This is a genomic window from Curtobacterium sp. AC273 (genome assembly GCF_979253735.1).
Genome location: NZ_CEEDDU010000001.1, coordinates 1 through 110,212, shown reverse-complemented (window position 1 = coordinate 110,212; position 110,212 = coordinate 1). Strand labels below are relative to the sequence as shown.

Genomic DNA, 110,212 nt, shown 5'->3' with positions numbered 1-110,212 from the left:
CGATCCTCGTGCTGCTCGGGCTCGCCGGTGTGGTCCAGCGCCGACGACTCGTGCCGGGGCTGCTCCGCGCCCCGCTCGACCGGAAGCTGTTCGTCCGAGTTCGCCCTCGCCGAGGTCGTGTTCATGGCGATCGCGATCGGGGTCTCCGTCGCCGTGAGCCGATCGCAGCCGCCGATCCCGCAGACGCCCGAGACCGGCGAGGACACCCGCTCCGGCCTGATCGGGTTCCCGTACCCGCCGGCGCAGACGGTGCACACGTACCTGACGCAGTGGCACATCGACTGGGTGTGGCTCGCGCTCGCCGTCGTCGGTGCCGGCTGGTACCTGCTCGCCGTCCGGAAGCTCCGGAAGCGCGGGGACAAGTGGCCGGTCGGCCGCACCATCGCCTGGCTGCTGGGCTGCGCGCTGTTCATCTGGACGACCTCGGCGGGGCCGGCGGTCTACGGCATGATCCACTTCTCGTCGCACATGCTCCAGCACATGCTGCTCATGATGTTCGTGCCGCTGCCGCTCGTCCTCGGTGGTCCGGTGCTGCTCGCACTGCGGACCCTGCCGGTCCGGAACGACGGCTCACGCGGCGCCCGCGAGTGGCTCATGCTCTTCACGCACTCGCGGTACATGCAGTTCCTCGCGAAGCCGGCCGTCGCCGGGGTCATCTTCGCCGGGTCCCTCGTGGTGTTCTACTTCACGCCGGCGTACCAGTACGCGATGCAGTCGCACGAGTGGCACGTCGCGATGGTCGTGCACTTCGTGTTCAGCGGCTACCTGTTCTTCTGGGTGTTCATCGGCGTCGACCCGGGGCCCCAGCGCCCGGCCTACCCGATCCTCATCATCGCGCTGCTCGCGACCCTGGCCTTCCACGCGTTCTTCGGCGTCGCGGTGATGACCTCGCAGTCGGTCTTCGCGCTCGACTGGTTCCACGCGCTGGGGCAGACGAACGACGCCGCGCTCCTCGACGACCAGCACACCGGCGGCGGGATCGCCTGGGGTGCCTCAGAGCTGCCCATGGTGTTCGTCGCCCTGCTCGTGGTGCGCAACTGGATGCGGTCGGACACGCGCGACGCGAAACGACTCGACCGGAAGGCCGAGCGCGACGGCGACGCGGACCTCAAGGCGTACAACGAGCGTCTCGCGGCGATGAACGACCGCGACTGACGAGCTCGACCGGGCCGATGCGGCCGCGGGACGCGCGGACGGGGCCGCGGTCCGTGCGCCGCGCGTCGTGCGCCGCGCGCGGTGCGCCGTGCGCCGTGCGCCGTGCGCCGTGCGCCGTGCGCCGTGAGATCGCACTTCGTGCTGCTTCGCGCTCGGCGGTCGGGTCCGGAGTGCGATCTCGACGGACGGGGCCCGACGGACGGGTCCCGACGGCCGGGTCGCGACGGACGGGTTCCGGCTCGGCGGACGGGTCGCGGCGCGGCGCGGCGCGGCGACGAGTCTCGACGGGGCCGATAAGTCGCGTGGCGACGCACAACCGCGCACCGTGCGAGGTCGCACGGTGCGCGGTTCGAGGACGTCAACGTCCGGGGATGATCACTCCGCCGAGGCGCGAGCGGTCCGGCGCCGTCGGACCACCAGCAGGACCAGCCCGGCGAGGAGCAGGACGCCCGCGATCCCGAGACCGGTCCCCATCGCCACCGGCGAACCGGTGAACGCGAGCTCCCCGGAAGCGGCCGGAGGCGTGGTCGCAGTCGCGGCCGGGTCGATCGAGGGCACCCCGGGATCGGCTCGGTCGAGGGGGCGGTCGGACGGAGTGGGGGCCGGCGTCGTCGGGTCGTCGCCCGGCTCGGCCACCGCAGCTGCCTCGACGACGACCTCGAGCGTGGTGGAGGACGCCGCGAACGACGCGTCTCCGCTGTAGGCCACCGTCACCGTGTTCGTCCCGACCGGCAGTGCATCGGTCTCGCAGCTGGTCTCCGGCAGCGTCACCGTGCAGAGCACCGTTCCGTCCGCCGACGTGAAGGTGATGGTGCCCGTGGCGCCCGCCGGCAGACCGGAAGCGCTCAGGCGGACCTTCGCACCGACGACCGAGTGGGTCGTGTCGGTGCTGCCGACGAGGGCGGTCGGCTGCGCGGTGACGACGAGGTCGAGGGGCGCGCCCTCGGCCGGCTCGTAGTTGGCGTCGCCGTTGTATCGGGCGTGGACGCGGTACTTCCCTCCGGCGAGGTCCGAGGGGACCGCGCACGAGGTCTCGGGGAGCGTCGCGGTGCACAGGACGGTGCCGTCCTCGGTGACGTAGTCGATCGTGCCGGTGGCGTCCTCGGGGACGTTCGGGGTGTCGAGCGTGGTGGTCTCACCGTGCGTGACGGTCACCGTGGTGTCCGTGCCGCCGTCCGAGGGATCGGACGGGTCCGACGGGTTGGTCGGATCGGACGGGTTGGTCGGATCGGACGGGGTGCCGGGGTCGCCCGGGGTGCCCGGCGTCGTCGGCCCGGGGGTCGGCGTGAGCGTCGTCGTCGCCTTGCGCACCGTCAGGTCGACGTCCACCGAGGTCGCCGCAGCGTGCAGTGCGTCGCCCGAGTAGACCGCCGTGACGGTGTGCGTGCCGGCGGTCAGGCCCGACACTGCGCAGCTGCTCTCGGGGAGCGTCGCCGTGCAGAGGACCTTGTCGCCCTCGCGGAACTCGACGGTGCCGGTCGGTGCGGGAACGGGACCGTCCTGCGCCTCGAGCCCGTCCACCCCAGGGTCACCGAGGGTGCCGTAGGCGGCGGACGCCGGCGTCGAGGTCAGCGTGATCGCGGTCGGTACCTTCGTCGCGACGAGCGCGCCGGTACCGACTCCGGCAGCGTGGTCGGTGTTGCCCTGGTAGGCCGCTTGCACCGGGGTGGTCCCGACCGCCGAGGTCGGCACATCGCAGCTGGCGACTCCGTCGTCGATCTTCGCCGAGCAGAGCTCAGCACCGGTTTCGGGGTGGGTGAACCGGACCAGACCCGTGGGCGGGGTCGCGCCGGTCGTCTCGGCGGAGGAGATCGTTGCGCGGAGTGTGGCGGTGTCGCCCACCGTGACCGTGACGTCGGCCACGGAGACGGTGGTCGCCTGCGCGGCCACCTCGACGTCGCGGGTGATCGTGACCGCCTCGGCGTCGGTCGAGGCCACCACGGTCGAGACGGTCGCGGTGCGGGCGATGCCGGAAACCGTGTACGGGATGGTCAGCTTCGGCAGTGCGGTGCCGGGAGCACGATCCTCGGCGGCCTGGTCGCACGTGACCACCTGGCCGACGACCGAGCACGTCCAGCCACTGCCGGTCACGTCGTCGACCGACGGGGTGACATCGGAGGGGAACGTGGTCGTGGTCCGGACGAGCTGCGACTCCGAGCCGCCGTCGGCCGACACGGTCGGGGTGACCGTGTACGTCCCGGAGCCGGCGTGCGCGACGGAGTCCGACCCTCCGGCGACCGCGTTCAGCACGGGGACCGGACCGGCGGCCGTCGTGGTTCGGAGGTAGTTGACCTCGTGGATGTCGTTCTGTCCGCCGGTACCGGCGACCCAGCCGTAGGTGAGCTTGTAGGGGTAGCCGGTGGTCGGGTCGATCCACGAGCGGTCGATGTTCGCTGCGTTCGACGTCGTGTCGAGCTTCGGCAGCGCCCCCGTGACGACCTGCTGCGTCCCACCGATCGACGTGAACACGACCGCGTACTGGCCGGACGGGACAGTGACGGAGGTGTTCTGCTGTGCGGTGAGCGCGGAGGCGGTCGGGTTGATCACGATCTCGACCGGCACCCGAGCCTCGGCACGGTCGGCGACACCGGTCTTGTTGAGCGAGCCGTTGACCTTGGTCCTGGACTGGACGCAGTAGCCAGTCGAGCCGTCACCGGGACCACGCACCGTCACCGCGTTGGCGAACAACGAGCCGTCCGTGCCCTGGTCAGTCGTGCAACCCGTGCCGCCGAACTGCCGGTTCGCGAAGTTGCCGTAGCGGTCGAGCCCGATGCCGAGGTACGCGTGCGAGAGTCCCTGCGCATTGTTCGCCGTGCTGGCGCTGTAGCCCATCGAGCCGCCGAGGTACCCGATCTTCGCGGGGACCGTCGGGTTGTACGGGTCGGTCGCCGCGAAGGTAGAAGACGATGCCGTCGGCGGACGTGCCGTTGTACTGGTAGCTGTTGAAGGTCGCGTCGATGCCCTTGGTGATCGGCACCGACTGCTTCGACCCGACGCCTCCGGACTGGTCACCGACGGCCGACGTGAGCCTCAGCGCGCCGCTGTCGACCGCGTCCGCCGTGCCCCGGCAGGTCGGGATCGTGCCGGAGTTCGTCGAGCCGGACGCCGGACGCGCGGTGAGGCACGCGACGTTTTCGGACGACGCCGTGGTCGACGGCAGGATGTACCCGTCGCCGGCGTCCGCGCCGGTGAACCCCTCGTTCACGAACGTGGTCTGTGCCGGCGGTGCGGCGACGGCCGCGGTGGTCCCGGCGCCGACGAGCGCGAGCCCGGCGAGACCGGCGACGGCGAAGCCGGCGAGGATGCTGCGAGCGCGCGCGACGGCACGCTTCTGGGATTGTGTACGCACTGGAGCCCTGTTCAGTGAGAAGAGCGGTGCCGACGAGGAGCGTGCGCGCCCGGCTCGTCGGCTCGGGTCCTCACACCGTAGGGGCGGCCTGGGTACTCACGGGTCTCGAACCGGGTGATCGCACCACAACTGGGGACACGCTCGACGCAATCGCCCGGCAAGGGCGCATCGGCAGGCCGGTGACGAGCCCCAGAACGGGGGAAGCGTCAGTCCCCGTGCACGATGCACACCGCGTCGAGGTCCATCGCGGCCTCGAGCGCGGCGGTGATCCCGGACTCGCCGTCGGCGCCCGCCGGGGTCACGGTGTCCACCCACCACAGCGGCGTCGTGAGGGTCGGGGCGTCGGGCAGGATGCGTTCGACCTCGTCGAGGGAGTCCACCCGGCGCACCCCGAGCACGGTGATGACCGGGTGCGTGGCGTCTCGGCAGACCTGCACCATCGGACCGTCGTCGAGCGCGCGGACGCCCCATGACTCGTCGTGCAGCAGCAGCGCCTCCGCGACGTCGCGCGTCTCGACCGGCTCGCGGCAGAGCAGGGTCACGTCACGGGGCACCCTGGCCGCCCATCACGGGTGAGTCCGAGCCGGCGCGGCCGACGTGCCCGTCGAGTGCGCCGTCGTCGTGCGCGGGGTCGAGCGGGGCACCGCCGACCAGCTGCAGGAAGCGGTCCTCGTCGATCCGGTCGAGGAACGACTCGAGCGCTTCCCACCCGTCGTCGAACCGCACGACGAGCCCGCCGCCGCCGAACGTCGAGGTGGTCGTGCGCGGAGGCGGCCAGACGCCGTCGCGGTCGAGGAACTCCGCAGCCTCGGGTCCGACCACGACGGCGAGCGGCGACGGCTCGCCGTGCGAGACGGCGCGGACGAGGTGGTCGGCGTCGCCGCGGCGCTGCATCACCACGCCGAACACGGGCTCGACGTCCTCGGCGACGCGGTGCACGGCGTCGAGGAGCTTCGACGCGAGGGCGGGGTCGGCGCCGTCCTCGGGGATGGTGAGCACCGCGGACATCGTCTCGACGACGACCCCGTCCAGCAGGTGCGCGGTCATCGTGGCGGAGAAGCCCTCGCCGACGGCGTAGGAGGTCGACACGGCCGGGGCCTCGTGCTTCGCGTACTGCGTGACGACCCAGCGGTCCCACGGCACGGTGAGCGGCTCGGCGGTCCCCCACCGGGTGGGGCACGTGCCGACGGTCTCGCACAGCGCTTCGATCGCCGACCCGATGTCGATCGCGCGTTCGGAGTGGTGCCGCAGGGTGAGGTCGATGCTGATCTGGCGGACGGAGTCGACGGCCACGGCGTGCTCCGGCGACGGCGTGCCGAGCAGTTCAGGGCCCCGCTGGACGAAGTCCTCGATCCCCGAGGCAGCCACCCCGGTCCGTCCATCGCGCAGGGTGCCGTCGAAATCGGTGACGGCCCAGAGCCGCACCGTGGGCGCCGAGCGCGTGCCGGAGCGCGGGGGTGACCGCCGCTTCACGGCCGGTGCGCAGCACGACCATGCGCCCGGACTCGGAGGCCCGTCGGAGCAGGGAGGCGAACGCGTCGGTCAACCAGACCACCGGCGAAGCGGAATCGACCACGATTGCGGGGCCGACCACGTCGTCGATGAGGGGATGCCTGACCATCCGGGTCCTCCTCGGTTCGGGGTCGCTCGATCCCCCTGGACGGTACACACGGGGACGACACCTGTCCGTCAGGCGGGCGGGCTCACAGCGGGTACTCGGCTCCGGCAGAGTGGTCGGCTCGGCCACGGCCTGGAGGCGCGGATCGCCTCTCTCGGACGGCCTGCGTCGGGCGCCGGTCGGCGCTCGGTTCCGGCGCTGCTCACGACCCTGGCAGAGAATCCGCTGGGCTACGCGTCGTCCCGCTGAGCGGGCGCGCGAGTGTAGTTCAATGGTAGAACTCCAGCTTCCCAAGCTGGTAGCGCGGGTTCGATTCCCGTCACTCGCTCCGATGCACGAAGGGCCGCCCGACCGGGCGGCCCTTCGTCGTTCGAGGTCGTCCTGCCTCAGCTCCGGGGTGCGACCGGCTGTCGTGCGCCGAGCAGTCGCTCCCGTCCAGTCGGCCAGCGCTGCCGTCGCGCGCTTGGAGATGACCGCGTGCGGCTGCATGCTGGTGAAGCCGTGGAACGCCCCGGGCCAGACGTGCAGTTCCGCGTCGACCCCCGCTGCCCAGAGTCCGCTGGCGAACGCGACGGTCTCGTCGCGGAAGACCTCGGCGCTGCCGCAGTCGATGTAGGTGCGCGGGAGGTGCGACAGGTCCGTGGCGCGCGCCGGAGCGGCGTACTCCGAGACGTCCTCGGTGCCGCGGCGTGCTCCGAGGAGGGCGTCCCAGCCGAACCGCGTCATCTGCCGATCGGCGACGCCGACCCCGTCGATCTGCTTCGTGGACACGGTCGCGTCGCGGTCGTCGAGCATCGGCGACACCAGCACCTGCGCCGCGATCGCCGGCCCACTCCGGTCACGGGCGAGGAGGGGGCGGTGCCCGCTGCGAGCCCTCCGCCCGGCGCTTCTGCCCGGCCGGCGAGCACGATGCGCTCGGGGTCGATGCCGAGCTCTGCGGCGTGCGCGGCGACCCAGACGAGGCCGGCGTAGCAGTCCTCCACGGGGTAGGGTCCGGGTACTCGGGAGCGAGGCGGTAGTCGACGCTGACGAGGACGACGTCGTGGTCGAGGAGCCAGTCGTCGTAGGAGTCGAGGTTGCCGAGGTGGTGACCGAACACCATGCCGCCGCCGTGGATCGTGTAGACGCCAGGTCGTCGGGCCGGTGCGTCCGGTCCGTTGGATGACCGCGAGGTCGATGGGTTCTCCGAGGTACCCGGGCACGCGGACGCTCCGCCGTTCCCAGCCGCGCGACCGGAGTCGCTCGTCGAGTTCGTCCTCGGTCACGTCGAGGCGACGCATGCGGGCGACGGACTCCCGGCGTGAGTGTGAAGGGCCCCGTGCTCCGAGCGCGGAGAGGAAGACGGCGAGTTCAGGGTCGAAGGGCGGGCGGACGATCATGTCAGGCATCGGTGGGCTCCAGGTCGGTGGTGGTGGGGGTGGTTGCCGCGGTCGCCGGGATCGACGGGTCGGGTGCCGCGCGGCGAGCGGTGACGAGGCCGATGCCGACGAGGGCGGCTGCGACTCCGGTGATGACAGCCCCGGCGATCGACGTGGCACCGTCGAACGCGTCGATCCAGGCCGGCGTCCACGGGGTGGTGGACGTGATGCTGCCGGCGACGAGGGCCGCGAGGATCGTGCCGGTGGCCGCGATGCCGACCGCCGTCGCGATCTCGCTGGCGGTGTCGACCAGGGCCGCGCCGATCGACGTGCGGTCCTCGGGCAGGCCCGTGAGGACGTTGTTGCCGGCGACGACTCCGACGACGCGCATCCCGGCGGCGACGAGGACCAGGGCGACGAGGACGAACGGGTACCCGAGGCGGGCGGTGGCGGCGAACACGGCGAGGCCGGCGACGACCGCCGCAGCGCTGGTCCACGCGGCACGGTCGAGGCCGACACGACGGACGAACGGGCCGACGAAGCGCCCGCTGGCGAGGAGCACGACCACCTGCGGGAGGTGCCGACCGCGGCGAGCGCCGGCGGCCATCCCCAGGCGAACTGCAACTGCAGGGTGACGAGGTACGAGAGCCCGGCCATGGCGAGTCCCGCGGCTGCCTTGTACGCGAGCCCACTGGCGACCAGCGGCTGTGCGACGAGGCGCAGGTCGAGCAACGGGTGGCGAGCGGTGCGCTCCGCACGACGAAGAGGATCCCCACGACGACGGTGACGATCGCGGCTCCCCAGCCGAGGGAGCGCGCACCACCGTCGACGAGCAGCGTCGGCGTGACCAGGACGCCGACGACGGTCACCGTTCCGAGGACGGCCCCGACGACGTCCACCGGGTCACGGTGCAGGTCGTCCGACCGGTCGACCGCGATCCCGGCCCGGATGCCGATGAACGCGACCGCGGCGATGGAGTGCGTTCGCAATGAGGAGCACCTGCCACGGGGCCACCGCCAGGACGAACCCGCCGATGGTCGGTCCCGCGGCGAGGCCGACGAGCCCGGCGGTGGAGATGACCGTGAGCGCTCGGACCCGCAGCTCGTCGCTCGAGAACAGGCGGAACGCCAGGGCCATCGAACCGGGTGTCGTCATCGCGGCGGCGACGCCCATGAGCGCGCGGATCACGATGAGCTCGTCCACGGAGGTGACGAACGCCGTCAGGACGCTCACGACCGCGAGGAGCGTCAGGCCCACGAGCATCACGCGGCGGCGACCCATCCGGTCGGCGACGGCTCCGAAGAGGAGCATCAGGCCGCCGAACGCCACCGAGTAGGCGCCGGAGACCCACTGCAGCGCGGTGGTGGACGCGGCGAGGTCACGGCCGACGGTGGGGAGCGCGACGTTCAGGACCGAGTTGTCGAGCATCTCGAAGAGGAACACCGCGGACAGGCCGGCGAGTGCCACCCACGAGTCGCGCAGACGAACGGGCTGCGATGGGACGGGCTTGGACGGTACGGGCACGGACGCACTCCTTCGATGAAGAAGTGACGACTCCTGTGAGACGCGTACGCGGTACCGGCTGCCGGAGCAGCGCGGTGTTTTTCCCCTCTGCCCCCGACCTTAGCGCACGGTCGCTCCAATACGATCGTGCCGTGGAGTCCAAGCCGGCATCGGTCCTCAAGGCCATCAGAGCCGAGATCATCGCCGGCACGCTCGCACGCGGTTCCGCTTGAAGGAAGACGCCCTGGCCGAGCGGTTCGGCGTCTCCCGCGTCCCCGTTCGCGAAGCCCTCCGGCAGCTGGAGACCGAGGGGTTCGTCGTCTCCGAGAAGTTCAAGGGTGTCCGCGTCGCCGACTCCTCGACCGAGGTCGTCATCGAGCTCATGCAGATCCGTCGTGGGCTCGAGGTCCTGGCCGCCGAACTCGCGGCCCGTCGCGCTGGCGGCGACTGCGTGGAGCTCCTGCGGGCCGTCGGGCACGAGGAACGATCCGACCAAGAGGTCGAGGCGGCGGAGTCCCCGCGGTTCGCCCTTCCACGGTCTCGTCGCCCGGGCGTCCGGGAACGCGCGCCTCGAGACGATGATCGAGCACCTCATCCACCAGACGGCGTGGGCGTTCGAGCGGGTCACGCGGGAAGAGGTGGCGTCGTCCAGCGACGATCACGCGGCCGTCGCCAACGCGATCCTCCGTGGCGCCTCGGTGCAGGCGGGCCTGCTGATGGACGAGCACCTGCGGCGTGACGAGGCGATCTACCGCGCCTTCGAACGCGTAGAACGTATACGAAGCAAGAACGTCGCACGTCGGAAACCAGCCCGAAACAGCTTTTCGTATACAAAAAAGAGTGACCGCACGGTGCACCCTCCTCACTCTTCCCTGCTGGAGTTACGAATGTCTGCTGTAACCCGCTCCACCGCACCAACCCGAACCGCTTCCTCCGAGACCTCCGGTGGGGGTGTCGGCTCCGCCCTCGACTCGATCGGCTTCACCCGAGCGCAGTTCTGGGTCCTCATGCTCATCCTCGCCGGGGAGTTCTTCGACACGCTCGAACAGAACTCCGTCGGCGCCATGGCCACGAACATCAAGGCCTCCCTCGCCATCGGCGACGTGCAGCTCTCGACGATCAACACCGCCACCGTCATCGGTGGGCTGGTCGAGCGCCTCCTCGCCGGGTGGCTCGCGGACAAGTACGGGCGGAGGTTCTCGCTCGGCCTCAGCCTGCTCGTCTACACACTCGGCGGGCTGCTCAGCGCGGTGTCGTTCAACTTCGACATGCTGCTGGTCAGCCGCTTCATCGTCGGTATCGGCGTCGGCGGCGAGTTCATGATCGGCATCGCGATGCTCTCCGAGATGGTGGCCACGAAGTACCGCGGCGGCCTGATCGCGACGATCAACGTCGGTGCTGGCGGCATCGGCAACTTCATCTCCTACGGACTCTTCCTGCTGCTGCTCGGCCCGCTCGCCGTGCCGCTCGGTGGCGACGACCACGTCTGGCGCTGGAGCTTCGTGGTCCTCGCCCTCCCGGCGCTGTTCGTCGTGCTGTACCGCCGGAAGCTGCCGGAGACCCCGCGGTGGCTGCTCTCGAAGGGCCGCGTCGACGAGGCGAACCGCTCGCTGGCCGTCCTCGCCTCGAACACGCTGACGCCTCCGGCCGACGCGGCGTCCCCGGTGCGACTCACCCCGGCCGACCTGCCCCCGGTCGCCCTGCACGCGTCACCCGCCGCGGTGTTCCACAAGCTCGTGCTCCGCCGGATGATCGCGATCGGGGTCTCCTCGTGGATGGCGTTCGGCGTGCAGGTCACCCTGAACTTCCTCATGCCCACGCTGCTCGTGGAGCGCGGCTACACCGTCTCGCAGAGCCTGCTCTACACGATGATCATGAACATCGGCTCGCTCCTCGGGTGCACCGCTGCGGCGCTGCTGGCCAACCGGGTCGGACGCCGGCCACTGGTCACGACCGCCGGTGTCCTCGGGTGCCTCACCGCCCTGGCCTTCGCGGTCTTCGGCAACGACACCGCCGCCATCCTGGTGCTCGGCGCCCTCTTCCAGTTCTTCACGATGCTGACCAACACGACGCTCGCGGCGTGGACGGCCGAGGTCTACCCGACCGCGATCCGCGCCTCGGGTGCCTCGATCGTGAACGGCATCGGCAACATCGCCGGTGCGGTGATGCCGTTCGCGGCGATCGCGCTGTACGGCTCGTGGGCGTTCGCCGGCGTCTTCGGCCTCGCGGCCGTGATGTACGCGATCCTCGTGGTCGCTTCCCGCTTCGCCCCGGAGACCCGTGGGCGTTCCTCGAGGACGTCAACGAGAACGTCCTCACGACCCGCAACGCCTGACCCGCCACCGGCGGGCCGGCGCGACCTCGCAACCGCCCGGCCCGCCACCCCACGAAACGGAGAACACCATGGACACCCTGAACATCCCGGCGACCGCGAACGGCCTCAACTACCTGCCCGAGTACGTCGCCGCACAGGGCGGCCTCTTCGCCGAGCGCGGTCTGGTCGTCACCGCGACGGCGTGCGACCCGTGGACCGGCGTCCTCGACGACATCGACTCCGGGGCGGCCGACCTCGCGCTCGGCGGCCTCTGGGTCCCCGCGATGTACGCCGGGACGGCACGGCAGCTCACCGTCGTCGGGCAGCTCAACCACGCGTTCCCGATGACGATCGTCGCCCGCGACGAGTCCAGCCCGATCACGCTCGACTGGTTGGCGGGCGAGGTCGTGCTCGCACCGGGTGCCGGCGGCAGTGCGCCGTACGAGTTCACCGCGGGGCTCATCCGCGAGGCAGGCGGCGACCCGTCGGCCACCCGGTTCGTCCGCGATCTGTCGACCGCGATGCTCGTCGAGCTGTACCGGGGCGGCCTCGGTGACGCGATCATCCTGGACCTCGTCTCGGCCGAGGAGCTCGTCGCGGCCGGCGACGGCACGATCGTCTTCCGCCACCTCGACGTCGGCGGTGTGATGCCGAACAGCGTCTACTACACGCGGACCGACCGGATCGACGAGCTCGGCGACCGCGTCGACCGGTTCACGGACGGCATCGCATCGGCCATGGCGAAGATCACCGCCGGCGACGCTGACGCCGAGATCGCCGCCGTCCTCGCCGACCGGTGGCCGGACAAGGACGCCGCCCTGCTGCGTCGCGCGGCGGACGAGATGGCCGCCGGGGTGTCTGGGACTCCGCCGTGGTCGACCGCGACGCGTCCGACCGCTGGATGCGGATCCTGTTCGACGGCGGCCTCACCACGCACAAGCCTTCGTTCGACGAGCTCCTCGGTGCCCCGAGCGCCGTCGCCACCTCGTGACGCTCGTCCTCGGCGCCGATGACATCGCGGAGGTCATCGGCGTCGTCGACGTCGTCGGAGCGGTGGAGGCGATCCACGCCGACCTCGGGACCGGGGCCGTGCAGCAGCCGCCCCCGTCGCCCTGACCGGCACCGACGACGCGCTCTTCCTGCCGATGGCCGTCCGGTCGGACCGGCTCGGGCTCGTCGCCGTGAAGCTGATGGCCGACATCCCCGACAACGGCGCGCGAGGGCTCCCGTCCCAACGCTCCACGATCCTGGTGTCGTCATCGGTGACGGGCGAGTGCGTGGCCGTCCTCGACGGCATGGCGGTCACCCGGGCGCGAACCGCGGCCACGTCCGTCGTCGCGACGAAGCACCTGGCCCGCCGCGACGGCGAGGTCCTCGGGCTGCTCGGCGCCGGGAACCTCGCCGTCGAGCACGTCCGCGCGTTCGAGGCCGCGCGCCCGTTCGACCGGATCGTCGTCTGGTCGCGCTCGCCGGAGACGGTCACGCGGTTCCTCGAAGGGATCGGTCCGGAGCTCGCAGCACGCTGTCGTCGCACCGGACCCCCGCCGTGTCGTCGAGGAGTCCGACGTCCTCTGCACGCTCTACCCCGTCGATCGAGCCGGTCGTCCGCGGCGCCTGGCTGCACGACGGCCAGCACGTCAACGCGGTCGGCGCCCGGCCCTCGCCCGACGCACCGTGAACCTCGACGGTGCCGCGATGGCCCGGGGGACGGTGTTCGTCGACAGCCGGGCGAGCGGCGTGGACGAAGTCCGGCGACCTGCTCGAGGCGGTCGTCGAGGGCGCACCTACCAGGACGTCGAGCTCACCGAGCTCGGCGAGGTCGTCGCCGGACGGGCACCGGGGCGTACGAGCGACGACGACGTCACGGTGTTCGACTCGGTCGGCTCGGAGCACAGGACCTGGCGGTCGCAGCACGGGTGATCGAACTGGCGCGGGAGCGCGGGATCGATACCCCGGTGACGATGGGGCGTTCGAGCGCGCGACGATGACGCTGCCGTTCGACGAGGTCCAGGGATGACCCGCAAGGTGCTCCTCATGCACCGTGCGGTCCCCTCGTCATCGCTGCCGCCACCGCGGTCTTCGTCATCGCCGGCTGCTCGACCGGCCCGACCACCCGTGGTTCGGCGTCATCCAGCACCACGGCCGCACCGACGGCGTCCTCGACACCGACACTCGACACGTCGGGGTCGACCGAGCCCTCGCCGCGCTCGAGACGGAGTACGACGCCACCGTCGGGGTCGTCGCGACCGACACGGTCACCGGCGAGTCCGTGACCCACGACGGCGACCGCCGGTTCGGGTACGCGTCGACCATCAAGGCGTTCGCGGCCGCACAGTTCCTGCGGTCGGTGCAGGGCTCCGACCGTGACGGGGTCGTGCACTGGACCGCGGCGGACGTCGCGGCGGCGGGCCACTCCCCCGTCACCGAGCAGCACGTCGCCGACGGCCTGTCCTACGCTGCACTGGCCGAGGCCGCGGTCCGGCAGAGCGACAACACCGCACTGAACCTCGTCCTCACCCGGATCGGCGGCCCGAGCGGCCTCGACGCGGCGCTGCACGACCTCGGCGACGACGTGACGCAGGTCGTCCACGACGAGCCGGACCTCAACACGATCGAGCCGGGCAGCACCGAGGACACCACCACCCCGGCGGCCTTCGCGGCGGACCTGGCGGCGGTGCTCGACGGGACCACCCTGGACACCGCCGACCGCGCACAGCTGCTCGACTGGATGGGCGGCAACGCCACGGGCGACACCCTGGATCCGCGCCGGCGCTCCGGAGGGCTGGACGGTCGCCGACAAGTCCGGCGGCGCGGGCGGCATCCGGAACGACGTCGCGCTCGTCACCCGGCCGGGCGGCGACCCGATCGTGATCGCCGTCCTGACGACGAAGAACGACCCGGACGCCGCGTACGACGACGCCCTCGTGGCGAAGACCGCCTCGGTGGTGCTCGGCGCCTTCGCACGCTGAACTACGATCTGGGCATGCCCGCCAGCAGCACGGACACCACCCGGCACATCGTCGTCGGGGGCGGGGTCGTGGTGCCGCCGCCGCGTACGCCCTCACCCGCCGCGGCGAGCGCGTCCTGCTCGTCGAACAGCACGGGCGCGGCCACGACCGGGGCTCCTCGCACGGTGCGACCCGGATCTTCCGGCAGGGCTACGCCGACGCCGAGTACGTCGCGCTGACGACGCGCGCCCTCGAGCTGCGGGAGGCGCTCGAGGCCGCAGGCGACCGGCAGCTCATCGACCGGACCGGTGCCGTCGACCACGGGCGCGCCGAGGTCGTCGACGCCATCGCCGCGACGCTCGCCGCGGCGGACATCTCGCACGAGACGCTCACCGTTGACGAAGCCGCCGCCCGCTGGCCGCGGATCGCGTTCGAGGGGCACGTCCTCACCCACGCCACCGCCGGGCGGATCCGGTCGGCCGAGGCGATCGAGGTCCTCCTCACCCTGGCCGAGGGGACCGGGCTCGCCGAGCTCCGGTTCGACACCCGGGTGACCGGGATCGAGGACCACGGCGACGAGGTCACCGTGACGCTCGCCGCCCGGAGCGACGCCACCGAGGACGAGCACACCGCCGGCGAGCGCGTCCGGACCCGCTCCCTGGTGGCCGCGGTCGGCTCGTGGGCCCCCACCCTGATGGGCGACCTGCTCGCGGAACGCGGGGCGCGCCTCCCGGCCATCCGCGTCACCCAGGAGCAGCCCGCCCACTTCCCCAGCCACCTGCCGGACGAGGCCTGGCCGAGCTTCGTGCACTGGGCCGACGGCGACGACGTGTACGGCCTGCTCACCCCCGGCGAGGGCGTGAAGGTCGGGTTCCACGGGACGGGGCCGGTCGTCGACCCGGACCACCGCGACCGCACGCCCGTGCCGGCGGAGGCCGCGCGACTGCAGGCGTACGTCGCGCGTTTCGTGCCGGGGGTGGACGCGTCGGCGCCGACGTTCATCAGCTGCCTGTACGACAACTCCCCGAGCGAGGACTTCGTCATGGACCGCCGCGGGCCGATCACGGTCGCGACGGGGTTCTCGGGGCACGGGTTCAAGTTCGCGCCGCTGCTCGGCGAGCTGCTGGCGGACCTCGCGACGGGTGGGGCGCCGCACCCGCGCTTCGCGCTGCCGTCCGACACCGCCCACCAGGAGGTCCCACCGTGCGCGTCGTGATCGCTCCCGATTCCTTCAAGGGGACGGCGACCGCGGCTGCCGTCGCCGCTGCGATCGCGGACGGCTGGCTGCTGGAGCGCCCCGACGACGAGGTGGTGCTCGCGCCGATGGCCGACGGCGGCGAGGGGACGCTCGACGCGTTCGCGACCGCGTTCCCGGACGCCGTCCGCGTCCCCGTCACGGTCACCGGTCCAGCCGGCACGCCCGTCGCCACGTGGTGGCTGCGACTGCCCGACGGCCGTGCCGTGGTGGAGCTCGCGGCGACGAGCGGCCTCCGCTCCTGCCCGCGCTCATGCCCGACACGGCGACGTCGCGCGGGTTCGGCGAGGCGATCGTGGCCGCGCTCGACCCCGGTGCGACCAGGCTCGTGCTCGGCATCGGCGGCAGCGCCTCGACGGACGGCGGCGCCTCGGTCCTCGACGTCATCGGATCCCGACCGCTCCCGCCCGGCGGAGTGGTCGTGCTCACCGACGTCACCTCGCCGTTGCTCGGACCGACCGGGGCCGCGGCGGTGTTCGGCCCCCAGAAGGGCATCACGCCCGATCGGGTGGCGTCGTTCGACGAACGTCTGGCCGCGTTCGCGGGCGGTTCCCCGACGTCGATCCGACGACCCCGGGCGCCGGTGCGGCCGGTGGTGTCGGTTTCGGCATGCTGGTCTGGGGTGCGACGCTCGCGCGGGGGGCCTCGGCGGTCGCGGACGTCCTCGGGCTGCCGACGCTGCTGGACGGCGCCGACGTGGTGGTCACCGGTGAGGGGCGGTACGACGGGCAGAGCGCCGCGGCAAGGTGCCGTCGGTGGTGCAGGCCCTGACCGCGGTGCACGCCCCGGGTGCCCGACCGATGCTCGTCGCGGGGGCGATCGACGCGCCGCTCGACGACTACGCCGCAGCTCGCGTCGCTCACCGTGCTCGCGACGCAGACCACCGGCGAGCCGGACGACGCGCTCGCCGACCCGCTGCAGCTTCAGCGACGATCGCGGGGCAGCGGTTGGCGCGCATGGCGGGCTGAACCCGACCACCGCCGGCAGGGCGCGGGGGCGCCGCTTCCTGGAGAAGGACCCGAGGAGCAGCCGCGTAGGCAGGGTCCATGCGGTACCGACGACGGGTCCTCCTGGACGACGACGGCGATCGCCTGCCTGGCACTGGCCGGGTGCAGCGCGGGCGGTTCGGCACGCGCGGGGGCCGAGGAGACCGCCGCGCACTTCGCCCGCGCGATCGCCGACGGCGACGGCGCACGTGCCTGCGCCCTGCTCGTGCGGGACGCCCGCGAGGCCGTCGAAACGACCACCCGGGCTCGGTGCGAGATCGGCGTCCTGCGGCTCGGACTGGACGACCGCCAGCGCAGCACTGGCGGCAGCACGAGCAGCACGAGCGGCACGAGCGGCACGATCTCGGCACGCGTCTACGGCCGCGCCGCCGTCGTCGAACAGGCCCGCGACACGGTGTTCCTCGCGCGGTCCGGCGACACCTGGCTCGTCCGCGCGGCGGGGTGCACGCCGGTCGAGGACGCTCCGTACGACTGCACACTGGACGGGAGCTGAGCCATGCGCAAGGTGTTCATCGGGTACGTCGCGGTCATCGCCGTCGGGCTCGCGTACTTCCTCACGCTCGGCCTGCTGGGGCGGTGAGCGGGATGCGCCGCTTCCTCCACCAGAACTCGCTCAGCCTGTTCTTCGGCGCGATCTTCCTGGCCGCGCTCGTCGGGCAGTCGTTCGCCGGCTGGGCCGCGTTCAACGACACACAGGTGTCCGAGGGCCTGGCGACGATCGGGTACGGCGAGCACGTGACGAGCTCGAGCTTCGCCGCCGACGTCGCCGAGAACTGGCAGTCGGAGTACCTGCAGTTCCTGCTCTACATCTGGGCCACGGTCTGGTTCGTGCAGCGCGGTTCCCCGGAGTCGAAGGAGATCACGCAGGCGGGCTCGGAGTCGGATCGCGATCAGGAGGTCGGCCGGTCTGCACACGCCCGCTCTCCGCGGTGGGCCGGTGTGGGCGGCGCGCGACAGGGCGTCTTCTCGCACTCGCTCCTCATCGTGATGGGTGCGATCTTCCTGCTGTCGTGGCTCGCGCAGTCCGTCGCCGGGGTCGTGGCCTTCGACGAGGAACAGCTCGCGTCCCTCGAGGCACCGCTGACGTGGGGGCAGTACCTGCTCGCGTCGGACTTCTGAACCGGACGCTGCAGAACTGGCAGTCGGAGTTCCTCGCCGTGGGCAGCATGGCCGTGCTGTCCGTGTACCTGCGGGAGCGCGGGTCGCCCGAGTCGAAGCCGGTCGGTGCACGCCACGACGACACCGGTGCGGAGGGCTGAGCAAGCTGAGGGGCGGTCGCCGGGCACGCGGTTCACTGGTGCCGGAAGGGATTTCGACATGAAGCACATCCAGTACGACGGCTCGACGATCCTGACGAGCGACGACGTCGCCGACGCCGTCATCGAGTACGCCGCCGCCCTGGCCGGCGGTGACCGCGCGGACACCGTCGCCGTGCCCGGCGGTCGCCGACGACGGCACGATGACCACGACGAAGATCCTGATCGGCCCGTCGAGTGAGATCGTCGTCGAGGACACCGAAGAGGACGACCTCGAGGTCGAGCAGGAGGAGTTCGTGGCGCGGCTCCGCGCAGCGGCCAAGACCTTCGGGCACGCCGAACCGATCCACGCCGACACCCGCTCCGACCTGACCGGGGTGCAGGAACAGGGCCTGACCTCGCGGGAGCGGGTCCGACCGGAGCGGCGACGACACGCGCACGTGCGATCGCAGGGGTGTCCCAACGGAACCTCCCACCCGATGGCGCGCTCCACGACACTTGACGAGGGCCGGATCCGGCCCCACGTCAACCCCACGAGGAGACCATTGCGCACCGTCAACGCGTACGCGGCACCGTCCGCCACCGAGCCGCTCGTCAAGACCACCATCACCCGTCGTGACGTCGGACCGAACGACGTCGAGATCGACATCGCCTACGCCGGCATCTGCCACTCGGACATCCACACCGTCCGCGGCGAGTGGGGCGAGATCCAGTACCCGCAGGTCGTCGGCCACGAGATCGTCGGCCACGTCTCCGCTGTCGGCGAGAACGTCACGAAGCACCAGGTCGGCGACCGCGTCGGCGTGGGCTGCATGGTGAACTCCTGCGGCGAGTGCGAGAACTGCGTCGCGGGCGAGGAGCAGTACTGCCTGAAGGGCAACATCCAGACGTACGCGGGCATCGACCCCGCCGACGGCAGCATCACCCAGGGCGGCTACTCGCAGGCCGTCGTCGTGAACGAGGACTTCGTCCTCCGGGTGCCCGAGTCGCTCGACATCGAGAAGGTCGCGCCGCTGCTCTGCGCCGGCATCACCACCTACTCGCCGCTGCACCACCTGGAAGGCCGGCCCCGGCACGAAGGTCGCCGTCATCGGCATGGGCGGGCTCGGCCACATGGCGGTCAAGATCGCCGTCGCGCTCGGCGCCGACGTCACCGTCCTGTCGCAGACCACGTCGAAGGAAGCCGACTCGCTCCCGCTACGGCGCGACGGCCCACTACGCGACGAAGGACCCGGAGACGTTCGAGAAGCTCGCGAGCTCGTTGGAGCTCATCATCAACACCGTGTCGGCGAAGATCCCGATGGGTGCCTACCTCGGCCTCCTCAAGGTCGACGGCACGCTCGTCAACGTCGGTGCCCCGTCGGAGCCGCTCGAGGTCCCGGCGTTCGCCCTGATCCTCGCCGACTCAGCTGGGCCGGTTCGGCCATCGGCGGCATCCGCGAGACCCAGGAGATGCTCGACTTCTGCGCGGAGCACGGCATCCTGCCGGAGACCGAGCTCATCAGCGCGGACCAGATCAACGAGGCGTACGAGCGCGTCCTGGCGTCCGGACGTCCGGTACCGCTTCGTGATCGACGCGGCCACCCTGGCCTGAGCGGCCCGCGTCCTCGACGCGGGACGGGAGGCGCGGTGCCAGCTGGCACCGCGCCTCCCGTCCTTCCACAGTCGAGAACAGGGCTGCCGGCCGCTGTCCGCAGAACGCGGCACCGTCATCCGTCGCACGCAGCGATAGGACAGTTCCCGACCCAGTTTGGGAGTCTTGACGGGTGAGTGACACGGCGAGCGAGGCACCTCGGCCTCTCGTGTCGGTGGCCGGCACCGACACGGATGCCGCCATCGGCGACCTCGCTGGCATGTACGCGGGTCGCGCCTGGCACTCCGGCCGCACCGACGGGGACTACTGGTACCGCTACGTGGCCCTCGGCGACGAGCGGATGAGCATCCGTCGGTCGCAGATGCACGGCGCCCTGCGGGGTGACGTCGCCGTCGAGGGCGAGGTGGTCGTGCAGTGGATCGACTCCGGCAGCGCGGCGCCGACGTCGGCCGCGACGAGGTCCGCATGCAGCCCGGTGTGCCGACGCTCTTCCCCATCGAGCAGCGCTTCGACATGGAGTACCGCGACTGGGACCAGCGGCTCGTGCACCTGCAGCGCGACCTCGTGCTCGACGTCGCGTCCGAGCGGCTACCTGGTGGACGGGACCGTCCAGTTCGACCGTTCCACACCGCCGACGCCCGAGGCGATCGCGCGCTGGCGGCAGGCGGTCGCGTCCTCCGTCCGCGCGCTCCGGACCGACGTGGGCGAGTCGCTCGCCTGGGGCGAAGCGCAGCGGGACGTCGCACGGGCGCTCCTCGACCTCTACCGCTTTCGTGCGGAAGCCGCCCCCACCGGGTGGGGCGAGCACCGGCACGCCCGGATCCGTGCCGCCGTCGAGTACATCCACGCGCACGCGCACGAACCGCTGACGGTGTCGGACATCGCGCGGGCTGCCGACCTCAGCGTGCGCGGCCTGCAGGAGGCGTTCCAGCGCGCCCTCGACCGCACGCCGATGCAGTACCTCCGCGAGGCCCGGCTGCGCCGCTCCCACGAGGACCTGCAGCGCGCGTAGTCCGGCCAGACGCCGGTCGCCGAGGTCGCGGCGCGCTGGGGCTTCACGCACATGGGCCGGTTCCTCCGGGAGTACCCAGCGGTTCGGCGAGTACCCGAAGCAGACGCTCCGGCGCTAGCCGATCTCGTCGCCGGACGGCAGGGCACCGCACCAGTCGACCGACCCGGCGTCGATCTCGCCTCCGAGCGCCCCGGAGGACGCGTCGACGATGCTCACGAGCTCGTCGGTCGCAGACTTCGTCGCGACCGCCACGAACTGGCCGTTCGGGGACGGGCAGACCGCCGTGACGCTCGCGTCGTCCGAGATCGTCACGGGTAGCCGGGAGGCGCGGTTCTCGTCCACCCGCACGATCCGTGCCGAGATGGTCCCGTCCGACCGCACGTCGCCGACGACGCGCAGGTAGCTGTCGTCCGTCAGCCGCGCGATCCGCCCGAGGTAGGTGGCGTCGGTGCTGCCGGCGGGCGCGCTGCAGTGCGGTGCGCGCGCCGTCCGTCAGGTCGAGGCGGACGATGCCCGTCCCCGTCTCGACGACGGCCGTCGTGCCCGATGCCGACGAACCCGTGCAGGTACGTCGCGCTGCCGAGACGGACGGCATCGGTCCGGCCGCTCATGTCGACGAGCACGAGGTCGTCGCTGCCGGTCCGGACGAGGGCGCTCTCGGTGCGCGGTACGTACGCCCACTGGCCGACGGTCATCGGGACCGCCCCGGTCACGGGGCTTCCCCTCGGCGTCGATCGCGGTCGGCAGGTGTGTGCCGGTCATGTCGACGACGTAGAGGCCGACGTTCCGGGACTGCCCGGTGGAGGTGTCGGCGTACTCGAAGCCGAACGACGCGCCGTCGTCCGCCGCGTGCAGGGCCGTCACGCGTCCTTCCCGGGTGGGCAGCGTGAGGTGCTCCACGGGGGTGTCCTCGTCCTGCACGCCGCCCGCGAGCGGGACGATGTCGACGGCGGACCCGGCGTCCGTGCCGCTCACGACGACGAGCGAGCGACCGAGGCGGGCGTACTCGGAGATCCCGGCTGCCTCGTAGACGGTCCGCGAGCCGCCCGCGTCGAGCGACCGCCGGACGATGCGGTCCTTCCCGCCGTCGGCAGCGGGGACCAGGGCGAGCACGTCGGTGCTGCCGGTGCGGATCGTGGTGGTGAGGTCGGACGTCGCCCACTGCCCCGGGGCTCGGACGTCGGCCACCGGTGACCGTGTAGTCGCGGTCGTACGCCAGGGGGCCGGCGAACTCGACGGCGATCATGTTCCCGCTCGAGGTCACCGTGTGGGCGGCGGCCGGGGAGACCCGGACGTCGCCGGCGGTCACCCGCTGCAGCGCCTGGTTCGCGGTGAGGATCACCCGCTGGGCCGGACGCGACACCAGGCCCGAGGCGTCGTACGACACGTCACGCAGGCGGGGTCCCTGACGGTGAGCCGACGACCGCGGCGAGCGACCCGATGACGACGAGCACCGTGATCGTCGCGACGAGCCGGCGTCGGAAGCGGTTCCGGGGGCGGGCCCGGAGCGACTCGGGATCCCTGCCGGGCTCAGTACTCATACGGGTCGTCCGGCTGGGCGATCTTCAGCACCACCGTCGCGGCCCGGATGACGATCCGGGCGTCGGCGGACTGGTCCGGGTTCGCGGCGAGCTTGCCGGTCACGGTCACCCACTGGTCCTCGTCGGGGACGGCGCCGTCGGTGACCACGCCGAGTCCGACGGGCTGGGCGTCGACCGCGCAGCAGCTGATCACGAAGCGGGTCAGGGTGAACGAGCCGTCCGCCCCGGGGACCACGAACCCGGAGAGCGCCACGTCCTTGCCGACGAGCGACGTCGTGTCGGTGGTCTGGCGGATGAGGGCGGCCCAGTCCTTCACGCCGTACTGCGACGTGTCGACCGAACCCGAGCCCAGCAGCGACACCGCCGCCTCGGAGCCGGTGGCGTTCGACAGCGTCGCCGAGTCCACGCTCCGCTGCTGCGCGGTGCGTGCGGAGAGGCGTCGTCGGGGGCAGGACGAGCATCGCGGTGGTGACCCCGATCGTGACGAGTGCGGCCACGCCGCTCAGCACGATCCGTGTGCGGCGAGCCGCGCCTCCCGTCCGGCGACCGTGGTCGTGGTCGTGACCGGCGTCGTCCGCGTCCCCGTCGACGTCGTCGTGGGCGTGCCCGTGGCCGCGGGCGACGACCACCAGGCCGGCGACCGACGCGGGGACCGCGACGACCGCCAGGACGATCGTGAAGACCGAGTACCGCGGGTTGATGTACAGGTCGAGGTGCCCGGCGAGGGCGAGCCACAGCGTGCAGAGCGCCACCGCGAGCACCGACCCGAGCCCGAGGTACGACGGACCCTTCTCAGACCAGGACATTCATCACCAACCCGACGGTTCCGGCGAACAGGACGCAGACGACGGCGAGCAGCACCAGGAAGCGTGCGCGGAAGGTCGTCCGGAGCAACGCGATCATCTTCACGTCGATGATCGGCCCGATGATCAGGAACGCGGTGATCGACCCCGGCAGGAAGGTGGACGCGAAGGACAGCGCGAAGAAGGCGTCCACGTTCGAGCAGAGCGACACGGGGTCATCGCGAGGAGCATCATCGCGGCGACGGACAGCACCGGGTTCGCGCCGATGGACACCAGCGTCGAGCGGGGCACGGCGACCTGGATCGCGGCGGCCAGTCCGGCGCCGACGAACAGCGCCGGCATCATCGTCGCGGTCTCGCCGCCGAACTGCGCGGCGCTGTCCCGCCAGCGGTTCCGGCTGCGCGGGGCCCCGACGGCCGCGCGGCACCGTGCCCTCGAAGGCCGGCAGCAGGAGCTCGGCGGGGCGGCGGTGCGCGGCGACGATCCAGCCGACGAGGTTCGCCACGACGAAGCCGCCGACGATGCGCACCGGCAGGATCCAGCCGGACCAGCCGAAGGCCTGCGCGGTGCTGATGATCACGAGCGGGTTGAGGATCGGGGCGGCGACGAGGAAGGTGACGGCCTCGGCCGGGGTGAAGCCGCGCATCATGAGGCCCCGGGCGAGCGGCACGTTGCCGCACTCGCACACCGGGAAGAGCATGCCGATCAGGGAGATCACGGCGCGGCGGCCGACGGCGTTCTGCGGCAGGACCTTCTCGAGCGCGCCCACGGGCACCCAGACCTCGACGACGATCGACAGCACGATGCCGAGCACCACGAAGGGCAGCGATTCGACGACGGCCTGATCGCCAGCGTGAGGAAGTCCTGCACCACGTTCGGCAGCCCGGCGGTGCCGACGGCCGGCGAGAGCAGGCGGATCCCGAGCAGCACGACGACCGCTGCCAACACCAGGCCGGGGCCTGTGCGGGAGCGCGAGCGCTGCGTTCGCGGCGGCGGCGTGGTCGTCGTCACCGGGCAAGGATAGGCGACGGACGTCGGACGCCCGGGCAGCGCGCCCGGTCGGTCAGGACGCGGCGAGCCCGTCCAGGTGCCGGTCGAGCACGTCGATCGCCCACTCGCCGGACTCCCCCGGCGCGAGCCGCGCGAGGTGCATCGCGAGCCCGTCGACGAGCGCGTGCAGCCGGCGGGTCTCGTACTCGCGGTCGGCCTCGGGGGGACCGTGCTCGCCCACGAGCCCGAGGACCTCCTCGCACCACACCCGCATCTCGCGCACGGCCTCGTCGAGCGCGGGCCGGAGTTCCGCGTCGGTGAGCGCGGCGTTGCCGAGAGCCAGGTACACCTCGAGCTCGAGCACCCGTTCCTCGTCGAGGGGCAGCAGCTCGAGCACGATCCGGTGCGCGCGATCGCGGGGCGGCACGTCGGTGGGGACGGCCTCGATGCGTTCCCGCGTCCGGTCGAACACGAGGGTGATGGCGTGCTCGCGGAGGCTCGCCTGGGTGGGGAAGACGTAGCGGACCGTGCTCGGCGGCAGACCGGCCTCGGCCGCCACGTTGCGGACGCTGAGCGCCCCGAGTCCGTCGCGGGCGAGGACCCGCCACGCGGCTTCGGAGACGGTGCGACGTCGGTCCGCGAGGTCGATGCTCCTGGCCATGGCGCCATACTCGCACAGCCGTACGACTCGTGCTACCGTGGGGACCGTTGTCGCACAGTCGTGCGACTCACGTACTGCTCGATCGAAGGGACATCGTCATGGCGTGGGGCATCCTCGTCCTGTCCGGCGTGCTCGAGGCCGATCTGGGCCACCGCACTGAGCGCGTCGAACGGCTTCAAGAAGGTCGTGCCGACGATCGTGTTCGTCGCCGGCATGGCGCTCAGCATGGTCGGGCTCGCGTTCGCCATGAAGGAGATCCCGGTCGGCACGGCCTACGCGGTGTGGGTCGGCATCGGCGCCTCGCTGACGGTGGTGGTCGCGGTCGTCCGGAAGCAGGAGGCAGCGTCCGTCGCCCGCCTCGCCCTGGTGTTCGGCCTGGTCGCGTGCGTCGTCGGCCTCGGTGGTGAGCTGACGTGGCGTGGATCGTGCTGTTCGTCAGCGCCGCGCTCGAGACCGTGTGGGCGACCGCCCTCGGTCAGAGCGACGGGTTCACCGAGCTGCGGCCGACCATCGTGTTCGCGATCACGATCGTCGTGAGCCTCGGTGCCTTCGGGTACGTCCTCAAGCACATCCCGATCAGCACGGCGTACGCGGTGTGGACCGCTACCGGGGCGGCACTGACGGTGCTGTGGGGGGATGGCCACCGGCGCCGAGCCCGTGACGATCCTGCGCCTGCTGTTCATCGCCGGCATCGTCGGCTGCGTGGTCGGCCTGAAGCTCGTGCCAGCCCGCCCGGTGCCGGCCGCCCCAGCCGAGCTCTCGCGCTTCGAGCGACAGCTCACGCGCCACTGGCCCCGTGATCTGTCGCTGACCCCGAAAGCCGACTCGCGCCGGGCACGCGCGCCGCGCGCAGGGTGAGCAGGGTGAGCAGGGAATGGCCGGGTCGCCTCGCGGGACCCGACCACTCCTGCTCACGAACCGAGCGCTGGGAGCGTCAGACCGACGCGCCCGTCCACTCGTCCTCGGCCGCGACGTGGTCGCTGCCGACCGTGCCGGCGGCCATCGCCGCAGCCACGCGCGAGGCGTGCGACGGCGGGTCGGACGGCACGTCGGCCGGACGGCTCTCGTCGTTGATCTTCCGGAGCTCCGGCACGATGTCCGTCGCCAGGATGTCGATCTGCTCGAGCACCGTCTTCAGCGGCAGCCCCGCGTGGTCGACGAGGAACAGCTGGCGCTGGTAGTGCCCGACGTGGTCCTTCATCGCGGCGTACCGGTCGATGACCTGCTGCGGCGAACCCACGGTGAGCGGGGTCTGCTCGGTGAAGTCCTCCATCGACGGGCCGTGCCCGTAGACCGGGGCGTTGTCGAAGTACGGGCGGAACTCGTTGATCGCGTCCTGCGAGTTCTTCCGGGCGAAGAACTGCCCGCCGAGTCCGACGATCGCCTGGTTCGCGGCGCCGTGCCCGTAGTGCTCGAAGCGCTGACGGTAGAGGCCCACCATCTGCTCGGTGCTGGATCGGCCAGAAGATGTTGTTGTGGAAGAAGCCGTCGCCGTAGTACGCGGCCTGCTCGGCGATCTCCGGCGTGCGGATCGAACCGTGCCAGACGAAGGTGCGACACCGTCGAGCGGGCGCGGGGTCGAGGTGAAGCCCTGCAGCGGCGTGCGGAACTTGCCCTGCCAGTTCACGACGTCGTTCTCCCAGAGCTGGCGGAGGAGCGCGTAGTTCTCGATCGCCAGGTTGACGCCCTGGCGGATGTCCTGGCCGAACCAGGGGTAGACGGGGCCGGTGTTGCCGCGACCCATCATGAGGTCCATCCGGCCGTCGGAGATGACCTGGAGCATCGCGTACTCCCCGGCGATGCGCACCGGGTCGTTCGTGGTGATGAGGGTCGTCGACGTCGAGAGCGTGATGTGCTCCGTCTTGGCGGCGAGGTACGCGGACATCGTCGTCGGCGAGGACGCGACGAAGGGCGGGTTGTGGTGCTCACCCGTGGCGAAGACGTCGAGGCCGGCCTGGTCGGCGTGCTCGGCGATCGTCAGGATGTCCCGGACGCGCTGGGTGTCGTCCGGCGTGGTGCCGGTCGTGAGGTCCGTCGTGACGTCGCTGACGGTGAAGATACCGAACTGCATGGTGCCCGCCTCCTGGCTTGCTGGTTGTTCGAGCATTTCGATGCGTTTGCACTCGACTTGCTGGGACAACAACGCACGCAGCCGTAGGCATTCCCGCCAGTGCGGCAGGTGCCGCAGGTGCCGCAGGTGCCGCAGGTGCTACACCGCGTCGTCCTCGAGCGTCCGCCCGCGCAGCACCTTCGATTCCCGCCCAGCAGGTACGCCCCGGTCCACACGAACATGATCGCCACGAGCGCCAGGCACGGGAACAGGAACACGAAGTCGAGCGTCGTGCCGATCGGCGGGGCTCCCGGCATCGCCGACCGCAGCGCCGGGAACGACAGCAGCGTCGCGCTCAGCCAGATGACGTTCGCGAACTCGAGCTTGCGTCGGAGGATCGCGCTACCGATGGTCACCACGGCCATCAGGGTGGTGGCGAACAGGATCGCGAGGATGTAGAACGACACGATCACGACGCTCAGCGTGTCCCGGTGCCCGTCGATCTGCATCGGCACGAGGGTGCCGGGCGTCCTGCTGCTCGGCCGCGCTCCGCTCCGCCTGCATCACCCACGGCCGCGCCGAGTTCGACATGTCCACCTCGAACGGCACCGCGTCGCCGGAGGTCGTCGTTCTGCACGCTCAGGCTGGAAGTTCCAGAACTGGGCTGGCTGAACGGGTACGACGTGTCCCCGCGGTCGAGGGTCAGCGTCAGCGAGGTCGCGTCCACCACCGAGCTGCCCCGGGAACGTGACGACGCTCGTGGTCACGCCACCGCTCGACACCTCGATCCGGAGGCGGCTTCGGAGATCTCGCCCGCCTTCTCGCCCTCGAACGTGCACGTGCGGAAGTCGGCACGTTCGCCTGCATCACACGGTTCGACCGGTCGACGTCCTGCACCCTCATCCGGAGGGTCATGTAGTTGCCGGACTGGCTGTTCGACCCGCTGGCGGGCACCACGGTCGTGAGTCTTCAGGGCTCCGGAGAGCCCGATCACGACGTAGTACACCGCCAGCAGCACCACCGCCACGAGCAGGATGATCGGTGCCGGGTTCGGCGGGTGCGCTGCTCGGCGGGTGCCTCGGTCGTCTGCGTCAATCGGTTGCTCCCGGAGGGTGGTTCGGGTGGTCGGGTCGTTCAGGTCGGTACGGCGGTCGCCGCCGGTCGGACTGGAGGCGCGGCCTCCCCCGGCGGACCGGCACCGGTCGGCGAGGGTGGTCGCCGGACCGGCGGACGTCCATCCGCCGCGGCGGCCGACGAGTCGCGGCGAGCGCGAAGAGCAGCATCGCGAGGAGCGGCACCATCACACCGGGGAACTCCGTCACGTTGAAGGTCGTGGATCTGGTCGGCGAGCTGGGAGGCCTCGGTCTCACCCTTCGCGACCGCGGTCGTCACCGTCATCGCGTTGCTCTGGGACGCCGTGGTCGAGGCGAGCGAGATCTGCTGCACCGCCGTGTCCGGGGCGTTCACCGGGTCGGCGTACACGCGGACGTCGACGTCGGCCTGCTGCCCGGGGTCGAGGGGGATCAGGCACGAGAACGAGGTCGTCGCGACGGTGCAGTCGAGGGGCTGGTCGTCCACCTCGACGGCGACGGCCCGGTAGACCATCCCCGTCGACATCCGCGCCTGGAAGGTGATCGCGACGGTCGCGCCGGAGGCGTTCGGCCCGAGCGTGCCGCGCATGTCCGCTGCCGTCCCGGGCATGATGCGCTGGGTCCCGAAGCGGAAGTCCATGGTGAGGGGGCCGTTGTTCAGTCGCCCCGTCACCGGCCGCCGCACCCCCACCGACACCACTGCCGTCGCCGGTGCCGTCGCCGCCGCTGCCGTCGCCGCTGCCGTCGCCCGACCCGGCGTCGCTCGGAGCGGTGGGGTCCGACGTCGGTGGCGTCGGCTCCGCGGACCCAGGGGTGCTCGGGCGTGGTGTGCTCGGTCGCGGCGTGCCCGGCGACGACCCGCCAGCCGGCCGATCCGCCGGAACCGTCACCGGGGTCGGGACCGGCCCCGCCGGAACCGCCACCGGTCCCCGGGGCGGAGTCGGGCCTCCAGGCTGCCCCGTCGCGGCGGGACCGGCGGGAGCGGGCCGCTGCACGGTGAACGTCAGGGACCCCGCGCCGGAGGTCAGGCCGCCGAACTCCTCGAGGTCGCGGTGAGCGTGACCGCCCCGTACGGCAGCGGTGCGGTCGCCGTGCACGACCAGTTGCCGCTGGGCAGCCCGGTGGCCGTGCAGACCACCGTCGACCCTCGACGGACCATGACCTGCCCACCGGGCACGGCACCGCCTCCGAAGATCCCGGGGCGGCGCTCGGTCGTCGACGAGCCCGGTGTGGGCGCGGTAAAGGACGGTGTCGTCGGTCCCGTCACGGTCAGGGTCGCGGAGGCGCTCTGCGGGCCGGGCCGGCTGGACCGGCGACGACACCGTCGCGGTCACCGGGTAGGTCGTTCTCGCTGCAGTGCCGGACGGCACCGCACCGCCCGTCACCCACCGTCCGGGTGGGCACCGGCCGGCATCGCCCCCAACGACACGGGGTCGCCGCCCAGGAGGTCCGCGCACGTGGGCTGCGTCTCGAAGAGGCCCTGATCCACAGTCCGTCGCGGGAAGCCGTTCGGGTCGTCGATGCTGATCGTCGAGCGCCTCAGTGTCCGGGCCGACGCTCGTCACGGTGAACCGGCGCTCCACCGGCTTCGTCCGGCAGGGTCTCCGTCGTTGCAGCTCGCGTCGACCGTCAGGGGACCGGACCGCCGGGAACGTGATGGTGGAGCGTGTCCGATGCCCTTCACCCGCGAGTACGTGTCGTTCGCGGAACTCGCCAGGAGTCGACGTCGCCGTGAGGGTGCGCGGGTCGGCGTCGAGCGGCAGCGTGACCGTCGCGGTCGCCGTCCTGGGTGCACGACGGCCTGCGGCGCGAGTGCGGGCGGTCGACCCGAGCAGGTGGTTCGACGTCAGGACGTCGGCGGGCACGGCGCAGGCGGGATCGCTCGACGACGCCTGGGCGATGCCGTCCAGGGTGCCGCCGAGCTCGGCCACCCTGGCACGGAGGTCGCTGCGCACCGTGGGGAGCAGGCGCATGTCGTCGGCCGTCGACGTGTTGGTGACGGTCGTGCCGAGCGGCACGGTGTACACGTCACGCTCGTGTCGCCGGCGTCGTCCGTCGTCACGTCGGTCACCATGCCGGTGGCGCTCGTCAGCGGTGACGCCGCCACTCTGGCAGCCGATGGGTGGCGTGATGAGGAACCCGCCGTCCGTCGGGGTGGTCGAGGCGCTGCCCGGAGACCAGGACGTCAGGGTCTGCACCGGCTGGTCGGAACGCCAGACGTCGGCGGCGCGCTGCGGGACCGGTGTCGTCGCCGACGGCCTGGCTCGACCCCGTGATGCGCAGCGGTGTCCCCGACCGCCTGGACACGGGCGGCGTCCGGAGCGGTGCTCTTCGCGGCACTCTGCGCCGGGACCGCCGTACCCGCGGCGGAGGTGCCGCTGACGTCGATGTTCGGCAACGGCAGGTTGATGCCGCCGACCGTGAACTGCATGCGTCGGCGCAGGGCAGGGTCACGGTGAGCGTGCCCCTGCAATCCCATCGTCGATCGAGCTGAACCCGATGCCGTTCGCCCCGGAGTAGTACGTCGTCGCGCCGAACCCGTCCTGGCCGGAGGAACCGTACCCGAACGAGCCCGACGGGTTGGCGACGCCGCTGAAGACGCCCGGCTGCACCGGGTAGTGGCGGACACCGCCGAAGTCAAAGCGCATCCGTGGTTGCCGACGGCGACCCGGACCCGATCCCCCGACCTTGCTGAAGACCGGCGTCGAGGTCGCCAGCGTGTACCCGGTCTCGGGCGTGCACCCGAGGCGATCGACGAACGGTACCCGGATGGTGTCCGCGGCAGCCGGAGCCGCGGTGGTCACGAGCCCGGCACTGACCACCAGCAGGGCGCTGAGGGCACGACCGCGACGGCCCGTCGTGCCCGGCGACCCGTCGCCGAGGTGTGCTGCACTGCACGCGTGCGCTCCCCGTCTGCAGCAGGTCCCTCGTCCGCCGATGTCGGCGACGGTAGTCGTCCAGTGTAGCTCCGCTGTCCGGACGCGTTACGGGGCTGTGACCATCGCGGGTGCAATGCTCATCGGGCGGGAGATCGCCTCGGTGTCGGTCCGTGGGGCGTGGTGCATGTCGTCCGCCAACCAGACCGATCGTCACGACCGCCAGCACGCTCGCACTCGAGGCCATCCGCCCCGGCCAACGGTGATCGCTGCGTGGTCGTGCGCACCGCCGGCGACCCCGTACACGAGCGCGGCGACCCCCACCAGGAACGTCACGCCGGTGGCGACGAGCAGGACCCCGCTCACCAGCCGCCTCGGCCATCGGCGTCCGTCGCGGTCTCCGCGCTCCCTACCGGTCCACCAGTGGCCCGAACGCGCGGACCACGCCGAGCCAGAACAGGGCGATGGCACAGGCTCCGACGATGTCACTCACCCGGTGCCACCCGTACACGACGGTCTGGCTCGCCACGAACACGGCGTAGACCGCACCGAGGAGCGTCACCACCGGGCGGAACCGACCCGGGGTGTGACCATCAGGACCGCGAACAGCGCCGCGAGCGCGATCGTCGCGTGCCCGGACGGGAACGAGGTTCGGCGTCGTCGACTGAGCGATCTCCGGGCGCTCGGCGATACGCTTGACCAGCGTCGACGTGGCCGCCGACCGCGAGACCACAACACCCGCTCCGAGCCCCACCGCGAGCCGGCGCCGGGCGAGACGCGACGGCGGCGATCAGGACGATGTAGCAACAGGATCACCGGCACCGAGATGACGTTGAGTGCAGTGTCCGGACCCGAACAGGTCGGATTCCCGGACCCCGCCGACGCCGCGGCGTCCCTCGACCCGCTGTCCCATCGGCGTCAGCACCGCCGCCGCGTAGACGAGAGGCACGATGACCGAACCCCAGAGCAGCCAACAGCCCCCACCGCAACCGGCGCGAGACACTCAGTCCACGCGACTCCGGTGCGTTGCGTTCGGGCGTTCGGGTCACCGGACTGGTCCTCCTCGGGGTGCTGGTCGTCGGCCTCGTCCCCGCACGCCTGGCCACCCGCGTGCGATTCACGGATCGGGGTCGGACACGATACCGTTGGACCGCCGGTCGGAGGCTGGGAACGCGGGTCAGCGACCTCCGCGTCCAGTGAGTCGTCGAGCGGCCTCGCGCGGGTGAACGCACCGGCGCACATCGCCGGACCGACGTACACCGCGTCGGCCGCGTACGAGAGGAGGAAACCGAAGTGGCAGTTCGGGCGATGACCGAAGCATCACCGCGTCCCCGAACCGTGGTCTCGCGCTGACCGTGGGCGCGGTCCTCTTCGTCGAGGGCATCCTCGGGTTCTTCTACGCCGCCGACGGCGACCCGGGCTACTTGCAGTCGACAGGGCGGCATGCTCTGGAACGCGTTCGGTGTGAACCCGCCGCTCGCCCTCATCTGGGTGATGCTGCTGTCGGCCGTGCTGCTCATCATGGGCCTCGGCACCACGGTCGGCTCCCGGAACGGCAACGTCCTGGTCGGCGCCGTCCTCGTCGTGCTCGCCGTCTACGGCTTCGTGCTCGGCGGCACCTCGGCGAACATCTTCGCGCTGAACACCACCGACAACGTGTTCCACGCGATCGTCGGCGTGATCCTGCTCCTCACCGCGGCCGGTGCCGACAAGCAGAACATCCGCACGCTCCGCGCCGAGGCACGCCGGGTCCTAACCCGCGCGGCCTCCGACGCCCCGTCCGCCCTCGTGGCAGGCGGGGCGTCGTCGTGTCCGGGGCGGTTGCCGCGCGGGCGGGCGTCGCTTGGCCCGGGTCTCCTGGGCGGCAGTGTCTCCTGGGCGGCGGTGTCTCTGCAGGCCGCGAGATCCGCAGTTCCGCGGGCCTGGCCGAGCTGCGGAAGCGCGAAAGTGCGATCTCGACGCCGAGCGCGCCGGGAACGGAAGTCGGACCGGACCGGACCGGACGCCGGACCGGACCGGACCGCGAGATCGCGGTTACCGCCCGGCTTCCACTTCGGCGGCCGCGGCGCGCTTCAGATGCGATCTCGGCGCCCAGGACGTCGGGCGCCAGGGCGTCGGGCAGCGGGCGCGTCAGGGCCGTCGGGCGTCCAGGCGTCGGGCGTCCGGCTCGGACTCCGGCGTTGGCCTGCGCCTCGAGCTTCCGGCGTCGCCGACGCCGAGGCGGCGCCTCGGACATGAGCAGTCGAGCGTCGAGGTCCACGATGATGTCCTGCGGCCGGCGCGGGCGCGTCAGGTACTGGCCCCTCGGGCGAGGTCAGCCGCGACAGCGCGACGTACGTCTGCCCGGCGCTGAACACCCGGTTGCTGAGGTCAACCACGGCGCGGTCGTACGTGCTGCCCTGCGACTTGTGGATCGTCACCGCCCAGGCCGAGGCCGGAGCAAGGAACTGCTGGAACTCCCCTACGGTCAGTCCTTCTTGAGTTCCTTCTTGTCGGCGTCGTAGGAGTACTTGAACTGCTTTCCCACACCGACGGCTGCACCTCGAAGGACTCCCCGTCGACGTCCACCCAGACGGTGTCACGGATCGTCTGCACGATGCCGAGCGTGCCGTTCACCCAGCGCTGGTCCGAGGTCGTTTCGCGGGAACATCACGTGCGCGCCGGGCTTCAGCTCGAGGGCCTCGTCGGCGGGGAAGTTCCGCCCGCCGAAGTCGCCGTTCACGTCAGCTCGTGCGGTCTTGACCTTGCCGGGCAACCGGTCGAGCGCGGCCTTGTTGATGCGTGCCACCGTGTCGTTGCGGGTCGCCAGGGTGATCGCGTCGTCCAGTGCCAGGCGCGCCCCCCGCGGCGTTGAGCTGCCCGGCGAGCCGTCGGCGAAGTCACCCGTCCGTGGCGCACCGCCGTGAGCATCGCGGCGAACGCGTCGTCCCGCTGCCGGTGCACGGTCGCCAGCTCGATGATGTTGAGCTCGGCCTCGAGCCAGACCTTCGCGTCGAAGAGCCACATCGAGGCGGTAGTGGTCGGTGAAGTAGGCGCGTTCGTCCCCGTCGCCCGGCACCGGCGCGCGGCCCTGGTACGGGTCGCCGAACATGACGACCTGCACGCCGCCGAAGGCCTCGAACTGCCGACCGCAGGCCTTCCGGAGCGAGGCGGTCCATCGCGTCGAGGAGGTCGGCGTTCACCATCGAGACCTCGTCGATCACGAAGGTGTCGATCGTGTTGAGGAGCTTGCGGGTGTCGGCCCCTGTCGGAGTTCGGCGTCGGCGATGAGCCCGATCGGCAGCCGGAAAAGAGCGAGTGGATGGTCTGGCCGCCGACGTTGAGGCGCAGCGACCCCCGTAGGCGCGCAGATCACGACCTGCTTCTCGGTGTTCCACGACAGGTGGTTGAGGAGCGTCGACTTGCCAGTCCCCGCTGGCCGGTGATGAACACGTGGTCGCGGGTGTGCTCGATGTACTCGAAGGCCGCACGCTGCTCGGCGCTGAGTTCGATGCTCATCATGCGTCCGTCCCTGCTGCCGTGCACGGCGTCGTCGCTGCCGCCGTCGAGGTCGGTCTCGTCGTCGCGCTCGGCGGCCCCGTTCCGGATCGCGCCCAGGTGTGGACGATGCGCCCCAGTGTGCGGGGGTGCGACGTCCGTGCGGGTGCGACTCCTCACAGGGCGAATCCGGCGGCGGGAGCACCGGCACCGTCATCGACACCGACACCGACACCGGCACCGGCACCGGCACGGTCACGGTCACGGCGGAGCCACACCAGCACCACCGCGATGGCCGACGACGAGCACGACGGCCCCGGCGACGATCAGCAGCAGACCGGCGCGCGCCTGGTCGACGACCAGGTCCGGGCCCCACGTGTGACCCATCGCACCGAACCACGACGCCTGCAGCAGCCCGAGCGGCCCGCGCAACGCGATGCCGAGCGGAGACGAGTCCGGCGGCGACGACGACCGCACCCGCGATCCGCACCGCCACGCCACCGCGACGTCGCACGGCGAAGCGCCCGCGGCGATCGGCGTGAGCAGCGCGGGCACCGCCAGCAGACCGACGAGCAGGAAGGCCACGTCGATCACGGTCCGACCGGTCGAGTCGCTCACGAACCAGCGCAGGGCGTCCGTCACGAAGAACGCCCCACCGGACATACCGGCGAGGAGCACGAACGCCGGGAACGGCTGCGCGAGGTAGCGGACGGCCGCGTTGTCGAGCAGGACGCCCGTCCACTCGCGGACGCCGGTGCTGTCGTCGTCGCGGGGGTGCACCGCCGGCCGGATGAGCTGCACCGGCGCCGCGGCCTAGATGAGCGCGGGCACGACGAGCCCGAGGAGCAGGTGCGCCCCACGTTCGCCGAGACGGGGAAGCGGTCGAAGGTGTGCAAGGACCCCGAGGTCGCGACGACGAGCGAGACGATCGCGATGCCGGCGGCGACCCCGGTCCGCCGCACGGGCCAGTGCACGCCCTGCCGACGCAGCCGGACGATCCCCGCGGCGTACGTCGCGGCGAGCAGCACGGCCGCCATCAGCCAGAACAGGTCGACGTTCCACGCGGTGAGCCATCCCCACGCGCCCGGAGCGTGCGGCAGGATGTCCGTCGGTCAGGAGCTCGGCCGGGGACGGGTCAGTCGTCTTGCTCAACGCGATCTGGTCGACCGGCGTGGCCGTGCGCCTTGAGCGCCGCCGCGAAGCCGCTCGCTGACGCCCATCACGGCGAGCTCCGCCACGATCAGGAGCCAGAACGGACGCCGACGCTCGGGAGCGACGGTGAGCGCTCGGATGGCCCGCCGTCGCTGCACGGCACCGAGGACCCCGATCGCCGGGATCACGCCGATCTTCACCAGCACGAGCACGCCGTACGGGGTGAACAGGTTGCCGAGCACACCGACGCGGACCTGCGCAGTGCGACCTACGACACCGCGACGAGCACGAAGCAGCCGAGCGCGATGCTCGAGTACCGGCCGACGACGACGGCGAGCCGGCCGCGGTCGAGCACCGGCCGGAGCAGCACGAGCATCACGGAGTCAGCCGATCCAGAGCGCCGCACCGACCAAGGGTACGGAGGCCGAGCGCGGTGACCGCGGCGTCGTGGCTGGCCGTCCCCGCCGCGTGGCCCTGCTGGGCGAGCGGGATGAAACCCGATCATCGCGACGCCGGCCGTCGAGGGCGACCATGCCACGACCGCGCACGGCGAAGCAGAGCACGGTGACGACCGCGGCGACCAGCACCGTGACGAGCCACGCGAAGGCCGAGGTCCGTGCCGGTGAGGAACACCCCCATCGACCTGCCCGAGCTTCAAGTCCGTCCAGGGTGATCTTCGACCCAGCTGACGCTCAGGAGCGTCGAAGAACGTGGCGACGGCCGACGCGACGGTCGAGACGCCGGCGGCTCCCGCGGCGAATGTCGATGGCGCGGTTCCACTCGGGCGCGGACCGTGACAATCCGACGGTCGGCGAGGGCGAGTCCGCCGATCGTCGCGGCGGCGGAGAGGTCGACGGCCAGGCGGGCGATCGGCAGCCCGAAGCGGACGAGCGTCCGCAGGGGGTCGGCGATGAAGCGCGGCGTCCGCACCACCCCCGATGACGAGTGCCGACGAGGAGGGGCGAACCCGACGAGCAGCGGCACGGCGGGGCCGGCGATGCGCGCGATCCGATTCACCCGTCAAGCCTAGGCGCTGCCCGTCCCGGCAGCGGGAATCGGCCGGGGCGGCCTGTGGGGCGCGATCCGCGCCTCCAGGCTGTGGAGGAGCACCACGGGAACGACGCGAGCCGACGCGACCGCTCCCAGGAACGACGACGAAGGGACGACCGAAGCCGTCCTCTCGTTCGCGGAAACAGTCTTACTTGGCGGCGGCCTTGAGCTTCAAGCCGGCGCTGACCTTGACCAGGTCGCTCGCGGCGATCTCGATGGCCTCACCCGTCTGCGGGTTGCGGCCGGTGCGAGCGGCGCGGTGGGTCTTCTCGAAGGCGATCCAACCGGGGATCGTGACCTTTGTGCCGGCTCGGCGACCGAGGCCGGAGACGACGGAGGAAGAGTGCGTCGACGACGCCGTTGACGGTGGCCTGGCTCTGGCCGGACTCAGCGGCGACGGCAGCGACAGAGCTCGGTGCGGTTCAGGGACTTGTCAGGCCTTGGATGTACTCCTCGGACTTCTTGCAGTATCGGTCGGACGACGGATCGTCCGGCGCCCGGAGCAGATGCCCCGTGCTTCAGTGCCGATGGGCGCGAGCCCTGGCGGAACCGGAGTCGAGACGTACCAGCCACCTGGGACGAAACCCTCCGAGCTCGCCCGGATTTCCGGGGGTTGTCGGGGTACCAGCGGGGCCAGAGTGACCGATGTGACGAAGATGTCCCCCGAAACCACGAACGCCCCGTCACCACTGGGGTGACGGGGCGTTCAGTGGGGATGGTGCTTACCAGGGGCTCTTCGTGATGCCCGGCAGCTCGCCACGGTGGGCCATGTCGCGGAAGCGGACACGGCTGATGCCGAACTCACCGAGGTGGCCACGGAGGCGGCCGTCGATGGCGTCGCGGTTGCGGTAGCGGACCGGCGACGCGTCGCGCGGGGCTTCTGCAGCCGACGGGCGGCCTCGCGCGACTCGTCGGTGCCGTTCGGGTCCACGAGGGCCTTCTTCAGCTCGAGACGACGCTCGGCGTAGCGCGCGATGATGACGGCACGCTGGTTGTTCTTCGCGATCTTGCTCTTCTTCGCCATGCTTTAGCGCCTCCTCACGGAAGTCGACGTGCTTGCGGATCACCGGGTCGTACTTCTTGAGCACGAGAACCCGGTCCAGGTTGTTGCGACGGTTCTTCTTGGTCACGTAGGTGAACCCGGTGCCCGCCGTCGAGCGGAGCTTGATGATCGGACGAACGTCCTGACCCTTCTTGGCCATCCAGATCTTCTCCCCACGGGCGAGGAGATCCTTGACGACGGACTCGATGCCACGTGCGTCGATCACCTTGATGCCCTTCGCGCTGAGCGTGAGCGTGACGTTACGACGAAGCGAGGGCACGTAGTACGTCTTCTTCTGCACGTTCGGGTCAAAGGCGACGCTTCGTCCGGCGGTGCGAGTGCGAGATGTTGTGACCGAAGCCGGGAACGGCGCCGGTCACCTGGCTTACTGCTGCCATGGTTTCCTCACTGAAGGGTACCGTGCGACCGATCGGCCGCACCCAAGTTCACTGCCTGGCACGCACGCGCATGGTCACCAGGTGACGATGCGAGGGGGTTATTACGCGCCGCCCAGGCCCGCCCGGACCCTGTCGAAGGAGGCCGTGAGCACCGCGCGACCGCGGCGTTCGCGACGGTCGGAGGGCTTGGAACAACGGAGTCTGCCACGCGAGCACGGCGGACCAGGGGTCAACACTACGCGACGACCGGGCGTGTCGCAAGCCGCGCCGCCCTTCCGGGAGGCCCGACCCGCGCCACGCCCCGCCAGCCACCGTGGCCTCGTGAACCGCGCCCACCGCCCCGTCGAGGGGGCGAAGAAAACGTCGCGTTCAGCCCGCCGCGACCCGGCGGATTCCTGCTCCCTCGACGGCCTGAGGCGGGCGGGGCGGGCGGGCGGGCGGGGCGCGCGGGGCGGGCGGGGCGGGGCACCGACAACCGGTCTGGCGCTACGGCCCGTCCGGACCAGCTTCGGTGCCAGCGCTACCTGCACGCATGAGCGCACCGAGCTGCTCCGGCGCGGTGAACATCGGCCAGTGCCCGGTCTCGAGGCCGACGATGGACAGGTCCTCGGTCGCGACGAGGCTCGGCCGCCCAGGTCTAGGTGGTCGGCCACCATCGTGGCGAGCGTCCGTCGCCGGGATCTCGCACGTGATGACGGTCGCGGGGATGGTGTGCCGAGCAGCGTCAGAGTAGTGGAAGCGGTCGGACGGCAGCACCGCCGCGGGCTCGGGATCGCCCGGTGCTCGAACGCCTCGCGCAGTTCCGGGGTCATGCCCCGGACGGTCGCCGGTTCCCAGACGTCCCACGGCGGCAGCGGCACGAGCGCCGCCGTCGACCACGGGCAGCTCGTCGTTGACGCACCCGCCCTCGGGTCCGAGGAACGATGTCGACGTAGAGCAGGTGCGCGACGAGCGACGGGCGTTGGTCCGCCGCCATGTACGCGACCGGGCCCGCGCCGGAGTGCCCGGCGAGGACCACGGGCTCGTCCGGCGAGGCGACGTCGTCGAGCTTCGCGCAGGACTCGCCGCGACCTGCTCATCGAGGGTGTCGCCGTCGCGGGTCACCGCCTCGACCGAGTAGTCCGGCCCGCTCGAACGGCAGGGCGACGTCGTCCCACGCGCTCGCGTCGAGCCAGAATCCGGGCGCCAGGATGACGTGCATGCTGCGGGAGACTACTCGTCGTCACCGACACCGGTCGGGTCGCGGCCACTCCCGCCAGGCGTCCGGGCACCGTGTCTCCAGCCACTCGGCGAGCTCGGCGTACCCGCGGTACACGGTGAAGACCGAGAAGAGCTTGCGCCGCCGGGCGTTCGCGCGGTCAGCCTCGTGAACGTCGGCCCCGCCGCCGGCGGACTGCTGGAGCGAAGCGGAGGCTGACGACGTCCGCAGCGTCCACGCGACGGGTCCGCCCGAGCCCGACCCGGACGTCGAGGTGGTCGTCGTTACCCGCGCACCGCGAGCGCTGGCGAGCAGCAGGCCGCACAGCACGAGCAGGCCACCGGCCCCGCAGATGAAGAACACCGAGAAGCCAGCGAAGAGCAAGCGCGGTGGGCTTGCCGGAGCTGCACGTCGCCGAGTGCGGTCACGACGCCGACGAGGACCACCGCCCAGCCGGTCACCTCGAAGCCGAGGCCGTGCCGACGCGGTCGCCGCACGACGAACAGCGGCGGCGCGTCCGTGCCGCCGACGCCGTGCCACCCCACGTGGTGATGCTGTCGTTCATCCGTCCCCCTCGGACCGACCGTACCGGTCGACGTCGGCGCGGATGGCCCCTACGCCCCGGTGCGGGCCGCCGGTGCAGTCGGCGCACTCGCCGAAGATGTCGACGACGTGGCTGGCGTTGGTGAACCCGTTCGCGGCCGCGACGTCCTGTGCCCACCGCTCGACCGGGTCCGCCCACTCGATCTCGACCGTCCGGCCGCGGATTCCGGCAGGTAGAGGTGGTGGTGGTGCTTGTCGGTCGTGCACGCCCGGTACAGCGATTCGCCGTCCTGCTGCAGCGAGTCCACGTCGCCCTCGGTCGCCAGGTCGGAGAGCGCCCGGTACACGGTGGCGAGCCCGATCGTGGAGCCGTCGTCCACGCAGGTGCTGGTGGAGCGCCTGCGCGCTGACGAACCCCTCGGTGCTCGACAGCGCGGTGCGCACGGCTTCGCGCTGCTGCGGGTGTTCCGCTTCGGCTTCTGCACGGCGTTCATGCGGTCACTCCTTCCTTGCGGCCCGCGTCCGAGGACGGGTCCGGAGATGCGGACTGGAGGCGCGGGGTGCGCCCCGTCGATGCTGGTCGCGGTCCGCGATCCGGTCCCTGTCCACGGCGGTCCTTCCGTCCGCCGACGATGCGGCAGACGACCCAGATCACGAAGCGAGATCGTGGTGACGTAGGGAGCTGATCGGCAGCCCGCCACCGAGTGCCGGCAGAGATGCCGCCGACGACCGACACGACGGCGAAGACCGTGGACAGGATCGGCACGACGACCGGGTGGGAGCTGAGCCGGAGCGCCGCCGCCGCCGGGGTGACCGGCAGCGAGAGCACCAGCAGGGCACCGACGATCTGCACGGAGACGGCGGTCGCCAGGCCGAGGGCGAGCATGAAGACGAGCGCCAGGGTCACGCACGGGGACTGTACCGGCGGCCGCGGCCACGTCGGGGTCGACCGACGAGAACATCAGCAGGCGCCAGATCACCAGGAGCGTCACCACGACGATGGCGGCGATGACGAAGGGAAAGGTCAGCTGCGGGTTGTCGACCGACACGATCTGCCCGGTCAGCAGCCCGGGCTATTCGCCGCGCGACCGCTTGTAGAGCGCGAGGCAGAGGATACCGAGCCCGAAGCCCGAACGGCATGAGCACGGCTTGATGATCGAGTTCCGGTCGCGGGCCTTCGAGCCGAGCAGGCCGATGAGCAGCGCCGCGACGACGAGACCCGACGAGCAACCCGTGAAGCCGACGTTCACGCCGAGCAGCAGCGACGCGGACGCCCCCGCGAAGGAAGAGCTCCGAGATGCCGTGCACCGCGAACGGCATGTTCCAGGCGACGCCGAACTGAGCCGATCAGCCCGCCGTCGACGCCGAGCACCGCTCCTGCCCAGATCGAGTTTGCACGAGCACGAGAATGCTCGCCGGCGAACTCACTGGAAGGAGAAGACCGTCGACCAGACGTCCATCAGATCCGCCCCTTCGTCGGGTTCCGGTGCGTGCGGGTCCGGGTCACAGTAGTAGTCGTACCGCGGCCTCGTTCGCACCGACGATGACGATCCAGCCCATCGTCCGCACGACGTCGACGGGCGTGCCGTACAGGTCGCTCAGCACGTCGGCGCGCAGGACCTGGGCATCGGGCGACTTGATCCGGAACCGGCCGCCGGCGATGTAGAGGACGCGGTCGACGACGTCGAGGATCGGGTTCACGTCGTGGGTCACTGAACAGCACGGCGGCGTCCTGCTGCCCGACGCTGCCGGTCGATGAGCTCGGTGACACCTTGCTGGTGCCGCAGGTCGAGCGAGATTCGAGCGGCTCGTCACCAGAGGGAGGAGCGCGGGGTCGGCGGCGATGGCCTGCCCGACGCGGGTGCGCTGCTGCTCGCCGCCGGACAGCTCGGCGACCGGGGCGTCCATGAACTCGGTCGCGCCGACCTCGTCGAGGATCCGGTCGATCCGGGCGCGCTCCGCGCGACGCTGGCGGGCAGGGATCCCCCAGCGCGAGCCGGTGACGCCCTGCGCGATCATGTCCCGCGCACGGAGCGGGGTGCCGGCGTCCATGAGCCGCTGCTGCCGGGATGTAGCCGATCTTCCGGTGCCCACGGCGGAGCCGGCTGGCCGAGGAACGACATCGTGCCGCTCGTCGGCCGCTGCTGGCCGAGGACCCAGTTGCGGAGGAGCGAGGTCTTGCCGGCACCGTTCGGGCCGAGCACGGCGACGAACTCGCCGGGCGCCAGGTCGAGGTCGAGGTGCGACCAGAGCCGGCGCTCCCCGCATTGCGAGCCCGGCGTCGCGGAGTGCCGAGCACGACGGAACCGCCACTGCCGCGCTGGGCAGTGGCGGTCAGCTCGGAGGTCCGAAGGGGAGACGGTGGTCACTTCTGGAGCGCCGCCACCGCCGCGTCGATGTTCGCCTGCTGCCACGAGACGTAATCCTGCCCCTTGGGGAGCGTCTCCGTGACACCGACCACCGGGACGCCCGCGTCGTCGGCGGCCTTCTTGACCTGCTCGGTCTCGGGCTCGAGGGTCCTGGTCGTTGCTAGGCGGAGAAGCTGCACGGTGCTTCTTGGCTGAGCAGCTTGAGGGTGTCGTTGAGGGCGGCCGGCGGGACGTCGTCGCCTTCCTCGATGGCCTCGGAGAAGGCCTCGGGGGTGACGTTGTCGAGGCCGATCGCGTCGAAGAGGTAGCCCGGCACCGGCTCCGTGTAGGCGACCTTCTCGCCGTCGTGGGTCTTCTTGAGGTCGGCGGTGTCGGACTCGAGCCCCTCGAGCTTCGTCGTCAGGGCGGTACCGCGTTCTCCTGGAACGTCTTCGCGTCGCCCTCGTCGAGCGCACTGAGCCGCTTCGAGACGTCGGCGACGAACTTCACCATCGTCGGGTAGCTGTAGAAGACGTGCTCGTTGAACTCGGCGTCCCCGCCCTTGTCGAGCCCGAAGGCGAGCTTCACGACGTTGATCGTGTCCGCCTTCGTCGTCGAAGGCGTCGGCGAGCGTCGTCATGAAGTCGTCGTACCCGCCGCCGTTCTCGATCGAGCAGGTCGGCCTTCGACACGGCGAGCTGCGTCTTCGCGCTCGACTCGAACGAGGTGCGGGTCCTGCGACGGGTCGTTCAGGATGCTCGTGACGGAGACGTGGTCACCACCGATCGACTCGACGATCGAGCCGTAGACGTTGGTGGAGGCGACGACCCGGATCGTGCCGTCGCTCGAGGCGTCACCGGACGAGGGCGAGGATCGCGCAGCCCGTCCAGGACGAGCGCGGCGGCGCCGGCGACGAGCGGCAGGGCGAGGAGGCGGTTGTGCATGTGCTCGAGCGTAGGGCTTCTTGATAACGGTTGTCAAAACCAGTATCAGCCGCCAGACGGACAGGAGGCGCGGTGCCAGCTGGCACCGCGCCTCCCGTGATGAAGAACCCGCGACTACGGCTTGGTGGCCGCGTCGATCGTGTTCTCGGCGATCGTGTCCTCCTCGCGCCCAGGGGTGCGGAGGTTCCACTTCTTGATCACGAAGCTGAGCAGGAAGTAGTAGACGACCGCGTACCCGAGGCCGATCGGGATGAGCCAGAATCGCCTCGTCCGCCTTGCCGAAGTTCAGCACGTAGTCGATCGCACCGGCCGAGAACGCCGAGAACCCGTCGTGGATGCCGAGGGCGTTGACCAGGGCGAGCGACGTGCCCGTCAGGACCGCGTGGATGATGTAGAGCGGGAACGCCACGAACATGAACGAGTACTCGAGCGGCTCCGTGATGCCGGTCACGAAGGACGTGAGGGCGGCGGAGCATGATGCCGCCGACGAGCTTGCGGTTCTGCGGCTTGGCGTTGCGCCAGATGGCGAGCGCACCGGCCGGCAGGGCGAACATCATGATCGGGAAGAAGCCGGCCTGGAAGATGCCAGCGGTCGGGTCACCGGCGAGGAAGCGCGCGATGTCACCGTGGTACGTGACCCCGTCCGAGGTGAAGCTGCCGAGCTGGAACCACGGGAAGAAGTTGAGCAGCTGGTGGAGCCCGATCAGGATGAGCATGCGGTTGACGAACCCGAAGATGCCGCCGCCGATGACGGCGTTGTCCGCCACGGCCTGACCGGCAGCGGTCAGCGCGATGTCGAAGTAGCGGTACACGAACGACATCAGCACGGCGATGACCAGGCCGGCGACCGCCGTCAGGATCGGAACGAGACGACGGCCCGAGAAGAAGCCGAGGAGGGGGGGGGGGGAGTCGGGCATCTTCGTGCGGTGGAACTTCTCCCACTGACCGCCGAGACGAGACCCATCACGATGCCGCCCAGGACACCGAAGTTGATCGTGGCCTGGTCGCCGTTCGCGTCCTTCACCCCGGCGAGGACGATCGGCGACATCGCCGCGAACACCTGGTACATGACCATGTACCCGACGACGGCCGCGAGCGCGGTCGTGCCGTCCGACTTCTTCGCCCACCCGATGGCGATGCCGACCGCGAAGGCAGCGGCAGCCAGGTGAACACCTGTTGCCCGCAGCGGCGATGATCGTCGCGCCCTGTTCGAAGCCGGGGATCGCGCCGAGCATGTCGGACTGACCGAGGCGCAGCAGGATGCCGGCGGCCGGCGTGACCGCGATCGGCAGGAGCAGGCTCCGCCCGAGGCGCTGCGCTTGCGCGAACAGCCTGGACTGCTTCTTCGGCTTCTTCTTCACCGGCACGTCCGTGGCGGTGGTGGCGCTCATCGGAGGTCCTCTCGTCATTGGGTGGAGCTGTCGGGGTGAGTGAGTTGAGTCGTGCAGCCAGCGCAGGTAACCTCGGCGGTGTTCGCCAGGTCGGTCCTGTCCGGTCGCTGACCAGTTCCGTAGTCTGAACCGAGACCGGTCCGGTGTCAACCTGGTACGAGAACCCTTAACGAGGAGGAAACGATGGCCGACATCAAGGCAGCCGACATCATCGCCGCGCTGGGTGGCGCCGACAACATCGAAGAGGTCGAGGGCTGCATCACGCGCCTCCGCGTCGAGGTGGAGGACGGCGACCTCGTCGACAAAAGCCGCGCTCCAGGCCGCGGGCGCCGAGCCCATCGTCGGTGGCGGCACCCGGCTGGCAGGTCATCGTCGGCACCATCGCCGACAACCTCGCGCAGGACATCCAGGACGAGCTGTGACGAGCGTCCGGACCCCGTTCGCGGGCCCGGTCGTCTCGCTGGCCGACGTCCCTGACCCGGTCTTCGCCGGGCAGCTCGTCGGCGCGGGCGTCGCGGTGGACCCGACCGGCGTCGAGGGCGCGGTCACCGCGGTGGCTCCCGTCGACGGCCTCGATCGTGAAGCTGCACCCGCACGCGTTCGCGCTGCAGGGCGCCGCGGGGACGGACGTCCTCGTGCACGTCGGCATCGACACCGTGAAGCTCGCGGGCGAGGGCTTCGAGCTCCTCGCGGCCGAGGGCGACACCGTCAGCGCCGGGGACCCCGTGGTCGGTTCACCCCGTCGGTGATCTCGGCCGCCGGCTACTCCCGATCTGCCCCGTCGTGGTGCTCGGCTCCACGCCGGACTCGATCCCGCAGGACACGGTCGGCACGACCGTCCGTGACGGCGACACCCTCTTCGAGGCGTAGGCGCAGCAGTACCGACCCGGCCCCGCTCGTCGTGACCCGACGGGCGGGGCCGAGCCGTGCCTCCAGGTCGGCGACGACGGGTCAGGCGACCGCCTGCGAGGCGGTGACCTCCATCTGCACCCGGTACCGATCTGAGCGGTACCAGCTGCGGGAGTGTGCTCCACGGGGCGCTCCCCGCGTACGACCGCGGTCGAACTCCAGCACCGGCGCCCCCGTCTTCGTGCCGAGCAGCGTCGCGACGTCGTCCGCCGCCGGGTTCGCCGCCACCGTCTGCTGGGCGCGGTCGATCGGCGTGCCGTACTCCGTCGCGATGATCGAGTAGACCGAGCCGGACAGGTCGTGGTCGAGCAGCCCCGGGAGCGCGTCGGCGACGAGCCACGCGTCGTCGATCGACACCGGTGCCCCGTCCGCCATCCGCAGCCGCTTCACGTGGAAGGCCGTGACGTCGGCGTCGAGCCGCAGCGCGGCGGCGGTGTCCATCGGCGGGACCTTCTCCTCGCGCACGAGCACCACCGTCGTCGGCACGTGCCCCATCGCGCGCATCTCCTCGGTGAAGGACGCGAGGTGGAGCGTGGACTGCACGGGACGGTGCGCGACGAACGTGCCCTTGCCGCGGACGCGCTCGAGGTAGCCCTCGTTGACGAGCTGGCCCAGCGCCTCGCGCACCGTGATGCAGGAGACCCCGTACTCGGCGATGAGCTGACGCTCGGACGGGATCGCGGCACCGGTGCGAGCCGCGACGTCGCGAGCTCGAGGAGGATGCGCCGCAACTGCTGGTGCTTCGGTTCGGCACCCTCGGTGATGCGGCTCGTCATGCGTCCCTCGTGCTCCGTCGCTGGTCCTGGGTGGTGGTCATGCGCGGACATGACCAGTTCCCTTCACAGTAGCGAGTCCCCCTCGGAACGCCAATGCACATGACAAGATGACGGCCGTGACAACCGTGGTGATCGTCGACGACGAGACGCTCGTCCGCTACGGCTTCGAGCTCATCCTCGGCGCTGCGCCGGACATCGAGGTCGTGGCCACCACCGGGGACGTCGACGCCGTGCAGGTCATCCGTGTGCACGCGCCGGACGTCGTGCTGCTGGACGTGCGGATGCCGCGGGTCAACGGGCTCGAGGTCCTGCGCGAGCTGCAGACCCTCGACGCCCCACCGGCGGTCGCGATGCTCACGACGTTCGACACCGACGAGTACGTCGGCCAGGCGATGGAGCTCGGCGCCGCCGGGTTCCTGCTCAAGGACACCGACCCCGAGGGCCTCGCCGAGTACGTGCGCGTCCTCGCCCGCGGCGGGGTCGTGCTGGCACCGGGCGTCGACCGCACGCGGCTCTTCGCTGCACGCACATCGGCGGCCACGCCACCACCCGGCGCTCTCCGAGCGCGAGCACGCCGTCCTGCGCCTGGTGGCCGACGGCGCGAGCAACCCGGACATCGGACAGCGACTCGGGGTGAGCACCGGCACCGTCAAGGAGGACGTCCGCGCCCTGCTCGCCGCGTTCGCCGTGCCCACCGAGGTCCAGCTCGCGCTGCGCGCGGCCGAGGCGGGACTGCTGGATGGCTGAGCCGACGACGGCCTCCGCCTCCGTCGTGTGCTCACCGCGACCGACGGGAGGCTCGACCGCCTCGTCGACGCCGGCCTGCGCTGGGCGCGCACCCACCACGCACCCTGGTGGCTGGTCGACGCGCTGTTCGTCGCCGCCGCCGTCGCCGACGCCGTGCTCGACATCTCGGGCGCGACCACCGTCGAGACGTGGCTGTCACTGCTCGCGGCCGCAGCCCTGCTCCTCCGCCGCCGCTTCCCGGTGCTCCGCGTTCGCCCTGACGATGCCCGGGCTGTTCGTCGGGTCCGCGGTGGTCGCCGGCAGCGTCGCCCTGTTCACCCTCGGCGAGCGCACCAGCCGCCGGTGGCTGATGCTGCTCGCGGCGCTCGTGCAGTTCGTCGGGTTCAGCGGGTTCGTGGGGCCGCCGCAGACCCTCGACGAGATCGTGGTGTCGGTCGTCTACGCCCTGATCTTCGCGCTCGGCCCGCTCGCCGTCGGGCTGCTCGTGCAGACCCAGGCGCGGCTGACCGACCAGCTCGCGGAGTCCCGCCGGGCCCGGGAGGACGAACGCCGACAGGCCGCGGCGGTGGCGCTGTCGCGTGAGCGGGCACTCCTCGCACGGGAGATGCACGACGTGGTCTCGCACCAGGTCACCCTCATCGCCGTGCAGGCCGGGGCGATGCAGATGGCCGGGCGGGACGAGGCCGAGCGTGGATTCGCGCGGACGATCCGGCAGCTGTGCGTCGTCACCCTGCAGGAGCTCCGCGAGATGGTCCAGGTGCTCCGCGCGCCTCCGGCGGCACCGACCGCGAGATCGCCCCACAGCCGGTGCTCGCCGACCTGCCGCGGCTCGTCGCCGAGAGCAGCCTCGAGACCAGCTGCACCGTCGACCTGCCAGACACCCTGGCGCAGCCGCTCCAGCGCGCCGTCTACCGGTTCGTGCAGGAGGGCCTGACCAACGTCCGCAAGCACGCCCCCGACGCCACCGTCCGGGTCAGCGGACGGATCCACGGCGAGCACGTGCTGGTCGACGTCGTGAACGGCCCAGCACGCTCGGACCGCCTCGAGCTGCCCGGGTCGGGTCTCGGGCTGATCGGCCTCGGCGAGCGGGCGTCGCTCCTCGGCGGGAACATGGAGTCCGGTCCGCAACCGGACGACGGGTTCGCCCTGCACCTGCGGCTGCCCGTCGAGCACGTCCCGGCTGCGCGACCCGTCTGACGTCGCCCCGCCCTGCCGGGTCATCCTGCGGGCCAGCGCCGGTGGCCGATCGGCCACCACGGTTCACGCCGCGGAGCGATGACGCGGTGCCCGCGATCGGCTGGGATGAGATCGTGGCACCTCCAAGCTCTGCTCGGACGACTCCGTCGCTTCCCGGTCTCCGTCGCCGTGACCGTGGCGGCGGCCGTGCTCGTCGTGACCGCGCGGATGGCCCACGCCGAACCGGACTTCCCGCACCACCCGCCCGTCGCCTGCCTGGCGCTGGTCGCCGTGGCCCTGACGACCGTCCTCGCCGAACGCTCCCTCGGGTCGCTCCGCACCCTCGTGATCGGTGTCCTCGCGCCGACGCTCGGCGTGCTCGGCGCCCTGCTGACCGTGACCATCGGCTCCGCACTCGGCGAGGCCCACGCCGAGTTCGCGGTCGGCCAGCCGCTCCTCGCCCCGTCGGTCGTCGCCGCGGCACTGCTCGGTGCGGCCTCGGCGGCGATGCCGACCCAGCACCGGTGGCGGACGCGCGCGGCCCTGTGGACCGTCGTGCTCACGCTGGTGCTCTTCGCCGGCCACGGGTCGGACCTGGCCCGAGCCCTGGCGACCCTGCTCGGGACCGCAGCCGGCGCCGCCGTCGTGCGCCGCGCCTCCCGTCCGGACCCACGCACCACCCGCGACACCGTCGGCGCGCGCACGTGGGTCGTGGCGACGCTCATCGCGCTCGGTGCCGGCACCCTGGTGACCCTCGTCGTACCGGACCCGGACGGCGTGCTCTCGATCTTCTCCGACGCCATGAGCGACCGCGCCGTGGTCGCGGTCGGGCTCCTGCTGCTCGCGGCGGCGTGGCTCGTGCAGCGCGGGCGTCGGGCCGGGATCGTCCTGGCCGCCGGCGTGCTCGTGACGCTCACCGCCGTGCTGGCCGACGTGTTCCTCATCGAGCCGATGACCGACGACGCCGTGCGGTGGCAGGGCCTCGGCCTCGACGCCGTCGAGTGGCAGGTCACGCTGCTCGGCGCGTGGCTCGTGCCCGCCGTCGTGCTGCTCGTCGTGATCGCCCTGCGCGGCACGCTCGTCCGCGGCCGGTTCCGCGCGGCCGGCAGCTGCCGCGACGACCTGGTCGGGATGCTCCGCGACGGCGACGCGGGCACGCTCGGGCACATGGGCACCTGGCGGGGGAACGCCACCTGGACGCACCCGGACGGTCTCGGAGCCGTCGCCTACCGCGTCCGCGGCGAGGTGGCGCTCACCGTCTCGGACCCGGCGTGCGCCGCCGCCGACCGGGCCGAGGTCGTGGCCGCGTTCACCGCCTTCTGCGATCGCAACGGCTGGGTGCCGGCGTTCACGAGCGTGCACGAACCGGTGCGCGCGATCCTCGCGGCCGATGGCTGGACGGCGCTGCCCGTGGGCGTCGAGTCGGTGCTCGACGTCCGTGCGTTCGACCTGCGCGGCAAGAAGCGGCAGGACCTCCGGACGGCCTCGAACCGCGCCGACCGCGAGGGCGTCCGCGACGAGTGGACCACCTTCGGAGCCCTCGGCGACGACCACCGTGCCGAGGTCGAGGCGATCTGCACCCGGTGGGCGGCCGACCGACGGCTGCCCGAGATGGGCTTCACGCTCGGCGGCTTCCGCGAGCTCGACGACCCCGACGTCCGGCTCCTGCTCGCCGTCGCGGCGGACGGGCACGTGACCGCGGTCACCAGCTGGCTGCCGGTGTACGAGCACCGCGCGCTCACCGGGTACACGCTCGACGTGATGCGACGCGGCGAGGACGGGATGCCCGGCGTGATCGAGTTCCTCATCGCCCGGAGCCGCCCTGCGCGCCCGCGACGCCGGACTGACCACGATCAGCCTGTCCGGGACGCCGCTCGCCGCGCACGCCGGCGCCGGTGCCCTCGTCGCGCGCGGTTCGCTCCTCGTCGCCCGGGTGCTCGAGCCCGTGTACGGGTTCCGGTCGCTGCAGCGCTTCAAGGAGAAGTTCGGGGCCCGACACGAACCGCTCTGGATCGTGGTGCCGACGCCGTTGCACGTGCCGCGCGTCGCCCGGGCGCTGGCGAGTGCGTACGTGCCGGGCCTCCGGCCGAAGCACCTGTGGGCGCTGCGACAGGCACACCGGGCTGCGGTGCGCTCGTGAGCCCCACGGCGTGGTTGCTCGCGACGCAGTTGCAGGCGCCGTCGAAGCTCGTGCCGGCCGACGTCGCGTTCGCGGTGCTCGGCCTCGTGGTGCTCCTGCCGGCGCTGCGACGGGTGCGCGACCGGGGCGCGTGGCGGTCGGTCGGTCTCCGTGCCGCCGTCGCCGCCGGGTCCGCCGTCGCGGTGCTCGTCGTCTGCTGGGTCTGCAACCGACGTGCTCAACCTGTTCGGCGTCGCGCTGAGCCCCGTCACACGCATGTGGGTCGCCGTCGCCGCCGCGGCCCTGGGGCTGGCGGTCACCGGCATCGTGCAGGGTGGCCGCGGGCGTCGGGTCCTCGCCGCGGTGCTCGTCCCCGCCGCGCTGCTCGTGCCCGCGCTCGGGGTGAACGTCGAGTTCGCCAAGTACCCGACCCTCGGCACCGTCGTGCAGAGCAACCCTACCCAGCGCTCGACCTCGCAGCCGCCCCCGCCGCCACGCTGCCCGCCGTCGGCGAGGTCCGAACCGTCGACGTGCCGGGCACACGCTCGGGTTTCCCGGCCCGTCCGGCCGTCGTCTACCTGCCACCCGCCGCCCTCGTGCGGGACCCCGCTCCGCTGCCCGTCGTGCTCGCCTTCTCCGGCCAGCCCGGGGCCCCGAGCGACATGTTCACCGCCGGGCAGATGGGCACCGTGCTCGACGCCTACGCCGCCGCGCACCACGGTCGGGCGCCCATCGTCGTCTCGGTCGACCAGCTCTCCGCGCCCGGACTGAACACGATGTGCGTCGACTCACGGCTCGGGAAGGCCGCGACCTACGTCACCGAGGACGTCCCCCGCTGGCTCACCGCACACCTGCCCGTCACGACCGACCGCCGCGCCTGGGGCCTCGTCGGGTTCTCGCAGGGGGCGACCTGCGCGATGCAGTTCGTCACCGGTGCTCCCGACCGGTTCGGGGCAGCCCTCGCGATCTCGAGCGAACTGCAACCCATCGACCAGAACCCCCGGCACAGCGCGGACCAGGCGTTCGGCGGATCCGTCGCGGCGTGGAAGCGGGCAGCGCCGATCGCGCAGATGCGGGCGAACGGGCTCGACGGGGACACGCTCTGGCTCACCGCGGGGTCGGCGGACAAGGAGTTCAGCGCGAACGCCCGCACCCTCGGGGCCGCGGCACGGAAGGCCGGTGGGACGACCACGATCGCGTTCGCACCGGGGAGCGGCCACGACTGGAACACCGTGCAGTGGTCGTTGCGTGCGGAGCTGCCGCACGAGGCGGACACCCTGTTCGGGGGCGCTGCGGTGACGCACCTCGTGCTGGCCGTCGTCGCGTTCGTCGCGGTCCTGGTGCTGAGCCTCGGGCCGGTCGTGCTCGTGCCCCTCGCCGCGGTGCTCCTGGTGCTCTGCGCCGTCACCGCCGGAGTGATGCCGCGGGAGCCGGGGGCACCCCGAACCCCGTCGTCAGGCGTTGGCGACGAGCCAGGCCCGCTGCGTCCGTGACAGTGCTCGATCGGCCCAGACCTGGCGCTCCACGCCGTCCGGCAGCGTCGACGAGGTCGATCCCTGCCACACGAGCGAGAGCCCTGCGCGTTCGAGCACCGCGGCCGAGGCCGGGTTGTTCGTCAGCACGCGACCGGTGATCAGGACCTCGGGCACGATGTCGTCGGCAGCACCGACAGCGGCGCGGGCGATCTCCGTCGCGTAGCCGTGCCCCCATGCCCAGGGCGCCAGCCGGTACCCGAGGTTCCACACCCCGGCGGCGGTCATGTCGACGCCGCCGACCCCGAGGAACGCGTGATCGGCAGCCGATCGAACCGCCCACGAGCCCAGACCGTGCCGGGCACGCCCGCCGATCTTGCGCTGCACCAGGTCGACGCTGGAGGCCCGCACCGTGTGCCGCCCCGCGGGCAGGTGCGTCCACGTGCGCGCGTCGGAGAAGACCGCGTGCACGTCGTCGATGTCCGACGGGGTGAGCGGGGTGAGCAGGAGGCGATCCGTTCGGATCTCCTGCGAGGGCATCAGGAGCTGGTGGACCATGGGGAGATCATCCCGCCGCCCACCGACATCCGGGTGAACGGCGCGCGACGAGTGCGGTTCCGGTGCGGACGTCCGCATCGTGGGAGCACGAATCGTCGGGTCCGCCACGACCACCCGACGATTCCTGCTCCCTCGACTGGGTTTGAGGGCGCGGGGCGGCGGCGCGGCGACTAGTCGAGCAGGAGCGCGGGCTCCTCGAGCACCGAGGCCACGTCGTGCACGAACCGCGACGCTACGTCACCGTCGACGACCCGGTGGTCGAACGACGCACCGATGGTCGTCACCATGCGCGACCGCACCTCGCCGTCGACGACCCACGGCTTCGGCTTGATCGTGCCCATGGCGACGATCGCGACCTCGCCCGGGTTGAGGATCGGGGTGCCGGTGTCCATGCCGAACACGCCGATGTTCGTGATCGACACCGTGCCGTTCGCCATCTGCTTCGGCGTCGTCTTGCCGTCGCGGGCGGTCAGGGTCAGCTCCTCGAGGGCCTGCGCCAGCTCGAACAGCGACATGTCCTGCGCGTCCTTGATGTTCGGCACGATGAGGCCGCGCGGGGTCGCCGCCGCGATGCCGAGGTTCACGAAGTGGTGCACGATGATCTCGCGGTCGGTCCAGGTCGAGTTCACCGAACGGTTCCGGCGGACGGCCCAGATCACGGCCTTCGCGACGATGAGGAGCGGCGAGACCTTGACGCCCGCGAACGTCGGCGAGGACTTCAGTCGCTTGACGAACTCCATCGTTCGGGTCGCGTCGACGTCGACGAACAGCGACACGTGCGGAGCGGTGAAGGCCGAGGTGGTCATCGCGGTCGCGATGGCCTTGCGCACGCCCTTGACGGGGATCGTCTCACTGCGGACGTCGCCCCACTCCGGGCGTCTCGATGTTGCGGAAGACGCTGGCCTGCTTGGCGTGACGGATGACGTCGTCCCGCGTGACCTCGCCCGCGAAGCCGGTCGCGACGATCTCGGTCAGCTCGACGCCGAGGTCCTTCGCGAGCTTGCGGATCGGCGGCTTCGCCAGGACGTTCGTCGCGACGCTCTGCTTGCGCGCAGGTGCGGAGCCCTGCGCGGTGATCGCCTCGGCGGTGCTGTCCTCGCCCGGGTCGACGGCGGCTTCGGCTGCCGCCGCGGCGTCCCACACTGGAGGCGCGGCTCGCCTCGGCCGCGAGCGCTGCCGCCCGGCGCGCGCCCGGCTTGCGACGGGACGGCGACGAGGTCGCCGAGCCGTAGCCGACGAGGACGGCGCCGGAGGACTCGTCGGTCCCGACGACGGAGGCGTCGACGGCGACCGGCTGTGCGGGGGCCGGTGCCGCCGGAGCGGGGGCGGCCGCGGCCGGAGCCGGCACGGGCGCGGCGACCGGGGCGGGCGCCGACGGGGTCTGCGCGACCGGGGCCGCGGGAGCGGCCGGGGCGGGCGGGGGTGGCCGCGACCACCGGCGAGGTCGGGACGCTGTCGGCGACCGGAGCCGCGCCTCCCGGCTGCCCGACGGCTGCACCGGATGCGACCGACGCGTCGGAGTCGACCCGGATGATCGGCTTGCCGACCTCGACCGTGTCGCCCTCGGACACGAGCAGCCCCGTGACCGTGCCCGCGAACGGCGAGGGCAGCTCGACGAGGGACTTCGCCGTCTCGATCTCCACGAGCACCTGGTCGACGGTGATCTCGTCCCCGATCGCGACGCGCCACTGCACGATCTCGGCCTCGGTCAGGCCTTCGCCCACGTCGGGCAGGGGGAATTCGGCGGCGGCCACTACGGCTCCTTCGGCGATCTGGACGAGGTCGGACGGGTGTCGGACGGACAGGGTGTCAGTAGGCGAGGGCGCGGTCGACGGCCTCGAGGACGCGGTCGGCGTCCGGCAGGTGCAGGTGTTCCAGCTTCGACACCGGGAAGGGCACGTCGAACCCGGAGACCCGCAACGGCGGTGCCTGCATCGTGTAGAACGCCTTCTCGGCGACCGTGGCGGCGATCTCGCTGCCGACGCTCACGAATCCGGACGCTTCTTGCGCGATGACGAGCCGACCGGTCTTCCGGACCGAGGCGAGCAGCGGCTCCCAGTCGATCGGCGAGATCGATCGGAGGTCGATGACCTCGCAGCTGGTGCCCTCGGACTCGGCGAGCTCGGCGGCCTGCATGAGCGTCGCGACCATCGCGCCGTGGCCGACGAGGGTGACCTCGGTGCCGGTGCGGGCGACGCGGGTGGTGTGCATCGGCACGTGGCCGTCGACGAGGTCGACCTGCCCCTTCGGCCAGTAGCGCGACTTCGGCTCGAGGAAGACGACCGGGTCCTTCGAGGCGATTGCCTCTTGGATCATCCAGTAGGCGTCGTTCGGCGTGCTCGGGCTGACCACGCGCAGACCGGGGGTGTGCGCGAAGTACGCCTCGGGCGACTCCTGGTGGTGCTCCACGGCGCCGATGTGGCCGCCGTAGGGGATGCGGATGACGACGGGCAGCGACATGTGCGCCGGCAGCCGGTTCGCCATCTTCGCGAGCTGCGAGGTGATCTGGTCGAAACCGGGCCACACGAAGCCGTCGAACTGGATCTCGACGACCGGGCGGTAGCCGCGCAGGGCGAGGCCGATCGCGGTGCCGATGATGCCGGCCTCGGCGAGCGGGGTGTCCCGCACGCGCTCCGGGCCGAACTTGTCCTGCAGGCCCTCGGTGATGCGGAAGACGCCGCCGAGCTGGCCGATGTCCTCGCCCATCAGCAGGACCTTGTCGTCCGCCTGCATCGCGGCGGCGAGCCCGGCGTTCAGCGCCTTGGCCATCGTCAGGGTCGGGGTGGGGTCACTCGGGACCTCGCCGGCGCCCGGGTGGGAGCGCAGCGTGTAGTCGAAGAGCTGCTCGGTGGTGCTCATGCGTGGGCGCCCCTTCGTAGCCGGCCTCGTAGCGTTCCAGCCAGGCCTTCTGTTCGGCGATCAGCGGGTGCGGCTCGCGGTAGACGTTGTCGAACATCACGTCGATGGACGGCGGCGTGAGCGCGTTCGTGCGGCGGCGGACGTCGGCGGCGATGTCCTCGCCCTCTTCGTCGAACGCGGCGAACTGCGCGTCCGTCGCGCCCTTCGAGCGCAGGTACGCCTCGGAGCGGACGATCGGGTCGCGGCGGACCCAGTCCTCGAGCTCGCCGTCGGCGCGGTACCGGCTCGGGTCGTCCGAACTCGTGTGCGCACCGATGCGGTAGGTGTCGGCCTCGATGAAGGCCGGACCGTTGCCGCCGCGGGCGTGGTCGGTGGCGACGACCGAGGCCGTGTACGACGCGAGGATGTCGTTGCCGTCGATGAGCACGCTCGGGATCCCGAAGCCGCGCGGGCGGTCGACGAGCGGCGTCGGCGACTGCACCGAAACCGGGACCGAGATCGCCCAGTGGTTGTTCTGCAGGAAGAAGACGACCGGCGCCTTGGTCGACGCCGAGAACACGTACGCCTCGTTGACGTCGCCCTGGCTCGTCGCGCCGTCGCCGAAGTAGACGATGGAGCAGGCGTCGCGGTCGGGGTCGCCCGTGCCGACGTCGCCGTCGAGCTTCTGGCCGAGCGCGTAGCCCGTGGCGTGCAGGGTCTGCGAGCCGATCACGAGCGTCGAGATGTGGGTGTTGCCCCGCTGGTCCGGGTCCCAGCCGCCGTGCGTCTGGCCGCGGTACATCGCGATGATCTCCATCGGCTCGACGCCGCGGTGCATCGTGACGGCGTGCTCGCGGTACGAGGGGAACACGTGGTCCTGCGCGCGGAGGGCGAAGGCCGAACCCGTCTGGGCGGCTTCCTGCCCGTGGCTCGGGACCCAGAGGCCGAGCTGTCCGGTTCGCTGGAGGTTGTGACCGGCGTGGTCGAACCGACGGGTGAGGACCATGCGGCGGTGCATCGCCAGCAGGGTCTCGTCCGGGATCGCCCGCGCGGCGGCGGCGAACTCGGCGTTCTCGTCGGTCTCCACGAACCGGCCCTCGGTGTCGAGGAGCCGGATGGTGGTCGTCGCGGGGGCCGCGGCGCGGAATGACATGCGGGCCAGCGTAGCGGCAGCGACTACCCCGCTGCCTGGAGGTCCCCCACAAGTGCACGGGCCGTTTCGAGGAGCGTTTCCACAGCCTCGTGCTCGCCGATCGAGATGCGGATGCCCTCGGGTGCGAACGCCCGGACGATGATGCCGGCGCGCTCGAACGCCTCGGCCGCGACCGCGGTGCCCTCGCCGGTCGGCAGCCACACGAAGTTGCCCTGCGCCTCTGGTACGGGCCAGCCCTGCTCCCGCAGCGACGCGACGATCCGGTCGCGGAGGGCTGCGAGTTCGGCGACCCGCTCGAGCAGCTCGGTCTCGCGCTCGAGGCTGGCGAGCGCCGCCGCCTGCCCCTGCGCCGTCACCGACAGCGGGATCGCGCAGGCACGTACGGCGTCGAGCACGTACGCCGGCCCGAAGGCGTAGCCGACGCGGAGTCCGGCGAGCCCGTAGGCCTTCGAGAAGGTGCGGAGGACGACGAGGTTCGGGTAGCGCACGAGCAGCGCGGCACCCCGGACGGCCGTCGGGTCGGTCACGAACTCGGCGTACGCCTCGTCGAGGACGACCAGCACCGAGGACGGCACCGACTCCATGAACGCCTCGAACTCGGGGCCGGTCACGATCGGCCCGGTCGGGTTGTTCGGCGTGCAGACGATCACCATGCGGGTGCGGTCGGTCACGGCGGCGGCCATGGCGTCGAGGTCGTGCCCGCCGTCGGGGCGGTTCGGCACCTGCACGCTCGTGGCGCCGGCGACCGTGACGACGCCCGGGTAGGCCTCGAAGGACCGCCAGGCGTAGACGATCTCGTCGCCGGGTCCGGACGTGGCCTTCGCGAGCTCGTGCAGGATCGCGACGCTGCCCGAGGCGACGTGGACCTCGTCGACGGTGAGGCCGAAGCGGTTCGCGAGCACGGCGCGGACGGCGAGGGCGGTCGCGTCGGGGTACCGGTTGAACGCGGTCTGGGCCTGCACGGCCTCGACGACGCCGGGGAGCGGCGGGAACGGGTTCTCGTTGCTGGACAGCTTGAAGGCGTCGGCGGCCGCCTGGCGTCCCTGCTTGTAGGCAGGCAGTACCGCGATCTCGGGCCGGATGTGCACGCGCGCGTCAGTCACCCCGTCAGGGTATCTGCACCCGCACGGCACCCGGAGGGCATCATGGGGGCATGCGATTCCTCGTCCGCCTCGTCGTCAACGCCGTTGCGCTCTGGCTCACCACGCTCATCGTGAGCGGCGTCTCCGTCACCCCGTTCGGCGACGGCGGCACCCTCGCCACCGTGCTGACCTACCTGCTCGTGGCGTTCGTGTTCGGTCTCGTGAACGCGGTCATCGGCACGCTCATCCGGATCGTGGCGTTCCCGCTCTACATCCTGACGCTCGGGCTCATCTCGTTCGTCGTGAACGCGATCCTGCTGCTCATCGTCGCGGGCATCTCCTCCGCCTTCGGGTTCGGGCTCGAGGTGGAGTCCTTCGGCTGGGGCATCGTCGGCGCCTTCGTGCTCGCCGTCCTCGCCTGGCTGATCGGGCTCTTCACCCGCCCGGTGCTCAACCGTCAGCGCGCGTGACGCGAGCCGACGACGCGACCGGCGCCGCGCCTCCAGTCAGGACGACGGACGCGACGGACGCGACGGACGGGACGACCGTCGCGGACGCCCCCGCGCTGCGCCATGATGTCCCCATGACCACGGACGCCGGCGCCCCCCCCGTTCCGTGTCTCGTTCGTCTGCAGCGGCAACATCTGCCGCTCCCCCATGGCCGGCATCGTGTTCGCGCAGCTCGCCGCCGACGCCGGCATGGCCGAGCGCTTCCAGGTCGAGTCCGCCGGCACCGGCGACTGGCACGTCGGTGAACCCGCCGACGAGCGCACGATCGCAGCACTCGCGGCGCGCGGATACGATGGCAGCAGGCATCGCGCCCGTCAGTTCGACCCGGACCGGTTCCCGGACCTCGACCTGGTGGTCGCACTCGACCGCTCCCACGAACGCATCCTGCGCTCGTGGGCCCCGACCATGGACGACGCCGCGAAGGTGACGCTCCTGTTGCGGTACGACGACGCCTGGCCCCAGCAGACCGACGTACCGGACCCGTACTACGCGGACCGGCACGAGTTCGACCGAGTGCTCTCGACCGTCGAACGGGCCTGCCGGGCGCTCTTCCGCCAACTCGAGCCGGCCGTCCGTCAGGGAGCCCCATGACCCCCTTCCCCCGCAGCCGATCAGCCCGCTCGACGGGCGCTACTACCCGATCGTGCACACGGTGGGCGAGCACCTCTCCGAGGCCGGCCTCAACCGCGCGCGCATCGTGGTCGAGGTCGAGTGGCTCATCTTCCTGACCGACCACGCCATGTTCACCACGTCGCCGCTCAGCGTCGACGACAAGGCCGCGCTCCGCCGGGTCGTCGAGACCTTCGGGCAGGACCAGATCGCCGAACTCGCCGAGATCGAGGCCACGACCCGCCACGACGTCAAGGCGGTCGAGTACTTCGTCCGTCGCCGGCTGTCGGAGCTCGGGCTCGACGCGCGATCGCCGAGCTCACCCACTTCGCCGCGACGAGCGAGGACGTCAACAACCTCTCCTACGCGCTGACCGTGCGCGACACCGTCGAGCAGGTCTGGCTCCCGGCGTACAAGGCCGTGCTCGCCGTGCTCCGCGCGATGGCCGACGAGCTGAAGAGCGTCCCGATGCTCTCCCACACGCACGGCCAGCCCGCCACCCCGACCACGCTCGGCAAGGAGCTCGCGGTCGTCGTCTACCGGCTCGAGCGCGTCCTGTCGCAGATCGAGGGCGGCGAGTACCTCGGCAAGTTCTCCGGGGCGACCGGCACGTTCTCCGCGCACCTCGCCGCCGACCCCGAGGCCGACTGGCCCGCGCTCTCCCGCGAGTTCGTCGAGGGCCTCGGCCTGACCTGGAACCCGCTGACCACGCCAGATCGAGTCGCACGACTGGCAGGCCGAGCTGTACGACCGGGTGCGGCACGCGAACCGCATCCTGCACAACCTGGCGACCGACGTGTGGACCTACATCTCGATGGGGTACTTCACGCAGATCCCGATCGCGGGTGCCACCGGGTCGTCGACGATGCCGCACAAGATCAACCCCATCCGGTTCGAGAACGCCGAGGCGAACCTCGAGATCTCGTCGGCGCTGTTCTCCACGCTGTCCGAGACCCTCGTGACGTCGCGGCTCCAGCGGGACCTCACCGACTCGACCACGCAGCGGAACATCGGCGTCGCGTTCGGGCACTCGCTGCTCGCGCTCGACAACCTCCGCCGCGGTCTGGGCGAAGTCTCGGTGAACGAGGCCCGGCTCGCCGAGGACCTCGACCACAACTGGGAGGTGCTCGCCGAGGCCATCCAGACGGTCATCCGCGCCGAGGTCACCCCCCCCCACCCCCCCCCCCCCCCCCCCCCCCCCCCCCCCCCCCCCCCCACCCCCCCCCCCCCCCCCCCCCCCCCCGCACACACACACACACACACACACACACACACACACACACACCCCCCCCTCCCCCCCCCCCACCCCCCCCCCCCCCCCCCCCCCCCCCCCCCCCCCCCCCCCCCCCCCCCCCCCCCCCCCCCCCCCCCCCCCCCCCCCCCCCCCCCCCCCCCCCCCCCCCCCCCCCCCCCCCCCCCCCCCCCCCCCCCCCCCCCCCCCCCCCGCCGGGCAGTCGAACATCGAGGACCCGTACGCGATGCTCAAGGAGCTCACGCGCGGCAAGCGGATCGGGCAGGCGGACCTCGTCTCGTTCGTGAACGGCCTGGACATCTCGTCCGGGGCGAAGGCACGGCTGACGAACCTGACGCCGGCGACGTACACGGGTCTGGCGGACGAGCTGGTCGACCACCTCGACGTCTGAGCGCGCACGCCCTCCCCGCTCGCAAAACGCAACTTGGGCGGATGCTCGCAGCGGCATAGCTCTGCGAGCATCCGCCTTCGTTGCGTTTTGCGGGACGGCGCGGGACTCGCGGGGCGGCGCGGGACTGCGCGGGCTGCGAGCGCCGACGTTTCCGGACGTTCACGTGACGTCCGACGCTTCCTCACGTAGGCTCGCGTCGGACGCTGGGGGGACCGCGACGACGCGGAGCACGGAACCGGGTCTGCGCTGTACCCCGCTCGGGTGCTCGAACCGGAAGAACCCATCCATGCGCCGTACCACCATCGCCACCGCCGCCGCGGTGACCGCGCTCGCAGCCGCGCTCGTCGCCCTCCCGGGCGTCGCGACGGCCGAGAACGCCCCGGCCCCGACGCCCACCGCGTCCCAGCAGTCCATCACGGGCACCGCGGGCGAGGGCACCGCTGCGCAGGCCTCGCCCGAGAGCCGTGCCGCGACGCCGGCCGGCACCGAGTGGGTCACCGCCGACGACCTCGCCACCTGGACGACCGGGAGCTTCCCGGCGACCTGGTTCACCACGGGCGGCACGCCCACGTTCGGCGCGAGCGGGGTGACGCTGCCGATGAACACGCTCCTCGCACACGTCACGACCGGCAGCGCCGCGACCGACCTCACCGACGTCCGCAGCACGGTGAAGGCATCGCAGGACGGCCTCGGTCTCGGGACCGCCGACCTCATCGCCACCGGCGACGCGCGGTACGCGCTGGTGGTCGACGCCGCTGGTTCCCCCGACAACACCCCGGGCGACGGCATCGTCCTCACCACCTCGGCCACCGGCCCCACCGCCGTCGACGGCACCTGGACCGCCAGCCTCCCGGTCGGCACGATCGCGGCCGGCACCCCGGCGACCCTCGCCGCCTTCGAGGCCCAGTTCGCCGCGACCGCGCCGGACGCCACGATCAACGCGTACGGCGCGCTGACGATCACCGCGACCGGCACGGTCACGGGGATCTCGCGGAACAGCGACAACACCTACTTCACCCCCGAGCCGACCGGCACGCTGCGCGTCCAGACGCCGACCACGCAGTCGTCGCTCCGCGACCCGGGCGTGCAGTTCACCGCGACCGGCTTCCTGCCGGGTGAGAAGGTCCAGCCCGCGGTCCTGCTGCAGGACCTCGAGTACCTCCCCGCCGACCAGGTCTTCACCGCCGACGCGGACGGCAACGTCTCCGGGACCGCCACGTTCAGCGCCGACATCCCGGCCGGTGACGTCGTCATCACCCTGAGCGGTGCCGACAGCGGCATCCTGGTCAGCTTCGCCGTGACGGTCGTGGCCGACCCGACGACGCCGGGCACCGACCCCACCCCGGTGGACGACCCGGCCCCGTCGCGGTCCCCGTTCGGGCAGCGCGGCCTTCACCGGCTGATCGACAGCACCGACCGACCCGACGCCCACCGCGGCGTCCGACGGCGCCCGGCCAGTTCTACGCCGGGCGCCGTCGCCACGTCCGAACCGAGGAGCCGCACCGTGCCCCGACCGTCGTCGTCACGCTTCCGCCCCGGTGTGCTCGCCGCCCTCGTGGCGATCGCCGTCGCTGCGGTGATCGTCGTCCTGGCGATGCGGCCGTGGTCGGCTCCGGTCGCCGCGCCGACCTCGACCGCCCTCGTCGGTCGCCCCGAGCACGCCGACGCCCAGTGCGACCCGGGGACCGACCCCGACTCCGACACCGACGCCGGGGAGCGTTCCGGTGGACGCGGGTGCACGCGCCGGCGACGTCGACGGTCGCTGCGGTCCGGGGCGCGTCGATCGCGGTGCACGCCGGCCCCGGTGGCGCGGTCCACGACGACCCTGACGAACCCCCAGGCCTCCGGCGCTCCGCTGGTGTTCCTCGTGGTGGCGCAGCAGGACGGGTGGGTGCAGGTGCAGCTCGCGCAGCGTCCGAACGGCGCAGCACCGGCTGGGTGGAGAAGGGATCCGTCGACCTGTCCGCCGACCCGTACGCGATCGTGGTGACGACGTCGACCAACACCCTCAAGCTCTACAAGGCCGGCAAGGTCGTCGACCGTTACCCCGTCGCGACCGGTACCGGCGGCACACCGACCCCGACGGGGCACTTCGCGTTGACGGAGCTGCTGGCGCCGACGAACGCCGGGTACGGCCCGTACGCGTACGGCACGACCGCGTTCTCCGACGTGCTGAACTCGTTCGGCGGCGGTCAGGGGCAGATCGGGCTGCACGGCACCGACGACTCGTCGAGCATCGGGACCGACTCGTCGCACGGCTGCGTCCGCATGCACAACGCCGACATCAGCGCGCTCGCGAAGCTGCTGCCGCTCGGCACACCGATCCAGGTGCGTTGACCGGTCCGGGGATCCGGCCTGGAGGCGCGGGGCGGCCCCGCCGCGCACCGCACCACCTCAGGCGGTGACGTCCAGGGCCTCGGCGACCAGCGCCTCCAGGACGGTGCGGACACCGGGACGGACCGCACGGTCCAGGCGCACCAGCGCCTCGATGCGGCGACCGGCTCGCACGTCCGCGAGTTCGGCCAGGTGGAAGCGTCCCGGCGCGCGGGTCCCCGAGGTGTACCGCGGCACGAGCGCGACACCGTGGCCCGCGGCGACCAGGTTCTCGATCACGGGCAGGTGGACCGTGCGGAACCCCACGCTCGGCGGGGTGTCCGTCGCGGTGGCCATCGCCGTGAGCACCCGGTCGATCGGGTAGCCCACCGGCACGCCGATCCACTCCTCGCGGACGACGTCGTCGATGCGCACCCGTGCTCGTGTCGCCAGCCGGTGCCCGAGCGGGAGCGCGACGTCGAGCGGTTCGCGCAGGAGCGGCACGGTCTCGAGCGCTGCCCGACCGGCCGGCGGTGCCCCGTCCGGCCGGTGCCCGATGACGACGTCGTGGTCGGCCGCGAGCGGTCCGAACTCGTCCTCGCTGACGTCCACGTCGACGAGCACGAGCTCGATCCCGGGGTGCTCACGCATCCGGGTGCAGGAGCCCGGGCAGCAGGAGTTCCGCCGCGGACGGGAAGACCGCCAGGTCGACGCAGCCGGTGGCACCTCCGAGGTGCTCTCGCCAGGCGGCGTCGACCTGCGCGATCGCCGTCGCCACACCACCCGCGAGCCCCGCGAGGACGCGCCCATCCTCCGTCAACCGGACCCCGCGGCCGACGCGCTCGACCAGGGCCACACCGACCTGGCGCTGCAGGGTCTGGAGTTGTTGTGAGACGGCGCTCGGCGTCCGGTGCGTGGCAGCCGCTACGGCGGTGACGCTGCCGCGCTCGCCCAGTTCGCGGAGGACGGCGAGCAGCTGGACGTCGAAGTCGACCATGCAGGGAGGCTACAACGTCGGTGGAGCACTCTGCGCTGGTGCTGCACGGTCCTGGTGCGGCACGCTCGTCGTGTGCTCCCCCGTGATCGTCTCCTCGCCGTGGTCGTCGCCGTCGTCTGGGGGCTGAACTTCCCCGCGACGGCGATCGCGCTCGAGCACTTCCCGCCGTTCCTCCTCGCCGCGATCCGGTTCACGCTGCTGGCGGTACCGACCGTGCTGCTCGTACCACGGCCGCGGATCCCGCTGGGGTGGCTGCTGCTCGTCGGCTTCGGACTCGGGGTGCTGCAGTTCGCGTTCCTGTACCTCGGCATGGCCGCCGGGCTGCCGTCCGGGCTCGCCTCGCTCGTGCTGCAGGCCTCGGCGCCGTTCACGGTCGTGCTCGCCGGGGTGTTCCTGCGCGAACGCCTCACCGGTCGGCAGGTGATCGGCGTGACGATCGCGGTGTGCGCCCTCGCGGCCATCGCGGTGCACCGGGCGCAGGCGGCGGCGCTCCTGCCGGTCGTGCTGGCCCTGTGCGGTGCTCTCGGCTGGGCGATCGGCAACGTCGCGACCCGGCGTGCGGGGGCGTCCAACCCGCTGCACCTGACGCTGTGGTGGTCGATCGTGCCGCCGGTCCCGATGGCCGTGCTGTCGTTCGTCGTCGAGGGACCGGACCGGATCGGGCAGGCGCTCGGAACGGCGTTCACGGCGGCGGCGCTGCCCTCGGACCTCGGGCTGCTCTACATCGTGCTGGTCGCCACCCTCGTCGGCTACGGCATCTGGTCGCGGCTGATGGCGGCGTACCCGTCGAGCACCGTGGCGCCGTTCTCGATGCTCGTACCGGTCGTCGGGGTGCTCGCCTCGTGGCTGGCCTTCGGCGAGGTGCCGGACCTGGTCGAGATCGTCGCGGGCGTGGTCGTCGTGGCGGCGGTGCTCTGGTCGTCCCGCCCGCCCCGCCCCGCTCGTCCCGCAGGCGCCGGCGCCGCGACGCCGGTCCCGGCCCCGTCGAGGGAGCAGGAATCGTCGGGTGCGCCGGGCCGGGCGACGATTCCTGCTCCCCGACGACCCGACGGCCACGCCCGTGACGCCCGTGACGCCCGTGACGCCCACGACGCCCGCAGCGACCCCCGCGCCCGCGCTCAGCCCCGGTGCTGGCGACGCTCCGCGATGATCCCGGCGAGCGCCCCGCGCAGGTGCGGGTACCGGAACTCGTAGCCCGCCTCGACCAACCGCGTCGGCACGACCCACCGGCTCTTCAGCACGAGCTCGGTCTCGGTGCGGATCGCGAACGACCCGATCTCGAGCATCCACCGCCACGTCGGGATCCCGAAGCGGCGCCCGACGGCGTCGCGGATGGTCGCCATCACGGTCCGGTTGTCCGAGGGGTTCGGGCTCGACACGTTGACGGCACCGTCGAGGTCGTCGTGGTCGCGGACGAACCGGATCGCCCCGAGCACGTCGGCGATGTGCACCCAGCTGAAGCGCTGCCGACCGTGCGTGGGCCGATGGTGGTGGTACGTGCCGGCGCGGAGCCGGGAGCGCGTCGGCACCCACGGCCCGTCGTACTGCGGCCCGCCGAGGCCGGCCTGCGCGAGCCGGAGGAGCGGCAGCAGGGCGCTGCCGTCGCCGAACACGATCGCCATCCGGAGCGCCACACGACGGGTGCCGGGCAGGTCGGCGCCGAAGAAGGCGTCCTCCCACGCTCGGGCCACGGAGACCGAGAACCCCTCGCCGATCTCGCCGGTGGTCTCGTCCTGCGGGCGGTCGTCGGCGTGCCGGTAGATCGTCGCGGTCGAGGCGTTCATCCACAGCGGCGTCGGGTGCTCCGACGTCCGGATGGCCTCGGCGAGCTCGAGCGTGGTGTCCACCCGTGAGCGCATGATCTCGGCACGGTTGCGTCGGCCGTAGCGGCAGTTGACGCTCTTGCCCGCCATGTTCACGACCATGGCGGCACCGTCGACGAGTTCCCGGATGCGCAGGGTGTTGCCCCACACCGCGTCGCCGGTCCGGCCGATGGTGACGACCCGGTAGCCCTCTGCCGCGAAGGCGTCCCGCAGGTACCGCCCCACGAAGCCGCTCGCTCCCGCGATCACGACGCGGCCCTTCTCGTCGCTCATCTCATCCCCGTTCTGTGTCCGGCGCGATCTCGTACCGGAACGCCCCCTCGTACCGGTACAGCGTGCCGACCACCGGCGCCGAGAGCACCAGGGACACGCGCTGCCGGTCCGCTTCGTCATCGAATCGTTCCACGAGCGTCACACGCGGTGCGATGACGGCCGGGAGGCGCACCTCGCGACCCAGCGCACGGAACGTCACGCGCGTGGAGACCAGGCGCAGGGCGCCCGCGTCCGGACCGGTCCCGTCGACCTCCGTCCGCAGGAGCGCGCTGACGCGCCCACGGCGACCGAGGTGGTCGACCAGCCCGTCCGGTTCGGCGGTGATGGCGTCCACCATCGTGCGGGCTCCCGAGCGGAACCGGAAGGTGCGGTGCGCGCGGACGGCGACCTGCGCCTCCAGGCCGGTGGATCCCCGGCGGACGTGAGCCGGGCGGTTCTCGACGGTGAAGGGCACGTCCTGTTCCCACACCGGGAACATGACGGCGTCGCGCGCGAACCAGGCGAGGACCGGCCAGAGCCACCGGCGGGGCGTGCCGACCACGGTGAAGACGCCCTCGCCGCGGCCGACGTGGCCGGGCGGGACGGCAGCGAAGTACATCCGGAGCCGCGGGTGCAGGCGGGCCAGCACGTCGGGCGGGGTGCTCAGCTCGTAGGGCGACCGGCTCACGGTCCCGATCCTGGCATGTCGACGGGCCGGAAACCTACGATGGTGGCATGGGACACGACCACGGAGCGGTGCACGCGCACGGGCACGCGTCGGAGCGCGCGCTGCTCATCGCGTTCTGCATCTCCGCGGGCATCCTGCTCGCCGAGGTCGTCGGTGCCGTCGTCACCGGGTCGCTCGCCCTGCTGGTCGACGCGGGGCACATGGTCGTCGACACCGGTGGGCTCGGGATCGGTCTCGTCGCCACGCGGCTCGCACGGCGCAGCCCGACCGCGCAGCGCACGTGGGGGTTCCAGCGGGCCGAGGTGCTCGGTGCCACCGCGCAGGCCGCGATCCTGCTCGCCGTCGGGGTCTACGTCATCATCTCCGCGGTGCAGCGGCTGGTCGTGCCGGAGGAGATCCACTCCGGGCCACTGCTGGTGTTCGGGATCATCGGGCTCGTCGGCAACCTGGTGGCGTACGGGGTGCTGCTGCGGGCCTCCGGCGAGACCTTCACGTCGCGGGCCGCGCGGCTCGAGGTCCTCAACGACACGCTCGGCTCCGTCGCGGTGATCGGCGCTGCGATCGTCCTGATGACGACCGGGTGGGAGCGGGCCGACTCGATCGCCGCGATCCTGATCGGGCTGCTCATCCTGCCGCGGGCGATCCGGCTGCTGCGCGAGACCGCGAACGTGCTGCTCGAGTCGACGCCGCCCGGGCTCGACCTCGACGCCGTGCGTGGGCACATCCTCGAGCTCGACCACGTCATCGCCGTGCACGACCTGCACGCGACCCTGGTGGCCACCGGCGTGCCGAACCTGACGGCGCACGTCGTGGTGGACGACCACTGCTTCTCGACCGCGCACGCTCCCCGGATCCTCGACGCGCTGCAGCAGTGCGTGGCGGAGCACTTCGACGTTCCCGTGGAGCACTCGACGTTCCAGCTCGAGCCGGTGTCGCACCGGCGGCACGAGCACGAGGTGCACGCGTAGGCGGTTGCCGCGGGGGTGCGGCGGCGCGGGGTGCGGGTGCCGGGTGCGGGTTGTGCGTGGCGCGGGCCGCGGGTGCGGTTCGGTGTGCGCGCATCTTCCGACATTGCGCCAGACGATCGACGCGTGGAACGTCGGAACATGTACACGCATCAGATGCGCGTGCAGGATTCGACACGGCACCAGTCGATCGACAGGTGGAACGTCGGAACGTGCACACGCATGCGTCACCCGAGACCGGGTTGGGCGCGCGGGCTCCTCAGCAGCCGTCGTCGCGCGTGGGGTAGGCCGTGATGACGCGCTCGGTGGTGGCCGACACGATGACCTTCACGAAGGGCTCCGCGTCCGGGCGCGATCCGTCGTCGAACCGCACTGGCGCGGCGTAGCAGACCTTGCCGTCGCCGGCGTCCTGCGGGTACCCCGTACGCGGTGTCTCGAGCACGGTGCGCACGGCGGTGAGCATGGCGTCGTCCCAGTCCCGCGAGCCGTGGCCCGTTACGACGTCGTCCCAGTCCTGGGTGTGGCGGACGCGGATGTGCTCGTAGCCCTGCCCCGAGTTGCCGCACTGCAGCACGACTGCTCCGAGCGCGGCGGTGTCGTAGCGGGCGACCGCCGTCCGACTGTCGGCGCCACAGCGGTCGAGGACGTCCCCGCCGGGCAGGTCCGGCCCGGCGACCGTGATCGTCACCGTGCCGTCGGCACTGGTGCCGTTCCCCGCGGTGGCGCTCGGCGTCACGGTCGCTGCCGCCGCCGCCGATCACCGGGTCGTCGGCGCTGCGCTGCGCGGTGAGCGCGAGGCCTCCGGCGACGAGGCCGGCCGCCAGGACGGCGGCGACCCCCGCGACGACGGAACGGCTGCGCTTCTGGGACACGCGCCCAGTATGCCGGACGGGCACCGTGCCTCCAGGCCCGCGGGCGCACTCGTGAGGGAACAGAAATCGTCGGGTCCGGAGTGCGGACCCGACGATTTCTGCTCCCTCGACGGGGCGACGACGCGACGACGCGACGGGGCGACGACGGGGCGACGACGCGACGGGACTGGCGCGACGGGGCTGCCGCTACGCCCGGGCGGCCAGGCGCGTCCCCGCGACGAGGGCGAGCACCACCACGAACACCACGTAGGCCAGCAGCACCGGCAGCGTGGGGAGCACGAGCAGCGCGGCACCGACGGCCACGACCGGCACGGTCAGGCCGGCGTAGGCGATGAGGAACGTCGCTGCGAGGACGCCACCACGGTGTTCCGGTCCGACCAGGGACGCAGCGCGCGAGATCGACGCCTTGAAGAGCAGCCCGACGCCGGCGCCGGCGACGACCCCGCCACCGATGAAGCCGGCGACCTGCAGCAGCACGGCCGCGACCGCCAGGACCCCGAGCCCACCGACGAGCAGCACCAGACCCAGGCGGATCTGCGCCCGCTGCGACATCCGGGCGAACACGATCTGCGACACGGCGCTGGCTGCGAAGACGCCGAAGGTCGTCGCTCCCGCTGCCAGGCGGTCGGTCACGTGGAACGTCGTCCCGAGGAAGCTCGGCGCGACCGAGGTGAACAGGCCCTGCACGGCGAGCGCGGCGAACGCGGCGATGCCGGCGGCCCAGAACGCACCCGACTGACCCTCCGGTGCCTGCAGCCGCTGCGGCCGGTAGGCGACCCGCGAGGACGGACGGTCGACCGTCTCGGGGACGGCCAGGACGAGGACGAACGCGAGGGTCAGCGCGACGACGAACACGACGTAGGGGACCATCAGGGGCTGCCCGACGAACTCGGCGAGGGCTCCACCGACGAGCGCCCCGAGGGACAGCCCGCCGAGGTTGACGGCACCTGCTGCGACTTGCTCGCGCCGGCGGCCGAGGACGACGACTCCGGTCGCACGCACCCGCAGTTCCCCGAGGTGCGCGGTCGCGGTCGCCGTCAGGAGTCCGACGCCCAGGCCGGTCACGAGCCGCGCGACGATGAGGCCGCTGACGTCGTTCCAGACCAGGAACAGGACCGCGGCGACCAGCTCGAGCGCGATCGACACGAGGATGAGCGGCCGGCGTCCGTGCACGTCGCTGAGGTGTCCGGCGAGGAACAGCGCACCGACGACTCCGACGCCGTAGGCCGCGAACACCACGGTGGTCGTGAAGGTCGGGAAACCGTCACGTGCCTGGTAGATCACGTAGAGGGGGGCCGGCACGGTCGCGAAGGCCATCACCGAGAGGAACGCGAAGGCGACGGCCCAGAAGCCGAAGCCGTGGCGACGCCGTGTGTGGGCACGGCGTCCGCGGGGAGCGACGACACGGTCGCTCGCGGATGCCGGAGCGGCGACGGCCGGCGCGGCGGTGGTGGCGGGGACGGTGCCCGTCGGGTTCTCGGTGACGGTTGACATGCTCCGATGATCCTGCTGGAGGGGCATCGATTCCAACGGATGCTCTTGATGTCGACCATCGATGCGGTCGATACTCAGACGATGGAGACCCGGCTGCTCGAACAGTTCGTCACCGTTGCGACCGAGGGCAGCGTCACCCGTGCCGCCGAGCGGCTCTGGGCTGCGCAGTCCACCGTGTCGGCGGGCATCGCCTCGCTCGAACGGAGCTTCGGGGTCCGGCTCTTCGACCGGACGGGCCGCCATCTCGTGCTCACCGCGGCCGGCGAGGACCTCCTCCCCCACGCCCGCGCCGTGCTCGAGTCCCTCGACCGGATGCGCGACCTCGCGACCGCGGAGGACGCCGACCTCCGCGGCCGGGTCCGGCTCGGCATCTTCACGAGCATGGACATCGTGGACCTCACGGGGGTGCTCCGCCGGTTCCGCCAGAGCCACCCGCTCGTGACCGTCGAGCTGATGACCTCGCCGTCGGGCACCACCGGCTTGGTGCAGGACCTGGTGGCCGGCCGGCTCGACATCGCCTACACCGGGCTGCCCGGGGTCCCGAGCGGCGTTGACGTGCAGCCGCTGCGGGAGATGCCGTTCCGGGTCTTCCTGGCGTCCGACCACCGGCTCGCGGACCGGACTGCGGTCTCGCTCGCCGAACTCGCCGACGAGCCCTTCATCGACACGGCGCACGGCTTCGGCAACCGGATCATCCTCGACACCGCACTCGAACGGCTCGGGATCCGGCGCCGCATCGTCGCGGAGATGAACGACATGCCCGCGGTCATCCGGTTCGCGTCGGCCGGCCTCGGGGTCGGGGTCGTGCCGGACTCCGGGGTGCGGCACGACGGTGCGGTGCTCGAACTCGAGGACGAGGTGGAGCCCCTCCGCATCGGCCTCGCGATGCGCACGAGTCCGGAGCCGACCCGCGCGGTGCGCGCGCTGGCACGCGACATCGTCGCGGCACGCGTCGTCGACTGACGGTCGCCCTGGGCGCGACCCACCGACGGACTGGAGGCGCGGGTCGTCCCCGCCACGCGCCTCCAGGCCGTCAGTCCCCCCAGATCGTCTCGCTCAACGAACCCAGCAGGTTGTCGGTCGGGACGTTGGTCTGGTCGATGACGATCCACGTGGAGCCGCGGAAGTAGAAGGTGTACGCTTCTCGACGCCGTACCCCTCCACCGTCGCGCGCGACTGGCAGAAGGTGCCGGGGCCGCGTGTCTCGCAGGTGCCCCCGCCGTCGAAGTCCGGGAAGCGCCGCACGGCCTGCCAGCTGCGCGTCCGATCCAGTTCCGATCTGGATCGAGATGCCGGAGATGTCCGCGCGCGGGTCCCGCCAGAGGCACGAGATCGACGTCGGACCGAGGTCGGAGTCGGGCGCGTCGACACCCGGGGTCGTCTCGGTCACGGGTGTCTCGCCGAACAGCCGGTCGTAGTCCGGGGCGGGAACGACGGAGCGGCAGTCGGTGGGGATGGTCGCGACCGTGTTCCGCGGCGGCGTGGGCCGCGGCGTCGGGCTCGCCGTGATCGGGGCGGACGTCGGCGCGGTCGCCGGACGGAGCCGGCTCGGGCTCCTGCGTCTGCACCGGCGAGGCGACCGGCTCGTCCTGCTGCGAGAGCGTCAGCGCGACGGCCCCCGTCGCGGTGCCCACGGCGAGGAGCGCGACGACGCCGATCACCAGGCCGGAGCGACCACGACGTCGCTTCGGACGCGGTGCGGCACGGTCGAGGACGTTCCGCTTCATCGAGACGAGCATGCGCCGCAGCTCGTCTCCCTCGGGAGGTTCAGTGTTCATCGTGCATCACCGCCTTCTTGAGTCGACGTCGGTTGCGGAGACCCGCTGGGTGACCGCGCCCACGCTCAGCCCGAGGATCTCGGCTGCCTCGGCGTAGGAGTGCCCCTCGAGGAGGCACAGTTCACAGATACGGCGGTCGGTCTCGGGGAGCGCGGCGATCTCGGCGCGGACCCAGCGGAGCCGTTCACGGGCTTCGTCGTGGTCCTCCGGGGCCGCGAGGTGTTCCGGCAGCTCGTCGCTCCGGTGCTTGGCGCGCTTCCGCCCGGCGTTCAGGGCGTGGTTGCGGCAGACGACCAGCAGCCACGGCAGCATCGTGTCCGCCGGCAGTTCGAGCGTCGCCGCACGCTGCCAGAGGGTCAGGAACGAGTCCTGCACGATCTCCTCGACCTCCATGCGGTCGGTCGGCGATCGCCCAGGCGTAGCGGGTGAGGGTGGCGGCGTAGCGGTCGAACGCGCGGGCGAGCGCGCCCTTGTCGCCCTGTGCCATCGCACGGACGATGGCCTCGTCCGTCTCCGTCGTCACGTCCACATCCCACCTCCTTCACCCAGAGGTGTCGGCAGGACGCGCGATCCTGACAGGACCGTGTCGGAATCGTGACCGCCGGGCGTGTCGGGCGGGCGGCGGGTCGCGGGGGGGCTTGGTCGTTTCGGGCGTACCTGGTCGTTCCGGGCGTACCTGGTCGGAAGTTCCGGGTCAGTACGCCCGTTTCGACCAGGTACTCCGGCTAGGCGTCGAGCAGGTGTGCGATGCCGGCGACCGAGCGCTTCGCCGCCGCCGACGTCGACACGAAGCCGACGACGACGATGCCCGCACCGATGCCGAGCACGATCCACCACATCGGGTGCGTCGCCACGGCGAACCCGGCACCCACGGTCGCGACGGCACTCGCACCCGTCACCGTCCCCGCGAGCGCGACGCCGAGCGACACCCTCGGTCTGCCGGCTCGTCGAGGCCACGGCCGCAGCCGACCCGGACTGCGCGCGGGGCATCCCCGGAGACGGCGGTGTTCGTGATCGGGGCGTTCACCATGCCGAAGCCGAAGCCGAACAGCACGAAGGCGACGACGAGCACCCACATCGGGGTGTGCGCGTCGATCGTGGTGAGGATCGCCCCGGCCCCGCCGACACCGATCCCCGCGAGCACCAGCGGGACCCGGGTGCCGACCGACCCGACGAGCCGTCCGGACACCGGCGACACGACCATCGTCGCGACGGCGGCGGGCAGGGTCCAGAGGCCCGCCTCGAACGGCGACATGCCCCGGACCTCCTGCAGGTACAGGGCGTTGAGGAACAGGAAGGCACCGTTCGCCCCGAACGCCACGATCGCGGTGACGACGGCGGACGAGAACGGGATACTCCGGAAGAACCGGACGTCGACGAGCGGCTGTGCGCGACGGCGTTCGACGGCGACGAAGACGACGAGGGACGCGGCCGCCACGACGAAGAGGCCGAGCGCCGCCGGCGAGGTCCAGCCGAGGCGCGGCCCCTCGATGAGGCCGCCGACGAGGGTCGCGAGGAGCACGATGACGAGCACCTGCCCGAGCGGGTCGAGCCGCCGCGGCGTCGGGGACTTCGACTCGGGGACGAACAGGAAGGTCAGGACGATCGCCGCGATGCCGATCGGCACGTTGATCCAGAAGATCGCGCGCCAGCCGACGGAATCCGTCAGCGCGCCGCCGACGAGCGGGCCGAGGCCCATCGACACCCCGACGACGGCGCCCCAGACGCCGACCGCTCGGGCCCGTTCCTTCGCGTCGTCGAACGTGGCGGTGATGATCGACATCGCGACCGGGTTCATCATCGAGCCGCCGACCGCCTGGAGCATCCGGAAGACGACGAGCCAGCCGACGCTCGGGGCCAGGGAGCAGAGCAGCGACCCGACCGTGAAGAGCGCGAGGCCGATCTGGAACGTCCTGCGACGCCCGATGCGGTCCGCGGTGGAGCCGGAGAGCAGAGCAGGCTGGCGAGCACGAGCGTGTACGCGTCGATCGTCCACGCAGGCCGGAGATGGTGCTGCCGAGTTCACGGCCGATCGACGGCAGCGCGACGTTCACCACGGTGGCGTCCATCGACACGATGAACAGGCTCATGCAGCAGACCGCGAGGATCAGGTACCGGTGCCGGTACCGCCCCGGCGGTCCGGGTCGCCCTGCTCCGGACGGCGCGACGGCAGCGTGCAGGGCGCTGCCCGACTCGGTGGAAGTCGTCGCCGTCTCCTTCACCGGGGTCTTGTGACCGCCGAGCATGTCGTTGTCGTCCTGGTCGCTGGTCGAGGCCAGCTGCAGCATCGCGAGGACCACCACGACGACGATGAACGCGATACCGAGGAAGATCACGGCGAGCTGGAGCTCGCGGGTCGAGAACAGCACGACGAGCCCGGTGAAGACCGCGACGATCGCGGAGATCCCGAGGAGCTCGACCGGGCGCAGGCGGTCGCGGCGGCTGGGGGTGGTCATGCGTGTGGTGCTCCGTCCGGGGCGGCGGCCGGTACGGCCGTTCTCCCACTTGTGCGAGAGGCCGGCGATCACGTGGAAGACCGCCGTGATGGCGAGGTACGCGCCGAGCAGACCGACGAGGACGATCGAGGCGTCCAGTACACCGGAGACCCGCTCGACACCGCCGAGCTGCTGCGAGTAGTCGGGGGGCGTCACGAGGAAGGCGACGGCGAGCAGCAGCGTGAGACCGCCGATCGTCGTCCAGTCGCGGGCGAAGGGCGACCGGCGGCGGGCGCGCAGGCCCTGGGAGAGTTCGAGCGCCCCGGTGAGGACGGCCCAGGCGACGATGACGCTGATGAACGCCGGCAGCCCGAGGCCGTTCAGTGCGAAGCCGGCGACCGCGGCGAGCAGCGTGATCACGGCCTGCACGAGGGTGGTCCGACGCGATCGGTCGTCAGCCGGCAGCCGTGTGGCGCCCGCGAGGAGCAGCACGAGCCCGTCGACGACCGCGAACCCGCCGAACAGCAGCAGGCCGTAGCCGGCGGCGTGGTTGGACGAGAAGGTGATGACGAGGGCCACGATCGCGGCTGGGACGGCCCGGAGGACGGGGATCGGCCAGTACCGCGCGCGCTGGCCGGAGTCGTCCACGGAGTCGGACACGAGACCTCTTTCGGGCATGCGGATCGTGGTTCGATCCTACCGCCGGAGCATCGGGCAGCCGACCGCTCGCGCAGTCCGGCCGCTGAGGATGCTCGAACCAGCGGTGCACGGTGCACCGCGGTCCGAGCACCCTCGGCGGGTCGGCAACCCCGATCAGTGTGCGTCGGTCGGTGCCCCGTGTGCGCCGTCCGGCCCGCTGCGTGACCGAACACGCCGCCGCGCCAGGCCACCAGCAGGCACCGCCAGCCGCGACCGCGACCCCGCCGACGGCTGCGAGCAGACCGAGGTCCTCGGCGCCGGTGTAGGCCAGTGCGCCCGTCCGACCCGGCCCGCCGCCCGCCTCTCCGTCGCCGCGGTCTGCGGGTGCGCCGTCGCCCGAACCGCCGTCACCGCCGTCGTCCGGTCCACCGTCACCCGGGCCGCCGTCGTCCGGTCCACCGTCGTCGGGGCCGCCGTCGTCGGGCCCGCCGTCGTCGGGCCCGCCGTCGTCGGGCCCACCCTCGTCCGGCACGAGGACCTCGATCACCACGGCCGGCGAGGGATCACCGCCGTCGGGGTCGGTCGGCGAGGTCGCGGTCGCGACGTTCACCACGTCCGAGCCGTCGCCCTGGTACTCCGGGTCGAGCACCGCCCGGATCCGGAAGGCCGTCGACTCCCCGGCGGCGAGCGTCAGGCCGGACGCGCACGTCACGACCTGTCCGGCCGCCGTGCACCCGTCCTCCGAGCCCGCGAACCGCATCGCCGCGGGGAGTTCGTCGACCGCGCCGACGTCCTGTGCAACGGCCGGACCGCGGTTCCGCGCGGTGACGAGGTACTCCACCTCGTCACCCGGTGCGACGTCCGTCGACGGTGCGACGGACTTGTCGGTCTCGACGTGCGCCTCGGGCGCAGGGCCGATCTCGACCACGGCGCTGGCGGTCGAGACGTTGTCGACCTCGTTCACGTCGGCCATCGACGGCGCCGGGGCGATCTGGGCGACGCTGTCGAGCGTGCCGGACGCGTCGTCGGGGAGCGTGCCCGTGATCGTCACGGTCGCGGCACCACCGCGTGGCAGGTCGACCGGCGTCTGCACGTCGCCCGTGCCCGACGCGGATCCGCACGCCGTGCGATCGCCGTCGGTCGGCGCGCAGGTCCAGCGGACGTCCCGCAGGGCATCGGGCACGTCGACCTCGAGCGCACTCGGTGCCGACGGGTTCACCCCGACGTTCCGGGCGGTGGCCGCGTACTCGACCGGTCCCCCGGCGGTGACCGTCGGCGGCATGTCGTGCGTCACTGCGAGGTCGGCCGGCTGCCAGACCCGCAGGGCGTCGACCTCGTGGACGTTCACGTGCGAACCGGTGGCCCCGGCGAACCCGAGCCGGAGCGTGTCCGGCAGCGGAGCCTGCCCGGCGCCGTGGAGCGGCACGCGCTCGAGGACCGGCCGGAGCCCGCCGCCGGCGTCCATCCGCACGGTGACGAAGAGCTCGCCGGCGTCGCCCGGCTGCGGGTCACGCGGACCGTCCGGGTCCGGGGGCCGTCGGTGGCGGTGCCGCCGGGAGCCCGTGCACCCTCGACGTACCGGTACCCGGTGACCCCGTCGCCCGATCCGCGCACCACGACGAACTGCTCCTGGGGGCCGGGGCCGGACTGGTTCAGCGGCAGGGAGAAGTTGCCGTAGTGGTCGAGGGCGATGCCGGCGAACCCGCCAGGCATGCCGGGGAGGTCGCACGGCACACCACCACCCTGGTTGGCGCTGGACCGGCAGGCGTAGCCGAGCGCCGCGCCGTACGCACCGACGCCCTGGGGTGCCGCACCGTCCGCGAGGGACAGCAGCAACCCGTCGGCCCCCGGGTCGCCGACGTCGTTGTGCATCGCGTACTGGAACTCGATCTCGAGCCCGCGGTCGGAGGGGAACGTGTCGTCGGTCGACCACGATCCGGCCTGCTTCCCGACGGCGTCGGTCAGGCGCAGACGTCCGCCGACCAGCTCGGCGTCACCGCTCAGGGAGCCGCCGTCGGCCGAGTCGAACTGGTCGACGTAGGGGAAGCCGAGCTCGGCGGCGCTGGACGTGGCGGGGGTGAGCGCGGGGGCGGCGAGGACGCCGAGCGCGGTGAGGACGGTGGCGACCGCGGCCGTGCGCCGAACCGTGCGTGACCGGGGCGGGCGGACGGCCCGTCGCTGGGGTGTTGGGTTCTCTCATGCCCCGATCGTCGCGATCGAGGGGTGCCCCGCAGGCGGACGCGGGCCGATCTGTGGAACGGTGCCCCGTGCCTCCCGGCTGTGGAGGAACCGGCTCCCGGACCGTCCAGCCGACCGCGCGCACGCACCGGCAGCCGACCGCGCGCACGCACCGCCAGCCGAGCGCGCACGCGCACCGACCGCCGACCGCGCGGTCACGCGCCGGCGCTCAGGCGAGCCAGACCGTGGTCTCCCCGGCAGGACGCCGTCAGCGAGCGGACCGGATGCGACGAGGACCGTGCCGGACGGCATCGGGACCGGGTCGACGCCGAAGTTCGTGACCGACCGCCAGCCGTCGTGCCGGGCGAACGCGACCACGCGGGAACGCGCACCCGAACCGCCGTCCGCGTCGATCCAGCTGAGCGCCTCGCCCTGCTGCAACCGCCGCCGGGCGGCGATCGCGGTCCGGTAGAAGGTCAACGTCGACGCGGGGTCGCCGTCCTCCGCCTCGACCGACGACGCCCCGAAGTCCGCGGGCTGCGGCAGGTGCGGGGCCACCGAGCCGAACCCGAAGGACGGCCCCGAGGTGGTCCACGGGATCGGCACCCGGCAGCCGTCCCGACCCTTCACCGTGTGTCCCGTCCGGAGCCACTTCGGGTCCTGCAGCTGGTCGTGCGGGATGGCCGCCGCCTCCTGCAGCCCGAGCTCCTCGCCCTGGTAGACGTACGACGAACCGGGCAGTGCGAGCACGAGCAGGGTCGCTGCCCGCGCCCGCCGGAGCCCCCGCTCCGCGTCGAGCGCGGGCACGGTGCCGTCGCTCATCAGCCACGCGTCGGTGTCCGCGCCGGTCGGCAGGCCGTAGCGGGTGGCGTGCCGCACGACGTCGTGGTTGGACAGCACCCACGTGCTCGACGCCCCGGACTGCTCCGACATCGCCAGGTTCCGCTGGATGATGCCGCGGAAGGCCGCGGCGTCGAACGGCGCTTCGAGCAGGTCGAAGTTGAACGCCTGGCCGAGTTCGGTGGGCCGGGCGTAGAGGACGCGCCGCGGTGCGGGCGCCCAGGCCTCGGCCACGGCGGCTCGTGGCGGGTCGTACTCGTCGAGCACCGTGCGCCACGTGGCGAAGATCTCGTGCACCTCGTCGCGGTCGTACAGCGGGTCGGAGCCGTCGAGCGGCAGCGCCTTCTCGTCCGAGGGGCGGTACGGCGTCGACAGGTCCTTCGCGAGCCCGTGCGCGACGTCCACGCGGAACCCGTCGACCCCGCGGTCGGACCAGAAGCGGAGGGTGCGTTCGAAGTCCTCGCGGACCTCCGGGTTCTCCCAGTCGAGGTCGGGCTGCTCGGGCGCGAAGAGGTGCAGGTACCACTGACCCCCAGCGCCGCCCGCGCCGCCGACCGCGCCGCCACCGGCGCCGCCCGCGCCGCCCACCCCGTCGGGCACGCGGGTCCACGCGCTGCCGCCGAAGTTCGGAGACCCAGTCGCTCGGTGGCAGGGCACCGTCGGGGCCGGCGCCGTCGCGGAAGACGTACCGTGCCCGTTCCGGCGATCCGGGCGGCGAGGCCAGGGCGGCCCGGAACCACTCGTGCTGGTCCGAGGGTGTGGTTCGGCACGATGTCGACGATGACCCGGATGTCGTGCTGGTGCGCCGTCCGGACCAGGACGTCGAGCTCCTCGAGCGTCCCGAGCTTGGGGTCGACGTCGCGGTAGTCGGCGACGTCGTAGCCCCCGTCGGCCAGCGGCGAGGGAAGAACGGCGACAACCAGATCGCGTCGACACCGAGTTCGGCCAGGTACGGCACCCGCGTCGTGATCCCGGCGACGTCGCCGAGCCCGTCGCCGTTCGTGTCGGCGAAGCTGCGTGGGTAGACCTGGTAGACGACGGCGTCGCGCCACCAGTCCGGGTCGGTGGTGCGGGGCGTGCTGGCTGGCGTGCGGAGCGGGCTCACCTCGTCAACCTACCGACGGCCCGCTGAGTCGGGAACAGCTGTCGGCAACAGCCGTCGGGAATAGCGGCTGGGCCCATCGCATTGGTTGTTGCTGACACCTTTCCGTCGCAGAACAGAAGGATCCCCATGACGCACGTCCTCACCCTCGTCGGCAGCCTCCGCGCCGAGTCGATCAACCGCAAGCTCGCCGAGGCGGCCGACCACCACGCCCCGGAGGGCATCGAGCTCACCACGTTCGACGGCATCGTCGACCTGCCGTTCTACAACGAGGACATCGACGGCGAGACCCCGCCGGCCTCCGCCGTCGCGTTCCGTGCGGCGATCGACGCCGCCGACGCCGTGCTGCTCATCACGCCGGAGTACAACGGCACGATCCCGGCCGTTCTGAAGAACGCCCTCGACTGGGCATCGCGTCCGTTCGGCGCCTCCCCCATCTCGGGCAAGCCCCTCGCCGTCATCGGGTCGGCCTTCGGCCAGTACGGCGGCGTCTGGGCGCACGACGACGCGCGGAAGGCCGCCGGCATCGCGGGCGCGAAGGTCCTCCAGGACGTCAAGGTCGCCATCCCGCAGTCGGTCGTCCGGTTCGCGGAGACCCACCCGCGTGAGGACGCCGAGGTCACGCAGCTCGTGCAGGGTGCGCTGACGGCGCTCGCCGAGGCCGCCTCCGACGAGCAGGTCGCCGCGTAGGGCGCGTCACGTCACGCGAGCAGTCGACGGACTGGAGGCACGGTGCGGGCCCGCACCGTGCCTCCAGTCCGTCCTGCGGCGCCGTCCTGACGGGTGGCCGTGAGATTCCTAGACGGCCTAGCGACGAGCCGGGCTACCCTGAACGCCATGTCCACGCAGGAGATCACGGCAGCGTCCGGGTACTGGTTCCCCGACGACGACGCCACCCAGCGCGGGGTCACCGTCCTCAACGCCCTGCGCCGGTACCGCGCCGCCGAGACGGCCATGCGACGGCGCACCCGCGACTCGATGGGGATGGGTGAGACCGACCTGCTCGCCGTCCGCTTCCTGCTGCAGTCGCAGCGCGCCGGCCGAGCGGTCAGCCCGAAGGACCTCGCCGCCTACCTCAAGATCTCGTCGGCGTCGACGACGATCCTGATCGACCGGCTCGTGAAGTCGAACCACGTCCGCCGCGACCCGCACCCGACCGACCGCCGCGCGCTCGTCATCACCCCGACGACGGAGACGGACGACGAGGTCCGCGCCACCCTCGGCCGTCATGCACCGCCGGATGATGTCGATCGCCGAGGGGCTCTCCCCCGACGACGCCCGGGTCGTCGCGGTGTTCCTCGAGCAGATGCGCACCGCCGTCGACCAGGTCGATCCCGCGCCCGCTGCCACGCACTGAGCACCACCGAGCGACGCCGCGGGGGACGGTCCTCTGAGCGGACGTCCTGCCGCACCGCGTAGACCGGACTGGTACTGGTCACCCAATGCGGAAGGAGCCGATCATGCACGCATCGGACAAGCTCGCCAAGAACCTCCAGGCGGTCCTCGTGGACCTCATCGACCTGCACCTCCAGGGCAAGCAGGCCCACTGGAACATCCTCGGGACCAACTTCCGGGACCTCCACCTCCAGCTCGACGAGATCGTCGACGCGGCTCGTGAGTTCGCGGACGACACCGCGGAGCGCATGCGCGCGCTCTACGCCGTGCCGGACGGCCGGTCCAGCACCGTCGCCGCGCAGAGCCACCTCGACCAGTTCCCGGACGGCGAGGTCACCACGCACGACGCGATCGACCTCGTGACGCTCCGCCTCTACCAGGCGACCGGCACCATGCGCGACGTCCACGACGAGGTCGACGAAGAAGACCCGACGACCGCCGACCTGCTGCACGGCTTCATCGAGCGCCTCGAGCAGCTCGCGTGGATGGTCTCCGCCGAGAACCGCGCCCCCAGCACGCCGCTCGCGTCGGCCACCACCCCGGCCGGTCGCGGACGCCTCGGCACACGCGTAGGAGCCGCATGGACCTCGGGATCCAGGGTCGGACCGCGCTCGTCTTCGGCGGTGACTCAGGCATCGGCTGGAACACCGCACGCATCCTCCTGGCAGAGGGTGCGACGGTCGTGGTCACCGACATCGACCAGGCGCGCCTCGACAACAGCGCCGACCAGCTCGACGCGGCGCCCGGACGGCTCCACGCCTTCGCGGCGGACGTCCGGAGCGCCGAGAGCCTGGCGGACCTGCACACGAAGGTCCGTGACGCGGTCGGTGAGATCGACATCCTGGTGCAGTCCTCGGGCGTCACCGGCGCCCAGGGGATGTTCCACGAGATCGACGAGGACGGCTGGAAGGAGACGATCGACATCGACCTGATGGGGCCGGTCCGCATCACGCGCGAGTTCATCGCCGACCTGCGGAACGGCGGCTGGGGTCGCATCGTCTACCTCGTCTCCGAGGATGCCTCGCAGCCCTACGACGACGAGCTCCCCTACTGCGCCGCCAAGGCCGGGGTCCTGTCGTTCGCGAAGGGGCTGTCGCGCTCGTACGCCTCCGAGGGACTGCTCGTCAACACGGTGAGTCCCGCGTTCATCCACACGCCGATGACCGACGCCATGATGGACAAGCGCGCCAAGCAGCTCGGCACGTCCTTCGACCAGGCCATCGAGTCGTTCCTCGACGAGGAGCGTCCGTACATGGAGCTGCACCGCCGGGGCGAGCCGGAAGAGGTCGCGAACGTCGTCGCGTTCCTCTGCTCCGACCTGGCGAGCTTCGTCAACGGGTCCAACTACCGGGTCGACTCCGGTTCCGTCGCCACGATCTAGGGAGATCCATGACCGACTTCCGGTACCTCGTCGTCGGCGGCGGGATGGTCGCCGACGCGGCCGCGCGCGGCGTCCGTGAGCTCGACGCGGACGGCTCCATCGGCATCATCAGCGAGGACGTCGACCGTCCCTACGCCCGTCCTGCGCTGTCGAAGAAGCTCTGGACCGACCCGGACTTCAGCTGGGACGAGAAGGTCGACCTGCACACCGAGGAGACCGGGGCGACGTTCGTCCTGGGTACCGCGGTGACGGCGATCGACCGCGACGCGAAGACGGTCACGACCAGCGACGGCGACACGTTCGGCTACGACCGTCTGCTCCTCGCCACGGGCGGCAAGCCGCGTGGCCTGCCGGGGCTCGACCCGTCACCGCGCGTGCTCGACTACCGCAGCGCCACGGACTACCGCCGGCTGCGTGAACTCGCCGAGGCCGGCGCCCACGTGGCCGTCGTCGGCGGGAGCTACATCGGGACCGAGATCGCGGCGGGCATCGTGCAGAACGGCGCACGCGTCACGCTGGTCGACCCCGACCAGGTGGTCGGCGGCCGGATGTTCCCGAACGGCCTCGCCCGGGCGTTCCAGCAGCGGTTCGTCGACCACGGGGTCGAACTCCGGACGGGCCGCCGGGTGGAGTCGGGGACCCAGACCGACGACGGCGTCACGCTGACGCTCGACGACGGGTCCACGGTCGAGGCCGACGCCGTCGTGGTCGGGCTCGGCATCGAACCGGCGACGCAGCTCGCCGCCGACGCCGGGCTCACCGTCCGCGACGGCATCGTCGTCTCCTCGACCCTGCTGACGGACGACGACTCGGTCTTCGCCGCCGGCGACGTCGCCGAGTACCCGGACCGGATCCTCGGGACGCGACGGGTCGAGCACGTCGACAACGCCCAGCAACAGGGACGGCAGGCCGGCCGCAACCTCGCGGACGCCGACGAGACCTACGACCACACGCCGATGTTCTACTCGGACGTCTTCGACATGGGCTACGAGGCGGTCGGGCAGGTCACGACGAAGCTGCGCCCGGTCGAGGACTGGCAGGAGCCGAACGTCACCGGCGTCGTCTACTACCTGGACGACGACGACACGGTGCGCGGGGTCCTGCTCTGGAACGTCTGGGACAAGACCGACGAGGCCCGCAAGGTCCTCGCCGAGGCGAACGCGTTGACGGTCGACATGCTGCGGGGCCGCATCACGGCCTGACGACGCGACTGCCTGGAGGCCCGGCGCCGGTTCCGAGAACCGGCACCGGGCCTCCAGTGCGTCGCGACCAGGGCGTCCGCTCAGCCGGCCTTGCGGGATTCGGGGGCGACCTCGTCGACGACCCGTCGGCGATCCGCCGGGTCGACCGGCAGGTCGTCGCCGTCCGCCATCGCAACCGCGTGGGCGGACTTGGCCGCCTCGAGCGTCTCGTCGTCGTTTCGCGCCATGCCGAACAGCTCGACGAACCGCGACTTCACGAGCAGCCAGGCGTCCTTCGGGCCGAGCCGCGCGAGGTCCGAGGACGTCGAGTCGTCACGGACGCGCTGCAACGAGGACACGCCGCGGTCGGGCAGTGCGCCGTCGACGTGGGCGACGGCCAGGCGTGCGACGGCGTCCGCCTGGGCGTGCATGACCGAGTGCGCTCCGTCGACGACCTCGCGGAGGACCGCGTAGGGGAAGACCCGGGCCAGCCGACGGACCCAGTCGCGCGGCACCATCGCGTCGTGCTCGCCCCGCACGATCAGCGTGCGCGCCTGCACGTGGGCCGCGCGCTCCTCGATCGGGAACGCGATCATCCGGGGCAGCACCTTCGAGAACCAGTGCCACCCGCACAGCGCGTAGGCCGTGATGCCGTGCCACCGCACCGCTGCCGGCTCGTGCAGCGTCGACCGGAGGAACCGGAACGCCGACTGGCGGACCGTCCGGGCCTTCGAGTCGACGACCGGGCTGATGAGCACGAGGTCGGAGATGTCCGGGCGACGGGCCGCGACCTCGGTGACCACCTGTGTGCCCATCGAGTGGCCGATCAGCACCGGGTCGACGAGCCCGAGGTCGGCGATGACCTTCTCGACCGCGTCCGCGTAGCGCTCGATCGACACCTTCCCACGGAAGCGCGGGACCCCGGCGAACCCGGGCAGGTCGAGTGCGTGCACCGGGCCGTTCTCGTTGAGGTGCGGGGCGAGCCGCTCGTAGTACGTGGCGGCGATCCCGAGGCCGGCGACCAGCAGGAACGCCCGCTCACCCGGCTCGCCGATGGAACTCACCCGGACGTAGGTGCCGTCGACGGCGACCCGGTCGACCTCGACGGTGACGTCGGCGTCCTGCGCTGCGGCGAGGTGGCTCGCCGGGTCCGGGGTGGCTGCCGTGTGCTCGTCGTTCACGTGGACTCCTCGGGTCGGGCGGTCGCCCAGGATACCCGCGGCGCTCGTCGAGGCGCCCGCCCCGCCCCGTCAGCCGCTGAAGGTGTTCGCGGGGAAGCCGTGCACGCGGGTCGGGACCGCGAGGACCGCACCCGACTGCGGCGACTGCTCGAGCTGCTCCTCGGTCAGGTTCTCGCGCGCCGTCCCGACGAACAACGTCGACATGCCCGGACCGCCGAACGCCACCGAGGTCACGTTCGGCGCGGGCAGCTCGACGGTCTCGAGGTGCGAACCGTCCGGGCCGTACCGCTCCACCTTGCCGCTGCCGTAGACCGCGCTCCAGAAGCAGCCCTCGTCGTCGCGCACCAGGCCGTCGTGCGCTGCCCCGACGATGAACGGCTCGAGTTCGCCGAGCTCGCCGTCGGGTCCGTAGGAGGCGCGGTAGACCGTCGACGCGCTCGTGTCCGTCACGTACATCACGGTGCCGTCGTCCGACCACTCGATGCCGTTCGTGACGCCGAACCCGCCGCGGAGCAGCCGCGTGGTGCCGTCCGCCTCGACGGAGTACAGCGCCGCGTCGGGCCCCCGTGGTGACGTTCATGCTGCCCACCAGGAAGCGGCCGAACGGGTCGCACTTGCCCTCGTTGAAGCGCATGCCGTCCATCGCGTGCTCGACCCGGGCGATCTCCCGCTCGACGGCGCCGTCCGGCTCGGTGACCACGATCGTGTCGCCGAGCGCCGCGACGAAGCCGCCACCGGCGCGGGGCTGGAAGCTCGCGAGCGGCGGGGGCAGGGGCACGCTGGACAGGATCGTGCCGTGTGCGTCCGCGGTGTTCAGGGTCCCGAGCGTGATGTCCGTCCACCGGAGTCGCTCGGACGCGGGGTCCCACACGATGCTCTCGGCGAGCACGGCCCGGGCGTCGGAGAACACGGTCGCGGGCCCGGTCGTCGCACTGCTCATCAGCCCGGTCTACCGGCGTCGGCTCCGTGCTCCCTCAGGCCGGGCGGCGGCGAGCTCACGGGCTCAGCGACACCTCACGCCCGCTTCAGCCCGTGAGGTGTCGCACGGCGCGAAAGTCCGCGCCAGCCCGGTCGTCCGTGTGCCCGCGGCTCAGAGGCGGGCGTACCGGGCGCGGAAGAAGCTGAAGACGCCGAAGGCCAGGAACCCGATGCCGATCGCCACGAGGACGAACACCCCGCCCGGCATGCTCCGCAGGGCGTCGAACGCCCCGTCGAGTCCGGTCGCCTGGTCGGGGTCGCTCCGGAAGCCGGCGACCGCGATGAGCACGCCGACGATCACCACGGCGATGCCCTTCCAGGACGTAGCCGACGACCCCGAGCACGGTGACGACCCGCTCGACCTGCTGCGGCGGACGCACGAGCTGCTTCCAGAACGAGCGCCGGCAACCGATCACCACGAGGCCGATGCCGATCCCGATCGCGACCGCCGCGACGAGGAGCAGCAGGAAGACGCCGCCCGGGGTCGCGAGCGCCTTCGCCGCGGCACTCCGGCTCGACCCGCTCGAGCTCTTGCCGGCACCGAGCGCGTAGGACGCCGCCGAGTACGCGATCACGCCGTAGACCACGGCCTTGCCGACGTTCTTCAGCCGGTTGCCCCATGCACGGGCGCTGTCGCTCCGCCCGCCGACGACGGCCTCGAGGACGAGCCGGATGGTCAGGGCAGCGGTGCCGATCGCGACGAGCCAGAGGAGGACCACCCCGCCGGGGACCGACGCGATCTGCTGCAGCGCGCCGGACTGGTCGGTCTCCCGCCGGACGACGCATTGCCGACGCCGAGCAGGATCGCCAAGTACCCGATGAGCAGGTGCACGATGCCGCTGCCGACGAACCCGGCGCGCGCCGTCACCTCGAACCAGCGGCTGTCCGCCACCCGCTTCGCTTCGCGTCCGGTCTTCCGGGCCGCCTGTTCCGCCTGCTCACTCACGCCATCGAGCGTGCCCGACGGAACGCGCGGTGTCCGGCAGGGGGCCGTGGTCCCAGCCATCTGCCGGGCTGGAGGGCGCGGCGCGGGCCCGCCACGCGCCTCCAGTCCGTCTCCGGTCAGCGCCTCACCACCGGAGCCCACCACGATCCGCCGACGAGCGTCCGGCGGCCCGGTCGACGCCCCCGCGGCGGGCCGCCGCGATGGCCGCGTCGACACCGCGGGTGGCGCCCGTGGAGCTCCACCCGTCGGCGGTGGCCACGATCCGCGAGCGCTTCGACTCGATCAGGACGAACCCGCCGCCGAGCACCCCGACGAACGCGTCGTCGATCGCCTCGAGCAGGTCCGCCGATCCCGAGTCGGCGGGCATCGCAGCCGCAATCCGGCTGCACGTCCACCGAGGCCACCGGGTCCCCGACGAGGAGGTCGACCACGCCATCGGGCACGCCGTCGAGCGCGCGGACGACGACGGTCAACGGCAGCGCGTCCGGCGCGCGGGGGACGAGCCGGGTCGCGCCGTCCTCCACCACGCTCGCGTCGGCGAGCCCGAGCGCGACGAGGGCGTCGATCCACGACTGCGCCCGCGCGCCGACGACCGCGTAGCGCTCCGAGTCGGTGACCCGCGAGTACTCCTCGGTCCGCGGATCACGGTCGGGGTGGGGTCCGGCCACGAGACGTCGTGCTCGGGCCGGGCCGCCCACGCCGCGTCGACCGCGCGACGGACGTCGACCACGGTCGCCACGGCCACCTCAGTCGCCCTTCACGTTGACGACCTGCCGGAGCGTGTGCCGGATCGTCACGAGGTCGGCCGCGTCCGCCATCACCTGGTCGATCGGCTTGTACGCGGCCGGGATCTCGTCGAGGAACGCGTCGGTGTCGCGGTACTCGATCCCGACCATCGCCGCACGGAGCTCGTCGTGCGTGAAGGTCCGCCGGGCCGCCGACCGCGAGTACAGCCGGCCGGCGCCGTGCGGCGAGGACTCGAGCGAGGGCTTGTTGCCGAGTCCCTCGACCACGTACGAGGCGGTGCCCATCGAGCCGGGGATGAGCCCGGCCTGACCGGCCTTCGCCTGGATGGCGCCCTTCCGCGAGACCCACACCGACTTCCCCCAGTGCGTCTCGCGCTGGGTGAAGTTGTGGTGGCAGTTGATCCGCTCGCGCTCGTCGACGGGCGTGCTGACGGCCTCGGACAGCTGCCGGACGACGCGGTCCATCATCTCCTCGCGGTTGAGCAGCGCGAAGTGCTGGGCCCACCGGAGCTCGGCGATGTACCGGTCGAACTCGGGCGTGCCCTCGACCAGGTACGCCAGGTCGGGGTCGGGCAGCTCGATCCACCACCGCTCCATCGCCCTCTTGGCGACCTTGATGCGGCGCTGGGCGATCTTGTTGCCGACACCCCGCGACCCGGAGTGCAGGAACAGCCAGACCCGGTCCTGCTCGTCGAGGGAGACCTCGATGAAGTGGTTGCCGGACCCGAGGGTGCCGAGCTGGTTCCGCCAGCCGCCGTGCACGCCGTCGGGGTCGAACCCGGCAGCGGCGGCCATGGACTCGAGCTCCGCGATCCGCGGTGCGGCGGTCGCCACGATCTTCCGGTTCGAGGCGCCCGCGGACAGCGGGATCGCACGCTCGATCTGCTCGCGGAGCTCCTGCAGGTCGTCCGGCAGGTCGCCCTTCGTGAACTGGGTCCGGACGGCGATCATGCCGCAGCCGATGTCCACGCCGACGGCCGCCGGCATGATCGCGCCGAGGGTCGGGATGACCGAGCCGACGGTGGCGCCGAGGCCGAGGTGCGCGTCCGGCATGAGGGCCAGGTGCGGGAACACGAACGGCATGCGCGCGGTCGTGCGGGCCTGCTGCTCGGTGTTGTCCTCGAGCATCGAGGCCCAGCTGAGCAATCGGTCGTTGATCTTCTTCATGGAGTCGTCTCGCTTTCGTGACGGTCGAGGTGACGGTCCGAGACGGTCGTACGCCGCGCCTCCTGGTCGTCGCCGGACGGGCGGACGAGCGGAGACGGTGATGACGAACGCCCCGGGCCGGGTGGGCACGGGGCGTCGTCTGACGTCGCGTGCCTACGCGGGGTAACGGAGGGACCACTGCTGCGTGCGCTGTTCGGGCAGCACGGCGGTCGCGTCGAGCTGGAGCTCGACGCGTTCCTCGTGGTGCTGCACGGCGCGCATGCGCGGTCCTTCCGGTGTGCCCGGGGCGGGCGGTCTGCCCGGTGGGCAGGAGGACGACAGTAGTGCGACACGCCCGGGCTGCGCAACTCACCCCGGGCGTGTCGGGACTTGTCCACAGCCGGGAGGCGCGGCTCGCCTGTCCACGAGGGGTACGTCCGCCTGATGGTCGCGCCCGGAGCCCGGGCAGGCTGGGTGCATGACCGAGCGGACCCGAGACACCCCCGACGCGACCGAGAACGAGGAGCGCACCGACGGGTACGTCCCGCTCCGCTCCTACGGCGCGATCGGCGACGGTCGGACGGTCGCCCTCATCGCGCTCGACGGCCGGATCGACTGGCTGCCGATCCCGTCGATGGACTCGCCGCCGGTCTTCGCGAGCATCGTCGACGCCGAGCACGGCGGGCACGTCGCGCTCCGCCCGGTCGATCCGCGGGCCGAGGCATCCCGCACGTACATGCCGGGAACGAACGTGCTCGTCACGACCTGGACGACGCCCGACGGCGAAGTCACCGTGACGGACGCGATGGTCACGGGTGTCGCCGGCCGACTGCCGTGGGCAGAGATCGCCCGGTGCGTCCAGGGCGTCCGGGGATCGGTCGAGATGGAGTGGGCGGTGGTCCCCGGCACCCTGCTGCAGACCGCCGAGCCGAAGCGCCTCGACACCGCGAACGGTGCCGTGATCGGCATCGACGGGATCACGATCGCGATCGTCGAGCAGGGGTTCGAGCCGGTGCACGACGACGGCCCACGGTTCTCCGGCCAGTACCGGACCACCGAGGCCTCGAAGCACATCCTGACGATCGTCGGGACCCACGACGAGCCGATCTTCATGCCACGGCCGGAGAGCGCCCTCGCCGCGATGGACCGGACGATCGCGAACTGGGCCACCTGGTCGGAGGAGTTCTCCTACGACGGCCCCTGGTCGGACGCCGTGCAGCGGAGTGCACTCGCCCTCAAGTTGCTCATCTACTCGCCCACGGGCGCGATCGCGGCGGCGCCGACGACGAGCCTGCCCGAGGACCGCACCGGCGGCAAGAACTGGGACTACCGGTTCGCCTGGGTGCGCGACCTGTCGTACACGGTGCACGCGCTCGCCCGGTTCGGGCTCCGCGAGGAGACACACGCCGCGGTGTCCTGGGTCATGCGCACCATCGCCGAGCACGACGAGGACATGCCGATCTTCTACGAGCTGGACGGCTCCAAGAGCGACGGTGTCGAGGACCGTGACGTGCCCGGGTGGAAGGGCATCGGCCCCGTGACGATCGGGAACCGCGCCGGCGACCAGCTGCAGCTCGGTGTCTGGGGAGACGTCTTCGAGATCCTGCGGCAGTACGTCCGCGCCGGCAACGTCCTCGACCGGAAGACCGCCGCCGTGTTGCAGGAACTCGCCGACGACGCCTGCCACCGCTGGGAGGAAGCGGACTCGGGCATGTGGGAGCTCGAGGACACGCAGCACTACGTGACGAGCAAGATCGGCTGTTGGCAGGCGCTCGACGCGGCCGTGGAACTCCACGACGCCGGCATGATCGACGGACCCCGTGACAAGTGGGTCGAGAACCGCGAGCTCATCGAGCAGTGGGTGGCCGAGCACGGCTGGGACGAGGAGCGCGGGCACTACGTCATGTACCCGGGGTCGGATGCCCTCGACACCTCGATCCTGCTCCACACGATGTCGGCGTTCGACCGCGGCCCCCGGATGGAGTCGACGATCCGCGCCATCGAGGAGCAGCTGCAGCGCGGACCGCTCGTGTACCGGTACTCCGGCATCGAGGACGAGGAGTCCCCGTTCGTCGCGTGCTCGTTCTGGCTCGCCGCCGCGATGGCGTGCGTCGGGCGGGTGGACGACGCACGCACCCTGATGGACCAGATGGTCGCGCAGGGGAACGACGTCGGCCTGTTCAGCGAGATGATCAGCGAGGACGGCTCGTTCATGGGCAACCTGCCGCAGGGGCTGTCGCACCTGGCACTCATCCAGGCCGCGCTGACCATCGAGGAGGTCGCCGAGGAGTCCTGAGCGACGACGTCGGACGTCGGGCGCATCATGGTCTGACGATGAACGACGTCGACGCACGGATGGACCGGCTCAGGAGGGCCGCCCGCTACCGCTACCAGCAGCTCGTCGAGAGCGAGATCGAACGTGGCTCCCTCGACCCGGACGAGGTCCGCGAGGAACGTCGTCTGCTGAAGGCCGCCGACGTCGCGGCCCACGCGCGGGCGCAGATCGAGGAAGCCGAGCGGCGCGGGGTGTTCGAGGGGAACCCGTACCACGGCAAGCCCCTGCCCGGGAACGACGGCCAGCACGATCCCGACTGGTGGATCAAGTCGAAGATCGAGCGGGAGGACATCCGCGGCATCGCTCCGCCCGCCCTCGCGCTCCGGACGGAGGACGCCGGGCTCGACGACGCCCTCGATGCGCTGTCCGTGGAGTCCGATGTGCGCGACGTGCTCGAGGACTTCAACGCCCGCGTGAAGGAGGCCCGACGGCAGCTGCTCGGCGGCCCGCCGGTCGTGACCCCGCTCCGGGACGTCGCCGACGAGGTCGCGCGCTGGCACGACCGACGCGAGGAGCGCTTCGCGGCGGCCGCACGTGCGGCTGCCGAAGCGGCCGCGGCAGCCGGGGACCGGCCACGTCGATGGTGGCGCCGACGTCGGTGAGGTGATCCGCGCCTCCAGGCCCCGACGGCACCCGGGACACGACAGCAGGACGGCACCACGCGATCGCGTGGTGCCGTCCTGTCCCTGGCGTGCTGGTTACTTGATCTGTGCGGTGATGGTCGCGACGCCCACGAGGAGGCCCGGCTTCACGGCGTCGGTCTTGAAGGTGCTGTTGAGCAGCTTCGCGGCGTCGGCGGAGACGTGGACCGTGGTGCCGGTCAGGATCGCGTTGTCGCCCTCGAGCTGCAGCGGCTTGAGGGTGCCACCGTGCAGGGAGAACAGGTACGCGTTCGCGACGGCGACCTTGCCGTTGACCAGGACGTCACCGTAGAGCTTGGACGAGCCCGGGTTCACGACGAAGTTCTCCAGCGTCACCGTGGTGTCACCGGCGGAGAGGGTCAGCCCCGAGTCGTCGTGGTTCAGCAGGCCCTGCACGTACGGGCGGTAGTTGCCGTCCGGCGACCAGTACGTCACCGAACCCGAGGTGATCGGGAACGAGACCGAACCGTCGGCGAGCTTGGCGTTGCCCGAGACACCCGGGGTTAGCTTCAGCGCGGTGAGGGCGTCGGTGAAGCCCTTGTCGAGCGCCACGGCGGTGTTGCCACCGAGGACCTCGGGGACCGAGGCCACCGGGCCGGGGATCTTCGAGGAGCTGGAGGACACGGTGTGCACCGAGCCGTCGGCCTGCGCGGCCGAGACACCGAACGCTGCGCCGCCGAGGACGAGCGCGCCGGTCGTGGCGAGGGTGATCGAGGTCTTGAGTGACTTGCGCATTGGTCTTCAGTCCTTTGCTGTGACGGGCACTCCGGCCGGTGGCCGAACGACGCTTCTGTGCGTACGCTGAATACCGGCCGAATCTGACCGGAGAGCGCCCTGGGCGTTTGCCCTTGTGCATCTCATTCGGCACCCCCTCGCAAACGGTTTGGAAGTGGTGCAGAAGTTTTTCGAGCGGTCTCCCTGGGACGGGCTGTGCCACTCCTCCGTACCGTGGGGGCATGTCCCCCGCACTCACCACGAGCACCGACCGGATCCGCGCGATCGACGCCTGGTGGCGCGCCGCGAACTACCTCACCGTCGGGCAGATCTACCTGCTCGACAACCCCCTGCTCACCCGCCCGATCGCGCCCGACGACATCAAGCCCCGGCTGCTCGGCCACTGGGGCACCTCGCCGGCGCTGAGCCTGGTGTACGCGCACCTCAACGCCCTCATCGCCGAGACCGACCGCGACGTGCTCTGCATCTGCGGTCCCGGGCACGGCGGCCCGGCGATGAACGCGAACGCCTGGCTCGAGGGCACGTGGGGCGAGCTCTACCCCTCGATCACGCCCGACCCGGCGGGGCTGCAGTCGTTCTTCCGGCAGTTCTCCTTCCCCGGCGGGATCCCGTCGCACGCCGCCCCGGAGACCCCGGGCTCGATCAACGAGGGCGGTGAGCTCGGCTACTCCCTCGCGCACGCGTACGGCGCGGCGCTCGACAACCCCGACCTCGTCGTCGCGTGCGTCGTCGGTGACGGCGAGGCCGAGACGGGGCCGCTCGCTGCCTCGTGGCAAGGCCACACCTTCCTCGACCCGGTGCACGACGGGGCGGTGCTGCCGATCCTCAACCTGAACGGGTGGAAGATCGCGAACCCGACGATCCTCGCCCGCATCCCCGACGAGGACCTCACCGCCTACTTCCGGGGGCTCGGGTACGAACCCATCGTCGTGGACTCGGCCCGGGTCGACGACGACCCCTTCGCCGTGCACGCGCTGTTCGACGGGGCACTCCGCCGCGCGATGGCGACGATCGACGACATCCAGGCAGCGGCCCGGGCGCAGGCCCAGCGTGCGGCCGCGGGGCAGCCGGCCGGAGCATCCGACCTCCGCCCGCGCTGGCCGATGATCGTGCTCCGGACGCCGAAGGGGTGGACCGGCCCGAAGGAGGTCGACGGGGAGCAGGTCGAGGGCACCTTCCGCGCCCACCAGGTCCCGCTGCCCGGGGTCCGCGAGAACGATGCGCACCGGAAGCAGCTCGAGGAGTGGATGCGTTCGTACCGCCCAGAGGAACTGTTCGACGAGGACGGCCAGCCGATCGGCATCCTCACCACCATCCGGCCGACGGGCGACCACCGGATGAGCGCGACGCCGCACGCGAACGGCGGCCGGATCCGCACGGCGCTCGACCGTCCCGCCCTCGCCGAGTTCGCGGCCGAGGTGGGTACCACGGCGAGCGCCACCGGCACCCTGGGGCCGTGGCTCGCCGCGCTCATCCAGCGGAACCCGTCGACGTTCCGCCTGTTCGGCCCCGACGAGACCATCTCGAACAAGCTCGACGCGGTGTTCGACGTCACGTCCCGCGTCTGGCGTGCACAGCGCGGCGTCGGCGACGAGCACCTCGGGGCGCAGGGCCGGGTGACCGAGGTCCTCTCCGAGCACCTGCTCGAGGGCATGCTCGAGGGCTACGTGCTGAGCGGCCGGCACGGGCTCATCAACACCTACGAGGCCTTCGCCCACATCATCGACTCGATGGTCGGCCAGTACGCCAAGTGGCTCGAGTCCTCGACCGACATCGACTGGCGGGCGCCGGTGTCGAACCTGTCGATCCTGCTGTCGTCGCACGTCTGGCGGCAGGACCACAACGGGTTCTCGCACCAGGACCCCGGCTTCCTCGACGTCGTCGCGTCGAAGCAGCAGGACCTCGTCCGGATCAAGCTGCCGGCGGACGCGAACACGCTGCTCGCCGTCGCCGCGCACGCGATGGAGACCACGGACCGCATCGAGGTCATCGTCGCGGGCAAGCACCCGGAGCCGGTGTTCCTGTCGCTCGACGACGCCGTCGCGCACGTCGACGCCGGCGCCGGCGTGTGGGGGTGGGCCGGCACCGAGGACACCATCGGCCGTGCGGACGTCGTGCTCGTGTGCGCCGGCGACGTGCCGACCGTCGAGACCGTCGCCGCTGCCGACATCATCCGGAAGCACGCACCGTCGGTCGGGGTGCGGGTGGTGAACGTCGTCGACCTGCTCGCGCTCGGTGACCCGCGGAAGCACGAGCACCCGCTGCGCGACGAGCGCTACGACGAGCTCTTCCTGCCCGGTACCCCGGCGGTGTTCGCCTTCCACGGCTACCCGTCGCTCGTGCACCAGCTCACCTACCGTCGGAACGGGCACGACGACCTGCACGTGCACGGCTTCCTCGAGCAGGGCACGACCACGTCGCCGTTCGACATGCTCATGCGCAACGAGATGGACCGGTTCGCGCTGGCGCACGACGCCCTCACCCGGGTCGACGCCGACGCGCACGCGGACCTGCTCGGCAAGCTCTCGGAGGCCCGGGACGCCGCACGCGCGTACGCCTACACCAAGGGTGAGGACCACCCGTCGGTCGGTGGGTGGGAGTTCGCGGGGTGGCCCCAGGACGAGCCCGCCTCCGGTGGCACCGGCGGCGACCCGGGAGCGGGAGAGTCGGAGGGCGCGGCGCCCGGCAGGTAGGTCCTCCTCCACAGCCTGGAGGCGCGGGGCGCCCTCCACAGGACCGGTCACGCTCGTCGCGTGGCCGGTCCTGCTGCGTCAGGGTGGCGGCATGGACGTCGGACTCATCAGCGCACTCGTCTCCGTCTCGAGTGCGTTCGTCGCCGTCGCGGCGCTCGTCGTGCACATCGCCGACGGCCGCGCCGGACGGCGAAACACAGAGTTCTTGGCCCACCGAGATCAGTGGTGGCAGCGTTGGTCGTGGGTCGCTGAGCGCACGACCTCCGACGATGAACACCAGCAGGACGCCGCCGTGATCATGGCCACGGCGCTCACGTCCCGGGCCTGGAGCACCGACGACGACACGTGGGTGTTCCACGCGCTCGAGGAGTACGACACACGACGCTCGTCCGGACACGACGAGCCCGAGGACAGGAGCCGAAGTGATCTCGGACATGAGTGACCGCACCTTCAAGCGACGGCTCGACCGCCGCGAGTACACGACACCCCGTCTGCTCGCCAGCGCGCACTACGGGCCGATCCTCCGCGCCCAGGGTGCGGAGGAGGAACTCGCGCAGATGCGGATCGAGTGGCGCGAACGGCAGGAGCGGGCCCGCGCGCGGAAGCTACGAGAAGAGGCTTCCTTCGCGGACTGACGGGGGTCGTGGCACGCTGGACGGGTGACCGACCTCGTGCTCCCGGCACCGACCCTCCCGACCATCCCGACCTCGACCGGCGGGCGGTTCCCCGTCCGCCGGGTGTTCTGCGTCGGTCGGAACTACGCCGCGCACGCGCGAGAGATGGGCCACGACCCGGACCGCGAACCCCCGTTCTTCTTCACCAAGCCGGCCGACGCCGTGGTGCCGGACGACGCCGACACCCCGTACCCGACGATGACCGAGCGGCTCGAACACGAGGTCGAGCTCGTCGTGGCGATCGGGACCGGCGGCAGCGAGATCACCGTGGACGACGCCCTCGCGCACGTGTGGGGCTACGCCGTCGGCATCGACCTGACCCGCCGCGACCTGCAGGCCGAGGCGAAGCGGCTCGGCCGGCCGTGGGACACCGCGAAGGGGTTCGACGCCTCCGCCCCCGTCGGCGTGGTCGTGCCGGCGGCCGAAGTCGACCCGACCGCCGGCACGATCGAGCTCCGGGTGAACGGCGAGCTCCGACAGTCCGGCGACCTGTCCGACCAGGTCTGGTCCGTGGCCGAGACGATCGCCGAGCTGTCCCGGTTCGTGGCGCTGGCTCCGGGCGACCTCCTGATGACGGGCACACCTGAAGGGGTCGGGGTCCTCGATCGCGGCGACGTCCTCGACGGCTCGATCGCGGGCGTCGGCTCGGTCCGGACGCGCATCGTCTGACCGGTCGCGTTTCACGGGTGTGTCCCGGTGCTGGGAGCGCTCGCAGCCGGAGCGCGTAGCAATGTCTCGACGCCGCTGGGGGTACCGCGGCGCCGGACACGACGGGGCACACCGGGCGCGACGGGGCGCAGGGCGTGTCCGGACAACGGAGGTGTGCCGTGCAGGAACACGACCTGCTCGCGACGTCCTGGACGTGGGCCGGCACCGGACCGATCGACGAGCGCATCCGCGCCGTCGGGGCCGCCGGCTTCGCAGGGCTGTCGCTCTCGCTCGGTGACCTCCACGAGGTCCGGGCGACCACCGGCTTCGCCGCACTCCGCCGGGTGCTCGACGGCGTCGGCATCGTCTGGGTGCAGCTCGGACCGCTCGAACGCTGGTGGACGTGCTCGAACCGGACGCCCGACCAGGAAGCCGACCGTGGCGTCGTGCTCGAGGCCGCCGCGATGCTCGGCGCCTGGCAGGTCGTCGTGCGGGCCGACACGACGCTCCCCGGGATCTCACCGACCGCCATGGTCGACGACTGGGTGGACCTCGCCGGACAGGCCGCGAAGGTCGGCGCCCAGCTCGTCCTCGAGCCGGAGCCCTGGTCCAACCTGCCGACGGTCGAGCGCGCCTCCCGGTTCGTCGCGGCGGCCGGACACCCGAACGGCGGGCTGCTGGTCGACGCCATGCACGCGCTCCGGGGCGGGTCCACCCTCGCGTCGATCCAGCAGGGTGTGGCGTCGACCACGCTCGCGGCGGTGGAGCTCAGCGACGGACTGCTGCACACCCCGGCGGGCATGACCCTGTCCGAGGAGTCCCGCGAGGCCCGCTACCTGCCGGGAGCCGGGGCGTGGGACCTGCCGGGCTTCATCCGCACCGTCCGTGACCTCGGGTACGACGAACCGTGGGGTGTCGAGGTCCGGACGGCAGCACACCGGGCGATGCCGCTCGAGGACGCACTGCGCACCGCGGCCGCCGCGACCCGTGCCGTGCTCGACGCCGCCGATGCGTACGGCGCCCCGGCGGCCCCGGCGATGCCGACCACCCCCGCGCCGACCTCGGCCGTCGACTTCGAGCCGTCGGCGAACGCCCCGGATGCTCGTCACCACGGCCTGCGTCGCATCCACCGACGGGATGCCGACACAGGCACGCCCGCGTAACCTCGGCCGCATGACGGACCACGCAGCACACGACGACGACCTCCTCCGCCGCTCGCAGGAGTCCATCGACGAGGCGAAGGCAGCCGCGGCCGAGGTCGTGCAGCCGGAGGAGGACGAACTCATCGAGGAGGACCTCCCGGTCGCCGACGACGCCGAGCCGACGGACGGCCCCGCGCCCGCCGCCTGAGCGGCAGTCACCCGCCGCGTTCGTCTCAGTCGATCTCGACGACCCGTACCGTGACGTCCGCAGGCCGCTGGCCCAGGGCTTCCACCGCGCCCCGCACGACCGCGTCGCGCACACTCCGGAGCAGCGCCACCGTCGGGACGCCTCGGTCCGAGGTCACGACCACCCGGACACGTGCGCCCTCCGGCAGGTCCTGCACGAGCACCGCGCCGCCGTCCCGCGGCAGGTCGAGCACCGTCCGGACGTCCCGTACGAGCGTGGCGAGCTTCGGACCCGGCGGCAGCACAGATCGGACGCCCGGCACGGCGAGCGCCACCTCGGTCAGCCGGCGGGAGAGCGTCCGGGTGTCGGTGGTCATGCGGCTCCTGGGTCGATGAGGTCGGCGACGCGCACCACGACCGTCCGCACGGCGAACGGTGCGTGCGCCTCGAGGGCGGTGGCGACCGCGACGTGCAACGCTTCCGTCCGATCGTGGACGGGTCCGTCGGCCGTCACCGCGACGGTGACCTCGACGTCGACTGCGCCCCCGGGCACGGTGACGTCACCGGCGAAGCGCGTCCGGCGGACGACCAGGCCGGGGACGTCGTCGCCGAGTGCCCGCACGAGTCCGCGCAACGCTCCCTCGGTGACGACGAGCGTCGAGGCCGGGTCGTCGTCGGGCACCGGGATGTCCCGGCCGGCGTGTGCCGTGGTCCGGATCGAGGTGAGGACACCGGCGATCCAGGAGTCGTCCGCACCGGACACGTCGGCATCGAGCAGGTCGCGCGAGGCGGTCCGCAGTGACTCGAGTCGTCCGAGTGCGGCGAGTGCTTCCGGGTCGCGGTCGATCTCCGGTCGCACCGGATCCCGCCCGGAGTCGAGGTAGTCGGAGAGCTCCTCGAGGGTGAAGGCGCCGAAGCGTTCGTCGTCGGTCATCGCCACCCCTCCATCTGCTCGAGCACCCGTCGACGTGCCCGTGCGAGGACCCCACGCACCGTGGCCTGCGGCATCCCCGTCGCCTCGGCGATCTCGGCGTACGAGGCCCCACCGATCTCCCGCATCACCCACACCGCACGCGGCGCATCGGGGAGAGCCTGCACGATACGCGCGAGTTCCTGGACCTGGAGCCGTGTCTCGACCACCTCGTCGACGGGACGGTCGTCGGAGGACTCGGCCACCGCCTCCAGGTCGAGGTGGGGGTGACGACGTCGGAGACGGTCGAGCGCCTTGTTGGCCGCGATCCGGAACAACCAGTTGCGCACCCGGTCGGGGTCGTCGACCCGGTCGATGCGCTGCCAGGCCTGCAACGCCGCTTCCTGCACGGCGTCGTCCGCCTCGCCGTCCCCGTGGCCGAGGATGCGGGCGGCGTAGGCCCGCATGTGCGGACCGTACCGGCGGATGAGCACGCCGAACGCGACCGTGTCACCGTCGGCGCAGCGTTCGACGAGGGAGGCGTCCGACAGGGACGCCAGGGCGTCAGCGTCGCTCAGGGTCTGCTCCTCAGGGTCAGCCCGGCGATGTTTTTCCGGGTCCGGACGTGACGAACCGGTCGTTCGCCTCGTCTTCTGTACGTGCCTGCCAGGAGCGCTGCTCGCTGCTGGCGCAGAGCGCGTCGCGGCCGGTCATCCCTGAACGACCGGTCGCGGCGCTCCGACGGCGGCCCGTGCGTTCCCTGATCCGGCGCACGGGTCGTCTTCTCCTACTGGTTGGCCCCGTCGACCTTGTCGACCTCGTCGACCTCGTCGACCTCGTCACCGAGGAAGTCCGCGTAGGTGACCTCGGACTCGGGCAGCACCTCTCGCGGGTCGACCGGCACCTGCACCGATCGATCCGCAGCGATCGTGCCGCGCTCCTCCGTGGTGAACGGGGGCAGGTACTTGCTCGCACTCATGCTCACGCCCTTTCGTCCCGGCGAACGTAACAGGCCGTGGCGGAATGGCGGGCGGGCGGCGCGGAATCGTCCCCCGGACCGTGCCGGAACGGGGGACGGAAGTTCGCCCGCGGCGGACCCGATGCGGACGCATGCTCAGGTCTCGCGGACGACGTCCGACGGGTCCTTGTCGACGCGCCAGCCGCGCCACGACGGCTGCCGCAGCCGGCCGTCGGAGGTCCACTCGGCGAACTCGACCTCACCGACGCGCTTCGGTGTCACCCAGTGCGCGTCGCGGGCATCGGGCCGGGGGACGTCGACGAACGGGGAGGTCTTCCGTTCCAGCGCACCGAGCGCCGCACCGATCTCGTCGAGGTCACGGTCGCGGAACCCGCTCCCCACCTTGCCGATGTACTCGAGCCCGTCCGGCCCCGGCACCCCGAGCAGCAGGGAGCCGACGCCGCCCGCGCGACGACCGCTGCCGGGTTTCCAGCCGCCGACGACGACCTCTTGTGTGGCGTGGTGCTTGAGCTTCAGCCAGGCCTCGGAGCGTCGCCCCTCGGCGTACTTCGACGACCGCTTCTTCGCGACCACGCCCTCGAGTCCCTGCTCCTTCGAGTCCGCCATCGCCCGCGCCAGGTCGCCCTGGTACGCGGCGGGCACGTCGATCGCGCCCCCGGGGTCGACGACCGTCTCGAGCGCCTGCCGCCGGGCGTCGTAGCCGAGCCGCGTGAGCTCGTGGCCGTCGGCCTCGAGCACGTCGAAGAGCAGGAGTCGGACCGGCGTCTGCGCACGAGCCGCCTCGACCTCGCGCCGCTTCGTCAGCCCCATCCGGTTCTGCAGCAGCTGGAACGACGGCCGGCCGCGGTCGTCGAGCGCCACGATCTCGCCGTCGAAGACGCCGTCGACGCCCGCGCGCTCGCCGAGTTCCTGGAGCTCCGGGTACTGGTCGGTGAGGTCGTTGTCGTTGCGGCTGCGCAGGGTCACCGAGCCGTCACGCACGGTGCAGAGGGCGCGGATGCCGTCCCACTTCATCTCGAACGCCCAGGCCGCGGGGTCCAGCGCGGGCTCGCCCTTCGCCAGGGACGCCTGCATGGTCCGGCGGTCCGCAGGAGCGGTGTCCGCCGCCGCGGCGCCGTCGATGCGGTGCTGGCCGTCACGTGGTGCGGTCGACGGCCTGGAGGCACGGCTCGCCCCCGCCCCGTCGCCGCCTTCCGCCAGGCGGTCCGGCTGCTCCTTGGTGCGGTGGATGAGCCAGTTCTTCTCGTCGCCCTCGCGCCCGCGTCCGCGCCCCCTGGTGTGCAGGAGCGCCAGACGGCGAGCGCCACCGGTCCGGCCGTGCAGCGTGACGATGACCTCTTCGCCCTCGCGCCACTTCTCGAGCTCGTACGTGCCGTCGTCCCAGATCGTGACCGTGCCGCCGCCGTACTCGTCCTTCGGGATGGTGCCCTCGAACGCGCCGTACTCGAGCGGGTGGTCCTCGGTCTGCACCGCCAGGTGGTTCTTGCCCGGGTCGCTCGGTTCGCCCTTCGGCAGCGCCCAGCTGACGAGCACGCCCTCGTGCTCCAGCCGGAAGTCGTAGTGGTCCCGCGTCGCGTGGTGCTCCTGGATGACGAACGTCGGGGTGCCGTCCTTCCGGACCGTCGGCGCGTCCTCGGGGACGGGCTCCGGCGTCTTCGAGGCGTCGCGCTTCGCACGGTAGGCGGCGAGCCGGTCTCGCCCCGGCTGCTCCGCGTCGTTCGCACGTTGGGTCCGGTCGCTGTCCCAGTGGCCGTGGTCCTGTCGTCCGACGGCCAACGAGGCGGAGGCGACCGGGTGCAGGAAGTCCCCACGGGCCTCCAGGCGTTCGAGCACCTCGTCCAACGTGAGCTGGGCGAGTCCGCGTTCCTCGAGCTCCTTCCAGGTGCGGGGCGCGGCGACCGTCGGCCGTTCACGGCCGCGCAGGGAGTACGGGGCGATCGTCGTCTTGTTGCCGTTGTTCTGCGACCAGTCGACGAAGACCTTGCCCGTCCGCTCGGCCCGGCTCATCGACGACAGCACGAGGTCCGGCAGGTCCTGTTCGAGTGACTTCGCGAGTTCGTGCGCCACCTCGGACACCTGCGCCGTGGTGGCCCGACCGTCGAGGGCGGCGTAGAGGTGGATGCCCTTCGAGCCCGACGTCACCGGGTACGGGTCGAGGCCCATGCCGTGCAGGACCTCACGTGCGGCGACCGCCACCTCGACGCACTCCGGCAGGCCGACGCCCTCGCCCGGGTCGAGGTCGAGCACCAGCCGATCAGGGTTCTGCTGGGCACCCCGAGGGCCGAAGCGCCACTGCGGCACGTGCAGTTCGAGCGCCGCCTGCTGTGCCATCCAGACCAGGGTCGGCAGGTCGTCGACGATCGGGTACTCGTTGTCGTGCTCCGAGTGGTGGATGGTGTGGTGGCGGACCCAGTCCGGCGCCGAGTCGGGCAGGTTCTTCTCGAAGAAGACCTTGCCCTCCACGCCGTTCGCCCACCGCTTCCGGGTCACCGGACGGTCCTTCACGTGCGGGATCATCCACGGCGCCACGCGCTCGTAGTACTCGATGACGCGGCCCTTGGTCGTGCCGGTCTCCGGGTAGAGCACCTTGTCGGTGTTCGTCAGCGCGAGCCGCCGGTCGCCCACCAGGACGACCGTCTTGCGGGACGCGGGACTCACAACGCCACCCCGGTCGCTCCCGCCACCGTGAGGGTCGAGCCGGACGTGTACGAGGACTCCGGGCCCGCCAGGTAGACGTAGGCGCCGCCGAGTTCCACCGGCTGCGCGGGCCGGCCGAACGGGGTGTCCTGCCCGTACGCGGCGATCTCGTCACCCGGGTAGCTGATCGGTTGCAGCGGCGTCCACACCGGGCCCGGCACGACCGTGTTCGCGCGGATGCCCTTCGATGCGAGTTGTCGTGCCAGACCGTTCGTGTACGTGATGATCGCGGACTTCGTCGCCGCGTAGTCGATCATCCGGTCCTGCGGCTGGTACGCCGAGACCGAACTGGTGGTCACGATCGCGCTGCCCGGCGCCATGTGCGGCACCGCGGCACGGACCAACCAGAAGAGCGAGTAGAGGTTGACCTTCATCGTCCGGTCGAAGTCCTCGGTGCTCTGCAGGGTGACGTCCTCGTGCACCTGCTGGTGCCCCGCCACCAGGACGAGCGCGTCGAGCCCGCCGAGCTCGCTGACGGCGTCGCGCACCAGCACGTCGCAGAACGCCTCGTCGGTGAGGTCGCCCGGCAGCAGCACCGCCTTGCGGCCGAGGTCGCCGACGACGTCGCGCACGGCCTCGAGGTCCTCGCGCTCTTCCGGCAGGGCGTTCAGGGCGACGTCCGCGCCCTCCTTCGCCATCGCGATCGCCGCCGCGCGGCCGATGCCCGAGTCCGCGCCCGTGACGAGGACCCGGTAGCCGGGCATCCGGCCCGTACCGAGGTAACTCGTCTCGCCGTGGTCAGGGGCCGGGTCCATCGCGCTGGCCAGCCCGGAACCCTGCTGCGTCTGCGCAGGGAACGGCGGGCGGGGGAACTGGTCGCGCGGGTCCTGCTTGTCGAGCTGGCTCATGCGCCCATCGTGCTCGTTCAGCCCGCGGGCCGGTCCAGCGAACCCGGATCTGTGGAGAACCCGCGACTGCGAGCGCTCCTGTGCACGGACGGGCATCATGAGCGCATGAGGTCGATCTGGAAGGGCTCCATCGCGTTCGGGCTGGTCAACGTACCGATCAAGGTCTACGCCGCGACCGAGACCCACGACGTCTCCCTGCACCAGGTCCACGACGAGGACAAGGGACGCATCCGGTACAAGCGGGTGTGCGAGTTCGGGCACGAGGTCGAGTACGCCGACATCCAGCGCGCCTACGACGACGGCGACAAGACCGTGGTGCTCACCGCCGACGACTTCAAGCAGCTGCCCGAGGAGCAGTCGCACGAGATCGAGGTCCTCGAGTTCGTGCCCGTCGAGCAGGTCGACCCGATGATGTTCGAGAAGTCGTACTACCTCGAGCCGGACTCCCGCTCCCCCAAGGCCTACGTCCTGCTGCGCGAGACCCTGGCGAAGACCGACCGCCTGGCGATCGTGCAGTTCACGCTCCGTCAGAAGACCCGGCTCGGCGTCCTCCGGGTGAACAACGACGTCATCCTGCTGCAGGGGCTGCTCTGGGGCGACGAGGTCCGGGCGGCCGACTTCACGGCCCTCGACGCCTCGGTGAAGGTCAGCGCGACGGAGCTGAAGATGTCGTCGTCGCTCGTCGACAGCATGTCCACCGACTTCGACCCCGACCGCTACACCGACGAGTACCAGGCGGAGCTGCAGCAGCTCATCGACGCCAAGCTCGAGGCGGGCGACGACATCGACACCGAGAAGACGTTCGGCGAACGCGCGGAGGACGACGACGAGGGCGAGGGCGGTGACGTCATCGACCTGATGGCCGCCCTGCGGGCGTCGGTGGACAAGAAGCGGTCGCGGTCGTCGTCCGGCTCGTCGTCACGGACTGGAGGCACGGGGTCGCGTTCGTCCTCTGGCTCGCGTTCGTCGTCCGGTTCAGCCAAGGACGACGACGAGCAGCCGGCGGCGAAGAAGCCCGCCGCTGCGAAGGCATCGTCCTCGTCCTCGTCGACCACGAAGAAGAGCCCCGCGAAGAAGACGCCCACCAAGAAGGCCCCGGCCAAGAAGCCCGCAGCGAAGAAGCAGGCGAGCTAGCGGTCCCTGCTGGTCCGTCGGAGCGCGAGCGGGATCGACACCCAGAGCAGCGCCGTCCCGACGAACACCACGGCCCCGCCGACGAGCCCGCCGACGTCGCCGATCACCACGTCGAACACGAACAGCACGGTGCCCGAGAAGAGCAGCGCGCTGGCGATGAGCGTCGTGAGCAGGATCACGTTGCCGACCCGGACGAGGTCGTGCTTCTGCCGCTGCCGGAACACCAGCCGGTGCGTGGCGACGGCGGACAGGGCCACGACGGTCACGACGACCGCGAGGACGACCAGGACCAGGTAGATCGTCTCCTGTCGGTCCGACAGGGTGGTGAAGCGCTGCTGGAACGGCAGCGTCAGCAGGAAGCCGGCGAGGATCTGCGTGCCGGTCTGCACGATCCGGAGCTCCTGCTGGATGTCGACCCAGTTCCGGTCCCACCGCTCGGACGGCGTCTCGTGCCGACCGCGTTCGGTCTCACTCATACCGCGAACCTACCCACGTTCGACCGAGGCCCCACGAGGTCGCGCAGCCCGACACGAGCCGGTAACACGCCTGCGGGAGACTGGGCGCATGACTCCAGAAGAGCCTGGGGCCTTGTCGTCGCCACCCGCGACCGATGGCCCGCCCGTCACCGTCTCCATCACCCGCCTGGTCGAACCCGACCGCATCCCGGACGTCACCCGCTGGGTGCAGTCCGGCGTGAACCTGGCGAACCGCTACCCGGGCTTCCTCGGCTCCGGGTGGGTGCGGTCGCACGCGTCGAGCCGCGAGTGGCACATGCTCTACCGGTTCGCCGACCACGACTCGCTCGCCACGTGGGAGAACTCCGACGACCGGCTGCGGTGGCTCGACTTCGGCCGTGACCTCGTGGTGGAGCACCGCGTCGAGAAGCGCACCGGCATCGAGGGCTGGTTCGACGCACCGCAGGACGCTCCGGCGTCGAGCGCTCCGCCACGGTGGAAGCAGGCGGTGAGCATCTGGCTCGGCTTCTTCCCGGTGAACCTGGCGTTCACGTACCTGGTCGGGTGGCTCGTGCCGGCGTTCGGCGCGCTGCCGGTCCTGCCCCGCGTGCTGATCACGACGCTGGTGCTCACCCCGATCATGACGTTCTGGGTGCTGCCGTTCGTGACGAAGCTGATCCGCCCGTGGCTGCTCGCGCCGCCGCGCGGCGCGTGACGCCCTAGGCGAGCACCGACAGCTGGTCGAGCCGCTCGAGGATCACGCCCTCGCGGAGCGCCCACGGGCAGATCTCCAGCGCGGGCAGGTCGAAGATGTCGAGGCACGCCTCGGCGACGAGCGCCCCCGGGACCACCTGGTGCGCCCGACTGGCGGACACCCCGGGGAGCGTCGCCAGCTCGGCGACGGACATCGAGAGCAGCGACGGCAGCTTCGCCCGCAGGGCGGCACCGTCGAGCAACCGCGGCACGAGCGGGCCGGCGCCGGAGGGTGCGGCGCCGCAGATCCGGGCGATCGAGCGGAACGTCTTCGAGGTCGCCACGGCCCGGTCGGGGCGTCCGGCGCGGAGCAGCAGTCCGGCGTCGCGGGCGATCTCGACGCGGATCTCGTGGCGGATCCGGCGGACGTCGTCCTCGGAGGGAGTGCCCGCGGCGAAGTAGGAGCGGGCCAGCCGAGCGGCACCGATCGGCATCGACCACGCCACGTCCGGCGCCTCGTCGCCCCCGCCGGCGATCTCGAGCGAGCCGCCGCCGATGTCGAAGACCGCGAGCCGTCCGGCCGACCAGCCGAACCAGCGGCGCACGGCCAGGAACGTCAGCCGGGCCTCGTCGGAGCCGGACAGGACGGCCAGCTCGACCCCGGTGGACGACTCGACGTGGGCGAGGACCGCCTCGGAGTTCACGGCGTCGCGGACCCCCCCCCCCCCCCCCCCCCCCCCCCCCCCCCCCCCCCCCCCCCCCCCCCCCCCCCCCCCCCCCCCCGCCGAGGTCGCGAACGCCAGCATGTCCTCGCAGCCGCGCTCCTCGGCGACCCGCACGGCATCGGCCACGAAGGCGGTGAGGGCGTCGACCCCCTCGTCGGTCACCGCACCGGCGTCGTCGAGGTGCTCGGCGAGGCGGAGCGGCTGCTTGAACGACGACGCCGGCAGCGAGTGCGGCTCCCCCGTGGGCGTCGACCACGAGCAGGTGGCCGGTGTTGGACCCGATGTCGAGGACTCCCACGCGCATGGGAACAACGCTACCGACAGTCCCTCCCCGCAAAACGCAACGTCGGCGGTTGCTCGCAGCGGTACTGCGCTGCGAGCAACCGCCACAGTTGCGTTTTGCAGGGTCTGCGGAGTCGGCGAGGTCGGCGGGCGGCGGGGTCGGCGGGCGGCCTGGAGGCGCGGGTCACGCCCGCAGGAACTGCTCCAGCTCCGGGTTGGTCGGGTAGGAGGCCTGTGCGCCCACCTTGGTCGCGGCGTACGCACCGACACCGACTGCGAACCGGGCGGCGTCGACGAGGAGTCGCCCGCCGCCAGCCGGAGCGCCACCGCCCCCATGAACGCGTCGCCGCAGCCCGTGGTGTCGACCGGCTCCACGCGGACGGCGTCGATCGACACCGGGCCGTCGTCACCGTCGTGGACGGTGCACCCCGCGCCGCCGCGGGTGACGATCGACCGCGCGACGCCGTGCTCGCCGAGCGATTCGGCCTCGTGCTCGTTGACGAGCAGGACGTCGGTCAGCTCGAGGAGTTCGGCCGGGACCGCGCCGAAGGGCGAGAGGTTCGTCAGCACCGTGACGCCGGCGGCGCAGGCGGCACGGGCGGCGGCGAGGACGACGTCGATCGAGACCTCGAGGCAGAGGCCGAGCACGGCCGCCCCCGTGAACGCGTCGGCGGGGACGTCGTCGGGGGTCAGCGTGGCGTTCGCGCCGCCGGAGATCACGATCGTGTTCTCGCCGGCGCCGTCGACCGTGATGACGGCGGTGCCGGTGGCCACGCCCTCCCGGACGGCGACGTGCGTGATGTCCGCACCCGCCGCCGCGACGGAGTCGCGGAGCAGTGCACCGTTCCCGTCGTCGCCGACCGCGCCGATCATGCGGACCGTTCCCCCGAGCCTCCCGGCAGCCACCGCCTGGTTGGCGGACTTGCCCCCGGGCAGGGTCTGCAGGTCGGACCCGTGCAGGGTCTCACCGGGCTTCGGGAAGCGCTCGGTGCGGACCACCAGGTCCGCGTTGAGCGAGCCGACGACGACGATCGTGTTCAACGGACGGACTCCTTCTGCGGGACGGCCGAGGTCGTCCTCGGCGTCCGACGGGCGCGGGATGAGGAACGACATCGCGAGGGCACCGATGGTGATCGCGGCACCGAGCAGCATGCCCCGAGTACCCGGCGGTGCCCGCGGACCCGCCGACCCCGAGCGCGATCTGGAGCGCCGGCAGGACGGCGAAGCTGACGCCGGCACCGAGGTTGAACGCACCGGCGTTCAGGCCGGGCAGGAAGCCCGGGTTGGAGGCCGGCGACAGGACGATCCCGAGACCGTTGAGGATGATGTTCGCGATGCCGGCGTAGGTGATGCCGATCAGGACGGTCGCCACGACGAGCACGGGCAGCGAGTGCACACCGACGAACGCCATCAGGAGCGTCGCGACGATGCTCCCGATCAGCCCGACACGGAGGACCGCGCGGTAGCCGAATCGTCGAGGCGAGGCGGCCGGCGAAGGGACCGACGATCCAGCCGACCAGCGCGTACGGCGTGAGGAACACGAGCGACGCGAGGTCCGCCTCCATGCCGAACCCGGCGTCGTGGTTCTGCGCGAGGCTCGTGACGAGCCCGTTCACGACGGCGAACACACCGGTCATCGTGAGGAAGGTCGTGGCCAGGAGCGCCCGGGTGCCGCGCCGCTTCAGGAACCGGGTCTCGACGAGGGGTTCCTTCACGCGGGACTCGACGGCCCAGAAGACGGCGAACGCGGCGAGGGCGACGACGATCCCGCCGACCACGAGGACCGGGTTCGCTGCGCTGAGCTTGCCCGCCTCGTTGAAGGCGGTGAGCAGCGCGCCGACGCTGACCACGGAGGACGACACCGATCCAGTCCATCCGGGTGCCGGCGGACGGCTTCGACTCGACGCCCCACACGGCGACGAGCGCCAGCGCGATGACGGTGACGACGGCGATGACCCAGAAGATCCCGCGGAAGCCGAAGTTCGTCGCGATCCAGCCGCCGGCGAGCGCGTCGACGCCGGCGATGCCGCCGTTGACCGCGGTGAGCAGCCCGAGGGCGGCGCCGTACCGCTTCGGGTCGCTGATCTCGTTGCGGAGCACGAGCAGGCAGATCAGGACGACCGGGCCGGTGACGCCCTGGATGATGCGACCGGTGAAGAGCATCGGCACGTTGACCGCGAGCGCGGCGACGATGCTGCCGACGAGCATCACGGCGAGCATGCCGAGCAGGACCCGCTTGCGGCCGACGATGTCGGACAGCCGCGGCAGGAACAGCGAGAACAGCGCCGCGAGCGTGAAGTAGAGCGTCTGCGACAGCTCCGATCGTCGCGTCGTCGGTGTTGAGCTCCCGCGCCATGGTGACCAGCGCAGGGCTGAGCATGCTCGCGTTGAGCTGGAACGCGATGCACGCTGCGAGGAGCGCCGCGATGAGGGGGCGCCGATCGACTTCTTCGTCGATGTGGTGGTCATGGTGCTCCAGATCTCCGTCGAGGTGGCGTTGGTGGTGGCGGGGCGCGGGGTCCAGCCGGTGTCGGGGGTCTCGCCGATGCGCTCGAGAGCGTCGACGACGAGGTCCCAGAAGCGGGCGTGGTCGAGCTCGAGCGCGGCGCTGGTGCGGCAGTCCTCGGGGGCAGGGCGCGGAAGTCGGCGACGGTCATGCCGAGGGTCAGGGTGCCCTGGGTCTCGATGTGGATCGGCACCTTGACGGCGCGGACGACGGTCGGGTCGATCACGTACGCGACGGCGCAGGGGTCGTGCACCGGCGGGGCGTCGAAGCCCTGCGCGTCCTTGTAGGTCTGGCCGAAGAAGTCGAGGAGCTCGCCGACGAACGCGGCCGGGCCGGTGCCGACGGCGGCGATGCGCGCGGCGACCTCCGGGGTGGCGAGGGCCTGGTGGGTGAGGTCGAGGCCGACCATCACGACGTCCCAGCCGGCGTCGAAGACGATCGACGCGGCCTCGGGGTCGATCACGATGTTGAACTCGGCGACCGGGCTCCAGTTGCCGACGTGCACGCCGCCGCCCATCAGGACGACCTGCTTGACGCGCTCGACGATGCGGGGCTCCTTGCGGGCCGCGAGGGCGATGTTCGTCAGCCCGCCGGTCGGCACGAGGGTGACGGTGCCGGGCTGGTGCGCCATCACGGTGTCGATGATGAGGTCGACCGCGTGCCGCTCGTCGAGGTCGAACGAGGGCTCGGGCAGCATCGGACCGTCCAGGCCGCTCTCCCCGTGGATCGACGGTGCGACCTCGATCTGGCGGAGGGTCGGCCGATCGGCACCCGCCGCGAACGGGATGCCCGTGATGCCGGCGATCCGGGCGACCGCCAGGGCGTTGCGGGTGACCTTCGGCAGCGTCTGGTTCCCGACGACCGTGGTGACGGCGAGGAACTCGATGTCCGGGTTGCCGTGGGCCAGCAGGATGGCGACGGCGTCGTCGTGACCGGGGTCGCAGTCGAGGATGATCTTCGCTGGCTGGTTCGCTTCGGACACGCGAGGTGCTCCACTTCGTCGGGGATGAGGTCTGGGCCCGACGTGGTGGGGTCCGCACCGTCGAGGATCAATTCCCGGTACGGCACGTCCAAGCGTTTGACATGGAACCACTTCAAACGCTTGACGTCAAGCGTGCGACCCGCCGCGGTCACGAGCACGACCACCGTCGGTAGCATCCGGACCGTGCCATCCTCAGCCGCGCCCGGCCGCCGTGTGACCGCCGCGATGGTGGCCGAGCGTGCGGGCACGAGCATCGCCACCGTGTCGCTCGTCGTGAACGGCAAGGAGCGGGGCCGGGTGTCCGCACCGATCGCCTCCCGGGTGCGCGACGCCGTCGAGGAGCTCGGCTACGTGGTCGACCACGCGGCGAGCTCCCTGGCGCGGGGCAGCGGCGACCTCGTCGTGCTCATCGCCCCGGACCTGTCGAACCCGTTCTTCGCCGAGGTCATCCGCGGCGTGCGGGACACCATCGGCGACCGGTTCCAGCTCGTGCTGTCCGTCACCGAGCGCGGTGCGCAGCCCGTCGCCGCTGACGTCCGGCGCTTCGAACGCCTCCGGCCCGCGGGGATCCTCGTCGACGCACCGGCCGCCGGCGAACCGATGTCCGCGGGTGTGCCCGTGGTCCTCCTCGACGCCCCCGGTGGCGCCGAGGCCGTCAACTACGACCTGTCCCCCGGCGTCCACGACCTCGTCGCGCACCTGCACGAACAGGGGCACCGCCACGACGTCGGGTACCTCGACGGGACCTCGCGTGCGACGACGTTCGGCGTCCGCCGCGAGCTCTTCCGAGCAGGAGTGCACCGCCGCCGGCATCACGGTGTCCGAGGTCACGGCGCGCGCCGATCTCACCGTGGACGCCTTGCGGCATCGGCCGCCGAGCACGTCATCGAGGCCTGGCAGGAGGGCGACGTCACCGCCGTCGTCGCGGCCGCCGACACCCTGGCGTACGGCGTGCTCCGGACCGCGGGTCGGCTGGGGATCGCCGTCCCCGGGGAGCTGGCGGTCGCGGGCTTCGACGACCTTCCGTCGTCGTCCGTCACCGCGCCCGCCCTGACGAGCGTGGCCCTGCCGGGAGCCGACCTCGGTCGCGCTGCGGCTCTGCGACTCCTCGCGACGCTCGACGGCACGGCCGCCGAGCCCGCGGCCCCTGCCGACGCGGCTCGTGCCGCGCGCGAGCACCGGCGCGTAGCGCCGGGTCACCGCGACCTCACGCGCTCAGCGACAGCTCGCGCGCGCTGGAACGCGTGAGCTGTCGGTCAGCACGACTCCGGCCGTGGCAGTGAGCGCGACCGGACGACGGGCAGGAAGGCGCGGTGCCAGCTGGCACCGCGCCTCCAGGCCGTGAGCGCGACCGTCTACCGGTCGGTGCGCGATCTCCCGGCTCGGCAGCCGTCGCGTGCTCCGCGCGGCCCGCGCGCTGCGCCCGCTCGAGCTCAGTCGCGACTCCGCACCGCCGACGGCCTCGCCGCGGGCGACCATGCCGGCCGTGTCGGAGAGCGTGATCTGCGGCAGGAAGAGCGCGAGCAGCGAAGCCACCGCGATGAACGGCAGCGAGGTACCAGACCACCAGGTCGCCAGGGAGTCGGCGGCAGGCGTTGACGATGCCGTTCTGCACCGCCTCGGGCAGCTTCGCCACCGTCGCGGGGTCGATACTGCCCGCCGACCAACGCCGATCCGGCCGGGGACGAGCCGCCGGCACCCCGGAACACGTCGGTGAGCGACGTCGTGAGCCGCGCCGTAGAAGAGCGCACCGAAGACCGCGGCGGTGCCGAGCGAGGCATCGACCTCGCGGAAGTAGTTGTTCATCGACGTGGCAGTTCCGACCTGCGACGCCGGCACGGCGTTCTGCGCGACGAGGACGACCACCTGCATGATCAGCCCGAGGCCCGTGCCGAAGACGAACAGGTACGCGCAGATCAACCAGATCGGGGTGTCCGCCGCGAGCTGGGTCATGGCGAGCATGGCGATCGCGACCAGGACGGTGCCGATGATCGGGAACATCAGGTAGCGACCGGTCTTCGTGATCAGGTTGCCGGACGCCGATCGAGGTCGCCGATGATCTCGACCATCATCGGCAGCATGAGCAGGCCGGAGACCGCAGC

Annotated in this window: 113 protein-coding genes, 1 tRNA gene and 30 pseudogenes (1 of these 144 cut by a window edge); 60 read left to right on the top strand and 84 right to left on the bottom strand. The window is 71.9% G+C overall.

Going from position 1 to position 110,212, the window contains the following annotated elements; all coding sequences use genetic code 11:
• Together ACZ8AI_RS00720 and ACZ8AI_RS00715 are read left to right on the top strand one after the other, a co-directional pair.
• Nucleotides 1–23: pseudogene (locus ACZ8AI_RS00720) on the top strand (CopD family protein); its annotated part reaches 157 nt to the left of the window's first position; the annotation flags it as partial.
• Between the two features lie 100 nt (nt 24–123).
• The gene (locus tag ACZ8AI_RS00715; RefSeq protein WP_464855740.1) at nt 124–1,155 is read left to right on the top strand and encodes a cytochrome c oxidase assembly protein; all 1,032 of its coding nucleotides are present in this window, start codon (nt 124–126) and stop codon (nt 1,153–1,155) included.
• A 375-nt stretch (nt 1,156–1,530) separates the two neighbouring features.
• Here ACZ8AI_RS00715 and ACZ8AI_RS00710 read toward each other — a convergent pair whose 3' ends face one another.
• The 5 genes from ACZ8AI_RS00710 to ACZ8AI_RS00690 form a co-directional block, all read right to left on the bottom strand.
• On the bottom strand, nt 1,531–2,817 hold the full coding sequence (locus tag ACZ8AI_RS00710) for an Ig-like domain-containing protein (RefSeq protein WP_464856346.1): 1,287 nt from the start codon (nt 2,815–2,817) through the stop codon (nt 1,531–1,533).
• A gap of 1,045 nt (nt 2,818–3,862) precedes the next feature.
• Complete coding sequence (locus ACZ8AI_RS00705) at nt 3,863–4,504, bottom strand: L-type lectin family protein (protein WP_464855738.1); 642 nt, start codon at nt 4,502–4,504, stop codon at nt 3,863–3,865.
• A gap of 206 nt (nt 4,505–4,710) precedes the next feature.
• The gene (locus ACZ8AI_RS00700; protein ID WP_464855736.1) at nt 4,711–5,046 is read right to left on the bottom strand and encodes a hypothetical protein; all 336 of its coding nucleotides are present in this window, start codon (nt 5,044–5,046) and stop codon (nt 4,711–4,713) included.
• Nucleotide 5,047: 1 nt separating this feature from the next.
• Entirely contained in the window at nt 5,048–5,872 is an 825-nt protein-coding gene (locus ACZ8AI_RS00695; protein WP_464855734.1) for a DUF6177 family protein, read from the bottom strand.
• Nucleotides 5,829–6,125, bottom strand: coding sequence for a DUF6177 family protein (locus ACZ8AI_RS00690; RefSeq protein ID WP_464856344.1), 297 nt, complete (start codon nt 6,123–6,125; stop codon nt 5,829–5,831). Before ACZ8AI_RS00690 ends, ACZ8AI_RS00695 begins: the two co-directional genes overlap by 44 nt.
• Nucleotides 6,126–6,379: 254 nt before the next feature.
• Between ACZ8AI_RS00690 and ACZ8AI_RS00685 the strand changes: the two genes are divergently transcribed.
• Nucleotides 6,380–6,450, top strand: a tRNA-Gly gene (locus ACZ8AI_RS00685).
• Between the two features lie 224 nt (nt 6,451–6,674).
• Here ACZ8AI_RS00685 and ACZ8AI_RS00680 read toward each other — a convergent pair.
• The 4 genes and pseudogenes from ACZ8AI_RS00680 to ACZ8AI_RS00665 all read right to left on the bottom strand — a co-directional run.
• Nucleotides 6,675–6,917 (bottom strand): annotated as a pseudogene (locus tag ACZ8AI_RS00680) (alpha/beta hydrolase fold domain-containing protein); the annotation flags it as partial.
• The gene (locus ACZ8AI_RS00675) at nt 6,845–7,402 is read right to left on the bottom strand and encodes an alpha/beta hydrolase (protein WP_464855732.1); all 558 of its coding nucleotides are present in this window, start codon (nt 7,400–7,402) and stop codon (nt 6,845–6,847) included. The gene ACZ8AI_RS00675 and the pseudogene ACZ8AI_RS00680, both read right to left, overlap by 73 nt.
• Before the next feature lie 100 nt (nt 7,403–7,502).
• A complete protein-coding gene (locus ACZ8AI_RS00670; RefSeq protein WP_464855730.1) occupies nt 7,503–8,042 on the bottom strand; it encodes a hypothetical protein in 540 nt (179 codons plus the stop codon).
• A 341-nt stretch (nt 8,043–8,383) separates the two neighbouring features.
• Nucleotides 8,384–9,004, bottom strand: coding sequence for an MFS transporter (locus ACZ8AI_RS00665; RefSeq protein ID WP_464855728.1), 621 nt, complete (start codon nt 9,002–9,004; stop codon nt 8,384–8,386).
• A 208-nt stretch (nt 9,005–9,212) separates the two neighbouring features.
• On the opposite strand from ACZ8AI_RS00665, the pseudogene ACZ8AI_RS00660 reads away from it, so the two are divergent.
• The 17 genes and pseudogenes from ACZ8AI_RS00660 to ACZ8AI_RS00580 form a co-directional block, all read left to right on the top strand.
• Nucleotides 9,213–9,320: pseudogene (locus tag ACZ8AI_RS00660) on the top strand (GntR family transcriptional regulator); the annotation flags it as partial.
• 241 nt (nt 9,321–9,561) lie between these two features.
• Nucleotides 9,562–11,238 (top strand): annotated as a pseudogene (locus ACZ8AI_RS00655) (MFS transporter); the annotation flags it as partial.
• Between the two features lie 148 nt (nt 11,239–11,386).
• Complete coding sequence (locus ACZ8AI_RS00650; protein WP_464855726.1) at nt 11,387–12,310, top strand: ABC transporter substrate-binding protein; 924 nt, start codon at nt 11,387–11,389, stop codon at nt 12,308–12,310.
• Nucleotides 12,285–12,413 (top strand): hypothetical protein, encoded by a 129-nt coding sequence (locus ACZ8AI_RS00645; RefSeq protein ID WP_464855724.1) that lies wholly within the window; start codon nt 12,285–12,287, stop codon nt 12,411–12,413. Before ACZ8AI_RS00650 ends, ACZ8AI_RS00645 begins: the two co-directional genes overlap by 26 nt.
• Nucleotides 12,414–12,442: 29 nt before the next feature.
• Nucleotides 12,443–12,781: pseudogene (locus ACZ8AI_RS00640) on the top strand (ornithine cyclodeaminase family protein); the annotation flags it as partial.
• A 211-nt stretch (nt 12,782–12,992) separates the two neighbouring features.
• On the top strand, nt 12,993–13,217 hold the full coding sequence (locus ACZ8AI_RS00635; RefSeq protein ID WP_464856342.1) for a hypothetical protein: 225 nt from the start codon (nt 12,993–12,995) through the stop codon (nt 13,215–13,217).
• 121 nt (nt 13,218–13,338) lie between these two features.
• Nucleotides 13,339–14,484 carry a serine hydrolase gene (locus ACZ8AI_RS00630; protein WP_464855722.1) on the top strand — a complete coding sequence of 382 codons (1,146 nt, stop codon included), beginning with the start codon at nt 13,339–13,341 and terminating at the stop codon, nt 14,482–14,484.
• Nucleotides 14,382–15,461 (top strand): FAD-dependent oxidoreductase, encoded by a 1,080-nt coding sequence (locus ACZ8AI_RS00625; RefSeq protein WP_464856340.1) that lies wholly within the window; start codon nt 14,382–14,384, stop codon nt 15,459–15,461. Before ACZ8AI_RS00630 ends, ACZ8AI_RS00625 begins: the two co-directional genes overlap by 103 nt.
• A pseudogene (locus ACZ8AI_RS00620) lies at nt 15,449–15,694 on the top strand (glycerate kinase); the annotation flags it as partial. The gene ACZ8AI_RS00625 and the pseudogene ACZ8AI_RS00620, both read left to right, overlap by 13 nt.
• Before the next feature lie 59 nt (nt 15,695–15,753).
• Nucleotides 15,754–15,984: pseudogene (locus ACZ8AI_RS00615) on the top strand (glycerate kinase); the annotation flags it as partial.
• Nucleotides 15,985–16,109: 125 nt separating this feature from the next.
• Nucleotides 16,110–16,271, top strand: a complete 162-nt coding sequence (locus tag ACZ8AI_RS00610) for a glycerate kinase (RefSeq protein WP_464855720.1) — start codon at nt 16,110–16,112, stop codon at nt 16,269–16,271.
• A 93-nt stretch (nt 16,272–16,364) separates the two neighbouring features.
• Nucleotides 16,365–17,000, top strand: a complete 636-nt coding sequence (locus ACZ8AI_RS00605) for a hypothetical protein (RefSeq protein WP_464855718.1) — start codon at nt 16,365–16,367, stop codon at nt 16,998–17,000.
• A gap of 92 nt (nt 17,001–17,092) precedes the next feature.
• Nucleotides 17,093–17,626: a DUF6766 family protein gene (locus ACZ8AI_RS00600; RefSeq protein ID WP_464855716.1), complete on the top strand. Its 534-nt coding sequence runs from the start codon at nt 17,093–17,095 to the stop codon at nt 17,624–17,626.
• Nucleotides 17,593–17,766, top strand: a complete 174-nt coding sequence (locus ACZ8AI_RS00595) for a DUF6766 family protein (protein ID WP_464856338.1) — start codon at nt 17,593–17,595, stop codon at nt 17,764–17,766. The genes ACZ8AI_RS00600 and ACZ8AI_RS00595 overlap by 34 nt, the downstream gene beginning before the upstream one ends.
• A 58-nt stretch (nt 17,767–17,824) precedes the next feature.
• Complete coding sequence (locus ACZ8AI_RS00590; protein ID WP_464855714.1) at nt 17,825–18,004, top strand: hypothetical protein; 180 nt, start codon at nt 17,825–17,827, stop codon at nt 18,002–18,004.
• A gap of 304 nt (nt 18,005–18,308) precedes the next feature.
• Nucleotides 18,309–19,357, top strand: a pseudogene (locus tag ACZ8AI_RS00585) (NAD(P)-dependent alcohol dehydrogenase).
• Between the two features lie 172 nt (nt 19,358–19,529).
• A complete protein-coding gene (locus tag ACZ8AI_RS00580) occupies nt 19,530–20,369 on the top strand; it encodes an AraC family transcriptional regulator (protein WP_464855712.1) in 840 nt (279 codons plus the stop codon).
• A gap of 114 nt (nt 20,370–20,483) precedes the next feature.
• On the opposite strand, the gene ACZ8AI_RS00575 is transcribed toward ACZ8AI_RS00580, so the two are convergent.
• Both ACZ8AI_RS00575 and ACZ8AI_RS00570 read right to left on the bottom strand, forming a co-directional pair.
• On the bottom strand, nt 20,484–20,750 hold the full coding sequence (locus tag ACZ8AI_RS00575) for a hypothetical protein (protein WP_464855710.1): 267 nt from the start codon (nt 20,748–20,750) through the stop codon (nt 20,484–20,486).
• Nucleotides 20,751–20,861: 111 nt separating this feature from the next.
• Entirely contained in the window at nt 20,862–21,557 is a 696-nt protein-coding gene (locus ACZ8AI_RS00570) for a hypothetical protein (RefSeq protein WP_464855708.1), read from the bottom strand.
• Nucleotides 21,558–21,613: 56 nt separating this feature from the next.
• Here ACZ8AI_RS00570 and ACZ8AI_RS00565 point away from each other — a divergent pair, with 56 nt between their 5' ends.
• A complete protein-coding gene (locus ACZ8AI_RS00565; protein ID WP_464855706.1) occupies nt 21,614–21,778 on the top strand; it encodes a hypothetical protein in 165 nt (54 codons plus the stop codon).
• 121 nt (nt 21,779–21,899) lie between these two features.
• On the opposite strand, the pseudogene ACZ8AI_RS00560 reads toward ACZ8AI_RS00565, so the two are convergent.
• From ACZ8AI_RS00560 to ACZ8AI_RS00545, 4 genes and pseudogenes are all read right to left on the bottom strand, one after another.
• Nucleotides 21,900–22,346, bottom strand: a pseudogene (locus tag ACZ8AI_RS00560) (TIGR03943 family putative permease subunit); the annotation flags it as partial.
• Nucleotides 22,345–22,716: pseudogene (locus ACZ8AI_RS00555) on the bottom strand (DUF1980 domain-containing protein); the annotation flags it as partial. The pseudogenes ACZ8AI_RS00555 and ACZ8AI_RS00560, both read right to left, overlap by 2 nt.
• A complete protein-coding gene (locus ACZ8AI_RS00550) occupies nt 22,703–23,731 on the bottom strand; it encodes a permease (RefSeq protein ID WP_464855703.1) in 1,029 nt (342 codons plus the stop codon). The gene ACZ8AI_RS00550 and the pseudogene ACZ8AI_RS00555, both read right to left, overlap by 14 nt.
• Nucleotides 23,732–23,776: 45 nt before the next feature.
• Nucleotides 23,777–24,364: a TetR/AcrR family transcriptional regulator gene (locus ACZ8AI_RS00545; protein WP_464855701.1), complete on the bottom strand. Its 588-nt coding sequence runs from the start codon at nt 24,362–24,364 to the stop codon at nt 23,777–23,779.
• A gap of 98 nt (nt 24,365–24,462) precedes the next feature.
• Here ACZ8AI_RS00545 and ACZ8AI_RS00540 point away from each other — a divergent pair.
• Nucleotides 24,463–24,763 (top strand): annotated as a pseudogene (locus ACZ8AI_RS00540) (DMT family transporter); the annotation flags it as partial.
• A gap of 14 nt (nt 24,764–24,777) precedes the next feature.
• Nucleotides 24,778–25,099, top strand: a pseudogene (locus ACZ8AI_RS00535) (DMT family transporter); the annotation flags it as partial.
• Nucleotides 25,100–25,298: 199 nt separating this feature from the next.
• On the opposite strand, the gene ACZ8AI_RS00530 reads toward ACZ8AI_RS00535, so the two are convergent.
• From ACZ8AI_RS00530 to ACZ8AI_RS00510, 5 genes are all read right to left on the bottom strand, one after another.
• On the bottom strand, nt 25,299–26,435 hold the full coding sequence (locus tag ACZ8AI_RS00530; protein WP_464855699.1) for a CE1758 family FMN-dependent luciferase-like monooxygenase: 1,137 nt from the start codon (nt 26,433–26,435) through the stop codon (nt 25,299–25,301).
• Complete coding sequence (locus ACZ8AI_RS00525; RefSeq protein WP_464855697.1) at nt 26,342–26,923, bottom strand: DUF4436 family protein; 582 nt, start codon at nt 26,921–26,923, stop codon at nt 26,342–26,344. Before ACZ8AI_RS00525 ends, ACZ8AI_RS00530 begins: the two co-directional genes overlap by 94 nt.
• On the bottom strand, nt 26,893–27,141 hold the full coding sequence (locus ACZ8AI_RS00520) for a hypothetical protein (RefSeq protein ID WP_464855695.1): 249 nt from the start codon (nt 27,139–27,141) through the stop codon (nt 26,893–26,895). Before ACZ8AI_RS00520 ends, ACZ8AI_RS00525 begins: the two co-directional genes overlap by 31 nt.
• Before the next feature lie 36 nt (nt 27,142–27,177).
• Nucleotides 27,178–27,441 carry a hypothetical protein gene (locus tag ACZ8AI_RS00515; RefSeq protein ID WP_464855693.1) on the bottom strand — a complete coding sequence of 88 codons (264 nt, stop codon included), beginning with the start codon at nt 27,439–27,441 and terminating at the stop codon, nt 27,178–27,180.
• A 107-nt stretch (nt 27,442–27,548) separates the two neighbouring features.
• Nucleotides 27,549–28,145, bottom strand: a complete 597-nt coding sequence (locus tag ACZ8AI_RS00510) for a hypothetical protein (RefSeq protein ID WP_464855691.1) — start codon at nt 28,143–28,145, stop codon at nt 27,549–27,551.
• A 1,033-nt stretch (nt 28,146–29,178) separates the two neighbouring features.
• Here ACZ8AI_RS00510 and ACZ8AI_RS00505 point away from each other — a divergent pair.
• The gene (locus tag ACZ8AI_RS00505; RefSeq protein WP_464855689.1) at nt 29,179–29,781 is read left to right on the top strand and encodes a hypothetical protein; all 603 of its coding nucleotides are present in this window, start codon (nt 29,179–29,181) and stop codon (nt 29,779–29,781) included.
• 174 nt (nt 29,782–29,955) lie between these two features.
• Here the strand turns inward: ACZ8AI_RS00505 and ACZ8AI_RS00500 are convergent, their stop codons facing one another.
• From ACZ8AI_RS00500 to ACZ8AI_RS00490, 3 genes are all read right to left on the bottom strand, one after another.
• Nucleotides 29,956–30,309 carry a hypothetical protein gene (locus ACZ8AI_RS00500; RefSeq protein WP_464855687.1) on the bottom strand — a complete coding sequence of 118 codons (354 nt, stop codon included), beginning with the start codon at nt 30,307–30,309 and terminating at the stop codon, nt 29,956–29,958.
• Nucleotides 30,310–30,790: 481 nt separating this feature from the next.
• On the bottom strand, nt 30,791–30,943 hold the full coding sequence (locus tag ACZ8AI_RS00495) for a hypothetical protein (protein ID WP_464855685.1): 153 nt from the start codon (nt 30,941–30,943) through the stop codon (nt 30,791–30,793).
• 228 nt (nt 30,944–31,171) lie between these two features.
• Complete coding sequence (locus ACZ8AI_RS00490; protein WP_464855683.1) at nt 31,172–31,330, bottom strand: hypothetical protein; 159 nt, start codon at nt 31,328–31,330, stop codon at nt 31,172–31,174.
• A gap of 461 nt (nt 31,331–31,791) precedes the next feature.
• Here ACZ8AI_RS00490 and ACZ8AI_RS00485 point away from each other — a divergent pair.
• A pseudogene (locus ACZ8AI_RS00485) lies at nt 31,792–32,619 on the top strand (DUF4383 domain-containing protein); the annotation flags it as partial.
• 132 nt (nt 32,620–32,751) lie between these two features.
• On the opposite strand, the gene ACZ8AI_RS00480 reads toward ACZ8AI_RS00485, so the two are convergent.
• From ACZ8AI_RS00480 to ACZ8AI_RS00375, 22 genes and pseudogenes are all read right to left on the bottom strand, one after another.
• The gene (locus ACZ8AI_RS00480) at nt 32,752–32,997 is read right to left on the bottom strand and encodes a hypothetical protein (RefSeq protein ID WP_464855681.1); all 246 of its coding nucleotides are present in this window, start codon (nt 32,995–32,997) and stop codon (nt 32,752–32,754) included.
• Nucleotides 32,960–33,472 (bottom strand): hypothetical protein, encoded by a 513-nt coding sequence (locus ACZ8AI_RS00475; RefSeq protein WP_464855679.1) that lies wholly within the window; start codon nt 33,470–33,472, stop codon nt 32,960–32,962. Before ACZ8AI_RS00475 ends, ACZ8AI_RS00480 begins: the two co-directional genes overlap by 38 nt.
• Before the next feature lie 260 nt (nt 33,473–33,732).
• Nucleotides 33,733–34,038 (bottom strand): hypothetical protein, encoded by a 306-nt coding sequence (locus ACZ8AI_RS00470; protein WP_464855677.1) that lies wholly within the window; start codon nt 34,036–34,038, stop codon nt 33,733–33,735.
• An 81-nt stretch (nt 34,039–34,119) separates the two neighbouring features.
• Nucleotides 34,120–34,659, bottom strand: a complete 540-nt coding sequence (locus tag ACZ8AI_RS00465) for a cytochrome c oxidase assembly protein (RefSeq protein WP_464855675.1) — start codon at nt 34,657–34,659, stop codon at nt 34,120–34,122.
• A gap of 12 nt (nt 34,660–34,671) precedes the next feature.
• On the bottom strand, nt 34,672–35,010 hold the full coding sequence (locus ACZ8AI_RS00460) for a hypothetical protein (protein ID WP_464855673.1): 339 nt from the start codon (nt 35,008–35,010) through the stop codon (nt 34,672–34,674).
• Nucleotides 35,007–35,306, bottom strand: coding sequence for a CopD family protein (locus tag ACZ8AI_RS00455; RefSeq protein WP_464856336.1), 300 nt, complete (start codon nt 35,304–35,306; stop codon nt 35,007–35,009). The genes ACZ8AI_RS00460 and ACZ8AI_RS00455 overlap by 4 nt, the downstream gene beginning before the upstream one ends.
• 358 nt (nt 35,307–35,664) lie before the next feature.
• Entirely contained in the window at nt 35,665–36,027 is a 363-nt protein-coding gene (locus ACZ8AI_RS00450) for a hypothetical protein (RefSeq protein ID WP_464855671.1), read from the bottom strand.
• A gap of 181 nt (nt 36,028–36,208) precedes the next feature.
• Nucleotides 36,209–36,486 (bottom strand): annotated as a pseudogene (locus ACZ8AI_RS00445) (HU family DNA-binding protein).
• Nucleotides 36,487–36,782: 296 nt separating this feature from the next.
• Nucleotides 36,783–37,084, bottom strand: a pseudogene (gene rpsN, locus ACZ8AI_RS00440) (30S ribosomal protein S14).
• 10 nt (nt 37,085–37,094) lie between these two features.
• A pseudogene (gene rpmG, locus ACZ8AI_RS00435) lies at nt 37,095–37,262 on the bottom strand (50S ribosomal protein L33); the annotation flags it as partial.
• Between the two features lie 3 nt (nt 37,263–37,265).
• Nucleotides 37,266–37,500: pseudogene (rpmB, locus tag ACZ8AI_RS00430) on the bottom strand (50S ribosomal protein L28); the annotation flags it as partial.
• Between the two features lie 486 nt (nt 37,501–37,986).
• On the bottom strand, nt 37,987–38,604 hold the full coding sequence (locus tag ACZ8AI_RS00425; RefSeq protein WP_464855669.1) for a hypothetical protein: 618 nt from the start codon (nt 38,602–38,604) through the stop codon (nt 37,987–37,989).
• Complete coding sequence (locus ACZ8AI_RS00420) at nt 38,576–38,701, bottom strand: hypothetical protein (RefSeq protein ID WP_464855667.1); 126 nt, start codon at nt 38,699–38,701, stop codon at nt 38,576–38,578. The genes ACZ8AI_RS00425 and ACZ8AI_RS00420 overlap by 29 nt, the downstream gene beginning before the upstream one ends.
• A gap of 21 nt (nt 38,702–38,722) precedes the next feature.
• Nucleotides 38,723–39,082 (bottom strand): hypothetical protein, encoded by a 360-nt coding sequence (locus ACZ8AI_RS00415; protein WP_464855665.1) that lies wholly within the window; start codon nt 39,080–39,082, stop codon nt 38,723–38,725.
• A 177-nt stretch (nt 39,083–39,259) separates the two neighbouring features.
• Nucleotides 39,260–39,685, bottom strand: a pseudogene (locus ACZ8AI_RS00410) (Fur family transcriptional regulator).
• Nucleotides 39,686–39,731: 46 nt separating this feature from the next.
• Nucleotides 39,732–40,701, bottom strand: a pseudogene (locus tag ACZ8AI_RS00405) (metal ABC transporter permease).
• 43 nt (nt 40,702–40,744) lie between these two features.
• Nucleotides 40,745–41,293: a hypothetical protein gene (locus ACZ8AI_RS00400; RefSeq protein WP_464855663.1), complete on the bottom strand. Its 549-nt coding sequence runs from the start codon at nt 41,291–41,293 to the stop codon at nt 40,745–40,747.
• Complete coding sequence (locus ACZ8AI_RS00395) at nt 41,257–41,610, bottom strand: ATP-binding cassette domain-containing protein (RefSeq protein WP_464855661.1); 354 nt, start codon at nt 41,608–41,610, stop codon at nt 41,257–41,259. Before ACZ8AI_RS00395 ends, ACZ8AI_RS00400 begins: the two co-directional genes overlap by 37 nt.
• The gene (locus ACZ8AI_RS00390; RefSeq protein WP_464855659.1) at nt 41,607–41,789 is read right to left on the bottom strand and encodes a hypothetical protein; all 183 of its coding nucleotides are present in this window, start codon (nt 41,787–41,789) and stop codon (nt 41,607–41,609) included. Before ACZ8AI_RS00390 ends, ACZ8AI_RS00395 begins: the two co-directional genes overlap by 4 nt.
• Nucleotides 41,771–42,229: a hypothetical protein gene (locus ACZ8AI_RS00385; protein WP_464855657.1), complete on the bottom strand. Its 459-nt coding sequence runs from the start codon at nt 42,227–42,229 to the stop codon at nt 41,771–41,773. Before ACZ8AI_RS00385 ends, ACZ8AI_RS00390 begins: the two co-directional genes overlap by 19 nt.
• Nucleotides 42,226–42,570, bottom strand: coding sequence for a metal ABC transporter solute-binding protein, Zn/Mn family (locus ACZ8AI_RS00380; protein WP_464856334.1), 345 nt, complete (start codon nt 42,568–42,570; stop codon nt 42,226–42,228). Before ACZ8AI_RS00380 ends, ACZ8AI_RS00385 begins: the two co-directional genes overlap by 4 nt.
• Nucleotides 42,571–42,960: 390 nt before the next feature.
• A pseudogene (locus tag ACZ8AI_RS00375) lies at nt 42,961–43,450 on the bottom strand (PTS transporter subunit EIIC); the annotation flags it as partial.
• A gap of 657 nt (nt 43,451–44,107) precedes the next feature.
• Here ACZ8AI_RS00375 and ACZ8AI_RS00370 point away from each other — a divergent pair.
• From ACZ8AI_RS00370 to ACZ8AI_RS00360, 3 genes and pseudogenes are all read left to right on the top strand, one after another.
• Nucleotides 44,108–44,346: pseudogene (locus tag ACZ8AI_RS00370) on the top strand (PTS transporter subunit EIIB).
• Nucleotides 44,343–44,435: pseudogene (locus ACZ8AI_RS00365) on the top strand (PTS glucose transporter subunit IIA); the annotation flags it as partial. The pseudogenes ACZ8AI_RS00370 and ACZ8AI_RS00365, both read left to right, overlap by 4 nt.
• A 67-nt stretch (nt 44,436–44,502) precedes the next feature.
• A complete protein-coding gene (locus ACZ8AI_RS00360) occupies nt 44,503–44,673 on the top strand; it encodes a PTS glucose transporter subunit IIA (protein WP_464855655.1) in 171 nt (56 codons plus the stop codon).
• A gap of 202 nt (nt 44,674–44,875) precedes the next feature.
• Here ACZ8AI_RS00360 and ACZ8AI_RS00355 read toward each other — a convergent pair whose 3' ends face one another.
• Entirely contained in the window at nt 44,876–45,466 is a 591-nt protein-coding gene (locus ACZ8AI_RS00355) for a GntR family transcriptional regulator (protein ID WP_464856332.1), read from the bottom strand.
• 250 nt (nt 45,467–45,716) lie between these two features.
• Here ACZ8AI_RS00355 and ACZ8AI_RS00350 point away from each other — a divergent pair.
• The 5 genes and pseudogenes from ACZ8AI_RS00350 to ACZ8AI_RS00330 form a co-directional block, all read left to right on the top strand.
• A pseudogene (locus ACZ8AI_RS00350) lies at nt 45,717–46,007 on the top strand (response regulator); the annotation flags it as partial.
• Between the two features lie 190 nt (nt 46,008–46,197).
• The gene (locus ACZ8AI_RS00345) at nt 46,198–46,356 is read left to right on the top strand and encodes a helix-turn-helix domain-containing protein (RefSeq protein ID WP_464856330.1); all 159 of its coding nucleotides are present in this window, start codon (nt 46,198–46,200) and stop codon (nt 46,354–46,356) included.
• Nucleotides 46,357–46,618: 262 nt separating this feature from the next.
• A complete protein-coding gene (locus ACZ8AI_RS00340; protein WP_464855653.1) occupies nt 46,619–47,290 on the top strand; it encodes a sensor histidine kinase in 672 nt (223 codons plus the stop codon).
• Nucleotides 47,275–47,553, top strand: coding sequence for an ATP-binding protein (locus ACZ8AI_RS00335; protein ID WP_464855651.1), 279 nt, complete (start codon nt 47,275–47,277; stop codon nt 47,551–47,553). Before ACZ8AI_RS00340 ends, ACZ8AI_RS00335 begins: the two co-directional genes overlap by 16 nt.
• A 105-nt stretch (nt 47,554–47,658) precedes the next feature.
• Nucleotides 47,659–51,144, top strand: coding sequence for a phosphatidylglycerol lysyltransferase domain-containing protein (locus ACZ8AI_RS00330; RefSeq protein ID WP_464855649.1), 3,486 nt, complete (start codon nt 47,659–47,661; stop codon nt 51,142–51,144).
• Here ACZ8AI_RS00330 and ACZ8AI_RS00325 read toward each other — a convergent pair.
• The 5 genes and pseudogenes from ACZ8AI_RS00325 to ACZ8AI_RS00305 form a co-directional block, all read right to left on the bottom strand.
• Nucleotides 51,106–51,681, bottom strand: coding sequence for a GNAT family N-acetyltransferase (locus ACZ8AI_RS00325; RefSeq protein ID WP_464855647.1), 576 nt, complete (start codon nt 51,679–51,681; stop codon nt 51,106–51,108). The two genes, ACZ8AI_RS00330 and ACZ8AI_RS00325, sit on opposite strands and share 39 nt — an antisense overlap.
• Before the next feature lie 170 nt (nt 51,682–51,851).
• A pseudogene (locus ACZ8AI_RS00320) lies at nt 51,852–53,435 on the bottom strand (dihydrolipoamide acetyltransferase family protein).
• Between the two features lie 55 nt (nt 53,436–53,490).
• Nucleotides 53,491–54,450, bottom strand: coding sequence for an alpha-ketoacid dehydrogenase subunit beta (locus ACZ8AI_RS00315; RefSeq protein ID WP_464856328.1), 960 nt, complete (start codon nt 54,448–54,450; stop codon nt 53,491–53,493).
• Between the two features lie 19 nt (nt 54,451–54,469).
• On the bottom strand, nt 54,470–55,672 hold the full coding sequence (locus ACZ8AI_RS00310) for a thiamine pyrophosphate-dependent enzyme (RefSeq protein ID WP_464855645.1): 1,203 nt from the start codon (nt 55,670–55,672) through the stop codon (nt 54,470–54,472).
• A 23-nt stretch (nt 55,673–55,695) separates the two neighbouring features.
• Entirely contained in the window at nt 55,696–56,775 is a 1,080-nt protein-coding gene (locus ACZ8AI_RS00305) for a histidinol-phosphate transaminase (protein ID WP_464855643.1), read from the bottom strand.
• A 50-nt stretch (nt 56,776–56,825) separates the two neighbouring features.
• On the opposite strand from ACZ8AI_RS00305, the gene ACZ8AI_RS00300 reads away from it, so the two are divergent.
• The 6 genes and pseudogenes from ACZ8AI_RS00300 to ACZ8AI_RS00275 all read left to right on the top strand — a co-directional run bounded on the left by ACZ8AI_RS00300 (nt 56,826) and on the right by ACZ8AI_RS00275 (nt 61,852).
• Nucleotides 56,826–57,224, top strand: a complete 399-nt coding sequence (locus ACZ8AI_RS00300; protein WP_464855641.1) for a phage holin family protein — start codon at nt 56,826–56,828, stop codon at nt 57,222–57,224.
• A gap of 186 nt (nt 57,225–57,410) precedes the next feature.
• Nucleotides 57,411–57,854, top strand: a complete 444-nt coding sequence (locus ACZ8AI_RS00295) for a low molecular weight protein-tyrosine-phosphatase (protein ID WP_464855639.1) — start codon at nt 57,411–57,413, stop codon at nt 57,852–57,854.
• Nucleotides 57,855–57,873: 19 nt separating this feature from the next.
• Nucleotides 57,874–59,037, top strand: a pseudogene (gene purB / locus ACZ8AI_RS00290) (adenylosuccinate lyase); the annotation flags it as partial.
• Between the two features lie 313 nt (nt 59,038–59,350).
• Nucleotides 59,351–59,515, top strand: a complete 165-nt coding sequence (locus tag ACZ8AI_RS00285) for a hypothetical protein (protein ID WP_464856326.1) — start codon at nt 59,351–59,353, stop codon at nt 59,513–59,515.
• A 286-nt stretch (nt 59,516–59,801) separates the two neighbouring features.
• Nucleotides 59,802–61,505, top strand: coding sequence for a hypothetical protein (locus tag ACZ8AI_RS00280; protein ID WP_464855637.1), 1,704 nt, complete (start codon nt 59,802–59,804; stop codon nt 61,503–61,505).
• Nucleotides 61,454–61,852, top strand: a complete 399-nt coding sequence (locus tag ACZ8AI_RS00275; RefSeq protein WP_464855635.1) for a L,D-transpeptidase — start codon at nt 61,454–61,456, stop codon at nt 61,850–61,852. The genes ACZ8AI_RS00280 and ACZ8AI_RS00275 overlap by 52 nt, the downstream gene beginning before the upstream one ends.
• A 57-nt stretch (nt 61,853–61,909) precedes the next feature.
• Here ACZ8AI_RS00275 and ACZ8AI_RS00270 read toward each other — a convergent pair whose 3' ends face one another.
• Nucleotides 61,910–62,479 (bottom strand): LysR family transcriptional regulator substrate-binding protein, encoded by a 570-nt coding sequence (locus ACZ8AI_RS00270; RefSeq protein ID WP_464855633.1) that lies wholly within the window; start codon nt 62,477–62,479, stop codon nt 61,910–61,912.
• Entirely contained in the window at nt 62,472–62,825 is a 354-nt protein-coding gene (locus ACZ8AI_RS00265; protein ID WP_464855631.1) for a LysR family transcriptional regulator, read from the bottom strand. Before ACZ8AI_RS00265 ends, ACZ8AI_RS00270 begins: the two co-directional genes overlap by 8 nt.
• 54 nt (nt 62,826–62,879) lie before the next feature.
• Between ACZ8AI_RS00265 and ACZ8AI_RS00260 the strand changes: the two genes are divergently transcribed.
• On the top strand, nt 62,880–64,019 hold the full coding sequence (locus tag ACZ8AI_RS00260) for an EamA family transporter (RefSeq protein ID WP_464855629.1): 1,140 nt from the start codon (nt 62,880–62,882) through the stop codon (nt 64,017–64,019).
• On the opposite strand, the gene ACZ8AI_RS00255 is transcribed toward ACZ8AI_RS00260, so the two are convergent.
• Nucleotides 63,944–64,921 carry an epimerase gene (locus ACZ8AI_RS00255; protein WP_464855627.1) on the bottom strand — a complete coding sequence of 326 codons (978 nt, stop codon included), beginning with the start codon at nt 64,919–64,921 and terminating at the stop codon, nt 63,944–63,946. The two genes, ACZ8AI_RS00260 and ACZ8AI_RS00255, sit on opposite strands and share 76 nt — an antisense overlap.
• 1 nt (nt 64,922) lies before the next feature.
• On the bottom strand, nt 64,923–65,588 hold the full coding sequence (locus tag ACZ8AI_RS00250) for a DUF4166 domain-containing protein (RefSeq protein ID WP_464855625.1): 666 nt from the start codon (nt 65,586–65,588) through the stop codon (nt 64,923–64,925).
• Between the two features lie 47 nt (nt 65,589–65,635).
• Here ACZ8AI_RS00250 and ACZ8AI_RS00245 point away from each other — a divergent pair, with 47 nt between their 5' ends.
• Nucleotides 65,636–66,556: a cation diffusion facilitator family transporter gene (locus tag ACZ8AI_RS00245; protein WP_464855623.1), complete on the top strand. Its 921-nt coding sequence runs from the start codon at nt 65,636–65,638 to the stop codon at nt 66,554–66,556.
• A 256-nt stretch (nt 66,557–66,812) separates the two neighbouring features.
• On the opposite strand, the gene ACZ8AI_RS00240 is transcribed toward ACZ8AI_RS00245, so the two are convergent.
• Both ACZ8AI_RS00240 and ACZ8AI_RS00235 read right to left on the bottom strand, forming a co-directional pair.
• Nucleotides 66,813–67,289, bottom strand: a complete 477-nt coding sequence (locus tag ACZ8AI_RS00240) for a hypothetical protein (protein ID WP_464855621.1) — start codon at nt 67,287–67,289, stop codon at nt 66,813–66,815.
• 322 nt (nt 67,290–67,611) lie between these two features.
• On the bottom strand, nt 67,612–68,919 hold the full coding sequence (locus tag ACZ8AI_RS00235) for an MFS transporter (protein ID WP_464855619.1): 1,308 nt from the start codon (nt 68,917–68,919) through the stop codon (nt 67,612–67,614).
• 81 nt (nt 68,920–69,000) lie between these two features.
• Here ACZ8AI_RS00235 and ACZ8AI_RS00230 point away from each other — a divergent pair, with 81 nt between their 5' ends.
• A complete protein-coding gene (locus tag ACZ8AI_RS00230) occupies nt 69,001–69,882 on the top strand; it encodes a LysR family transcriptional regulator (RefSeq protein WP_071293252.1) in 882 nt (293 codons plus the stop codon).
• 70 nt (nt 69,883–69,952) lie between these two features.
• On the opposite strand, the gene ACZ8AI_RS00225 is transcribed toward ACZ8AI_RS00230, so the two are convergent.
• Entirely contained in the window at nt 69,953–70,309 is a 357-nt protein-coding gene (locus ACZ8AI_RS00225) for a hypothetical protein (RefSeq protein ID WP_464855616.1), read from the bottom strand.
• 76 nt (nt 70,310–70,385) lie between these two features.
• On the opposite strand from ACZ8AI_RS00225, the gene ACZ8AI_RS00220 reads away from it, so the two are divergent.
• A complete protein-coding gene (locus tag ACZ8AI_RS00220; RefSeq protein ID WP_464855614.1) occupies nt 70,386–70,718 on the top strand; it encodes a hypothetical protein in 333 nt (110 codons plus the stop codon).
• Here ACZ8AI_RS00220 and ACZ8AI_RS00215 read toward each other — a convergent pair.
• The 3 genes from ACZ8AI_RS00215 to ACZ8AI_RS00205 all read right to left on the bottom strand — a co-directional run bounded on the left by ACZ8AI_RS00215 (nt 70,704) and on the right by ACZ8AI_RS00205 (nt 72,693).
• Entirely contained in the window at nt 70,704–71,090 is a 387-nt protein-coding gene (locus ACZ8AI_RS00215) for an RNA polymerase sigma factor (protein ID WP_464855612.1), read from the bottom strand. The genes ACZ8AI_RS00220 and ACZ8AI_RS00215 overlap by 15 nt on opposite strands.
• Nucleotides 71,091–71,422: 332 nt before the next feature.
• Complete coding sequence (locus ACZ8AI_RS00210) at nt 71,423–71,596, bottom strand: hypothetical protein (protein ID WP_464855610.1); 174 nt, start codon at nt 71,594–71,596, stop codon at nt 71,423–71,425.
• A complete protein-coding gene (locus ACZ8AI_RS00205; RefSeq protein WP_464855608.1) occupies nt 71,593–72,693 on the bottom strand; it encodes a DHA2 family efflux MFS transporter permease subunit in 1,101 nt (366 codons plus the stop codon). The genes ACZ8AI_RS00210 and ACZ8AI_RS00205 overlap by 4 nt, the downstream gene beginning before the upstream one ends.
• Before the next feature lie 11 nt (nt 72,694–72,704).
• Between ACZ8AI_RS00205 and ACZ8AI_RS00200 the strand changes: the two genes are divergently transcribed.
• Nucleotides 72,705–72,932, top strand: coding sequence for a hypothetical protein (locus ACZ8AI_RS00200; protein WP_464855606.1), 228 nt, complete (start codon nt 72,705–72,707; stop codon nt 72,930–72,932).
• A gap of 654 nt (nt 72,933–73,586) precedes the next feature.
• Here ACZ8AI_RS00200 and ACZ8AI_RS00195 read toward each other — a convergent pair.
• From ACZ8AI_RS00195 to ACZ8AI_RS00180, 4 genes and pseudogenes are all read right to left on the bottom strand, one after another.
• A complete protein-coding gene (locus ACZ8AI_RS00195) occupies nt 73,587–74,744 on the bottom strand; it encodes a hypothetical protein (protein ID WP_464856324.1) in 1,158 nt (385 codons plus the stop codon).
• A 371-nt stretch (nt 74,745–75,115) separates the two neighbouring features.
• The gene (locus ACZ8AI_RS00190) at nt 75,116–75,643 is read right to left on the bottom strand and encodes a hypothetical protein (protein ID WP_464855604.1); all 528 of its coding nucleotides are present in this window, start codon (nt 75,641–75,643) and stop codon (nt 75,116–75,118) included.
• A 121-nt stretch (nt 75,644–75,764) separates the two neighbouring features.
• Nucleotides 75,765–75,971: a hypothetical protein gene (locus ACZ8AI_RS00185; RefSeq protein ID WP_464855602.1), complete on the bottom strand. Its 207-nt coding sequence runs from the start codon at nt 75,969–75,971 to the stop codon at nt 75,765–75,767.
• A 207-nt stretch (nt 75,972–76,178) separates the two neighbouring features.
• Nucleotides 76,179–77,894: pseudogene (locus ACZ8AI_RS00180) on the bottom strand (glycoside hydrolase family 13 protein).
• Between the two features lie 126 nt (nt 77,895–78,020).
• Between ACZ8AI_RS00180 and ACZ8AI_RS00175 the strand changes: the two are divergent.
• The 5 genes and pseudogenes from ACZ8AI_RS00175 (at nt 78,021) to ACZ8AI_RS00155 (ending at nt 81,869) form a co-directional block, all read left to right on the top strand.
• On the top strand, nt 78,021–78,581 hold the full coding sequence (locus tag ACZ8AI_RS00175) for an NADPH-dependent FMN reductase (protein ID WP_071293259.1): 561 nt from the start codon (nt 78,021–78,023) through the stop codon (nt 78,579–78,581).
• A 147-nt stretch (nt 78,582–78,728) separates the two neighbouring features.
• Nucleotides 78,729–79,310, top strand: coding sequence for a MarR family transcriptional regulator (locus ACZ8AI_RS00170; RefSeq protein ID WP_464855599.1), 582 nt, complete (start codon nt 78,729–78,731; stop codon nt 79,308–79,310).
• 41 nt (nt 79,311–79,351) lie between these two features.
• A pseudogene (locus ACZ8AI_RS00165) lies at nt 79,352–79,819 on the top strand (Dps family protein); the annotation flags it as partial.
• Nucleotides 79,820–79,866: 47 nt separating this feature from the next.
• Nucleotides 79,867–80,667 (top strand): SDR family NAD(P)-dependent oxidoreductase, encoded by an 801-nt coding sequence (locus ACZ8AI_RS00160; RefSeq protein WP_464856322.1) that lies wholly within the window; start codon nt 79,867–79,869, stop codon nt 80,665–80,667.
• 8 nt (nt 80,668–80,675) lie between these two features.
• The gene (locus ACZ8AI_RS00155) at nt 80,676–81,869 is read left to right on the top strand and encodes an NAD(P)/FAD-dependent oxidoreductase (protein WP_464855597.1); all 1,194 of its coding nucleotides are present in this window, start codon (nt 80,676–80,678) and stop codon (nt 81,867–81,869) included.
• Between the two features lie 80 nt (nt 81,870–81,949).
• Here the strand turns inward: ACZ8AI_RS00155 and ACZ8AI_RS00150 are convergent, their stop codons facing one another.
• The 6 genes and pseudogenes from ACZ8AI_RS00150 to ACZ8AI_RS00125 all read right to left on the bottom strand — a co-directional run bounded on the left by ACZ8AI_RS00150 (nt 81,950) and on the right by ACZ8AI_RS00125 (nt 86,866).
• The gene (locus ACZ8AI_RS00150; RefSeq protein WP_071293263.1) at nt 81,950–83,029 is read right to left on the bottom strand and encodes an alpha/beta fold hydrolase; all 1,080 of its coding nucleotides are present in this window, start codon (nt 83,027–83,029) and stop codon (nt 81,950–81,952) included.
• Between the two features lie 69 nt (nt 83,030–83,098).
• Nucleotides 83,099–83,969 (bottom strand): annotated as a pseudogene (locus ACZ8AI_RS00145) (SMP-30/gluconolactonase/LRE family protein).
• Nucleotides 83,970–84,054: 85 nt separating this feature from the next.
• Entirely contained in the window at nt 84,055–84,726 is a 672-nt protein-coding gene (locus tag ACZ8AI_RS00140; protein ID WP_464855595.1) for a DUF1206 domain-containing protein, read from the bottom strand.
• Complete coding sequence (locus tag ACZ8AI_RS00135; protein WP_464855593.1) at nt 84,684–84,953, bottom strand: hypothetical protein; 270 nt, start codon at nt 84,951–84,953, stop codon at nt 84,684–84,686. The genes ACZ8AI_RS00140 and ACZ8AI_RS00135 overlap by 43 nt, the downstream gene beginning before the upstream one ends.
• A gap of 116 nt (nt 84,954–85,069) precedes the next feature.
• Complete coding sequence (locus tag ACZ8AI_RS00130) at nt 85,070–85,651, bottom strand: DUF6226 family protein (RefSeq protein WP_464855591.1); 582 nt, start codon at nt 85,649–85,651, stop codon at nt 85,070–85,072.
• Between the two features lie 48 nt (nt 85,652–85,699).
• Nucleotides 85,700–86,866, bottom strand: a complete 1,167-nt coding sequence (locus ACZ8AI_RS00125; RefSeq protein ID WP_464855589.1) for an RtcB family protein — start codon at nt 86,864–86,866, stop codon at nt 85,700–85,702.
• A 457-nt stretch (nt 86,867–87,323) separates the two neighbouring features.
• Between ACZ8AI_RS00125 and ACZ8AI_RS00120 the strand changes: the two genes are divergently transcribed.
• Together ACZ8AI_RS00120 and ACZ8AI_RS00115 are read left to right on the top strand one after the other, a co-directional pair.
• Entirely contained in the window at nt 87,324–89,141 is a 1,818-nt protein-coding gene (locus tag ACZ8AI_RS00120; RefSeq protein WP_464855587.1) for a glycoside hydrolase family 15 protein, read from the top strand.
• Nucleotides 89,142–89,179: 38 nt separating this feature from the next.
• On the top strand, nt 89,180–89,782 hold the full coding sequence (locus tag ACZ8AI_RS00115; RefSeq protein WP_464855585.1) for a DnaJ family domain-containing protein: 603 nt from the start codon (nt 89,180–89,182) through the stop codon (nt 89,780–89,782).
• 96 nt (nt 89,783–89,878) lie between these two features.
• Here the strand turns inward: ACZ8AI_RS00115 and ACZ8AI_RS00110 are convergent, their stop codons facing one another.
• Complete coding sequence (locus tag ACZ8AI_RS00110) at nt 89,879–90,556, bottom strand: hypothetical protein (RefSeq protein WP_464855583.1); 678 nt, start codon at nt 90,554–90,556, stop codon at nt 89,879–89,881.
• A 221-nt stretch (nt 90,557–90,777) separates the two neighbouring features.
• Here ACZ8AI_RS00110 and ACZ8AI_RS00105 point away from each other — a divergent pair, with 221 nt between their 5' ends.
• The 6 genes from ACZ8AI_RS00105 (at nt 90,778) to ACZ8AI_RS00080 (ending at nt 95,921) form a co-directional block, all read left to right on the top strand.
• Nucleotides 90,778–93,249 carry a phosphoketolase family protein gene (locus ACZ8AI_RS00105; RefSeq protein ID WP_464855581.1) on the top strand — a complete coding sequence of 824 codons (2,472 nt, stop codon included), beginning with the start codon at nt 90,778–90,780 and terminating at the stop codon, nt 93,247–93,249.
• A 91-nt stretch (nt 93,250–93,340) separates the two neighbouring features.
• Nucleotides 93,341–93,691: a hypothetical protein gene (locus ACZ8AI_RS00100; RefSeq protein WP_464855579.1), complete on the top strand. Its 351-nt coding sequence runs from the start codon at nt 93,341–93,343 to the stop codon at nt 93,689–93,691.
• Nucleotides 93,684–93,884, top strand: a complete 201-nt coding sequence (locus ACZ8AI_RS00095) for a hypothetical protein (protein ID WP_464855577.1) — start codon at nt 93,684–93,686, stop codon at nt 93,882–93,884. The genes ACZ8AI_RS00100 and ACZ8AI_RS00095 overlap by 8 nt, the downstream gene beginning before the upstream one ends.
• A gap of 24 nt (nt 93,885–93,908) precedes the next feature.
• Nucleotides 93,909–94,592, top strand: coding sequence for a fumarylacetoacetate hydrolase family protein (locus ACZ8AI_RS00090; protein ID WP_464855575.1), 684 nt, complete (start codon nt 93,909–93,911; stop codon nt 94,590–94,592).
• A 158-nt stretch (nt 94,593–94,750) separates the two neighbouring features.
• Nucleotides 94,751–95,734, top strand: a complete 984-nt coding sequence (locus ACZ8AI_RS00085) for a sugar phosphate isomerase/epimerase family protein (protein ID WP_464855573.1) — start codon at nt 94,751–94,753, stop codon at nt 95,732–95,734.
• Between the two features lie 10 nt (nt 95,735–95,744).
• A complete protein-coding gene (locus ACZ8AI_RS00080) occupies nt 95,745–95,921 on the top strand; it encodes a hypothetical protein (protein WP_464855571.1) in 177 nt (58 codons plus the stop codon).
• Between the two features lie 25 nt (nt 95,922–95,946).
• Here the strand turns inward: ACZ8AI_RS00080 and ACZ8AI_RS00075 are convergent, their stop codons facing one another.
• The 6 genes from ACZ8AI_RS00075 to ACZ8AI_RS00050 form a co-directional block, all read right to left on the bottom strand.
• Nucleotides 95,947–96,276 (bottom strand): hypothetical protein, encoded by a 330-nt coding sequence (locus ACZ8AI_RS00075; protein WP_464855569.1) that lies wholly within the window; start codon nt 96,274–96,276, stop codon nt 95,947–95,949.
• Nucleotides 96,273–96,833: a hypothetical protein gene (locus ACZ8AI_RS00070; protein ID WP_464855567.1), complete on the bottom strand. Its 561-nt coding sequence runs from the start codon at nt 96,831–96,833 to the stop codon at nt 96,273–96,275. The genes ACZ8AI_RS00075 and ACZ8AI_RS00070 overlap by 4 nt, the downstream gene beginning before the upstream one ends.
• On the bottom strand, nt 96,830–97,360 hold the full coding sequence (locus tag ACZ8AI_RS00065) for an RNA polymerase sigma factor (RefSeq protein ID WP_464856320.1): 531 nt from the start codon (nt 97,358–97,360) through the stop codon (nt 96,830–96,832). Before ACZ8AI_RS00065 ends, ACZ8AI_RS00070 begins: the two co-directional genes overlap by 4 nt.
• 236 nt (nt 97,361–97,596) lie before the next feature.
• A complete protein-coding gene (locus ACZ8AI_RS00060; RefSeq protein WP_464855565.1) occupies nt 97,597–97,788 on the bottom strand; it encodes a hypothetical protein in 192 nt (63 codons plus the stop codon).
• A 135-nt stretch (nt 97,789–97,923) separates the two neighbouring features.
• The gene (locus ACZ8AI_RS00055) at nt 97,924–100,446 is read right to left on the bottom strand and encodes an ATP-dependent DNA ligase (RefSeq protein WP_464855563.1); all 2,523 of its coding nucleotides are present in this window, start codon (nt 100,444–100,446) and stop codon (nt 97,924–97,926) included.
• Nucleotides 100,443–101,333, bottom strand: coding sequence for an SDR family oxidoreductase (locus ACZ8AI_RS00050; RefSeq protein ID WP_464855561.1), 891 nt, complete (start codon nt 101,331–101,333; stop codon nt 100,443–100,445). Before ACZ8AI_RS00050 ends, ACZ8AI_RS00055 begins: the two co-directional genes overlap by 4 nt.
• Nucleotides 101,334–101,438: 105 nt before the next feature.
• Between ACZ8AI_RS00050 and ku the strand changes: the two genes are divergently transcribed.
• Nucleotides 101,439–102,467, top strand: a complete 1,029-nt coding sequence (ku, locus tag ACZ8AI_RS00045) for a non-homologous end joining protein Ku (RefSeq protein WP_464855559.1) — start codon at nt 101,439–101,441, stop codon at nt 102,465–102,467.
• Here ku and ACZ8AI_RS00040 read toward each other — a convergent pair.
• On the bottom strand, nt 102,464–102,943 hold the full coding sequence (locus tag ACZ8AI_RS00040) for a DUF6328 family protein (protein ID WP_464855557.1): 480 nt from the start codon (nt 102,941–102,943) through the stop codon (nt 102,464–102,466). The genes ku and ACZ8AI_RS00040 overlap by 4 nt on opposite strands.
• 88 nt (nt 102,944–103,031) lie before the next feature.
• Here ACZ8AI_RS00040 and ACZ8AI_RS00035 point away from each other — a divergent pair, with 88 nt between their 5' ends.
• Nucleotides 103,032–103,637, top strand: coding sequence for an antibiotic biosynthesis monooxygenase (locus tag ACZ8AI_RS00035; RefSeq protein ID WP_464855555.1), 606 nt, complete (start codon nt 103,032–103,034; stop codon nt 103,635–103,637).
• 4 nt (nt 103,638–103,641) lie between these two features.
• Here the strand turns inward: ACZ8AI_RS00035 and ACZ8AI_RS00030 are convergent, their stop codons facing one another.
• From ACZ8AI_RS00030 to uriH, 4 genes and pseudogenes are all read right to left on the bottom strand, one after another.
• A complete protein-coding gene (locus tag ACZ8AI_RS00030; protein ID WP_464855553.1) occupies nt 103,642–105,663 on the bottom strand; it encodes a PfkB family carbohydrate kinase in 2,022 nt (673 codons plus the stop codon).
• The gene (locus ACZ8AI_RS00025; protein WP_464855551.1) at nt 105,587–106,033 is read right to left on the bottom strand and encodes a hypothetical protein; all 447 of its coding nucleotides are present in this window, start codon (nt 106,031–106,033) and stop codon (nt 105,587–105,589) included. Before ACZ8AI_RS00025 ends, ACZ8AI_RS00030 begins: the two co-directional genes overlap by 77 nt.
• Nucleotides 106,034–106,059: 26 nt before the next feature.
• Entirely contained in the window at nt 106,060–107,091 is a 1,032-nt protein-coding gene (locus ACZ8AI_RS00020) for an MFS transporter (RefSeq protein ID WP_464856318.1), read from the bottom strand.
• Nucleotides 107,092–107,160: 69 nt separating this feature from the next.
• Nucleotides 107,161–108,110, bottom strand: a pseudogene (gene uriH, locus ACZ8AI_RS00015) (uridine-preferring nucleoside hydrolase UriH); the annotation flags it as partial.
• A 183-nt stretch (nt 108,111–108,293) separates the two neighbouring features.
• Between uriH and ACZ8AI_RS00010 the strand changes: the two are divergent.
• Complete coding sequence (locus tag ACZ8AI_RS00010; protein ID WP_464855549.1) at nt 108,294–109,358, top strand: LacI family DNA-binding transcriptional regulator; 1,065 nt, start codon at nt 108,294–108,296, stop codon at nt 109,356–109,358.
• On the opposite strand, the pseudogene ACZ8AI_RS00005 reads toward ACZ8AI_RS00010, so the two are convergent.
• Nucleotides 109,326–110,212, bottom strand: a pseudogene (locus ACZ8AI_RS00005) (hypothetical protein); the annotation flags it as partial. The gene ACZ8AI_RS00010 and the pseudogene ACZ8AI_RS00005 sit on opposite strands and share 33 nt — an antisense overlap.

Bases quoted from the DNA above. Each gene is read 5' to 3' on its own strand.
- ACZ8AI_RS00420 (WP_464855667.1), bottom strand. From the start codon at position 38,701: ATGCACGTCATCCTGGCGCCCGGATTCTGGCTCGACGCGAGCGCGTGG.
- ACZ8AI_RS00565 (WP_464855706.1), top strand. From the start codon at position 21,614: ATGTTCCCGCTCGAGGTCACCGTGTGGGCGGCGGCCGGGGAGACCCGG.
- ACZ8AI_RS00265 (WP_464855631.1), bottom strand. From the start codon at position 62,825: ATGGTCGACTTCGACGTCCAGCTGCTCGCCGTCCTCCGCGAACTGGGC.
- ku (WP_464855559.1), top strand. From the start codon at position 101,439: ATGAGGTCGATCTGGAAGGGCTCCATCGCGTTCGGGCTGGTCAACGTA.
- ACZ8AI_RS00170 (WP_464855599.1), top strand. From the start codon at position 78,729: ATGTCCACGCAGGAGATCACGGCAGCGTCCGGGTACTGGTTCCCCGAC.
- ACZ8AI_RS00295 (WP_464855639.1), top strand. From the start codon at position 57,411: ATGGCCGGCATCGTGTTCGCGCAGCTCGCCGCCGACGCCGGCATGGCC.
- ACZ8AI_RS00155 (WP_464855597.1), top strand. From the start codon at position 80,676: ATGACCGACTTCCGGTACCTCGTCGTCGGCGGCGGGATGGTCGCCGAC.
- ACZ8AI_RS00110 (WP_464855583.1), bottom strand. From the start codon at position 90,556: ATGCGCAAGTCACTCAAGACCTCGATCACCCTCGCCACGACCGGCGCG.
- ACZ8AI_RS00235 (WP_464855619.1), bottom strand. From the start codon at position 68,919: ATGTCAACCGTCACCGAGAACCCGACGGGCACCGTCCCCGCCACCACC.
- ACZ8AI_RS00270 (WP_464855633.1), bottom strand. From the start codon at position 62,479: ATGCGTGAGCACCCCGGGATCGAGCTCGTGCTCGTCGACGTGGACGTC.
- ACZ8AI_RS00200 (WP_464855606.1), top strand. From the start codon at position 72,705: ATGGTGCTGCCGAGTTCACGGCCGATCGACGGCAGCGCGACGTTCACC.
- ACZ8AI_RS00315 (WP_464856328.1), bottom strand. From the start codon at position 54,450: ATGGCCAAGGCGCTGAACGCCGGGCTCGCCGCCGCGATGCAGGCGGAC.
- ACZ8AI_RS00040 (WP_464855557.1), bottom strand. From the start codon at position 102,943: ATGAGTGAGACCGAACGCGGTCGGCACGAGACGCCGTCCGAGCGGTGG.
- ACZ8AI_RS00035 (WP_464855555.1), top strand. From the start codon at position 103,032: ATGACTCCAGAAGAGCCTGGGGCCTTGTCGTCGCCACCCGCGACCGAT.
- ACZ8AI_RS00525 (WP_464855697.1), bottom strand. From the start codon at position 26,923: ATGCAGATCGACGGGCACCGGGACACGCTGAGCGTCGTGATCGTGTCG.
- ACZ8AI_RS00300 (WP_464855641.1), top strand. From the start codon at position 56,826: ATGCGATTCCTCGTCCGCCTCGTCGTCAACGCCGTTGCGCTCTGGCTC.
- ACZ8AI_RS00545 (WP_464855701.1), bottom strand. From the start codon at position 24,364: ATGGCCAGGAGCATCGACCTCGCGGACCGACGTCGCACCGTCTCCGAA.
- ACZ8AI_RS00060 (WP_464855565.1), bottom strand. From the start codon at position 97,788: ATGAGTGCGAGCAAGTACCTGCCCCCGTTCACCACGGAGGAGCGCGGC.
- ACZ8AI_RS00385 (WP_464855657.1), bottom strand. From the start codon at position 42,229: ATGACGACGCTCGCCGACGCCTTCGACGACGAAGGCGGACACGATCAA.
- ACZ8AI_RS00190 (WP_464855604.1), bottom strand. From the start codon at position 75,643: ATGCACAACGACGTCGGCGACCCGGGGGCCGACGGGTTGCTGCTGTCC.
- ACZ8AI_RS00475 (WP_464855679.1), bottom strand. From the start codon at position 33,472: ATGTTCGGCGACCCGTACCAGGGCCGCGCGCCGGTGCCGGGCGACGGG.
- ACZ8AI_RS00340 (WP_464855653.1), top strand. From the start codon at position 46,619: ATGCCCGGGCTGTTCGTCGGGTCCGCGGTGGTCGCCGGCAGCGTCGCC.
- ACZ8AI_RS00650 (WP_464855726.1), top strand. From the start codon at position 11,387: ATGGACACCCTGAACATCCCGGCGACCGCGAACGGCCTCAACTACCTG.
- ACZ8AI_RS00285 (WP_464856326.1), top strand. From the start codon at position 59,351: ATGCTCAAGGAGCTCACGCGCGGCAAGCGGATCGGGCAGGCGGACCTC.
- ACZ8AI_RS00325 (WP_464855647.1), bottom strand. From the start codon at position 51,681: ATGGTCCACCAGCTCCTGATGCCCTCGCAGGAGATCCGAACGGATCGC.
- ACZ8AI_RS00075 (WP_464855569.1), bottom strand. From the start codon at position 96,276: ATGACCACCGACACCCGGACGCTCTCCCGCCGGCTGACCGAGGTGGCG.
- ACZ8AI_RS00590 (WP_464855714.1), top strand. From the start codon at position 17,825: ATGAAGCACATCCAGTACGACGGCTCGACGATCCTGACGAGCGACGAC.
- ACZ8AI_RS00120 (WP_464855587.1), top strand. From the start codon at position 87,324: ATGACCGAGCGGACCCGAGACACCCCCGACGCGACCGAGAACGAGGAG.
- ACZ8AI_RS00195 (WP_464856324.1), bottom strand. From the start codon at position 74,744: ATGGCCGACGTGAACGAGGTCGACAACGTCTCGACCGCCAGCGCCGTG.
- ACZ8AI_RS00125 (WP_464855589.1), bottom strand. From the start codon at position 86,866: ATGAAGAAGATCAACGACCGATTGCTCAGCTGGGCCTCGATGCTCGAG.
- ACZ8AI_RS00080 (WP_464855571.1), top strand. From the start codon at position 95,745: ATGACGGACCACGCAGCACACGACGACGACCTCCTCCGCCGCTCGCAG.
- ACZ8AI_RS00230 (WP_071293252.1), top strand. From the start codon at position 69,001: ATGGAGACCCGGCTGCTCGAACAGTTCGTCACCGTTGCGACCGAGGGC.
- ACZ8AI_RS00530 (WP_464855699.1), bottom strand. From the start codon at position 26,435: ATGCAGTTCGGTATCTTCACCGTCAGCGACGTCACGACGGACCTCACG.
- ACZ8AI_RS00255 (WP_464855627.1), bottom strand. From the start codon at position 64,921: ATGAGCGACGAGAAGGGCCGCGTCGTGATCGCGGGAGCGAGCGGCTTC.
- ACZ8AI_RS00020 (WP_464856318.1), bottom strand. From the start codon at position 107,091: ATGACCACCACATCGACGAAGAAGTCGATCGGCGCCCCCTCATCGCGG.
- ACZ8AI_RS00400 (WP_464855663.1), bottom strand. From the start codon at position 41,293: ATGGACGCCGGCACCCCGCTCCGTGCGCGGGACATGATCGCGCAGGGC.
- ACZ8AI_RS00675 (WP_464855732.1), bottom strand. From the start codon at position 7,402: ATGCGTCGCCTCGACGTGACCGAGGACGAACTCGACGAGCGACTCCGG.
- ACZ8AI_RS00610 (WP_464855720.1), top strand. From the start codon at position 16,110: ATGCTGGTCTGGGGTGCGACGCTCGCGCGGGGGGCCTCGGCGGTCGCG.
- ACZ8AI_RS00095 (WP_464855577.1), top strand. From the start codon at position 93,684: ATGAGTGACCGCACCTTCAAGCGACGGCTCGACCGCCGCGAGTACACG.
- ACZ8AI_RS00175 (WP_071293259.1), top strand. From the start codon at position 78,021: ATGACGCACGTCCTCACCCTCGTCGGCAGCCTCCGCGCCGAGTCGATC.
- ACZ8AI_RS00105 (WP_464855581.1), top strand. From the start codon at position 90,778: ATGTCCCCCGCACTCACCACGAGCACCGACCGGATCCGCGCGATCGAC.
- ACZ8AI_RS00330 (WP_464855649.1), top strand. From the start codon at position 47,659: ATGAGATCGTGGCACCTCCAAGCTCTGCTCGGACGACTCCGTCGCTTC.
- ACZ8AI_RS00310 (WP_464855645.1), bottom strand. From the start codon at position 55,672: ATGTCATTCCGCGCCGCGGCCCCCGCGACGACCACCATCCGGCTCCTC.
- ACZ8AI_RS00245 (WP_464855623.1), top strand. From the start codon at position 65,636: ATGGGACACGACCACGGAGCGGTGCACGCGCACGGGCACGCGTCGGAG.
- ACZ8AI_RS00185 (WP_464855602.1), bottom strand. From the start codon at position 75,971: ATGAGAGAACCCAACACCCCAGCGACGGGCCGTCCGCCCGCCCCGGTC.
- ACZ8AI_RS00070 (WP_464855567.1), bottom strand. From the start codon at position 96,833: ATGACCGACGACGAACGCTTCGGCGCCTTCACCCTCGAGGAGCTCTCC.
- ACZ8AI_RS00635 (WP_464856342.1), top strand. From the start codon at position 12,993: ATGGCCCGGGGGACGGTGTTCGTCGACAGCCGGGCGAGCGGCGTGGAC.
- ACZ8AI_RS00280 (WP_464855637.1), top strand. From the start codon at position 59,802: ATGCGCCGTACCACCATCGCCACCGCCGCCGCGGTGACCGCGCTCGCA.
- ACZ8AI_RS00050 (WP_464855561.1), bottom strand. From the start codon at position 101,333: ATGAGCCAGCTCGACAAGCAGGACCCGCGCGACCAGTTCCCCCGCCCG.
- ACZ8AI_RS00715 (WP_464855740.1), top strand. From the start codon at position 124: ATGGCGATCGCGATCGGGGTCTCCGTCGCCGTGAGCCGATCGCAGCCG.
- ACZ8AI_RS00160 (WP_464856322.1), top strand. From the start codon at position 79,867: ATGGACCTCGGGATCCAGGGTCGGACCGCGCTCGTCTTCGGCGGTGAC.
- ACZ8AI_RS00690 (WP_464856344.1), bottom strand. From the start codon at position 6,125: ATGGTCAGGCATCCCCTCATCGACGACGTGGTCGGCCCCGCAATCGTG.
- ACZ8AI_RS00510 (WP_464855691.1), bottom strand. From the start codon at position 28,145: ATGGACTTCCGCTTCGGGACCCAGCGCATCATGCCCGGGACGGCAGCG.
- ACZ8AI_RS00600 (WP_464855716.1), top strand. From the start codon at position 17,093: ATGCGCCGCTTCCTCCACCAGAACTCGCTCAGCCTGTTCTTCGGCGCG.
- ACZ8AI_RS00025 (WP_464855551.1), bottom strand. From the start codon at position 106,033: ATGGCGTTCGTCGGTGTGCACTCGCTGCCCGTGCTCGTCGTGGCGACC.
- ACZ8AI_RS00505 (WP_464855689.1), top strand. From the start codon at position 29,179: ATGCCCTTCACCCGCGAGTACGTGTCGTTCGCGGAACTCGCCAGGAGT.
- ACZ8AI_RS00100 (WP_464855579.1), top strand. From the start codon at position 93,341: ATGGACGTCGGACTCATCAGCGCACTCGTCTCCGTCTCGAGTGCGTTC.
- ACZ8AI_RS00215 (WP_464855612.1), bottom strand. From the start codon at position 71,090: ATGGAGGTCGAGGAGATCGTGCAGGACTCGTTCCTGACCCTCTGGCAG.
- ACZ8AI_RS00115 (WP_464855585.1), top strand. From the start codon at position 89,180: ATGAACGACGTCGACGCACGGATGGACCGGCTCAGGAGGGCCGCCCGC.